Origin of the sequence: Paenibacillus sp. W2I17 (genome assembly GCF_030815985.1) — a bacterium.
In the GTDB taxonomy this organism is placed as follows: domain Bacteria; phylum Bacillota; class Bacilli; order Paenibacillales; family Paenibacillaceae; genus Paenibacillus.
The window spans coordinates 4,784,567-4,899,909 of record NZ_JAUSXM010000001.1; the positions used below are offsets into that span (position 1 = coordinate 4,784,567).

The window sequence follows — 115,343 nt, forward strand, 5'->3', positions numbered from 1 at the left end:
TGCGTGTGCTGCGAATCATGGAGAAGTATTCTTTAAGTGAGAAGAATGCAAGCACCATAAGGGAGATGAGGGACACGATGGGGTTAAAAAGGGTGGCTAGGCAGAAGATCACAAACATACCCCACCAGGTTTTGATTTTTTGGCCGATGCCTGAATAGTCTTTGCTTGGCTGAAGCTTTGCAATAATTTTGTACACGATATGTATCACAAGTAAAGCTGTGAAGATTAACGTTAGTGTAAAGAGTGAACTGCTCACGTACCGATCACCTGCTTATTCAAAGTAAGATTCCATTATAGGGTACCTATGTTATTATGAAGGAATAGTGCCAACTTGATAAGGGGAAATTTTGCTATGACAGATGAACGCTCCATATATATCCTGCTTACGAATACAGGAACGCTGTTTACCAAGGTTATTCAGAGTTATACCCGAGCGCCATATAATCACGCATCGATCTCGTTTGACCGGGAGTTAACCGAGTTGTACAGCTTCGGACGCAAGCATCCGAGCAATCCGCTGAATGGTGGGTTTGTGAAGGAAGATATTCAGACAGGTACATACAGCAAGTATCCCAATACCACATGTGTCATATACAAGCTTCAGGTGACGGATCGTGAAGTGGAAAAGATGAAACGTGTGCTGCACATCTTCATCCGCAGCCGCCAGAAATATATGTACAATCTGCTCGGCGTGATTGGCATTACGCTCAAGGAACCGGTGGAGTTCAGTAACTCCTACTTCTGCTCCCAATTTGTAGCCGAGATTCTACAGCGTTCGGGAATCAAATTGTGGAATAAGCTGCCGGCGCTGGTGACACCGGATGATTTTCGCCAGAGTGAACGATTGCAACTGGTCTATGAAGGAAAGCTAAGCGAGTATACGCTGGGGAATGCAGAGCAAGAGTAGGGTAGGTGTGTGTGCTGGTGCTTGCCAAGCAAATCCAAACATGAAATAGCCTGCTGCCACGGATAACGAGGCAACAGGCTATTTGTGTACTTCATGTAGATGATGGTGAGGATGAGGATCGGTCGAAATTAACCTCTTCAAGGAATTCGATCACTTCACCATTGGGGCTGTGGACGAGCGCATTTCTAACCCGAAGTGCAGGTTCGCCAAGCGATATCCAATCCGGTTCGACATAGGCCTTGGCTCCATGGGCGAGCGCTGGCAGCAGATGCGATTGCATACGTGCAAACCGCTGGCCTGATGGTAGGATATAATGATGGTACATTCAAACCGGACGGTAAGCTGACGCGTGCGGAAGCGGTGAAAGTGTTGAATGTATTGTTCAACCGCACACCCCTAACTGGCGCAGTTACGCCAACGTTCAGTGATGTACCAGCAACACACTGGGCATATGCAGATATCGAAGCTGCAGCGCAAAAGTAATATTTTTAAAAGAAAAAAAGGGGTCATTAACGCAGTAGCATATGGAAAAGAGAACCCCTAATGACGGATAGGATATGACAATACAATAGATAGAATAAAAAAAAAGAGCTGTTCCAAAAGCCATACATTGGCTAGGAACAGCTCCTTTTTGCGCTTTAGTGTGACTCAACAATGGTACGTCAGATCGTCTAGGTTCGTTAGCGCTTGGGTCACCCATTAGTTATTCTCTTTACGCAGTTGTACTACTCTTTATCGGGCGTGTGTGCAGCATTCTCGTAAAACTTACCGTCCCGCAACTGATCCACGAATCCTTGTAGCCAAATATAGTATTGCTCCGCATGTTGGAGTTTGTGCAGATCACGCAGTGCATCATCTCGATCTTTGGACGAGGTATGTTCCGAAAGGATCATTGTCGACAGGTCAGGAATGACCTCACGAATGCCTTCTAACATGACATCTACTTCCCGTTGGAGCTTGGCCCCGAAGAAATTCTGGAACGTACGATAGAAGTCGGTCTCAGCCAGATATTGATCCTGGCGCTCCTTCTTTTCCTCCAGTTTATAGATCATCTGTGACTCCGTAAGTGACCGAACCGCATAGCTCATGTTGCTCTTGCTCATATTCATTGAATTCTTCATCTCTTCAAGTGTCATCGGTCGATCCTCAAAATACATGATGCCGTACAATTTGCCAAACGTATGATTAACCCCATATAGATCCATCGTATTGGCGATGGCCTCAATGACTCTCTCCCTCAGCGCATGCCGATCAGGTAACGAAGAATGATTCGGGTTCCCGGCTGTTTCTTTTCCCACAATGTCACCTCTGGTTTATGATAGCGTTCCCACTAGCTGCCTCATATTTTACATGACTTGCTCCAATTTTAACATAAGCCTGAATTAGAATTTTCAATACGAGTGTACAATCAATTTTGTACAGAATAAATATAAAGCTGATTATACTCAAAAATTCCCAATGATTAAAGAAAAATTGGACAGTAAGGAGTGGGGGATTTGCGTTTAAAACTATGGAGGGAGTCTGAGGCGGTACTATTCACGCTGCCCGCTCTAATCCCATTGCTGATCTTCTGGCTGGGACCTCTGGGATATATCGTTTATCTCAGTTTCACCGATTGGGACTTTATGAGCCCGGACAAGCTGTTTGTTGGTTTGGACAATTACAGTTATCTGCTGACAAACTCTGAATTCTATCGATCACTGAAAGTGACCTTGTTATTCGGACTTGGAAGTGTAATCCCAACTATTGTGGGCGGATTAGCACTTGCGATGCTTATGAATAGCAAAATCAAATCATCCGGCATCTTCCGGACATTACTCTTTTCACCTTGGGTTACCCCGACAGTTGCGGTGTCCATTGCGTGGTCTTGGATCTTCGAGCCCGAAGTGGGACTCGCTAATCTGATGCTGGGCTGGGTGGGCGTATCTCCGATCGGATGGTTGCGTGACGCGGACTGGGCATTGGTTGCTGTTCTGATCGTCACGCTCTGGAAGTCGATTGGGTGGGCAATGGTATTTTATCTCGTTGCGCTACGAAATCTACCTTCCGATCTGCTCGAAGCAGCTTCAATCGATGGGGCAAACGGTTGGGATAAGTTCAGAAGTATCACATTGCCGCTGATCTCACCAACGACGTTTTTTCTCTCGATTATTCTTACAATCCAGTCCTTGCAAGCCTATGACCAGATCAATGTCATGACGCAGGGTGGACCGGCGGGATCAACGAGAACATTGCTGTACATGTATTACCAGTCTGCATTTGAATCCTTTAATGTAGGTGAAGCTTCGTCCATCGCCGTTGTGATCATTCTGATCTGCGTGTTGCTGTCGGGAGTATCCTTCCTGCTTGGCAGACGTCTGGTGCACTACTAATGACAATGACATTGCCCAACAAAAAGTCTAAACGGATGAAGCGCAAGGAGTTGCAGAACGTGTCACAACCGAATTTTAAAATAAGTAAATTGATCCGCTACCTTCTGTTAGCCATTATCGCGCTGGGTACAGCCTTTCCCTTCTATTGGATGGTCATCAGCGGATTCAAAACCAATGATGAGATCTGGCAGTTTCCGCCGACCTTCTGGCCGGAGACGTTCCTGTGGAGCAACTATGTGGATGCCTGGAACGCTGCACCATTTGCCCGTTACATCCTGAACAGTACCGGGGTGGCCCTAGCCATCTGTCTATTTCAGATCGTCAATTCCAGTATGATGGCGTACGCCCTGACACATATGAAATTCCGTCTCAAAGGTGTACTGACATCCCTGATTCTGGTGGGTTATATGATACCGAGTACGGCCGTGTATCTGCCTAGTTACTTGGTGCTTAGTGAGCTTAATCTGCTGGATTCCTACACAGGCTTGATTGTATCCAACTGTGTCAGCGTGTTCTCGATCTTCCTGATCCGGCAGGCGTTCATGCAGGTATCTCATGAATTGGTGGAAGCCGGACAGCTGGACGGTGCATCCCACTTCCGGATTCTCTGGACGATTATCACGCCGCTTGTTCGCTCAAGCTTCGCCGTGATGGTTCTGATTACGTTTATTGAACAATACAACAACTATTTCTGGCCTATGCTCATCACCAAAGACCCTGATTTACAGCTGGTATCGGCGGGTCTGCGCAGCTTCTTTGTAGAAGGCGGGGCATATGGACTTGCTTGGCCTCAGATTATGGCTGCGAGTGCCTTCACCATCGCACCCCTACTTATTCTCTTCCTGTTTACCCAGAAGACCATCATGCAGAGCGTGAACATTACGGCTGGTGTGAACAAGAACTGATATGAATCACCATGCACCTAAAACGGGAGGAAAAACAATGAATTGGAGTCAGGCAAGCATGACATGGAAAAAGAGATTGAGGTTGAACTGGAAGGGTGGCATGTCGCTGGTACTTGCGACCAGCTTTGCACTGCTGACCGCTTGTGGAACACAAGCACCCGCAGAATCAGGCACGACGGCTGCTGCCAGTGGAACCGAAGCTCAGGCGAAAGATCCGGTGGAGATTGAGTTCTGGTATGGTCTGGGTGGTAATCTGGGCGATAACATGAAAAAGACGATTGATGCGTTCAACGCCTCCCAGAACGAAGTCGTTGTAAAAGGAATTGTACAAGCAGATTACACGGAAACGGAACAGAAGCTGCAAGCAGCGATTGCTTCCAAGAAGGTTCCAGCCGCTGTACTCAGCTCCAATATAGACTGGGCACGTAAAGGATATTATGCACCCATGGATGAGATGATTGCCGCTGATCCGAATTTTAAGAAAGACGATTTCATTCAGACATTCCTGAACCAGGGACAGGTGGATGGAAAGCAATACTTTTTGCCAATGTACGGTACAACTCAAATCATGTATTACCGCATGGATACGTTCAAGGAGAACGGAATTGACCCAGCGAGTCTGACGACATGGGAGAAGCTGTCTGAGGCAGCAGCCAAGATGAGCAAGCAAGAGAATGGCAAGACCACCTTCTACGGTTGGGAACCGATGTGGGGTAGCGGTAACATGATCGACGCCGTGCTGGGTAAGGGCGGACAGATTCTTAGCGACGATGGCAAAACCGTCATGATCGACTCCCCGGAATGGATCGAGACATGGGACTTGTTCCGTAAATGGATCAACGAAGACAAGATTATGGGCATTCACTATGGAGGTCAGGGCTGGGAGTACTGGTACAAAACGATTGATGATGTGATGAAGAATAAAGCAGCGGGTTACACGGGATCTAGTGGTGACCAAGGTGACTTGGACTTTAGCGTAGTCGCTGCGATGCAACAACCAGGCTGGGAAGGCGTTGGTGAAGGAAAACCGGTAGCAAGTGCCATTTCGGCAGGTATTCCGTCAGCTGCAAGTCCTGAACAACAACAGGCAGCTTACCAATGGCTTACGTATTTCTCTGAGACTTCGAACACAGCTTCATGGTCCATGAACACCGGATATATTGCAGTTCGTCAATCGGCTCAACAAGATCCAGAGTTCATGAAATTCAGTGAGGAAAATCCACAGATCACCGTACCACTGCAACAAGCAGCTCACGCTTCGGCTCCATTCCAGGATCCAACGGGTGGCAAGATCAATGATGCATTGAAGGATGCAGCTGATCAGGTGCAGATCAATAATATGCCAGCTGAACAAGCGCTGAAGGAAGCGAAAGAGAAAGCGCAGAAAGAACTGGATCGTGTAACGAAATAAGAAACGTATACAGGCAATTGACTCACGCGAAAAGGGCGGTACATGCTGTACCGTCCTTTCCGTTCATACAAGATCGCAGACAAGGAGTTTAACCAATGCAAGATGAGACGTATGTGGACGGATTACGGAATCCGGTTGAAGCCGTTTTGTTCGACAAGGACGGGACATTGCTTGATTTTACAGGTATGTGGGGATTCTGGACCGATTGTGTGTTGAACGACTTCAGAGATCAGTTGGCAATCCGAGGACTGCGTATCAAAACAGATGAACTTCCGCAGATCTGGGGTACATTCCACGATGAACAAGGCCGAATGAATGGGTATGACGTGAGAGGGCCGCTTGCGATGGGAACCATGGATGAAGTGTATGCCCTGCTGACGTGGCATGGATATCGTGCGGGTCTCAGCTGGGCGGAAGCCAAGATTATGGTTCGGGGATGCTTGGCGCGAGCGGAGGAAGAGATGGAGCAGCATCGTCCAGCATGTCCGTTACCGGGCGTTCGTGAATTCCTTGAACAGTGCCGTACCAAAGGCGTGGTTATGGGTGTAGTGACGGCAGATGATACACCAAGTGCGGTAAAACATTTGCAGTGGATGGGACTGGATGCCTTTTTTGACGTGGTAATTGGTACGGATCTAGTGGAGCGGGGCAAACCTTTTCCCGATATGCTACTGCTTGCCTGTGAACGGTTGGGTGTATCTGTGCAGCATACGGTGGTCATTGGAGATACGGACGGAGACATGGAGATGGCACGAACCGCTGGTGCGGGGTACAGGATTGGCATTGGAGAACCGGGAAAAATCCGCTTGGCGGATAGAACGATTCAATCCTTCCATGAATTAATGAATGGTGGGCTGAATCGATGACGAACAGTCATGCTTACCTGGGCGGGGTCCTGTTGGCAATGGCCATCGGGCTGGAGCTTAGCGCTACCATTTTGCTGAAAGTATCGGATGGATTCTCGCGGTTATGGCCTTCGGTGTTGATGTTTGTCTGTTATGGCGCAAGCTTTACCTTTCTTAATTTTGCAGTGAAGTATATGCCGCTGGCTGTAGCCTATGCGATCTGGTCTGGCGTGGGCATTACGCTCATTGGTGTTGTAGGGCATTACTATTTCGGTGAACGTCTGCGGCTCACGTCGATGGTCTGGATCGGTTTTATTCTGACTGGCATTATTGGACTGAAATGGAGTGATTCTTGATGGGAAATGAACATACACCTGAGCAACCTATTGCCAGCTTCCAGGTTATTACGGACACACATGTGCGAGATGAGGCAGACCATATTCATAACCGGCATCTGGACCAAGCATTAGCCGACATAGCTACATTCAGTCAGGGGAGCAGCGGGATTATGCATGTGGGCGATGTGACGGATCGGGGGCTGCCGAGCGAATATCGTGAGTTGCAACGTATATGGAAGCAGCATGCCGAGAGTTTGCCAGACATCCGGTACACGGTAGGTAACCATGATATTGGAGCCGTGGTATGGCAAAATCCGCCGATCGTTTTACTTGAGATGAAAGAGGATGAAGTAGCCGAGTTGTTGGAGCAGGAAGCAGATATGGAACTGGTCACAAAACAAATCGCTGCTGAATCAGCTGCACTAATTGAGCAACTATCCGTCGGGAAATATACGTTGTCTGCTGTAACTTCTGAGCAGGAGGGCCAAGACGGGGGACCGATCTCTTCAGGAGTAGACCCCATTACAGTCGCAGGGTTATGGCAACGTCGATTAAGTGATTTTGAAGGGACAACCGGCATGAGAGGCTCTTACCACGATCATTGGATCGATGGGTATCATTATATTTTCCTGGGCACCGAGCAACCTCACCCGAAGGATTGTGATATGTCGGCTGAACAATTGGAGTGGCTGGATGCGAAATTGTCTGAGCGTGCAACACTAGATCATCCCATCTTCCTGTTCTTGCACCAGCCGCTTATGGATACGGTGGCAGGATCGATGAAGGAACAAGGCTGGTATGGTGTGAATCAGGATGCGGAACTCAAGGCCGTTCTAGCCAAATACCCGCAAGCGATCCTTTTCTCGGGTCACACCCATTGGCAGCTGGAGGCACAGCATACGATGTACGATGGTGCAGGCCACATGCCAACGATGTTCAATGCGTCGTCAGTAGGTTATCTCTGGACGGATCAGGATGAACATCTGGAGGGCAGCGAAGGGCTTCATGTGGAGATTTATAAAGATCGAGTGGTTGTAAAGGGGCGGAACTTTGTAACGAGCGAATGGATTGAGGGTGCCGAGTTTACGGTGCGTTATCCTGTAAAAGGGTAGTTATTTGGATAGTCAACGGGAAAGGGTCATGCTAAGGGTCAATGTCATTAAGACAAGTTAAACTTGATGACATTGCTCAAAGGGTGGCCTTTTTGGTGTCCATCTTAAAGGTATGTATTAAATCATCCACCCCATAAAGTTCCACGTGAAACGTAGCAGGGGAGGCTAGAGTTGGGTAAAGTTGTAAATGGGTATGACTACAAACTATACTCAAATAAGTACACATGATATGCACATACTCGTTAATTTAACCTATTTACGGAGAGGAAGTAGAAGTGGCATGAGAGAACTTCAGGTTCAAACGACATATGGTACCGTTCAAGGCGAACTTTTGCACGATGCAAGCGTATGGAAAGGCATTCCCTATGCGAAACCTCCGGTAGGTGAGCTGCGTTTCAAGGCTCCGGTACAGCCTGAGTCATGGGATGGAATCAGACAGGCCACGCAATTTGGACCTGAGAATATACAACCACGAAATCATCAACCAGAAGGCCAGACAGAAATTCCGAATGAGTCAGAAGATAGTCTATATCTGAACATCTGGGCACCTAAGGAAAAAGGAGCAACACCACTGCCGGTCATGGTATGGATTCACGGCGGTTCCTTCGTGTCAGGTTCGGGTAGCCAGCCGATGTATGATGGCACACAGTTAGCGGTACGGGGGGACGTCATCGTTGTGACGATCAACTACCGATTAGGACCTTTGGGTTTCCTGCATATGGCTCCATTGGGTGATTCATATGTATCCAATGCAGGTCTGCTGGATCAGGTTGCGGCATTACAGTGGGTGAAGGATAATATTTCTGCTTTTGGTGGTAACCCGGATCAAATTACGGTGTTCGGCGAATCAGCGGGCAGTATGAGTATTGCGGCACTGATGGCGATGCCAGCGGCCAAAGGACTTTTCCAACGTGCCATTATGGAGAGCGGTGCATCTCAGTTCATGCCGGCAGAGCAAGCTTCAGCGTTGCGGGAAGGAATGTTAAAGATTCTTGGGGTGGACCGGGACAACCTGCAGAAGTTAAATACACTTCCTGTAGAGCAGATTATTGCAGCGGGTGAAACGGTCAAACAGCAGAGCGGGGCAGGTATGGCATTATTGTTCCAACCTGTATTGGATGGGCAGACACTACCACAGATGCCACTTCAGGCAGTGAGCGAAGGCTCAGCGCAGGATATTCCGGTGCTGATTGGTACGACATTACACGAGGGTGCACTGTTCATCCAGCCACATGTACCTTTTTCAAAAGAAATCGATATGGTTCAGGGCGTAGACTTTATGACGCCAGATCTGGAGAACCGGGTAGCCATCGCGGATAGTTATCCAAAAACGGCAGATGGACAAGCCCAAGTCATGACCGATATGTTCTTCTGGCGGTCAGCGCTGCGATATGCTGCGGCACAGCAGAAGTATGCCCCGGTGTGGATGTATCGATTTGATTGGGTGATGCCGGAACATCCCTTGTTAAAAAGAGCGATTCACAGCATCGAAATGTTCTTTGTGTTTAATACACTGCATGTCCTCAAATTCATGAATGCAGAGCCGGATGAGGCCGCGGCGGCACTTGCCCTCAAGGTACAGGATGCCTGGATTTCCTTTGCCAAGAATGGCCAACCTGAAGTTGCAGGTGTGAACTGGCCTGAATATGAGCAGGATCGTGCGACACTAATCTTCAACCATGAGATCGAGGTCGTACATGATCCGGATGCATCCAAGCGAGAGCTGTTAGGGTTGTAATCCAGGTGGGTTATTGTGTATGAATACTCTGAATAACTGCTATGCGCCCGATCAAAAGAGGACATTCATTCTCAGAATGAACGTCCTCTTTTTTGTAATCTGGCAGAATAGTAAGCAGAACGTAAGCACTAATTAGAGGTACATTATACCTTGTTATCCTCCAATATTATTTACGAGAGGCACGTGTGCGGGACACCTCATCGAAGTAGAAGGAACGTTTCCCACGGGAGAAGAGTACGATCAAGACATGAACAAAGAGTACGGCGTAGACTAACATATAGATGCCAAATGTTCCCAAGGAGATCCACATTTGATAAGGCTGAAGCATAACATCCTGATGACCTGAAAAAGCATAATCGTTGACCAAGCGAATGATCGTAACGAGCAGCCATGGAACATAGAGTGCGGCAAATCTTTTGAATAACGATTCACTGGTAGGTGTGCCGGTCTGAAGATTCACATAGCGGAATCGCAAGATGGCCGAGCCTGGAGTTACCCCATTTCGCACCCAAGGTATGAAGAACAGTACAATGACCATAGCAATGGATGTACTTAGCGCATCACTGATCACATCAGACGCTGTAAAGATGGAGATTAGATTCGAAAGGAAGACAACAACGACTCCATCAATAATTAACGCGAGCAATTGAGGCATAGTATACACTTGGTTTTGCTCCACGATCTGTTCACTCTTCGCCTGAATGCTTGCACGTGATGGGAATAAAGCAAGCAGGATGGGCGCTGTGAAGAATCCAATGATCGCTCCCGAAGTATTCAACAACAGGTCATCCACATCGAAAAGGCGGTAAGGACAACTATAATACCCGTAGAATCCGGTGATTTGAGTGATCTCGAAGAATAAGGAAAGCCCGAATCCACCAAGCAGGGCGTACTTCCAGAATGGTCTCTTTTGAAAAAAATAACGGATATATACACCCAGCGGCATGAGAAGCAGGACGTTAAACAACACTTGCAGAAAGGCTCTGCCCTGAATCATGTTGAGATAGCTGGAAGGCTGGGCCCATACAATGGGTGTTTCCTTCATGATGTCTTTGACAAAAGTGAATGGAACCAGATTGAAGTAGATCGTGTCAGCGGCTTGCTGCGCACAGGTATCTCGCGTAGTCGGAAACGGGAGAATAACGAGGCAATAGGCGGCCAGAATATAAAAGATAAACGAAAAGCTGATGCTAAACCGTGACCAGCTGAAGAAACCGTCTTTACGATACCCATAGATCAACCACGGCACCAGCAGGAACATGGCCGCAACAACAAAGATCAAAAAAGCCGTTTGCACAGGGAAAACATATGAGGACATGAGCAGGAACTCCTTTGGTTTTAAATATAATAACATTCATAGAGACATTAAAATTCATGTATGTGTAGTGCGTATCTATTAGTTACATCATAAGTAGTTACCCTTAAAGTGAGGGAGGCATGAACCTTAAATTTGGTTTAAATCCATCCATGCAGTGACCAAGCGTATGGAATATACCGTCGAAATCCCGTATACTTGCGGGAATGCCAATCGTAGAATGGAGAGTTTAATACATATGTCTAATTTGCCTAACTGCCCCAAATGTAATTCAGAGTACACGTACGAGGATGGTAACCTGTTGGTTTGCCCGGAGTGCGCCCATGAATGGTCTTTGGAAGCAGACAATGAGAATGCAGAGGATGCAAAAGTAATCCGCGATGCCAACGGAAATGTGCTAAGTGATGGCGATACCGTTACGGTCATTAAAGATCTGAAGGTAAAAGGCAGCTCACTCGTGGTCAAACAGGGTACGAAAGTGAAGAATATCCGCCTGATTGATGGGGATCATGATATTGATTGCAAGATTGACAGTTTGGGTGCGATGAAGCTGAAATCCGAGTTTGTGAAAAAGATATAAGATTGAGAAACGTTCACTTCCGCAATCAATGGGAATTGAACGTTTTTTTGTTTGACAGGAAATATTTAGTGAATATATACTGGTTGGAATTTAAAATTTTGAACATGGTTAGGTGGTCTACATATAAGAAAAGGCAGGTGTCAGAGCGATGAAGAGAGATCACATTATTAAATATTATTCCGGGTTTGATGAGTGGGGCAGACTGGAGCGGGAACCGATTGAATTCATCATTAACATGCATTACATCAGGGAACATCTCCCCGATACTGGCTCTATTCTGGATAATGGGGCTGGCCCGGGGAAGTATGCCATGGAGCTTGCGAAACTGGGGTACCAGGTCACTTTATCGGATCTGACACCTTCCTCCGTGGATACTGCGAGGCAAAAGGCTCAGGAGTTTGGTTTGGCACAGCAATTCGATGGGTTCCATGTTCTCGATGCCACTTCTCTCTCCGGTGTTGCTGACGAGACGTACGATGCGTCCCTCATGCTGGGGCCGTTATATCATCTGCAGACAGAAGGGGAGCGGATGGCTGCTGTTCAGGAGTTGTATCGTGTGACCAAGCGAGGTGGCGTGGTGTTTGTAGCCATGCAAAGCCGAATGCGCATGAGTATCAATTCGTTACAGTCTCCGCAGCACTGGAAACCGAATGATAACATGGCAGCAATCCATTCTTTTGTGGAAAAGGGTATATTCGATCATCAGGATCAAGGACGATTTACGGGAGCATACTATTTTAATATTCAGGACGTTACGCCCTTCATGGAGCAACGTGGATTTGAAACCGTGGATTTGATTGGTTCATCCAGCCTTAGAGCGATGCTCACGGACGAGCAGCAGCAATACTGGAAAGAGCGTGGCGAGTATGATGAACTCATGCAATATATGATTGAAGCCGCCAAAGACCCTTCCATATTGGGAATCTCGTCTCATTTGCTGTACATTGGGAGGAAGAAATAATAGATTTACAGGCAATGCTCTAAAAAATGTATATAATTTAGAATTTCAGCCCATGGAAAGCTGTTTGCACATGATATAATATTTCTATCAAATGGTCTGGAGGTGTCAATATGCAATGGAAGGAAGTTCAGGAGCGATTCCCAAATGAATGGGTCGTTTTTGAGGCAACCAAGGCGCATTCAAGAGAAGGCCAGCGTTATATTGAAGAGATGGCTGTTATTGATTCATTTGATGATTCTACAAAGGCACTAAAACGTTATGGTGAATTGCATCAGGAAGATCCCAGACGGGAATACTGCTTTTTTCACACTTCACGTCCAGAAGTTGTGGCAAGAGAACGATATGTTGGCATGAGAGGTCCTCGATGAAAATTTCAGAGATTTATGGTTTACCATTTATAAGCATAAAACTTGAATTTAGAGGAAAAGTACTACTTTTAGAAAAAGTCCTTTTGGATACCGGATCAGCCAGTACATTGTTGAATGCAGATGTAGTTCGGGAAGTAGGAATGGTTCCTGAAGAGAATGATCTCGTTGAGATTATAAGAGGTGTAGGCGGTATAGAGTATGTTTATACCAAGTCACTCGATTCTATCACTGTAGAAGGAACAACGATTAATAATTTTCAGATTGAAATAGGAAATATGGATTATGGTTTAGAGATTGACGGAATTTTGGGATTTAATTTTATGAGACAGACTGGTGTTGTAATTAATACCAACCTGATGGAACTAAGTATAGATAAGCCATAATCGATAGAAAATAAACATAAAAGTGCCCTCTGGAAACAGAGGGTACTTGTGTTTTTCATCAAAATAGTTCAATATTAAGATACATAACAAAAGGTGATCTACTTACAATAGGTTAGATGAACAACGGATCGCTTCATACCAGGGAGGAACAGACAATGGAAATCGGAATTAGTACATTCGTGGAGACGAACCCGGATGTAAAAACAGGAGAACTTATCAGTCATGCGCAGCGTATTCGCGATGTTGTTGAAGAGATTGTTTTGGCAGATCAGGTAGGTCTGGATGTATATGGCGTGGGAGAACATCATCGTGCTGACTACGCTGCTTCATCACCAGCTGTCATTCTGGCGGCAGCAGCTTCACAGACCAAGAATATTCGCTTGACGAGTGCGGTAACCGTGCTGTCATCGCATGATCCGGTACGGGTTTATCAGGATTTTGCGACATTAGATGGCATTTCAAATGGGCGTGCAGAGATTATGGCAGGGCGGGGATCATTTATCGAATCGTTTCCACTGTTTGGCTATGATCTGAACGACTACGATGAGTTATTCGACGAGAAACTGGATTTGCTGCTCAAGCTGCGTGATTCGGAAAAAGTAACCTGGGAAGGCAAACACCGCCCTTCCTTTAACAATCTGGGCATCTACCCGCGCCCGGTACAGGAAAAACTTCCGGTATGGATTGGCAGTGGTGGTAATCAGGAATCCGTAGTTCGTGCAGGGCTGCTCGGTTTGCCACTGGTGCTTGCCATTATCGGTGGCCGTCCGGTACAATTCGCACCACTGGTGGAACTGTACAAGAAAGCAGCTGCACATGCGGGACATGATGCTTCCAAGCTGACCGTTGCTTCTCACTCTCACGGCTTCATTGCCGATACAACAGACGAAGCCGTGGAGAAATTCTTCCCGCCAGCGCAAGCGGTCATGAACATACTGGGCCGTGAACGTGGATGGGGACACTACAGCCGTGCAACATTTGATGCGGCGCGTAGCCTGGAAGGTGCATTGTATGTAGGTGATGTGGATACCGTAGCTCAGAAAATTATTTACCTGCGCAAAGAAGTCGGGATTACACGCTTCATGTTACACACCCCACTCGGCACAATGCCGCACAACGAGGTCATGAGAGCGATCGAACTGCTTGGTAAAGAAGTCGCTCCAATCGTGCGTAAAGAAATTGCACGTTGGGAAGCTGAGAACGAAGAGGCACGTTAATCGACTGAAACCGTTACGGAACTAGATAAAGTCAACCAAATAAAGGAGCATGCCCTAGGCGTATTACGCCAATGGGGCTGCTCCTTTTTCGTTTATCTTCTAAAAGTATCTAAAACAGCACAGGTTTAATGCTTATCCATTCGCAGATGTACTCACAAGGGAGTGTATAACCATTGACAACGTATGATCATAGAGGGTTTTGGCAGCTTCTTCGCTCTCAATATGGCCTCCCAAATACAGATGAATAACACCGTGTAAGGGAGCCCAGATCATCCGAACCGCAAGCATGGGATCTTGCACTTGAAGCATTCCCTGTTCAATGGCTATCTCCACCAAAGCAGACACTTGTTTCAGTGCAGTTGCTGTTCCCTGTAAGGTCTCTCCATCTGGTTTGAATTCGGAAAAAGATCCTCCAAACATCAGCTGATAGAAGCTGGATTGAGAAATGCCGAAGTCCCAGTAGACGTAGGCCAGATCACGGAAATATTGTTCGAACGATGCCTGCCGGGGTATAGTTTCAAAACGCTGGGCCATGAGGGAGCATCCCTCTAAATATAGATGTTTGGCTAACCCTTCTTTTTTGCCAAAAAGGTTATATATGATTTTGGTGGAGCACTCCATGCGTTCAGCTACACGGCGTACCGTGACGGCTTCTGGTCCATGCTCTTGCAGTAAAGCGGCAGCAGCATGCACAATATTTTGCCGCAGATTATCCGAGTGCTGGAGTCTGGCTTCCTGAAAGGTTGTTACCGTATGTGCAGATTCTGTGGAACCCGAATTAAGATCCTTCATTGATTTCATCCTCGTAACCGTATTGTTGTTGAACAGAAACTACGTTTCCTTTTCTTATGGTCATTCTACTGTTTTACGCCGAATGACGTCAATTTAATCCGAATTTAATAAGTAAGCACCACGTTCTAGATTCAAATTTAACAAATGTATTTGACAGCGTCATGGATTTTGGTTACGATGATTCTATAAAGAAACAGTGTTTCCTATAGAAAACAAGTGTTCAAATTATGCATAGAGGATGGATGAGAGATGATAAAGGAACAGCATCAATGGGTACTTATTACAGGTGCTTCTTCAGGTATTGGGGAAGTTTTTGCACTCGAAATGGCTTCCAAGGGTAAAAATATCGTGCTGGTGGCCAGAACAGAATCCAAACTGAATCAATTGGCCGAACGTATAGAACGTACATATCAAGTAAGGGCTGAGGTAATCGTATCGGATTTGTCTCAAGTCGATGCACCTCAGAGGGTATATGAGGAATGTCAGAATCGGGGAATACACATCGATATGCTGATTAACAATGCGGGATTTGCTACCCATGGATTATTTGAACAGGTGGATGGTTCCCGCCAGCAGGAGGAGATTATGTTGAACGTGCTCGCCTTGACGAACATGACACATCTTTTCTTGCCAGGCATGTTACAGAAGCGAAATGGTGCTGTCATTAATGTGTCGTCGACGGCTGCCTTTCAACCTGATCCGTATATGGCTGTGTATGGAGCAACGAAGGCATTTGTACTTTCTTTTACAGAGGCATTATACGAAGAAAACAGGAAGCGTGGCGTTCAATTTTTGGCACTATGCCCAGGCTCCACCGAGACTTCGTTCTTTGATGTGGTGGGTGCTGATGAAGCCTCGGTGGGTAAACGTGATACCCCTGAGCATGTCGTGGCGGTGGCCATGAGAGCACTGGAGTCAGGCAAACCTTATGCTGTGCCGGGGGCCGGTAATTACTGGACAGCGCAGTTCACCCGCCTCGTGCCACGCAAGTTGATGTTGCGAATTGTAGGAAGTATGCTCCGTCCACGTTCCAAGGATGGTAAAGCAGAAAAAGTACAAGCCTGATTAGTGGTATAGGGTAAAAGCTTTAGGCCAAAATGCCTTTGGCCCGAGCTTCCTTTATCCAACCTGGAAATTCAGTGAGGAGACGATCGTACAATTCTTCATCGCTGATCTTGGAGATGTCGTCGAGAGCAAAAAAGTCAGCATTATCGATGAAACGTCCAGTCATGTCATCGAGTTTCTCAAGGATACCGTAATTGGCTTGTCCTAGGCCAACGAATTGCCAGAACAGGTTTTTGGTTGAGCTTTCGGTAATAAGCCGCATGATTTTCCCTTTTTGACTGACCCCGCCATCGCTAAAAAAGATAATATACGTTGGAATCTTCACATCGGGTTCCTCGATCGTATATTTGCGAATGACATCCTGCATCACAGGAGGTTCGTTATTGGTACCGCCTTTGCTTCCCAGCGTATATGTGCGTTCAATATAATTCTCGAAATCCCTGGCGGTGACGCTAGGTGCACGCAAGAAGTCTTTGGCGAAGAACCAGACGTCCAACTCCCCGTTATCATCAAACGCTGCTGCAATTGCCAGGATACGCTCAAAGGCTTCTTGCACGATGCCTTTGCGATACAGATGGTACATGGAGCCTGATGCATCAAATACGACAGCAACACGTGCCTGTATAGGTTCGATCTTTTTCTTTTGCAGAGACAGGGTTACTTTACGCTTGAGGAGATCGATCTTGGTCAGGTTAAGCGGCGCATGATTCGTGTTTGGTGCAGCATCAGGTACCAAGACTTCTGGAGAGGCGGCTGCCACTTCAGCTTGTGCCGTGAGAAGAACCTGTTCGGCTTCCGAGGTGTCGTTACTCTCAATTTCAACACCAAATGACTCTGCCAGCGGCTGCAATCCACCAAAGAAACCTCGTCCAATCGCACGAACTTTGAACCCGTCACGATACTTATAGATTTCAATAAAAATAAGAGCTGTTTCCGCAGTGACCTGCGTGATCTCATAGGTGATCTGCTGGGAACCAGCTTGTACAATCGCCTGACATGCCTGAACATCGGCGAAAGTCCCTCCCGCATCCAGAGTAGCCGTAAACACACATTTTTCCACAGGGGCCTGCCGTAATTGATTTGTATCCAGTACAAAAGAGGATTTCAGTTCCTCTGCCTGTTGCAGAAGCACACTTTGATGGGGATCGGCCTTCTGATTATAAAATACAAAATAGTCGTCAGATGGGACCTTTCCCTCTTCGTTCACCATAAAGCAGCTAACATCCAAGGGAGAAGGAGATGATGTACATTGAATGGTTACCTGAAGTTGGGTGGATTCGTTGATACTGATATTCTGGCCTGTATTTAAATGGATGAACGAATCTGTCATAATCGGATGCGCCTCTCTTCTCCAATATAATGGTTGAAAATGTACAGTAACAAGATCGATTCTGAGACAAATGTTTCCATAAGTCAATCTTTTCACCGTTGTTCCTACGCCTCATCAGACTCGTACTTTTCCCGATGCTCCTTCTTCATCTTCACATAGTCTGGATCCGTCTTCGCAATCTCCCATTGTGCTTTGAATATTGCCGCGGCTTCTGCCTTCACCTTGTCATTCTGATAGGGCAATATTGAGCCATCCTCCTTCGAGTATTTGCGTCCTCCTTTGTGATTCGTATAACGTCTGGCCCGTGTATAACCCATCTGGAGAAATTTTCGAGCCATATCCATACCGACGAAATCTCCCTTTTTCTTATACTCCAAAAATAGCTCATAGATTTTCTCCGATGACTCTGTCGCAATCTCGGGTGTTTTGAAGCGCCAGTGTGGCAGAATCTCGCCTTTGTACGGCTCTACCATCAGCACACCCTGCTCTCCCCGGCCTACGGTGTACAGCTCAGGATGTTTGCGCAGATCCAACTCATCATAATTGAGACTGTAATCAAATTTTTTCATGTATACACCCTCCTTGATAGGGATTACCCCGATTCTGAACCAACAAGCACGGTTAATGGGGAACAATAGAAGGAATTACACAGGAGGGGTAGCGGTATGGGAATGTCCGGCAGATATCTTGTGGTAACTAAGGAGCTAGTTGAATCCATCAAGTCAGGTGAGGTTAGTGTGCATGATTGTGCAGTGGATCTAGATATCGATAAAACGTGGCAGATGCTGCAGTTCACGCTGAACGGTAACTTGTTAGAAGGGGGGCCGCCCCTGGGATATGTTGTGCCTCTCGCAGGTGAGCAATACGTGGGAAACTATTCGGACATGGATCTATTTTTGCTTAGTAACGAGCAGGTGCTGGAAGCCTACATGGCATTGGAGCAACTCACACCGGAGGAATTGAAGCAACGGTATAGTCTGGACCAAATGATCGCTGAAGGCGTCTATCCTGTCATGGAAGATTGGGACGCGGAAGAGACATTTCAGGAGATCGTTCAGACTGTGGATGATGTCCAGGCCTTATTTCAGGCCACGGCTGCAAGTGGGAACGGGATCATCTTTTATGTTTTCTAAATGAGCACTAAAATTATGATGGGGATTCTATGGCCGACACTGAAGTAGGTTTGAACTAAGCCTATTCGGGTTATTGATAGACACAAGGCTCAGGCCTTGATGACATGACAATCCGGTAGAAGAGAGGGAATGCGATATGACACAGGATCAGAACGAAGAGAACAAAGCGATTCAAGAGGACGAGCCGGATCAATTCGAGACTCCCGCAACTGCGGAAGATGAAGAAACGGATGAGAAACTCGCAGAAGATCAGGAGCAAGAATAACTCCCAGCATTGCACAATGAAGCAGGATGTTTTATCGAAACATACGATATGCTGAAATATAGATAGACCAGAGGTCGGACATGCTCCGGCCTTTTGGTTTATTTTTTTGCGTATCCGTTTACAAGAATTACCTATACCTTCATAATGGAAATGAACCATATTTTTCTAAGGAGGAGTTCATATTACGAATCGGAAGTTAGTCCAATGGATGGCAGTGCCACTAGTACTTTTAATGGTTGTTCTTACAGGATGTCAGGCTGTGGGTGGAGTAGACGTTGGCAAAGCAATGGCCAATGGCGCGAGTATCAAGTCCGGTGAATCCAGACAATCCATGAATATAAACATAGAACCGGCTAAGGAATTTGCTACAGAAAAAGACCTTGAAATGATCGAACTTATTAACTCCATATCCCTGGATATTGATCAAGCCAAAATGAAAGATGCGAAGACAGCATCGATCAAAGGTACACTGAGCATGGAGGGAACGAAGTTACCTTTCCACCTGTCCATGAATGAGTCCCAATTGGTCATTGATCTGGACGGAGCCCAGAAACCGCTGTACATATCTCTGGATACGTTCCAGGATGCACAGGCTCTTCCAATGGTAGATACGAAGGCTCTGGAGAAACAACTCGAGGAACTTTCCCCGAAACTGTTCTCTTTTGTTCTGAAACATCTGTCTAATCCGAAGAACATTTCCGTAACACCGGTACAGGAATCCGTGAATGGCGAAGCGCTTAGCCTCTCCAAGCTGCATCTGGAAGTTAGTGGTGAAGAGATGCTGGCTATGGTTAAACCGTTCCTGACGAGTATTTCGAAAGATGAGCAAGGACTGAAAGACCTGATTGGCGATCTGTATGATGTGTTCTACCCTGTACTTGAAGCTGTAAATGAGGTTGAAGGCGGGGGAGATGAAACGCTGAATTCGATCGTTCCTGAATCGAAAGATGAAGCCGTTGCGTCACTGTACGCCATCATCAAAGTAGGACTGGACAGTATGCTGGTCAATTATGATCAGGAGCTGAACAACCTGTTGAATGAGACCCCTGAATTCAAAACGGTCTTTGGCACAGATACCAAACTGAAATTGGACTTTTATCTCGACAGCAAGCTGGATGTTCGCAAGCAAAACTTTGAACTGAAAGTAGCACTGCCTGCTTCGGAAGATCTGCCGGTGAACTCCGTAACCGTAAGTGGAGACAGTGAACAGTGGAATATCGCTGGAACGGTTGCAGTTGATGAAGTGGATGTATCCGGCGGCGTTATGGATCTGATGAAGGATGATATTACGCCTGGACAGATGCTGCGCAATTTTGATTCCAATTCACTGGCATATCAATTGCTGAAAGATGAAGCTGGAATCACGAGTAAAAGTGTAGTGCTCTTCCCGGATGATGAATACGCTGGGGCGATCACTGTTAAGAATACAACATTTGTTCCGCTTCGCTACGTGTCTGAAGAATTGGATGCTGAAGTGAAATGGACCAAAGGCTCGAACCAAATCGTTGTCATTGACGACATCACTGGTGATGAGATTGTCCTGACCGTAGGTTCCAAGAAGGCAACCGTTGCTGGTAAAGAAGTAACCATGGTGGAATCCGCCTATGTAGGCAAGGACGGCAAGACGTATGTGCCGCTGCGCTTTGTGGCTGAATCCCTTGGAGCTACTGTAGATAAGGAACAAGAAACAGGCTGGATTTACATTGACCGTCCTTAAGTGAGACGTTATAAGTAAGCCTTAGTATGAGAGGGGATTTCAGAGTATGCCAGATTTCTCGTAATGATCGTGAAAAGAACACCGCAAAAATTCCGTTAGACCATGAACGGGATACGTGTGTCCTTTTGACCCATTACGAGGAACTTCGGCGTTTCTGAAATGATGAAACGGATCGAGGAGTGCCTCTATTAGAGGTGCTCCTCTTTGTTGTGTCATCCTAAATAAATCCCCAGAGGTGTTGTATATGAAAAGCCAATTATTCATCCATTCAAACTCAATTACGTTGCGTCCATTTACGCTTGAAGATCAGGCTGCCGTGTATGCATTAACCCAACAACCTGAAATCACAGATATCCTGCCAGATTGGAAGATGACCGAGGAGCAGTTGCGTGAATTTTTACAATTTGTTGTTGGCAGTTACGAACAGTTCAACCCGGAAGATGTACGTATCCTGCTTGCCGTTGTACACAATGAAGATCAGCGCATCATTGGTTGGTGTGGCGTATTTCCAAATGACCTGCTGGATCGTGCTGACCGTGAAGTGGCCTACGCCATCTCCCGGGATTACCGTAATAAAGGATACATCTCAGAGGCGGTGCATGCCCTAACAGCATATTTATTTGAGCATACCTTGCTGGTTCGCATCGTGGGCATTGTGAAGCCGTTCAACCAGCCGTCACGCAAAGTTCTGGAGCATGCGGGTTTTCGTTATATCTCTCGCAGAATGCTTATGGACCAGGAGTGCTACGATTATTTTGAACTACTCAAAGTAAAGTCCGAACCAGTGCAACCGAAGCAGATACATTCTGAAATTCGCTTACGACGAGCGCAACAGGAAGATGCTGTTGTACTTACAGAGATTTGCACTCGTGCTTTTGATCATGTCATAAAAGTCTGGGCGGATAATGAGAAGGATATCGATAGCAATCTATGCCCGCCTGATTATTCGTCAGTTCGCATGCATCGTTACGTGATCCGTGAATGGGATTATTATGTTGTAGAATCAGATGGATGCGCTATTGGCGGAGTGAGTGTTAACGTGCTTGGACGAAAACATGCCAGGATCGATAAGATCTATATTGACCCCGTATGCCAGGGCCGTGGCGTGGGAACTCAAGTCATGAGGCTTATTGAAGCTGAATTTCCGCAGATTGAAATCTGGAAGCTGGAGACCTCAGGTCGGCAGGAGGATAATCATCATTTTTACGAAAAAATGGGATATGTTCGTATCTATGCATCTGAGGATGAGTTTGGATATGAGAAAAACATGTCAATTGATCCTTTGGATCCAACATGTGATGCGACATTATCCATGGACTCGGGTGAGTCAGTGATTGAATATGTTCAAGCTAATCTGGACTCAGTCCGTTACAGCACCAGTAATCTGACCAATAGTCGGATTACCGACTGCAACCTGAGTGGAAGCAAATTTACCAATCTAAATATGACCAATATATTGCTAGCTGATTTACGCCTAACCGACAGCAAGATTGAATTATGTGCTTTGGATGGCGTTCAATTCCAGGACACACACCTTGGATCTGACCGTGTACCTATGCAGTGGGCGCATTGTGATCTTGGGGGAAGTCGTTTTATCGATTGCGATCTATCTGGAGTGCAGTTGGAACAGTGTCAAGTGAACGGGATGAAGATCAACGGAGTAGAAGTAGAGGAATTACTTGCAGCCTATGAGGCTATGAAGTCCTGAGGACGAATGACAGGGCAAAACGCCGAGCACAGGATCAGCATTAATGCCGTGGCACCTGGAGCCATTCTGACAGATATGGTCATCGGTTCGTTCAAACAGATCAATCCGAATGACTGGGAGTCAGCATCCAAAGAGTTCGTTAAGGACAATCCGGCGAAGCGCTTGGGTGAACCGAAGGAAGTAGGGCATCTCGTTGCCTTCCTGCTGTCCGGCGAAGCACCGTTTATCAATGGAGCCATTATTCCGATTGATGGTGCACAGTCAGCCAAATATTGATCCCATAATCATCAACAGCACATCAATGCGACATAGATATATACTGAAGAACGCCCTTTTTCGCCAATGTGCGGATTGGCGAAAAAGGGCGTTCTTTTTTTAGTTTGATATTCAAGGGGGCGTATCCCGTATCCGGCAGGTTAAGTGTGCTGTAGAATCTGCGGCTTTTTGCTAAACCCGGTACTCCCGGCTGTAAAGCCCATCTGGCGATAGAATTCATGTGCAGCTTCACGTTCCGGGCTATTGGCACTGTTCAGAGACAGGGAATCCACGTTATGCGTGGCTGCCCATTGTTCGGCTTCCAGAATGAGTTGACGGCCGATGCCTGAGCCTCTGAACTGGTCGTGTACAACCAATGCCAAGATACGGCAGTGTCTTCCGTTCTTTTCATACAGATAAGACGTCTGTAATCCGATCAGTCCAACTACACGTCCGCGTGTTTCAGCAACCAGTGTGGTGAAGTTAGCGTCTGCAGCAATGTGGGTATAGCGCTCCTCCATCTCGGCGTAAGTGGTTGGATAACCGAGTTGATCCATCAGAATGACCATATCTTGCAGATCCGTAGTAGAACTATGTCTAATGGTTACATCCAGACTCATAATCGTACCTCCTCCTTGGGTCTTTCTTTCAATGAAAGTTCAATAATGGTATCCAGCAGCTCTGCAAAAGAAATGCCTGCAGCGGCTGCACTTTTGGGCAGCAGACTGTTACGGGTAAGACCCGGCAGCGTGTTTACTTCAAGCACATAAGGCAAGCCTTCGCGAATCATCATATCCACGCGAGCGTAGACGCTGCATTTGAGCACCTGATAGCAGGCAAGTGCCGCGGCTTCCACACGATGGTGAAGATCCACAGGCAATTGCACAACCTGCTCATCGGCTCCGTGGTCATCATATTTGGAAGAATAATCGAAAAACTCGGCGTTCGAACGAATGGAGATCACCGGTAGCATTTTTCCATCCAGAATGGCACAGGTGATTTCCTCACCTTCAATATACTGTTCAATCATGACCGTATCATCCCAGGCGAGGGCAGCCTCTACAGCAGCAGGCAGGGCGGAAGCTTCCTTCACCACTTGGGTACCGATGCTGGAACCGCCTGAATTGGGTTTGACCACCACGGGGTACGTTAATTGTTGAACAGCAATAGAGGACAGTTCCTCCGTATGGTTCACCCGCAGCCATTCCCCGGTAAGTACACCTGCATGCTGCATGAGTTGTTTGGACATGTCTTTATCCATGCATACACTGCTTGCTAGCACACCACAGCCTGTGTAGGGAATACCCAGAGATTCCAATGTGCCCTGGACAGTACCGTCTTCGCCGTATTTGCCATGCAGGGCAAGCAGTGCCACATCGATCCCCGCTGACTTGTCGATTAGATCGCGCTTGGTATTCAGCTCAATGGGCACAACCTCGTATTTGTCTCTATTCAGATTTGCAATCATCTCCTGTCCGGTGAGCAGGGAAATATCCCGCTCTGAAGATGTACCGCCCATAATCACGCCAACTTTCATGTGAAATCCTCCTTATCTCATTTGAGCTGCTGTCTCGCCAATGATGCGAATGCCTTTACGTATATTCTCATCGCTGACTCTGGAGAAACCCAGACGCATCGTGTTTACGCCCTGACCGGGTTCCAGATAAAAGGTATCTCCAGGTGTGAACGTTACACCTTTCACTTTACAAGCCGCGAGCAGTTCACGAGTCCTGTATTCGGACGGGAACTGCACGAACAGGTGCAGGCCGCCCTCACCGGAGATCCGGCACATCGGCAGATGCTGCTTCAGGCAGCGCACAACCAGTTCATATTTGCGCTTATACTCCGTACGAGCCCGCTTCAGATATTTCTCGAAATTACCGTTGCTCAGATATTGATACAGTAGAGATTGATCCAGCGTTGATGTGTGGATGCTGCGTGCCCGTTTCATACTCTCCAGATAATCGATCAGCGCCGCATCCGCGATAACCCAACCAACTCGTAGTCCTGGGAACAGCACTTTGGAGAAGCTGCCCAGATACACCAGTCCGTTCCCTCTGCCCATGCTGGCGATCAGGGGAGATACGTGGGAACCGGAATAGCGCAATTCTTCATTGAACCCGTCCTCAATGATCGGTACCTGGTACTGGTTCATCAACCGGATAATCTCCCGCCCGTTTCGCAGGGGACGTCACAATCCCGGTTGGATTGTGATAGGAGGGCACAAGATAGGCCAGATCATAAGGACTTGCCTTAAGCTCATGTTCCAGTTGCTTCAAGTCTAGGCCATCCGACTCCATATTCACACCGGTCAGGTGGAACTGGTGCAGCTTTAGATTTTTGATCGCCGTGTGGTGCGTTGGATTCTCGCAGAGCGCTTTGCCGCTTTTTTTGCGCAACGCTCCAAGCACCAGATCGAATCCTTCCGTGAATCCGTTGGTGATTAGAATATCCTTGCCACGGAGGTCGACCCCTTTGTTTTCCATATAACGTAGTAAATAGTTCATCAGCGGTCTGTATCCCTGCGCATATCCGTAATTCAGCAGTACTTCGCCCTCAAGTGACATGCGATCCAGAAAAGCCCGTTTCACGTTGTGCAGATCAAACAGCTTTTCATCCGGCGCTATGCTGGTAAACGATATCTCACCGCGCTCTGCTCCGGAGCCATGCTTCATCAGATCGTACTGCTCTGCCTGAATTGCATACTCGCTTACCTCTGTCGTCCAGTCCAGTTCCCAGCTTGCTGCTGCCTCAGGTGTTTCGATGGAGGCACTGACGTAATTGCCCTTGCCTTTGACTGCATAGATCAGACCTTCATCTTCAAGCTCGGCATAAGCGAGCAGGACCGTACTGCGACTGACCTTCATGAGTGTACTGAGTTCACGGGTCGAGGGCAGCTTTTGTTTGGCTTGCAGGCCGCCTTTGAGCATCAATCGCTTCATATAATCTTTGACTTGTATATATACAGGGCGGTCCTCCGTCAGTTGCAGATCGGAATACATCCCATCACTCCCTCTACTGGTATCTTGCCATATTATAAACCCCGCAGAAAGAACCACGATACCTCTGTTTCCCTGAGCGTGTGGTTGGTTGTTCGCACAAACGCAAAAAAGCCCTGGCAGTATGCCGGGGCCTGGTGGTGAAACTTGATCCATTTTCTATAGTACTGCTGCTATAATTTCTACAGTTGTATTGCATGACTAGTCTCTCTAGGATCGATAGCTATCTGACCTTCTACGTGTGTCTATTTACTTCAGTACGACTATAATTGCAGGCTTTCTAGGTGATACTTAAAATCTACAGTGAATCATGAATCTAGGTCTTTCTAGGTTTGCTTGCTGCAAGGGTCGATTAGATGATGAATCTACAATCTATAAGCTAGGGTTCTTGCTAACTGTACTCTTGTCGTGATCACTTAACAGAATGCAGCATGAAAAAGATATTCAATCATAGGGTACAATAGACGGAGGTAGATATAAAGACGTATGTCTCAGTGCCCAATTTCTTCCTCATACCCCTATAGTACCACTTTGAATCAGGGAAGTTAACCTTTTTTTTGAAATATTTGTCGTAATAGCGAAAATTGCGTGAATTGTACTTCATATAGAATGAAATGGTGTCCGTTTATAATATGTGATAGGATGTAAACCTATAGATAATGAGGAAGTGAGCCTATTGATTAATATTACCGTGCCAACACCGGATGTAACCATCACAAAGCAGGCTGATCCACAGCTTAGCCACATTTATGGATTTACTGATTTTCACCTGATTACCCGGGAACTAGGCGGGATTTTCATGTTTTACAATGCCGCTGGAGAATTGTTATTTGTCGGGAAAGCACGAAAGTTAAGACCCCGCATCAAAAAGCATTTTGAAGACACGGTATCACCAATTAAGAATCACCGCGAAGAAGTAACGAAGATTGAAGTATGCCTGGTTGAAGATCCGGTAGATCGTGAAATTTACGAGACGTATATCATCAACACGATGCGTGCGAAATACAATGTAGATAAAGTCTTGTACAAATAAGACGCTTAAAAAGCACATGAACATGCAATGTCTGGGACATATGTCCTAAGTGTTGCGCCAGTGGGTAAGGATGTAATCGAAGGATTGCATCCGATTCCTTCTGGTGTCATCCCGATCTTTTCGAGGGAGTAGCTTGTAGAATTTGAAACGTAGTAAGCCCAAGCTTAGTATCACAGATATACCAAATACATATGAAGAGGTGATTGTGTTGATCGGTCGTAGCGGTAACCCTACACTTAAAGACAGCACGTTTGAAAACAGAGGATATGGAGAAGATCGGTATCAGAATTACATGACGATCAACGGCACGGTGAACAAAGCGTTTATTACGCTTGTGATTCTGCTGGGCAGTGCGTTTGCAACATGGATGATGTTCTTTAACGGACAACAAGTGATGCCGCTCGCTTATGGTGGATTAATCGTTGGTTTCATTCTGGCACTTGTGATTTCGTTCAAACCCGTAGCGGCACCTTATCTGGTACCGGTCTATGCCGTGGCAGAAGGCCTGTTCCTTGGAGCACTCTCTGCAACCTATGAGTCCCTGTATAACGGAATTACCTTGCAGGCGGCTCTGTTGACCATGGCTGTATTCATCGCTCTGCTGGTGGCATACAAAACCAGATTGATCAAAGCTACGGAGAACTTCAAGCTTGGGGTCGTGGCCGCAACCGGCGGTATCATGATCATGTATCTGCTGAGCTTTGTACTGAGTTTCTTCGGAGTTTCGATTCCTTATCTGCATGATAACAGCTTGCTCGGCATCGGTATTTCGGTCGTTATCGTCATTGTGGCTGCCCTCAATCTGGTCCTTGATTTCGACTTCATTGAGGGTGGTGCTGAACGTGGTGCGCCCAAGTACATGGAGTGGTACGGTGCATTTGGATTGATGGTTACACTGGTATGGCTGTACATTGAGATCATCCGTCTGCTTGGCAAATTGCGGAGCAGGGATTAGTCCTATCCAATACGTCAGATAGACGTAAACGGAGTGTGGATTTAAAGCTAAAAAGCTAACGCGTGATACTCACGTCGTTAGCTTTTTTGATTAACATTAGCAGGATTTTCTTAATGGCGGCCTCTTACAAAACTCAACTGATTCCAACTCGTTGAGGCCCAGCACCACTCTATACTAACTCTGTATACAGATCCTCCAAGGTGATGATCTCGGGCTGGCTCGGCAGCTTTCCCCCAGCCGAACATGCCGCAAGCATATGTCCATCATCCAGTCGCTGACTGAGAAAGAGATATGTCCCGGCCTGTTTGCAATGCCAATCTCCCCGATCATTGGGAAGGATGGCGAAGGAATCCAGTGGTATGGACAACCCCATACCCACTGCCTTAATATAACTTTCCTTCAGCGTCCATAGACGGTAGAAGGTCTCCAGCCGCCGATCGTCAGGCTCGGCGGCCAAGAACTGGCTCTCCTTAGGAGAGAAGAAACGCTCTGCAATCTGCATGTCAATTGGAGCTATTTTTTCTACATCCACGCCCAGTTCATCTGTACTTCCAGAGATTAGAGCAATCCAATCACCAGAATGGGAGACGTTGAATGGTACATCCGAATAGTGACAGAGCGAAGGTTTGCCGTAGGAATTACGGGTAAAAGAAAGCTCAGCAGGTCTCAGTCCAGTTAACTTGCTCAAAGTTACACGAGTCAATATCTCGCCCAGCACGGAGCGATACGCGTCAGCCTGACGCACAAAACGCGAAGCCTGGGCACGTCGCTCCGCAGAAACTTGCGACAGCAATTGGTTCCAGTTCGGCTCGGGCAATACTTCTGGAACTTGGAGTACACGAATAGTTATCATCATTAATCACCTGAGGACATATTCGGCGTGGATCAGTAACTTTCCTTTATATGGAACGTACCCCTCAACTTCCTCCCAAATCATCACTATACGGATGCCCCTAACAAGCAAGCCGATTGTCTCGTTTTTCATGTTAAGGCCTCAGGTTCTGTATCTTCCTCTTCATGCTTCCTGTACTCGTTTCCATTCTGTATGTGCAGACTGCACTCGCTCCCACATATCTTGGCATTCCAGTTCGCTGTAATTCACCAATGGTTCATGAAATATTTCAGTTAATACGTTACGCCACTCGGTATAATTCCGGATCTCCGTTTTCTGGATTCCTTCGATATCATGTGTTCGGAGCATACATCCACGTAGTTCATGACTGCGTTTCTCATCCCGCTGACGAAGCAAAAATACGTTATGCCAAGGTGATTCGGCAGCCCGACTGTAGAATTCATGTTTGGGAATGAACTCCTCCAGATCGTGGACTACCTCGGGAGCATAGTCGACTCCTTCACTTGGCCCATTTGGCTCGTACTCAAGCCTCCATCCCCCAGCCACAACAGATGATGGCATCAATTGGTACGTGAACGGAGCTGAACCATAGGTTCCATAACGAAGTGACAGAGGTTCAAAGGGCATTCCGCCCAGACCTACATCTACAATCCAGCGCTCAACTGTCGGGTCAGCATCCGGCAGAAGGACAGACAGACCGAGATGGAATGAGTTCACACGGGGTTGTTCCCCATGAGGCTGTACTCCACCGCGATGCCAATCAACCGTATAACCCAGCGAGCGGAGAAGAACACTAAATGCACCATTTAGATGAAAGCAGTAGCCGCTGCGTCCCTGTAATATAAGCTGAATTGAATCTTGAAGACTGATTCCCGCAGGACGACCCGCAAAAATATCGACCGTTTGCCAGGATAAATATTGGACATGTGCTCGCTGGAGTTCAAATAAGAATTCCAGTGTAGGTTCTTTTATATCATCTATGCCGATCCGTTTCAGATAGGCCTGTATTTCAGCTGTATTCAATAGTTCAATCATTATCCAGATCACCTCACGTCATATAGTGGGATGCAGCCCAAATTTTTATAAAACTTCTGCTGCCCTGAGTTCATTGTAAAAGTCAACGGGTGAAAACAACATCATCAATTGAGCCGATTGTAACGGTACAATTCATAGGATAGCTTTTTAAAATCATCTCAAGAGATGGACATGATTTTGATGTCATTGAAATACAATATATGGATGAGCTATTTCTTTTTCTGGGGTATGCTAACCTTTTGGAGTGGATATAGGTTAGAATATAGATAGATAGCAGGATTAGGAGATGGAAAAATGGCTAATGATGAAGTGATTTTGACACAGGAAGGCTTGGAAAAGCTGGAGGACGAACTGAAGGATTTGAAGACGGTGAAGCGTAAGGAATTGGCAGCTCGTCTGAAACTCGCGATCAGTTACGGTGACCTGAAGGAAAATAGTGAGTATCATTCAGCCAAAGATGATCAGGCCTTTATGGAGACCCGAATTTTGATCTTGGAGAAGATGCTGACAAAAGCAAGAGTCATTTCTTCAGACAATATAGACTCCAACAAAGTGAGCATTGGATCGACGGTGTTGCTTAATGACATTGAGTTCGCCGAGAAGATTGAATATAAAGTGGTTGGCCCTGCCGAGGCCGATGTTGCGAATAATAAAATTTCGTACGAGAGCCCGCTGGGCAAGGAGATAATGGGCAAAGAAGTGGGCAGCGTCATTCATGTCAATGCTCCGATGGGCGTTATCAAGTACGAGTTACTTCAAATTAAAGTGTAATTCAAAAAGAGAGGTGCTTCGCAGTCATCCAAATGGCTGAGGGGACACCTCTTTTTGATTCTACTGGGCTTTGAACGGTTGGGAATGCGGATTTGTTGAAACTCATACGGTTGGACTAACGGACTTTATCACATACTGTGTTTAAGGAACTTATGAGATGAAGATTTCCGTGTGTTTTATATGTAAAAAAATAACATTTCGACAAATTTCGAATTTCGAATGACCTGACAAGGTGAGTAGTATATAATTACGGGAAAACTTTAAAGTGATGGAGTAGATACGATGAATTTTAGTAAGCCTAATCTAGATCAAGACAACGCTGGCAAAGGAGAACGTTTCTCCCAAGCTGGATTTATCCTGGCGGCCATTGGTAGTTCGGTTGGTCTGGGCAACATGTGGAAATTCCCGTACATTACGGGTGAGAACGGAGGGGCTGCGTTTTTCCTGCTCTTCATCGTTTGTTTGCTGCTCATCGGTCTGCCAGTTCTTCTCGCTGAACTTGCGATTGGTCGCAGTGGCAGAGGTTAGTGCAGCTACGGCTTTTATCAAAGCAGGTGGACATAAAGGTTGGCTCGCAGCCGGTTTGCTGCAAGTATTGACGCCGTTTATCATCCTGTCCTTTTATGTCATTATTGCAGGCTGGACCCTGCAATATGCAATTACGTCATTCAGTGGAACATTGTTTAACAATCCGGATTATGCCGGACAATTCAATTCCTTCATAGGAGGTTATATGCCGATTGTGTGGCAACTGGTTTCAGTTCTGATCACAGGCTGGATTGTTGCCAAAGGGGTATCTAACGGAATCGAGAAGTTTAACAAGGTACTGATTCCAGCGATGTTGGTACTGCTCATTATCCTGATGATTCGTGCAGTTACATTGCCGGGTGCAGGTGCTGGGGTATCCTTCTTCCTGAATCCGGACTTCTCGCAGCTTACGACGGAATCCGCACTGGTAGCGCTTGGACATGCCTTCTTCTCCCTGTCACTGGGGATGGGTATTCTTGTAACCTACGGTTCGTATGTGGATAAAAATCAATCTCTCGGTGCGGCAACCGTCGCCGTTGGTGCAGGTGACCTGATCTATGCATTCATTGCTGGTCTGATCATCTTCCCAACAACATTCTCGTTTGGTATTGCACCGGACCAAGGACCGTCACTGATTTTTGTGGCACTTCCGGCGGCCTTCTCGGCAATGCCACTTGGTTTCTTGTTTGGTGGACTGTTCTTCATCCTGCTGGCTATTGCGGCATTAACGTCAGCAGTATCCTTGCTGGAAGTTCCGGTGAAATATTTCATGGAACGTTTGTCCTGGAGCCGCAGTCGTGCGGTATGGGTGATATCACTCGCGGTCTTCATCGTGGGACTTCCTTCGGTGTTGTCGCTCGGCTTGCTGCCTGAATGGACGATTGGATCGAAGAGTGTGTTCGACTGGATGGACTTTGTAGCATCCAACATCCTGCTGCCTGTAGGTGGACTGCTTGTAACGATTTTTGCCGGATACTTCTGGAAAACGGCTGCGGAAGCTTCCGGCCTGCGTTCCGGATGGTTCCGGGTGTGGTTGTTCATGCTGCGTTACGTAGCTCCGATCCTGGTTCTGCTGGTTCTACTGCACACATCCGGTATCATTCACTTCTAATGGTGAAGACCCGATAGGGTGAAATATGGTCTGTTGTGCAGATTTACCATGGATAAAACCTCTTGGAAGAAATGCAAAAGCCCTTGTTTTCCCTCGTCAATTTTGGGACAATACGGAGTAGAGGTTTTTTGGGTAGGACCGATAAGCCATATGCTTTTTTGCGAAAAGAGGATTATACAATGAACAAATCATCCATATATGGATTAACATTAGAGCAATTACGTTCCTGGCTGCCGGAGCATGGGCAGAAAAAATCCCGTGCATCCCGGATCTGGGAATGGTTATATCAAGAGCGTGTACACGATTTCCCCGCGATGTCCGATGTCCGTCAAGAATGTCTGGACGTTCTCTCTGAGCATTTCACAATGAACTCGCTGAGCGAACATGTGAAGCAGGAATCGGCAGATGGTACCGTGAAGTTTCTGCTTCGGATGCAGGACGGCAACCTGATTGAGACGGTATTGATGCGGCAAAAATACGGACTTACCGTCTGTGTGACCACACAAGTGGGCTGTAACATTGGCTGTAGCTTCTGTGCGAGCGGTCTGATCAAGAAGAGCCGAGACCTGACCGCTGGAGAGATTGTGGAACAGATTATGCATGTGCAGCGACATCTGGATGCAGCGGGTCAAGACGAGCGGGTAACCAACGTAGTTGTGATGGGAATTGGCGAACCGTTTGACAACTTCCAGCACATGAGTGATTTCATCGAAGTCATCAAGGATCGCAAAGGACTGGCACTTGCCGCCAAACGGATTACTGTTTCCACGAGTGGCCTTCCGGACAAAATCAAGGAATTTGCAGACAGCAGTCTGCAGGTTAACCTGGCGATCTCTCTGCATGCACCTAATAATGAACTGCGTACACACATCATGAAGATCAACCGGGCTTTCCCGATTGAGCAATTGATGGATGCGGTGGATTATTATCTGGCTAAAACCAACAAACGCATCATGTTTGAGTACATCCTGCTACGTGATGTTAACGATCAACGTGAGCATGCCGCGGAATTGGCTGAACTGTTGTCTAGTCGCAGAAGTATGGTCAGTGTAAACCTGATCCCATACAACCCGGTGGATGAGCACAGTCAGTATCAACGGAGTACAGAAGAATCGATTCTGGGCTTCTATGATACGCTCAAAAAGAACAACATCAACTCCACTGTACGTATGGAACATGGTACGGATATCGATGCTGCCTGCGGACAGTTGCGCAGTAAACAAATGAAGAACAACGCTGCCGAATCCGAGCCAGGCCGTCTGGCACTGGGATAAAACACAATGCGGATCTGGCAAGTAAGTTAGGGATACTTGGTTGTTATAATCAGTGCCTGTACTTTTTACGTGTCATTTACCGTTGTTGAGTCACTAATGAATGTGTTGCCTGAATGCAAAACGCCTCTGTATATCACTGAGAAGTGATAACGGAGGCGTTTTTTGGAATGTCATGATTTCAGTTTTTTGGTCATCAGCAGATGGGGAATGCCGTCTTCCATAAATACTTCCGACGCGGGTGCATATCCGAGACGTTCGTAGAACCCGGAAGCTTGTACCTGTGCGTGCAGCTTGGCTTTCTCAAGACCATCAGCAACAGCCATCTGCTCCAGCTTGTCGATCAGCACACGGCCCAGGCCGTGTTTGCGGTAATCAAGCATGACACAGATCCGTTCCAATTTGGCGACCTGTTCCACAATGCGCAGTCTGGAGGAAGCAGCAGGTACACCGTCTACGTAGAGTAGAATGTGGCGCGCCTCCGCGTCTAATGTATCATAAGTATCGAATTCATCCGCTGCGGGTACGCCTTGTTCTTCGACAAAAATAGCAGTACGAATGGCGAAGCAGGCATCGAGCAATTCCTGATTAGTAACTTCAACAATCGTTGTATTCATGAATGTTTCTCCTTTGGGTGATCGTAATGTTATCCTGACGTGATAAACTGGTACATAACAGGAATGTGGAACACATCTCGTTCTTTTACAAGCTTTAAGTTATCTAGCTAAAATTAAAACCAATTCAACAGTAGTTATACCATCAATTATGTTGCGAATGCAACAATTTTATAGGGGCGTGAATGTGTTGACTGAGAAAAAAGAAGTGCTGCGTGAAATTGGTATGATTGCCCGCTGTCTGGATTCAATCAGTAATGTGGAGTTTCAGCATCTGAACCTGTCCCGTGGACAATATCTATATCTGTATCGAATCTGTGAGAATCCCGGGATTATTCCGAATCAGCTTGCTGAACTGATCAAAGTGGATCGCACAACGGCGGCCAGAGCTATTAGCAAACTCGAATCCGATGGATTCATTATTAAACAGCCAGCAATGGGTAATAAGAAGAATAAGGTGTTGTATCCCACCGAAGCTGGGCTTGAAGCATGGGAATTCATTCGTAAAGAGGGCGTACATTCGGATCAGGTGACTCTGGATGGTCTGACTGAGGAAGAGATCGAGACCGCGGTCATGCTTCTCCGTCGAATGCGCCATAATATCGAGGTGGACTGGAAATTTGTCAAAAAGGGTGGACGGCGATCCTACATGGATAACCTTGAATAGATGCGAACTTTAGATGTACCTCAGTCACTGACCAAAAAATTCAGGGGTTCACAGTCGTATACATGTGGGAGGAATGGCGTGAAGTTCATATTTCGAAAAAAACGAACGTGGCTGATTCTACTGCTGATCAGTATTACAGCAGCCAGCGTGTTGTTGATGAGGGAGCGGTTCCAGATGAACGAAGTATCCCCAACGGTATCTTTTATCAAGGATGATATGACCAACCCGAACGGAACACTGGCCACCTACTTACAGGATGCAGCTTCGGAGGAGGCAGATACTGTTGCGGGTAGAGAGGCGTTGTCGGAGTCACTCGGCCTGTGGATGCAGTATGCTTTAGCAAATGATGATCAGGCTTTGTTTGAGCAGAGCTACGAGCAATTGAAGACCTATTTTCTCACGCCGCCAAGCCCTTATATAGCCTGGAAGCTGGATGCCAAGGGTGAATCCCATGTAACGACAAATGCACTTGGCGACGATCTTCGTATTATAGGTGCCCTATTGGAAGCAGCAGATCAGTGGGAGCAAGGGAGAGAGGCGAAGTTAGCGACCGCAGCCGCTATTTCCCGTGGCTTAACACAATCGGCTCAGCAACAAGGATATTTGGTAGATTTCCATGATTTTGCAGGTGGACATTCAACGGATACATTAAGCCTGGTCTATGTAGATCTGCCTGCACTGCAAGCGATGGAAAAACATCAAATGGTGGAACCCGGAACCTACGCGAAATACGAAGCTTTACTGAAGAAGATGCCTGAAGATGAATTGTTTTATCCGAAGACCTTCGATGTGGTCCGTAAAAAATATACGTATGATGATACAGTGAATCTGATCGACCAGTTGATCGTGGCGAATCATCTAACCGTGACCGACCGCAAACCGGACAAGCTCATTTCTTTTTTGAAAAAGGAGTTCAACACCCGGCATCAGCTGCCCGGACAGTATAAGCGAGAATCACGCACACCTGCCGTCTCTTATGAATCCTCCTCAGTATATGGCCTCGCCATCTTGCTTGCTGTTCGTTCAGGTGATCCAAAATGGGCCAAACAGTTGTATAACCATATGACTACGTTGCGTGGTCAGGACTCTCGTTATCCGGGTGGATATGTATTTGACGGTAACACACATCTGTTTGACAATCTTTTTCCTTTATTGGGAGAAGTTAATTTACAGAAAAACATTACAAAGTAAGGATTTTGTCATTTCATGAATTGTTCAATGTGGTAGCATAGTTTTGTCTAATGATGTCATAAATTGTTGAAATATAAAAGACGTGAGTTTGAACAAGAGTTCTAAAACTTTCAACGGAGAGAAGGAACTATGAGAAATAAAGCACCTACCCACCGTATTGCATGGGGATATGCCCTTTTAATTGGACTCGCCCTCATGCAGCAACTGATGATTTATCTTAAAGTGTACATGGATCAGAGCTACACTACAGGGGATATGATTTTTAGTATCGTGTCGCTGGGTGCATTGGTTTTTGGTCTTTTTCTGCCTGTTGGAGTATCCGTCGTGGCGGGGTTTGTATATCTGGTCTCTTATTTTGTGTGGCTTGTTACTTACGCTGATGCAAACGTGCTTGTGTTCTCCTGGTGGTTGCTCATCCCTGCCAACGTCGCTGTGGCTGCATTCATCAAGGCAAGTCTGCTGCGCAGTGCGCGTGTAGTGGAACGTCTCCAGGAGATGCAGGATCGTAACCCGGAAATCGATCTGGATACCTCGCTTGGTAATAAGGGAGCTCTGGCAGATACGTTAATCAAACACAGTAACCTTGCTCGTCGATACTCCGAAAAGTATGGATTCAGCATTGCCATGTTCAAGATCGAATTCTTGCCACTGATGATGGAATCCCTCGGTTCTGTCCGGTATGCACAATTCCTGCTTGAAATCTCGGGTACGATCCAGAAGCAGATTCGATATGAGGATTATAAATTTTTCGTGGATCGTGGGCGGTTTGTCATCATATGTCCGATGGTGAATGTGGAATATCTTCCACTTCTTACACAGCGGATCAAAAAAGCCATAATGGATCTTCATATTATTGATAAAAAGGGAAATGAGCTGCAAACGGTGATACGCTCTGGTGCTCTGGTATTCCAAAAGGAGCAATTCAGCAAGTACGAGGACATTGACGCGGTTATTGCTGCCCTTGAACGAAACACAGAGACCGATCTCATCGGTGAGTATATATAAGTTATATAGTTCAACTAATCATTTACACGTTAACGGAGGGGACAGAAATAATCTGAAGAAGCGAAGCGTTCGCCTAAAAGCTTTCTGAAAGAAAGCTGCATCGGAAGCATACGCTTATCCCTGGATTTTCCCTTATGAAGAAGGGAATCAAAAAAATCTGGGGATAACAGCGATCGGAAGGTTGTTCTGTCCTCGGAGTGTCAGTGTAAATAATCTTTAGTTGAACTTATATAACGGGAAGGAGAGAGGCGCTGTGGACTATATGTCCTGGTTCATCCCGATCTGTATCGCCGTCAGTTCTTTATTTGCGGTATTCACGATTTGGTTAACAATTGCAACCCTTCGCTTTCGGTCGAAAGTTATTCGCAAGTATGATCGGAGGAAAGTAAGTGGCTGATTTTATTTTAATATTATCCATATTTAGTATCTGGATTGCCGTATTCGAGTCGATTGTTATTATGGCAGGTGCGATTCGTTTTATTAATAAACAGGACAAAAAAGGGATTCAGATCCCTGAAGATATGGATCATTATCCAACAGTCACGGTCATGGTACCTGCGCATAACGAGGGTCTGGTCATTGTTGCGACGGTAGAGCATATTCTGCGCCTGAATTACCCGGAGGATAAAGTTCAGGTCATCGTGATCGCGGATAACTGTACAGATGATACCGCAGAGAAGCTGAAATCGTTCCTAAGTCAGACCAGTTATATGCATCGCAATGTGACAGTAATGGAGCGTAAAGGAACAGGTGGCAAGTCCGGGGCATTAAATGACGGACTGGACATAGCCACGGGCGATTGGATCTGTATCTTCGATGCAGATGCCGCACCTGAACGGAATTCATTAATGTTTTTGACCCAAAAATCGCTTGAGAATCCTGAACAATATGGCGTGGTTTTTGGCAGAAACAAAGCACGCAACAGAGGACAGAATTTCCTCTCCAAATGCATCAACCTGGAGATCATTACTTCGCAACGTGTGTATCACACAGGACTATGGGAATTGTTCCAGCTTGGTTCCATCCCGGGGACGAATTACATTATCAAAACCGAGTTGATCCGGGAGATTGGCGGCTGGGATGTGACAGCCATTACAGAAGATACGGCATTATCATTCGAGATTTTGAATCGCGGACAGTTTGTGGCGCTTGCGCCGCAAGCGGAAGCCTATCAGCAGGAGCCCGAACAGCTTAGTGTATACATGAAGCAGCGCGAACGCTGGGCCAAGGGGAACTACCAGGTGGTACTGGATAATATCCATAACCTGTTTAACCGTTCCAGTTGGCGTAATAAGTTGCTGGTCATCTATTATGCCGTCAGTTATTTCTGGTTTATGCTTGCGATCATTGTATCGGATATTATATTTCTCGTGAATCTGGTCTATCGGGTCATTGCCATATTTAAACCAGAGGTAAGTTCACCGTTCCAGTTTGCCGGCGATGCATATGTGTTCCTGGTCATTGGTTGGGCACTCATGTACTTTATTTATGTGTTACAGATCAATCTGGCACTTGCCGCAGATATTGGACAGAGCAATACTCGTAATTTCATCTATGCCTGCGTATCCTATTTCACATATGCACAGCTGTTCATCCTGATCTCGATCAAGGCATTCTACTCCTTGATTATGGACAAGATTCGGAAACGCGAAAGCGAATGGTACAAAACAGAACGTTTTGGCTAAGCGACGAAAATTGTAGAAGTGTAAGGCAGAAAGGCTTTTGCTGGACAACTCCAGACAACAGCCTTTTTTTGTTATAGCCAGGTACATCCATATTCTGTATACTCTTACAGGCTGTAAATAGGAAGCATGCTTATCCGAAATGGAGGGTCACGGAATGAAGGACAGAGGATCGGACTTTTACGATGATGAGGCGAACTTTGAGAAGTATATGGAACGTCGCAAGTGGCAGGAGAACGCCAATGATACATTGGAGAAGCCGGTGATGCTGGAGTTGATTGGAGATGTTGCCGGCAAGAACATACTGGACCTTGGTTGTGGAGATGCAAGGTTCGCCGCAGAATTGCTGAGTAGGGAGCGCGAAGGTGCGACGTATACGGGGATTGAGGGTTCTGTGAATATGATTCAGGCAGCTAACGAATCGGTAAAAGGATTAAATGCCCGGATTGAGCAAGCGTTCATGGAAGACTGGACCTATCCGGCCGGAGTGTACGATCTGGTTATATCAAGACTGGCTGTTCACTACATTGAAGATGTGGAGAGCCTGTTCCGCAACATATACAATACTTTGAAAGAGAACGGGACATTTGTATTCTCGGTAGAACATCCTGTGATCACGTCCACACTGCAACCCTCCGGGACTCGAACGGATTGGGTGGTTGATCAGTATTTTGTAGAAGGATATCGGGAGCAGCAGTGGCTGGGCGGTTCTGTGAAAAAGATGCATCGGTCCATTGAATCATACTATATGGCGTTGCAGCGGGCAGGATTCCATGTAGAACATTTACGCGAGTCAGCACCACAGCGTGCTTATTTTGTAAACGAGGAAACCTATCTACGAAGGCAGCGTATTCCATTGTTTCTGTTTTTAAGTGCCCGGAAGTAGATAGTGATAAAGCGTATAGATAAATAGAAGGACATAACCAAGTTATACTCATAAAATAGAAAGTTCTACACAGAAAACGGTGGATAACACTAGATATAGGAGTAAAAAGCCCGAAATCTATCCACATGTGGATAAGATCTTGGGCTTTTACTGTTATGTTTCTACACCTATGTTACGTTTGCTGTGTATAACCCCACAATTCATGAATCCGCCGCAGCTCTGACATAGACACGTTCTCCATGCCGATCAACTTCCACAGGTGCCTCGAAGAAGTTGCTAAGCACTTCTGTGTTCATCAGATTGTTAGTTAATCCGCTATGGACTATTTCACCCCGGCGAAGCAGGAGGCTGTGACTAAACACAGGCAATATTTCCTCAGTGTGATGGGTGACATAGATGAGCGAAGGGGTATCTGGACGCTGTGATAATTCACGGATGCTATCCAGCAGTCGCTCTCTTGAGAACAGATCCAGTCCATTGCAAGGCTCGTCCAGAATAAGTACGCGTGGATTGGCCATAAGTGCTCGGGCAATAAGAAGTTTCTGTTTCTCCCCTTGAGAACAGGTACGATATTCGCGATCCCACAGGTGCTGACAGCCCAGCGTTTGCATCAATTCCTGTGCCTGATCCAGATCATCATCTGATAACTTGTCATACAGGCCAATGGTGGCGTGTTTACCGCTGATCACGACATACTGCGTGCGGTCTGTGCCATGCAATTTCTCTTGCAGAGACGAACTGACCCAGCCGATGGACTTGCGAAGCTGTCTTAAATCCACATCCCCATATTCATGGCCTAACACGGATATCTTGCCTTCGGTCGGCCAGAGATACCCGGTGATCATGTTCAGGAGTGTTGTTTTGCCGGAGCCATTCAGGCCAAGCAACGCCCAGTGTTCACCGTCATTCACCTGCCAGTTCACATCGTTCAGCAGGGTAAGTGGTCCCCTTTTCCAAGTAACATGCTGTACATCAATAATCATGCGTTATTCCTTCCTTCTGATATCCTCGAGTGTCTTAGGTGTATTGTAGTCACAAAATCAGTGAGGTTTCAACGGTTATCACGCTGTTCTTGGTTGGTCCTTGCGCAGAAATACAGCACACACACCAAGCAGTGGCAAAAACGAACATAACTTGATAACAAACGAAATACTGGTCACGTCAATTAAGGAACCTAACACAACCGAGCCAAGTCCAGCCATGCCGAACGACAGGCCAAAAAACAATCCGGATACTGTTCCAATATGACGAGGAAGCAATTCCTGTGCGTAGACAATGATAACGCTGAAACCGGACATCAGGATTAGTCCAATCATTCCGCACAAGACCATGGATAAGACGGGTCCTGCATAAGGTAGCAGCAGGGAAAACGGTGCAGTGCCTGCAATGGAGAACCAGATCATCGGTTTGCGTCCGTAGCGGTCAGCGAGTGGTCCACCAAGCAAGGTTCCGACCATGCCTGCAAATTGCAAAATAAACAGACAGATCTGTGCCTGGGAGAGAGGCAAGCCATATGCATCGGCATAATAGAAGGCGTAGTACCCGGTCATGCCTGCAATATATACGAATTTGGAGAACAGCAGCAGGATGAGAATTCCCATTGTAAAAGCGATGAATCCCCTGCTCACAGGCCGAGCTGCTGGCTCTGCGCCGCTTGATTTTAGAGGGCGTTGCTGACGAATGCGAGTCTCGGCAAGCTTGTCTCTGTACCAATGACTGACAAAAGACTGAATAAAGATGCCGATCAGGGCAAAGCCCATCAGCCATAGAAAACTTCGCTGTCCATGTGGCAGCAGGATGAAGGCGACCAGTAATGGAGCAATAGCCTGTCCTGTGTTGCCTCCCACCTGGAAGATCGACTGCGCCATTCCGCGTCCTCGTCCGGCTGCCATATGAGCCACGCGTGAGGACTCGGGGTGGAGGATGGATGAGCCTATGCCAATCAATGCTGCCGATACAAGCAACATCCATAACTCGGAAGACAAGGCTAAGCCAAGAACACCGATCAGGGAGAACAACATGCCTCCAGGAAGCAGAATCGGCATGGGTTTGCGATCCGACATATAACCGACCAGTGGCTGAAGGACGGATGCGGTAATATTCAGGGTGAAGGCAATCCAGCCCATCTGGGCGAAACTGAGCTGCATGGTCTGCTGGAATAGTGGGAAAGCAGACGGAACCACCGTCTGCATCGCATCATTCAGCAGATGGGCGAAGCTGACTCCGGCAAGTGCCCAATTGGCGGAGGAGTTGATTTGCATTTTACTTAAAGTGGCCTGAGCCATGGGAGATCACCTCGAATTATTTTTTTCTATGATAAAAGATGGGGGAAGATCATGTCTTTGTGAAAAGTGCTTGGAAAGTGAGCACGATTTGCTATAATGTCAGCAGGTGAGCAAACGATGGAATTAAACATGACGCTAAATGGGTTGGAATTATGGAAAGCTACCGGAGGGTTTGCGAATGAGCCGCATGTACATGACGACTGGTATCAGCTAACGCTGCCGGTCAGAGGTCAATGTCATCTGGTACAGGAACGGCAGGCATACCCGCTAAAAGCAGGCATAGGGATTATTGCTCATCCCCAGACTGAGCATTATTTTGAGATAGGGTCGGATTCGGCTGTCATTGTGATCAAGTTCCGTAAACCACCATTAGGCAGTATCGAAGGTGCGGAGTTAAGTGGGGGACGAGCTGAGTTTCGACCTACCCAGACTTTTGATCCTGCTGAGATCAGCAGTCTGTTTCGAGGCTGGAATTCCATTTTGTTAGATGATGTGCCCGAAATGCTGCAAGTGCAGGAAACAGAACTGGCGATCGAGACTTATCTAAGACGCATGTTGACGGGGCAGGAAAATGGAAAAAGGACTGTAAATCCCAGTACATTCATTGATCCTCATCTCCAACGAGTGCTGGACTACATTCACAGTGCCTACACAGGTCCAATGGATATTGATTCGATGGCGATGGTCGCGCATCAGAGCCGGTATCATTTTATGCGTTCTTTCAAGGCTCTTACAGGAACAACACCGTATCAATATCTGCTGAATTTGCGCGTAGAAGAAGCGTCCAGGAGGCTCCGCCATACAACGGATTCAGTGACCACAATCAGTTATGAACTGGGATTTTCCAGCGTCAGTCAGTTTTACAGAGCCTTTCAGCGAGTGTATGTTATGACACCGATGGAATATCGGAATCACATTTAGATTTTAACGGGCAGTCTCGCATATGCGAGACTGTATTTAGTACGTTATAACATGACACTGATTTTTGTTGTTGCCAAATATTGAAGACTTTGCTAAGATGGGAAAAAGTTTATGTAAGCGTATACATTTAGATTAAAATTACAACGTTGTAATTATGGTTATGGCAAGTATTGAAAAGAAAGAAATACGGTGTGAGGAGGACTATTTCAAGTAATTATCTCGTTATTACGCAGAATAATATAGGTTGTTACAAAATGTGAATGAGATGAATAACAAATACGTCAGAGAAATGACAGTTCTTTTTATTCAAAAATTCAAACGTTGTAATTATGTAGCGAAGGGGAGTGTTTCACGTTGAATAAACGCATGTCCACGCTGTTCAGCCTGATCAGACGGGATAAATATTTGCTACTGATGTTTTCGCCTATCTTTCTGTATTACCTCATCTTTATGTACCTTCCGATGCCTGGCGTGCTGTTGGCATTTCGCAATTTCTTGCCGGGGCAGGGCATGCTCAGCGGGGAGTGGGTGGGACTGCGCTGGTTCGAACAGTTCGTGAATTCCATTTACTTCTGGCGACTGCTGCGTAACACATTTTTGCTCGCCTTCCTGCCACTCCTGTTTGGTTTCTCCATTCCGATTTTATTCGCTGTCTGCATCGTGGAGATCAAGAACCGGACATTCAAGCGATTTGCCCAGACGGTTACGTACCTTCCTCACTTCATCTCCACTGTTGTTGTAGCCGGCATGATTATTAACTTCCTGTCACCAACAGACGGTATTGTGAACACCCTCATCGCGAGTCTTGGCATGGAAAAAGTGAACTTCATGATGGATGCGAGCTGGTTCCGTACCATCTTCACGAGTTCCGACATCTGGCAAAGTTTTGGCTTCAGCTCCATCATCTACATTGCAGCCATTATGGGGATCGACCCCGAGATGTATGATTCCGGCAAAATCGACGGTGTCAACAAATTCCAGGAGCTATGGCACCTGACCCTTCCCAGTATCAAACCAACCATTGTCATTCTTCTGCTTCTGTCGCTTGGCGGCATTATGAGTGTAGGTTTCGAGAAGGTATATCTGCTCTACAACGGAGCCACCTACGAAACGGCTGATGTCTTGTCCACCTATGTATACCGGATGGGGATTGAGGGCCAGAATTACGGCTTCGCCACAGCGGTCGGCCTGTTCAACTCCATTATCACCTTTATCCTTGTTTTTGCTGCCAATTCCATGACACGCCGCCTGACCAAGATGTCACTCTGGTAAGACTATAACCCGGACCAAAGGAGACCTGTATGCAAAAATCGAGAAGTGACCGTTTGTTCTACGGATGTGTCTACCTGCTGACCATACTGGCGGTTGTTGTCACGTTGTATCCCTTTCTGTACGTCATTAGTATTTCATTCAGCTCGGTGGATGCCATCGACAAACAAAAAGTTGTATTGTGGCCCGTTGGATTTACCCTGTCAGGTTACCAAATGGTACTGCAATACAAGGAGTTGTGGGTTTCGTTCTACAACACCCTCTGGTACACCGTGGTAGGCACACTGTTGAACATCGTGGCAACATGTCTTGCCGCGTTTCCATTATCCAGACAGCAGTTTTTCTTACGTCGCAAGCTGAATTTCTTCATCGCCTTCACCATGTATTTCTCGGGTGGACTCATTCCGGTCTACATGCTGATTACCTCGCTTGGGCTGTACAACACCCGCTGGGTTATGGTGCTGCCTGTGCTGTTGATTACGTTTAATGTCATGATCTGCCGCTCGGCCTTCGAAGGCATTCCGAATGAAATTTTCGAAAGTGCCAGTATAGACGGGGCCAACGAGATGACGATGCTGTATCGTCTGGCGGTTCCGATCATCAAGCCAACACTGGCTGTGCTCACGCTGTACTATGCGGTATTCCACTGGAACAACTTTTTCACGGCCCTATTATATCTGGGCAAACAGGATATGCAGCCCTTACAGATGTTCCTGCGAAGAGTGCTGATCATGGCTTCGCCGGAAGTGATGCAGAAGATGGGCGGTACGATGACATCTGGTGCGCTGGCGGTCTCCTCCCTTCAGGTTCGTTATGTATCCATTGTGGTCAGCATTCTGCCTATTGTTACGATCTACCCGTTTATCCAACGGTACTTCGTTAAGGGGATTACCCTCGGAGCCGTGAAAGGATAGCTTTACTTACTTAAGTGTCATGTCATTCAAGGGAGTTCAAAATGGTTCATACCAAGGAGGAATGATGGATGAGATTTAAAGGGGCAGGAAGAAAAAGTGTAATCGCAGCGATACTGGCAATCAGCCTGGCGGGATGTAGCGGCGGAACAGGGGCGGGAACCGATGCGGGGAGCACCCCGTCCAGTTCGGAGCCAGCCTTCAATTATACCGGGGCAGGGCCAGTAACGGATCAACCGGATGCCAAGCTGTCCATTCTCGGCACCAACGCTTGGACGACCAATGTGGACTTGTCCACCGCAGCTATCGTTAAGAAAATTGAGAGCAACGCCGGTGTAACGGTGGATTGGGATCTGATTCCGCCGCAGAACTATGCGGATGCCGTAAATCCGAGGCTGGCTGCCGGTACCGGCTTGCCCGATATCGTGTACCTGCCGGATCAGGATCAACTGATGAAGTACATTAACAGCGGTCTGTTCATTCCGATTAATGAACTGGTAGAGAAGTACGGCGTGAATCTTAAAAAAATATATGAAAAGTCGCCTTCGGTCAAAGCCAGTTTAACAACGCCAGATGGTAAAATGTATTATATCCCGCAGCAGACGTTAACCCGCAACTACATGCCGGTATTTATGGTTAATGTGCGCTGGCTTGATAAGTTGGGATTAAGCGAGCCGACCACGCTGGATGAATTTACGGCGATGCTGCGCAAGTTCAAGACAGAGGACCCGAACGGCAACGGAAAAGCCGATGAGATTCCGCTGTCCATGGAAGCCAAATTTGTGTCCATGGCCTTTGGCCCGGCATTTGGTCTCGACCTGTCCAACCAGTTCTACGCAGATGATCAGGGCAAAGTACATTTCAGCTATTATGAGCCTACCTACAAGGAGTACTTGACCTATCTGAATGGACTGTACAAGGAAGGTCTGCTTGGGGTGGATTATGCGAGTACCACGAGTGATCAGGTCACGTCGCGCATCTCTCAGGATGTGACGGGAGCAACGTTTAATTTTAGCTGGTATATGTCAATGGTCTACAGTCCGTTGTTCAAGGATTACAATCCAGAAGAGCCAATCATCAAAGGCATTTTACCACTGAAAGGACCGCATGGGGATCAGTTCTATGTAGGACGTACACCAGTGAGTGGCATCTTTGGCATTACACGCGATAGTAAAAATCCTGAACTTGCTTTCCGTTTCCTGGACTATGCCGTAAGTGAGGAAGCACAGACGTATTATACGTGGGGCATCAAGGATGACACGTATACGGAAGAGAATGGCGTGAAGACATTTACGGACAAAGGCAAGGACAATGAATACATTCAGAAGCTCGGCATTGGTCCGGTGAATCTGCCGAACATCCAATCCACCGATTCTGCTGATTCCGTCGTAGCCCCTTGGCATGCGAAGATGGATAAAGAACTGGAGCCGTATGTGCGCGAACCGTTCCCGTTTGTCTATGCCCTGCCGGATGAAGCGAGTGTGGAGAGCATGGCGATGCCTGACATCACCACATATGTGGAAGAGATGAACTTTAAGTTTATTAGCGGTGACGCCGGTCTGGATCAGTTTGACAGTTATATTGAGACGTTGAAGAAGATGAATATAGAGCAGGTTATTGCGGGCAGACAGGCACAATATGATCGTTATAAGTCTGCACAGAAATAGAAAATTAGGGTTTCAGGCGTATGAGAGGTGTTGATTGATTTTGATAACCATTAAAGATATTGCCAAACTGGCGGGGGTGAGCTATAGCACGGTATCGAAGGCGCTGAATGATGATCCCGCGATCAAACCGGCAACAAAGCAGAAGGTGCTTGCGGTCGCGGAGAAACATCAATATCGGAAAAATATGTTGGCCCGGCAGCTCTCCACCGGCAGAAGCAACATCATTGGTTTTGTGCTGGATGAGCTGAGCAATCCGTTATTCTCGAACATCTCCGGCCGTCTGCACACCGAGCTGAAGAAGCGGGGATATCAGATGATCCTGGTTGTGGCGGATGATGGCGTGGATGTCTTCAGCCAGCTGCGCGTGGACGGATGTATTCTGTGGGACTATGCACTGGACAATCGGGAGATGTTCTGGAAAAAGTTTGCAACACTCAACATGCCATGTTTTGTGCTGGGTACAGATGAAGCGCCGAACTCTCCTTACATCAAGATTGATCGCAAAGAAGGGCTGTTCAAAGCAGTGGAGCATCTGAAATCGCTGGGCCACAGCCGAATCGGATTCATCGGCAACTCCCAGCACATCAAGCTGGAGGGTTACCGGGAAGCGTTGCAGCGTACGGGTCTGGATTTTAACGAAGACCATGTGCTGCCAGCGCATTCCTCCTGGGAAGACGGGTATTTTGCCATACGTAATCATGCGTTTGGGGCGGATTCGCCGACAGCTTTTATTGGACTGAACAACCTGGTCACCCGAGGTGCACTCCGGGCTTTACTTGAGGCAGGTTACAGTGTTCCACGCGATATCTCGTTAATCGGGTATGATGATCTGCCGGATATGCAATATGCGGAAGTGGCCTTGACTACAATTGGCCCGCCTCTGGATGAACTGGCCGTGCAGGCAGCAGAGCTGATTGTATCGTTAATCCGTGATGAACAGGTCGATGTTCCGGTAGTTATTCAGCCCAAGCTGAACCTTCGCAATTCAACAGCAGTTAGTCATACATGTATTAGGTGAGTACAAAATTCAAGGAGGAATTGCTTATGCAGGTACAGACACAGTTATCCTGGTCTGAGCGAATTGCAGCAACGATCATCCAGCAATGTGACGGGGACGGTTATCATGCGTTCCCTTCGGGGCGATGGGCATACGTGGAAGGCATGACCTTGATGGCGATGGCACGAACCGGGCAGTATTATGGCAAACAAGAGTATGTTGATTTTATGAAAAAACATATGGACCTGTATATCCAGCCGGACGGCTCTATTGGCACCTATACTTTGGAAGAATATAATCTGGATCAGATTAATCAAGGGAAAAACCTGTTTGCAATACTGGATGGTGCTGAAGATCAGCGTTACGCAGAAGCAGCTCATCTCCTGGCAGCACAGCTCGCAGGGCAACCCCGCACGTCGGAGGGCGGTTTCTGGCACAAAAAAATCTATCCATTCCAGATGTGGCTGGACGGCCTGTATATGTCCTCTCCCTTTTTGTCCGAGTATGCGAAGACATTTCATCGTCCCGAGTTATGGGATGAAGTTGCACATCAGATTCTGCTGATCGAACGCCAGACCCGTGATCCACGGACCGGGCTGCTCTATCATGGCTGGGATGAATCGAAGGAGCAGGTCTGGGCAGATTCATCGACAGGGTGCTCGCCACACTTCTGGAGCCGGGCGATGGGCTGGTATTCCATGGCGATTGTAGACAGCGTGGAGCATTTCCCCGTGAACCATCCAAAGCGCGGAACCATCATTGGTATCTTCGAACGGATATGTCATGCTTTGGTACGCGTGCAGGAGCAGGAGAGCGGGTTATGGTTCCAGGTGCTGGATCAGGGCTTCCGCAAAGGCAACTATCTGGAAGCATCCGGGTCAAGCATGTTTGTATATGCACTTGCGAAGGGTGTGCGGTTGCTTTATCTGGAGCCACATTTCAGAGCTGCGGCAGAGAAGGGATGGCAGGGACTGTCCTCCAGATTGGTGGAAGAGACGGCTGAAGGCGTTCGGTTACACGGGATCTGTCATGGCGCAGGACTAAGTCTGGACCGGGATGGCTCGTACAACTATTATGTAAGCGAAGCGGTTGTAAGCGATTCCTTTATGGGGGTGGCCCCGCTTCTGCTGGCAGCGCTGGAAATGGAGCGATTGCCATGACGCAGCAGAGATTGCCAAATACAGCATTGGAATCATCGGCTCCCTGTCTGACTGTTGCTTCAGACGGGACAGGGGATTATGTGACGATTCAGGCTGCAGTTGATGCGCTGCCGGAGAATGGCATCGGAACCGTTCCAATTCGAGTGAAGGCTGGTGTCTATCATGAGAAGCTGCATATGGAGAAGCCGGGCATCCACCTGATTGGTGAGGGGGCTGAGCAGACGATCATTACGTATGATGATCATGCACTCAAGAAATTCGCGGACGGGTCGCCATATCATACGTTTCACTCCTATACGGCTTTCATTGGTGCTGATGATTTCACGGCAGAGGAGATTTCCTTCGTAAATGCTGCCGGGCCGGGCAAGCAGGTTGGCCAGGCGCTGGCCGTTTATGTGGATGGAGACCGGGCGGCCTTTCGCCGCTGTCGTTTGATCGGTCACCAGGATACGATCTTCACCGGCCCGCTGCCGGAGCAGCCCATGGATCGCAGTTATTTTGGCGGGCCACGCGATGGTGCTGAGCGGCGTAAACTGCGGCAGTATTTCGAGGACTGTTACATCGAAGGTGATATCGATTTTATTTTTGGTTCGGCTACGGTGGTGTTTAAGGGCTGCGAGATCTTTACGAAGAATCGCCTGACTGAAGTGGAGGCTGCGGATGGACAAGTGAATGGTTGGATTACCGCAGCCTCTACGCCGGAGGATGTGCGTTACGGCTATGTGTTTCTGGACTGTGATCTGACCAGCAATGCTCCGCCGCAGTCGGTGTATCTGGGCAGACCGTGGCGCCATCATGCCAAAGTCTGTTTTCTGAACTGCTGGATCGGCGCTCATGTGAAGCGGGAGGGATGGCACAACTGGAACAAGACAGATGCAGAGCAGACCGTTCAGTATGTGGAATATAACAGCGCCGGGCCTGGTGCCGGATGTGCTGCTGAACGTGTGCCTTGGGCCAAAATACTGACCGAACAGGAAGCGGCCGAGTACGCTGTACCTCTGATTCTGTCCGGCGTGGATGGATGGCAGCCTTTTGAAAGGAGAGGGGAGTAGCGGCGGTAAGATACGCCCTCTTCTCTGCGCAATATCTAACAAAGGTTTTCTTTCAAGTCTCCTAAGGAGTTGAAAGAAAACCTTTTTTGTGCGCTATATTACATTTTTCGCCCCCAATAGAACTATTTTATCCCTTATCTCTTTTGCATTTTACTGATTAAATACAGGGTGAGGATCTGTAAATTCCCTGTAAAATTTGGATGGTGCCTGCAAAAAAAGAACACGAGAGGGAAGGTCCATTTTGGTAAGGGAAGGGAGTGAAGTGACACGCAACATCAGATGGCTGAATGAGGCTGGCACTAATCGATCACAGATCAGATGCAGGTGGACAATTGAAGTTTTGTTTGCAAGGTGAACGTATCCTTAGTACAGGAGGGATTTTGCTTGAATCAAGCTGTTCGATTCCGCCCGGTCATTACATTTGCTTTGGCATTTCTTCTACTTATTTCGTGGTTTGCACCGAGAGCCGATGCCGCCGCCCAGTGGCAGGCAGGCACCGCATACAAGAAAGGAGACCTCGTAACATATCAAAATAAAGATTATGAGTGTATTCAGGCACACACAGCGTTGACCGGATGGGAGCCCTCTATTGTGCCCGCGTTGTGGAAATACGTCGGGGAAGGTTCGGACGGGGAAACGCCAACGCCAGATACGGCACCACCTTCTGTTCCTGCGGGTCTGACTTCATCCTCCATCACGAACACCTCCGTGAGTCTTTCCTGGAATGCATCCACGGATAATGTGGGCGTAGCGGGGTATGAGGTGTACCGGAACGGCGTTCTTGTGACAAGTACTTCAACTACAACAGCTGTAGTCACTGGACTGACAGCTAGCACGACTTATGCTTTTACGGTAAAAGCCAAAGATGCCGCAGGCAATATATCCGCTGCGAGCACCTCCCTCAGTGTGACAACTTCCAATGGATCTTCCAATCCTGGGCCAACCGGCGGCAAATGGCTGATCGGCTACTGGCACAACTTCGATAATGGTTCAACAAATATCAGACTTCGTAACGTATCAACAGCCTATGACGTCATTAATGTTTCCTTTGCCGAACCGATTTCACATGGCAGCGGAACGCTTGCTTTTACTCCATATAATGCAACGGTAGCCGAATTCAAATCCGATATTGCCTACCTTCAAAGTCAAGGGAAAAAAGTACTGCTTTCCATGGGGGGAGCCAACGGTACCATTGAGATTACCGACGCGACCAAGAGACAGCAATTCGAAGATTCGTTAAAATCAATCATTTCCACGTATGGTTTCAATGGTCTGGATATCGATCTGGAAGGAAGTTCCCTGTCTCTGAATGCAGGGGATACCGATTTCCGTAGTCCAACTACACCGAAAATTGTTAACCTCATCCAAGGCGTGAAAGCGGTTAAGTCACACTTCGGCGCGAATTTCATCCTGACGGCTGCGCCGGAGACGGCCTATGTACAGGGTGGATATCTGAGCTACGGCGGCCCTTGGGGAGCTTACCTGCCAGTCATCCATGCCTTGCGTAATGACCTGACTCTGCTTCATGTACAGCACTATAACACGGGCTCCATGGTGGGGCTGGATGGACGCTCTTACGCCCAAGGAACAGCTGATTTCCATGTGGCCATGGCGGAGATGCTGCTTCAAGGCTTTCATGTAGGCGGTAGCACAGGCCCTTTCTTTAGCCCCTTGCGACCGGACCAGATTGCCATCGGCGTACCGGCTTCCCAGCAGGCTGCTGGAGGTGGTTATACAACGCCAGCCGATCTGCAGAAGGCACTGAATTATTTGATCAAAGGTGTGTCGTACGGCGGTTCCTATACTTTGCTCCAGCCTGCGGGCTATGCGGGGATAAAAGGGATTATGACCTGGTCAATCAACTGGGATGCATATACGAATAACCAGTTTTCGAGCGCACATCGTCCGTTCCTGAACGGGCTGAGTACGCAAACGACAAAGGAGGTTGTGTATTAGATGATACATTTAAATAAACACACTGCTGTCAAGAAAACCGCGAAGTTTCTCCTGGGTCTATCCCTGCTCTTATCCGTCATTATTCCTTCTTTTGTGCTCCAACCCGCTACGGCAGCAGCTGCAGATTCTTATAAAATTGTTGGTTACTACCCGTCCTGGGCTGCGTATGGGAGAAACTATAATGTAACGGACATCGACCCAACCAAAGTCACGCATATCAACTATGCGTTTGCCGATATTTGCTGGAACGGTATTCATGGAAATCCGGACCCTTCGGGCCCTAACCCGGTGACCTGGACGTGTCAGAATGAGAAGAGTCAGACAATCAATGTACCGAATGGAACGATTGTACTTGGCGATCCATGGATTGATACCGGCAAGACATTTGCAGGGGATACGTGGGATCAGCCCATTGCAGGCAATATCAATCAGCTTAACAAGCTGAAACAGATCAATCCTAGTCTGAAGACAATCATCTCCGTGGGAGGATGGACATGGTCCAATCGCTTCTCCGATGTAGCTGCGACTGCTGCAACGCGAGAGGTATTTGCAAACTCTGCCGTCGACTTCCTGCGGAAATACAATTTTGACGGGGTAGATCTGGACTGGGAGTATCCGGTATCAGGCGGACTTGATGGTAACAGCAAACGTCCTGAGGATAAGCAGAATTACACACTGCTTCTGAGCAAAATCCGTGAGAAACTGGATGCTGCCGGAGCTGTGGACGGCAAGAAGTATCTGCTTACGATTGCAAGCGGTGCATCGACGACCTATGCTGCGAATACTGAGCTTGCCAATATAGCTGCCATCGTCGACTGGATTAATATTATGACATACGATTTTAACGGGGCCTGGCAAAAAGTCAGCGCGCATAACGCGCCGTTGAACTATGACCCAGCGGCTTCGGCTGCTGGGGTGCCGGATGCCAATACATTTAATGTGGCTGCCGGAGCACAAGGGCATTTGAATGCTGGCGTACCGGCCGCCAAACTTGTGCTTGGTGTTCCATTCTATGGCCGCGGCTGGGATGGATGCGCACAGGCGAGTAATGGTCAGTATCAGACCTGCACGGGGGGTTCTTCCGTTGGAACATGGGAAGCAGGCTCCTTTGATTTTTATGATCTGGAGACCAATTACATTAACAAAAACGGGTACACGCGTTACTGGAATGACACGGCCAAGGTGCCATATCTCTATAATGCGACCAACAAGCGTTTTATTAGCTATGATGATGCGGAGTCTGTAGGATATAAAACCGCTTATATCAAGAGCAAAGGACTTGGCGGAGCGATGTTCTGGGAGCTTAGCGGTGACCGGAACAAAACACTTCAAAATAAACTGAAAGCCGATCTGCCTACCGGAGGTACAGTGCCTCCAGCAGATACGACGGCGCCAAGCGTACCCGGTAATGCCCGCTCGACAGGTGTGACGGCCAACTCGGTGACGCTGGCCTGGAATGCTTCAACGGATAATGTAGGGGTTACCGGTTATAACGTCTATAATGGCAATAATCTTGCAACATCCGTCACCGGAACAACAGCAACGATCAGTGGACTTACTGCTGGTACTTCTTATACTTTCACGATCAAAGCAAAAGATGCAGCAGGCAATCTGTCTGCAGCCAGTAATGCTGTAACCATAAGCACTACCACTCAGCCGGGAGGTGATACGCAAGCGCCAACTGCACCAACGAACCTGGCATCAACCGCGCAAACAACATCCAGCATAACGCTGAGCTGGGCGGCATCCACGGATAACGTGGGTGTAACGGGTTATGATGTGTATAATGGAGCGGCTCTGGCGACATCCGTGACCGGAACGACAGCAACCATCAGCGGGCTTGCAGCGGATACCTCGTATACATTTACTGTAAAAGCAAAGGATGCAGCGGGGAATGGTTCTGCTGCGAGCAATGCGGTGACCGTGAAAACAACAGCAGGAACGACGAATCCGGGCGTTTCCGCTTGGCAGGCGAATACAGCCTATACTGTAGGACAGCTGGTCACCTATAGCGGCAAGACGTATAAATGTTTGCAGTCCCACACTTCCTTGTCTGGGTGGGAACCATCCAATGTCCCTGCATTGTGGCAGGTTCAATAGTTAAAATATGGATTACAACATTTTGAATTGAAGCGTGCAGTTTTAGCGAGGCTTAGCTATAGGGAAGAGAATATAACGAAAAAACACCGGCTACTGGTCCGGTGTTTTTTCGTTATGCTATGTCAAACAAAGCAGGCTCCAAAAAGGCTATTCATTAGAAATCGAAGTTGTCCGGATCAGGTCCAACGCGTACATCTTCGTTCAGAGCACTGATCTGATCCATCTCTTCATTTGAAAGTTCAAAGTCGAAGATGGAGGAATTCTCAATAATCCGCTGTTCCTTGGTGGACTTCGGAATAGTAATGACTCCATTTTGCAGATCCCAACGCAGGATGACTTGTGCAACCGATTTGCCTTTGGTTGAAGCAATCGCCGTGAGCACTGGGTTGTCCAAAAGTTGACCTTGCATCAGAGGGGACCAAGCTTCAAGCTGGATACCATGCTTCTCACAGAAAGCTTTAAGCTCAACCTGAGTCAGGCGAGGGTGGTACTCTACCTGATTGATCATCGGTTTCACTTTGGCATCCTGCATCAGGTCTTCGAGATGATGAATCTGGAAGTTGCTTACGCCAATAGCTTTAATGCGACCAGCCGCGTACAGTTCCTCGATTGCTTTCCAGGCTGCTTTGTATTTGCCTGCCTTAGGCCAGTGAATCAGATACAGGTCAAGGTATTCCAGTCCCAGTTTGTTCAATGTGGTATCAAAAGCGGCAAGAGTCTCTTCATATCCAAGGTCTGCATTCCATACTTTAGATGTAACAAACAGTTCTTCGCGTTTCAGGTTGTTTTCTTGCAAAGCTTCTGCAATTGCTTGGCCCACACCAGCTTCATTGCCGTATATTGCAGCAGTATCAATGCTGCGGTATCCATGTTTAATCGCATTTTTCACGGCTTCAATCAGTTCAGATCCTTCTTCTACCTTAAATACACCAAGTCCGAAGCAAGGCATAGAAACACCGTTATGCAGAGTTACTGTGGATTGTAAATGTTGTGCGGTTTGAGCTGTTGTCATGAGATTTCCTCCTTAAAGTGTGTAAAAATCAGTCATATTAAGCTGAATTTTTGTTGTTTTATCATACAAAATTAAATCACAGTAGATCAAATTGGGTTCAACGTATTATAGTATAATAAAATACCATATGAAACCGGTTCCCCTCGAAGGCTGGAACTGATATATATAAGAGTGAGACCCATGGTCGGAATGGAAATTAGAACGAAGAAGCTTTCTCCATTTCGACTGATGCATGTTGATCCTTGCTTTCCAGCATTTTAGCCCATGCGGTCAGGATTACAGCTACGAGAACCATCAAGGCTCCGACCCATGTCGTGTGAATCAAACCGATGGAATCATTGATCACTCCACCCAAATAGGCACCTATAGCGATCCCTGCATTAAATGCGGCGATGTTAAAGGCTGAGGCTACATCCTTGGCCTGTGGTGCATATCGTTCAGCCAAGGTTACAACGTACATCTGAAGACCAGGCACATTCATGAAGGCGAGCAGGCCCATACCCAGAATGGTGAGCAGTGCTGCCAACTTAAACGGGACGGTGAAGTACATCACGCCGAGAATGATGGTCTGAATGATGAACATGTAGAAGAGCGCCTTGAGCGGGTTGCGATTGGCTGCTCTGCCACCGATGATGTTGCCAATAGCGATGGCTATTCCGTACAACAACAGAATGAACGCTACTGTTTTCTCGGAATAACCGCTAATATCATGCAACAACGGGGACAGATACGTAAAGACAACAAATGTTCCTCCGTACCCAACAGCAGTGATGGCAAAAGCAAGCAGCAAGCGTCCACCTGTAACGAGCTTCAGCTGATCCCGAAATGCCGTCCGTGTTCCTCGCTTCAACGTGGATGGCACGAGTATCAGGTTCCCGATCATCGCAATGATGCCAACCACAACAATCAGGATAAAGGCAGCGCGCCAGCCCCAATGTTGGCCGATGAGTGTACCGAGAGGTACACCGGTTACTGTGGCAATGGTTAGACCGGAGAACATGATGGCAATAGCACTCGCCCTACGGTTGGCAGGCACCAGATCGGCTGCAATCGTGGAGCCTATGGACATGAACACCCCGTGTGCCAGAGCGGACACTACTCGTGCAATGAGTAACATGGTGATGCCCGTCGATAGTGAAGCCATCGTGTTACCCGCAATGAAGACAATCATGATGGCAAGCAATAGCGTTTTGCGAGATATGGTAGACGTCAGTGAGGTCAGAACAGGAGCCCCAAAGGTAACGCCTAATGCATATAAAGTAACGGTCAGTCCCGCTGTAGTTACGGAAATGCCCAGGTCATCTGCAATGAGGGGCAGTAGCCCAACGCTGATAAACTCTGTGGTACCGATAGCGAACGCACTGATAGCCAGCGCCAGCAGCGCCCACGTGCTGCGTTTTGAATCTTGTAACATTTCTTGCTCAACTCCCCCGAATGTAGATTTACGTACCGGCAAATGCTATTATGAGTTATTCGGTATAGATTGAATAGTACGTACTTTTTAGTACCCTACGTACTTTTTGGTGCCTATACAGCATGCGACGGATGTAATCCAATTCATCAGGGAGGAAGCAAGTTATGGTTAGAAAAAAATATAACATCTCGGTTGAAGCTACCCTAGAAGTGATCGGTGGGAAGTGGAAATGCGTCATTCTCTGTCATCTGACACATGGGAAAAGACGAACCAGTGATCTCAAGCGTATTATGCCCGCAATTACACAAAAAATGTTAACACAGCAGCTGAGAGAGCTTGAAAACGACGGAATCGTGAATCGAATCGTATATAATCAGGTCCCTCCCAAAGTAGAATACGAATTGAGTGATTACGGGAGAAGTCTTGAACCGATTCTCAATGCGCTCTGTAACTGGGGAGATCAACATATTGTGAAGGAATACGGAGACAAATCAGCAGTTCTGGAAGATAATGGACTCAATGATTTTAACTCTGACAATAGGGAGCTGGTGCAACCGTGAACTATGAGATTTTATATGATGGTGCTTTTGCGATGCTCAAGGTACATTTGCAGCGGGGAGAGCGATTCAAGGCCGAGAGTGGCGCGATGGTATCTATGACTCCTACGGTTGAACTGAAGGGTTCGGCAGAAGGTGGAATGTTTGCCGGGTTCGGTCGGATGCTGAGCGGGGAGAAGTTTTTCTTTCAGGAACTGACGGCTGCGGGCGGGTCGGCAGAGATTCTGCTCTCACCTTCAAGCATGGGCGATGTAGAAGCTGTTGAATTGGACGGTTCCTATTCACTCTATGTGCAGAAAGATGGATTTCTGGCAGGAACCGAGGGCATTCAGGTGAATACCAAAATGCAAAACCTGAAGAAAGGTCTCTTTTCGGGAGAAGGTTTCTTCATTATTGAGATCAGCGGACGTGGAACGGTATTTCTATCTTCCTATGGTGCCATCCATGCGATTAATCTGGCAGCAGGTGAAGAAATGATCGTGGATAACGCCCATTTGGTGGCATGGCCTCATTATGTAGATTACCGTATTGAGAAAGCTTCACAAGGCTGGTTATCCAGTGTTACAAGTGGAGAAGGACTGGTATGTCGGTTCCGGGGAGAAGGAACCATTCTTATACAGAGCCGCAATCCGCAAGGATTCGGACAATGGGTGAAGCAGTTTATCCCTGCGCGCTAATTATTTTTTTGAGAAAGAACACACAGAGTTGCAACGGATATGTTTCCATCATCGTTATATGAATAATGGATTTACTTCATTGACTGACGGGTATATATTCTGTTGCATAAGGTCGCACATCATGGAGGTATGAGATGACAAGCTCACGGTATAAAAACGCACAAGAAAGTCCGGGATATCTGTTATGGCAGGTTACAGCCATGTGGCAAAAGGAAGTACGCAGGGTGCTGGAGCCCCTCGAACTGACACAACCTCAATTTGTATTATTGCACGCCTGTTTATGGCTCAATGAACACGATGAGGAAGGCAAGGGAGTTACTCAGGTTCAAATTGCTCAGTTTGCCAAGGTGGATGTTAACGTGACTTCTCAGGTTCTACGTGCGCTTGAAAAAAGGGGATTAATTACCCGCGCTCGTCATCAGACAGATACGCGTGCCAATATTATCACAACAACGGAAGAAGGAACCCGATTGGCTGTGGAGGGAATCCATCTTGTCGAGGAATCGGACAAGGCATTCTTCGAAACTTTGGATGATCGCAAGGAAGAATATATGGAGATTATGCAAGAGTTTCTTCGTCAAAAAACGGAGAGTTGATCCGTAATATATCTTTTTTTAATTTATTAAACTACAGAATGTAGTGGAACTGGAAAATTTTCTGATTATTAATAATTATAACACCTCTGTAAAATACAAATAGACCTCCTGACTTTATCTTGTCGGGAGGTCTATTTCGGTTGCTCAATCGATTCGATAGGATGCAAATGGCTCGCGGCGACGGAAAGAGTCACTGATCTGATCCAGATCGGCCAACAGCTCATCAGGCAGTGACATGTCCAGACTAGCCAGATTATGTTCCAGCTGTTCGGTGCGTGTAGCGCCCACAATCACTGTGGATACAGCTGGACGTGTCAGTAGCCATGCGAGCGATAGCACACTCGGGGAGCAACCATATGAGGCAGCTTTAGCACTCACCTGTTCACTCAGTTGGATATTATGCTCCAGCAGGAAACGGTTGAAGGACGGATCGGTGTCTGCTCTGGAACCAGAAGGCACACTGGTCTGTCCGTTATATTTACCGGTCAGAATACCACCTGCCAGCGGGAAATAAGGGATAATGCCTACACCCTGATCCAGACACATTGGTACCAGTTCAAGCTCAGGTGTACGGTCTGCCAGGGAATAGCTGGTTTGGGTGGAGATGTAGCGCACATAACCTTTCTGTTCACTGATGCCCAGAGCTTTCATCAGCTCCCAAGCTGCATAGTTGGAGGCCCCGATGTAACGGACTTTGCCGGAAGTGACCATATCATCCAGTGTGCGCAGTGTCTCATCCAGCGGTGTATGCGGATCAAAAGTATGGATCTGGTACAGATCCACATAATCCGTTTGCAGACGCCGCAGGCTATGTTCCAGCTCTTGTTGCAGATGGTAGCGGGAGGAACCCCGCCCATGAGGACCATCATGCCGGGGTAATCCAGCTTTGGTAGCAAGCACCGCGTTTTCCCGTCGACCTGTGAGAGCCTGTCCGATGATGCGTTCCGATTCCGTGCCTGCGTAGATATTGGCGGTATCGATAAAGTTGATTCCCTGATCCATCGCTGCATGAATAATGCGGGTAGAAGCCGCTTCATCCGCGCGTTTGCCAAACGCATTGGTGCCAAGCCCCAGTGCCGACACACGCAAACCACTATTGCCCAAACGTCGATACTCCATCCTTCATCGCTCCCTTTATGTATATTTATGTAATGCAGATTATAACGTAATCTATTGAAAACGTGTTATTAATATAGTTAAATGATTCTAAGAACCCGTTATTAAAGGAGATATGATGGAAAACAGTGCTGCACATTTAACAAGACGGAAGCCGAAGAAACCGAAGAAGAAATGGAAGAAACCATTGATCATCACCCTAAGTGTGCTGCTTGTGTTGGGAGGACTCGGATTTATTTATCAAAAGCAACTCGTCGTGTTTGCCTTTAATATGTTCGCTTCAGCTACGGTGAAGGATGCCTTGGATGACTCCTTTAAACCAGCTGGCGATAAGGATGCCCCTGTCGTGGAACATACGGACCCGTTCTCGCTCTTGCTGCTAGGGATTGACCAACGGGATAATGAACCAAGCCGTTCGGATACCATCATCTATTCCGTCGTGCGTCCAGAAGACAATAAAGTGCTGCTGCTGTCTATTCCACGCGATTCCTATACCGAGATTGTCGGCCGGGATGTGAAGTCGAAGATCAACTCAGCGTATGCCCATGGTGAAGCCAAGATGGCGATGGATACGGTGGAGAATTTGCTGGGGAACAAAGTGGATTTCTATGCCGCGATTAATTTTAACGGGCTCAAGGATATTGTTGATGCGGTGGGTGGCGTTGAACTGCCGATCAAAAAGAATATTGAGAACAAGCTCAAAATTCATGAGAAGCTGTTTGTTGAAGCGAATAAACCGATCTATAGCGGTGAAGAAGCGCTTGGTTATGTGCGTTATCGGGAAGATTCCGATTTCAATCGGACGATGCGTCACCGGATTTTCTTAAGTGCCTTCATGAATCGTGCGCTGGAAGTCAAAAATCTGACCAAGATCCCGGACGTAATCCAGATTGCCGGATCGAATTTTACAACCAACATGACTTCGGACTTTATCGTGAAATTTGCCGAGTCCTTATATATGAAAGATAGCATACCAACGATCAGCAATTACATGCTGAAGGGGGAGGGTGCAACGCGCAGTGGCACATGGTACTACGATCTGTCGGAGGACGATCTGCAGTATGTGCGTGGCATGATCGCCAGTTGGCTGGACCCGGATGCGACCGAGATAATTGAGCCCGAGTCAGCGGACCAATCGGAGACGAGTGATGCGGCATAAGCATCCATTCTTGTGCAAAAAGCTCATATGAATATAAGTCGGGAGAAGCGGTTGCTTCCCGGCTTTTTTGCGTTTGAGATCCTGCGGATGAAATATTGCACAGATATATCTAATGTTTAAACCTCTTTTTATGGCATACATATAGTAAAATATAGGGAAAAGATTAAACATCAACCAACGGAGGAAGCTCATGAAGGAGTTTAAGGATCGGCTTCAACAGGTTCAGGAGCAGCAGAAACAGCTGGCGAAGGAGTATCACGCCCTGCTCCAGGAATACCAGTCCGATGACCTGATCGTTCAGAATGAACAGTTACAGGAACAGTATGAAGCTCACAAACTCAAGCTGCAACAGCTCGAACTTCGCTCACGCAAGATGGAAGAAGAGAATGCGCGTCTTCGCATGGCGTTATCCGAGCAGATGCTGGATGAAAAGCTGAATCTGATCCGGGTATCCCGGGAGAAGATGGAGACCTATTTTCAAGGGAAAACAGCAGTACATAATGATCGAATTGCATTCCATGAACATCGAACCAAATCCAATCTAAACGCGCTGTACAACCAGGCCGCACAGGAGTTGCAAGAGGATTCCCACGAGGTGAAGGAGAGGATTGCTTACCTTGCGGCAGAGGTGAATGAGCGCATTGAATCGCACAGACGAGCCGTACGGGATAGAGAAGAGGCTCTGCGTGGGCACATGGAACGTGGATATGAGCATATGGCGGAGGAAGGGTTGAGCGAAGAGACTATTCAACGCCGGATCAAGCAGAATCGCATGGAGATGAAGATTGGACTCAGCTGGATCAACAAAGTAGCCATCCTGCTCCTCATTCTGGGGGTTGGAGCAGCGTTTCAATACTCGTACTCGACCTGGTTCAATGACGAGATGAAGAGCGGAGCCTTTTTCCTGCTCGGTGCACTGATGCTCGCTGGAGGAGAGTGGCTGTTCCGCCGCAAAAGGCAGACGTTTGCGATGGGGCTGCTCGGCGGTGGGATATCCGTGTTGTTCGGCTCCGTCTTCTATAGTTACTTTTTACTGCATATTATCGGGTTATATACGGGACTTGCCCTGTCTGTATTGGTATCGGCAATCTCCGTATTGTTGTCCCTAAGGTATCAGTCGAAGACCATCTGTTCATTGGGTCTGGTAGGCGGATATCTTCCGCTATTCTCCTACATGTTCTCGTTCGGGCTTGAGGGCCCTGCTGTCTATGTAGCCATGATCTACCTGCTGCTCTTAAACGGCATTATTGTGTTCATATCATTCGGCAAACGGTGGCCGGTGGTGCACTATATCAGTTTCCTGTTCAACACACCATCCATGCTTATCTTATTATGGCTGTCGCCAAGTGAGAAGATTGGCATGTTGTATTCCATTGTGACGTTTGCATTATATCTGGGCATTACACTGGCATATCCGTTCAAACACCGGATGAAGTTAACTTGGTGGGATTTCGCTCTGCTCGCTATGAATACAAGCATCAGCTGTCTGATGTTATACGTATTATTTGATGTGGCGGGTTGGAATGATGCTCAGGGCTTGCTGGCGTTAATCTTCTGCGTGGTGTATCTGGGCCTCGCACGATTCGTTCAGCGCAATATGGCTCAGGAGAAACAGACCATTCTGCTCTTCTATGTCACTTCCCTGACCTTTGCCATTCTGATTATTCCGTTCCAATTCGGGGCCAAGTGGTTATCGATGGGTTGGTTAATTGAAGGGGTTCTGCTGGTTACGCTTGGACATCTGAAGCGGCTCAAGTCGGTGGAACGTGCCGGGTGGGGCATTGTGCTTCTATGTCTAATCACTTTTGTGTACTACGATCTGCTGGCGCTATTCTTCATCGGGGAACGTTCTTACTTTATGTTAAAATACACCAGCATTACGCTGGGAACTGTGCTTATTACACTGTATTATGCCTGGGCAGTTCACAGCAACTCATCTTCCAGAGAGAGATTCAATTACAGCCCGCTGGAGCTGGGTTTCCTGAACGGATTCAAGTATGTGACACTTGCGAATCTGTGGTTATACGTGCTGTATGAGTCGAATGAATTGTATACCAGAGCTGTCGATGGGACGTTCCTGTTATACATGTTCTACAAGTTGCTCATGTTCGCAGCGCTCACCATTGCATTGGCCTATGGACTGAACAAGGTGAAGCTGCTGCGTGATCGATACGTGCAGGTGTATACCACCTTCTTGCATGCTATTGGCTGCTGTATTGCACTGGCCGTAACCTTAACCATGCCAGCGCTTCAGCCGGAAGTTCAACAGCATACAGCGGCAGAGATTGTTGGTTTGCTGGTGTTGATTATCTTTAACGTAGGGGTATTCTTTGCAGGAAGGGATCTGCTGATTGCAGGCATCCGCGGGCAGTTCAAGAGCATTGAATGGTACCCGGTTATCGCAGGGTTGTACCTGCTAGGTGTCATCACCGTCTTCCTGACGATCCAGTTCCAGTGGGGTGATGTGGGGCTGATGTTCAGCCTGATCTATCTGCTGCTCGCGATTCTCTATATTGCCTATGGATTCCGTAGAAAATATGTCATGATTCGGCGTCTCGGCCTTGGCCTAACGTTGTTCGCTACGGGTAAGATGGTGTTCTATGATGTGGGGATGCTTACCTCGGGCAGCAAAATCTTTGCCTATTTCAGCTTTGGCGTACTATTGCTTGGGATCTCTTACCTGTATCAGAAGGTGTCCAGCCGGATGGAGGAAATACAGTCCAGAGAGACAGTGAAGCTTGACGATGAGCCGACTGTGCCGGAGGAAGACCAAGATTGATTTGGGTTTTGAACGACTGTATTTACCTTTGCGATTATCGGAGGAGTGATTCTTGAAATGGGATTTGACCTAAAAATCATGCTTTGGCAACTATTATGGATTGCTGGCCCTGTAGCTCTTGTCGTGTATGGCTGGAGGAAATTCGGCGCGAGAAAGAAGCGGCATTGACGTGAGTGTGGGTGAGATGTTGGGAATGTCCGCTGTCCACTTCACTTCGCTTTGGGAAATAAGTCATGTAATATAGATTTTTTGTATTAAAATGAGGCTCCGGGCTGCTGTGACCAGCAATCTGGGGCCTTATTGATGTGAGTCTATGGCTTAGCCTAATATGACATTCGTGAAACGTTTTGTGCAGAGATCACGTTATAATAGAGTAGACTTAGGGTTGGATCTTCATTTGTAACCATGAGGTTTCGGCAGCCGAGGTGCCTTTCAGTGATTCTCCGCGATCATCATGCATACGGGAGAGCACGGTTAATGTCATGGACAGGGCAAAGGCGAGCAATACGTATATGAAAATGTTTTTTTTGTTCATTAGAAGGTACCTCTCTTGTTGAATGAGCTAAAAGTAGACATCCGGCCGTCATGAGAAAAAAAGCACAACGTCTGGTATAGTAGAGTGAGTAGAACCGAACATAAATCGTTCCTGTATATCACTATATGGATGTATAGCGGTGCAAACAATGGAACAAATCTGATGATCTTATCATTATTGTTACGAAATGTTTATAGAGATCGATTGATCATTGAAGGTGGGAGAATAACATGCGGGAGACGGCAAAAATCGTCATTCGTACGCCAGGACAGGAAAGTGACGGCTCATTCGCATATGTAAGCCAGGGTCGCTCCATTACGGTGGGACGTTACACAGGCAGTAGTGAATTGGACTTGTCTATCTATAATCAGATGATATCAAAGCGGCATTGCCGCATTCATTATGATGTACAGCAACAGCTATGGATTGAGGATCTGGATAGCAAAAATGGAACCGAACTGAACGGGCAGCGCCTCGTTCCCTATGAGAAATATCCGTTTGGTGAGGGAGACAGCCTGACGTTGGTCAACGGCTTGATCCAGCTTCGCGCTGAAGGGGATCTTGGAGAGACCAGGGAATATCGTGTGTCGGATCTACTGGGTGAGGGCGTACGTTTACTGGATCACCTGCAAACCGTACAGATCGGTGAAGTGGAGATTCCGCTGTCCAAGAAGGAATATCAGCTGTTTAAGCTGCTGTATAGTGAACTGGACCATTTTGTGACCCGAGAGCAGATTGTGGCTCAGGTGTGGCCGGAACGGAGCATGCTGGAGAGTGAAGCGGTAGGGATCGACGAGATTAACTCGCTAATCTATCGGACGAATCGCAAGCTGGGTGTACACTTTACCATCAAGTCCGTTTATAAAAAAGGTGTATATATGAAGTCTCATGTGCCGGAATGAATGAGTGATAACAAAGGGATGAGTTCATGTTCATCATTTACCTGATTCCATGGCTGATTGCCGTGGTGACATTGATATGTGTCATATCCATCGTACTTGTCAGTTGGAAAAACGGGATTTCCCCGATGCCCACATCCGGCCGTGTCAGGCAGGTGGTCATTCAGGAGGTGAACCGTATTCCAGGGTACGGGGATGTGCTTGAAGCTGGCTCCGGATGGGGCACACTGGGACTGGATGTTGTAAGACACTGCCCTGGTAAAAGGCTGACCGGTATTGAGAATTCTATCATTCCCTTATGGTGTTCCCAACTGATTGCCTATCTCAGTGCTCGCTTACGTCGAGCCAAGGGAAACAAGCACTCTCTCAAGGGCAGGCTGCGCTTCATGCGCGGGGATATCTACACCAGTTCCTATGAACATGCGGATTGTGTGATCTGTTATCTGTTCCCGGGTGCCATGACCCGGCTTCTGGACAAGTTCAGTCGGGAGCTTCCGCCGGGTGCCAAGGTGATTAGCGTCTGTTTTGCCCTGCCAGGAAAAGAACCGCTACGCACCATCACATGCCGGGATGCCCTGCGTACCAAGGTGTATGTGTATTCCTTTTAAAGAAAAGAACAGGAAAGTGATCACCAGGTTTTGCTCAGCTGGAGTGCTGTAAACCTTCTGCCATAACGTTAATGGATGAAAGAGTGTGCTCCATATCATAGTAATGCAGATACCACGTAAGAACGAGGATGCGAAAAAGGCCCCGAACTCACTATGAAGTGATTCGGAGCCTTTTTGTCTCGCCTTTGAGTTAGGGCAAGAGATTGCTTGATTATTGCTTACCGCACGTATTATTTTGGAGAATCGGTAGTGCCTGTGCTGTCGGATGTTGTACCGGATTGCGATCTGTTTCTGCCGCCTCCGAATCCGCCTTGTCCACCGTCACCAGGACCACCCATACCTGTATTGGCTGTGGTTACACCAGATTCATTCACCCAAGTTACGTTGCTAGTCGATTGGAATGCAACCACTTGAGTTCCGCCACTATAGGTACCGTCTGTGTAGAGTCCATCCACCGCTTTACCTGTAGACGTACCACCGGAGTAGATCACGTATGAACCATCTTTCGCAAGATCCGGTGAGCTGACAACCACGGTTTGATAATCTTTTGCCGGAGCGAATGTCAGAATGTTGTTGCCTTCGCTATCTTGTACATGTACAAGTGTTCCAGCTTTTTGCGTGGCAGGGAATGTCATCACAATGGTATTTTGCGTAGACGCATCGGATGTTCCTTGTGCCATACCTGAGCTGCCAGCAGCCACGAGGTATCCACCGCTGATTTCAAATGTACCGTCATAATCCAATGCTCCGTTACCGCTATCCGTCGGTCCGTTCACAATAACCGTCCCGCCAGTCAAGTTAATGGAACCATTGGAATCCAGTCCGTCACCACCTGCGTTCACAGTGAGTGTACCGCCGTTAATGTGGAACTCGTTATTACTCGCTGCTGCACCGCCCATACCGCCCGGTCCACGTCCTTGCTGAGTAGTAGCTGTACCCTGGGATGCCTGATCGGTAGTTGATGTTGTACCTGTCGTTTCAGTTACAGAGATGTTGGATGTAGCAGCGGCATCGGTTGCTGTAGTAGCGCTATCTGTACTTGCCGCTGTATTCACAACTGTTTCCGTCTCGCCACCTGCAGCATTTACGCCATCATCGGATGCCGTTACATCCACATCCCCATCATTCAGGGTGATGATTGCACCTTCAAGTCCTTCATAGCTCTTTGCAATCGTGATGGTTCCGCCGTTAATCGTCAGGGCCTGATCGGCATGAATGCCGTCATCACCGGATTCAATGTTGAATGTTCCGTCGTTGACGGTCACGTTATTGTTGCTGTGCAGGGAATCATCCATGGAATCAATGGTATACGTACCGCCATTAAACGTAAGGTCTGTGCCTGCTTTGAGCGCTTTGGCACTTGTGGACTCCGTTGCTGTTGTAGCTGTGTCAGCATCGGCATTAGAATCCGTAGCTGGTGCTGTACTAGCAGAGTTGGATGCTGCTGCGCCGTTTGTATTAGCACCGGCACTCGTACCGCTGTTACTTGGCATCTCTGGCATATCTGCAGGAGGTTCGCCATCTGGTGGTGTGCCCATATCCGCTGGAGGTGTGCCGCCACCCCATCCACCGCCACCGCCGCCAAATGGACCTTCTTCTACTTTGGCTGGTGCATTGGCGCTACCGCCACCCGTTACAATTTTGTATGTGCCGCCATCCGCCACGAGTGCGGTTTCGGCTTGGATACCGTCGTTGCCACTCTGAATATCGAAGGTACCTCCTGCGATAGCAACGTAACCTTTGGTGGTATCTGTGTCATTGGTCGATTTAATACCGTCGCCTTCGGCCTGAATAGTAATCGTACCTGCTTGAATGGCGACCATATCTTTACCTTTAATGCCGTCATCGGCAGCTTTGACACTGATGTTACCACTAATGATTTTCAGAGCATCCTTGCTTGTAATTCCTTCATTATAGTTACCTGTGACGGTCAATTGACCTGCACCGTTGAACGTAAGATCCGCTTTGCTGAAGATCGCAGCATCCGGCTCGTCTGTCGTAGCGTCGGCGTACACATACGTTTTACCATCGGAAACGGTATTCTTGGTTCCTTTTTCGAGTGTAATCACCGCTTTACCGGCCTTCTGAATGTAGATCGCTGCACTGTCATTATCATGAATGGTAGCTCCGTTTAAGACGAGATGTACGGTGCCTTTATCGGCAACATTGACCACGATCTGGCCATCAGTTAGCTCACCGCTAAGTACATAAGTGCCTGCTTCCGAGATGGTTACCGAACCATTCGCTGCTTTGGCACCCGAACCGGTTACCGTTGCCGTTGTTCCGTTCAGCTTAATCGCTGTGGAATCTGCCTCACTCCAGCTAATATTGGTATCTTCAGCATCCAGTGAGACCAGGTCTGCATATTTAACAGAAGTTTGCTCGCTGACCGATACTGTTTTGGTTGTTCCTGTCGTTGACGTTGCGGCATTGGCCGTTGTGCTTGTGGTTGCTGGTGAACTGCATGCTGCGAGTAGGCTGGTAATCATGGCGATGGACCAAAGTTTGCTACCTGTTATCATGTTTTTCTTCATATTAGATCGTTCCCTTCGAATTAAAAATTAATATTCCGTTGTTGGACTCATGGTTAACGAGATATCCAGGTTGCCGTTCCGGGTACGGATTGCATCGAGGAATTCCTTTTGGCTAACACTTTCGTGAATGGTTACACTGTAGACCAGCTCGTACAGACTGCCGAGTTCAGTGGTTCTGATTTTTTTCAGATCAAAAGGTACGTTGAATTTATGGAACACTTCATTAAGTGCTTCTTCATAGCTCAAGTTCTCAGGGATGGTGACTTTCAGCGTTTTAAGCTGACTTTTCTTGCCACCAAAGTTGAAGCGACTCAGAACAAACATCAGTACACACAGGATAATGGTGAACAGCACCGCGTATCCAAAAGCGCCTACACCGCAGGCAAGACCGGAAGCCATCGTGAACAATACGTAAGCAATGTCCTTTGGATCACCAGGGGCACTTCGGAATCGGATGATCGAGAAGGCACCTGCCAAGCTGAAAGCTCGTGCGATGTTGCTGCCGATGAGCAGGATGATGATGGCGACAATGACGGGCAGAACAACCATCGTTAAGGTGAAGCTCTGGGAGTATGTGCTTTGGTTAGTCTTCATGTAGGTAAGGCTGATGACCAATCCCAAAATGATAGCAAGACCAATGGTAATGACGGCGTTGTTAAACGTCAGGTTAGTATCGGTTAGGGCTGAACTGAATAGTGAATCAAGCATATAGGACACGCTCTCTTTCTATAATCGTTTTATCTTGTTCTATGGATGGGTTGAAATCGGTACCTGGTACAAGAATGCGCTCCGTCTGGTAATTCAGGTTCGTTGTTCTCGCGAGATGTCTGTACTCGTTGCCGTATTTGGAGAATCCGGTGCGGTACAGTCCATGTTCGGACAGCAGTTGTGACAGCCACATCGGAACGGTTTTCTCGGCTTTCACTTCCATCAGCCATCGACCGTCCTTCACCAGCGGCTCACCGTAATCTCCCTGTTCCAGCTTCAGATCGTATCTGCGACTGCGGATGTTGGTGTCAAAGGTAATGCGGAGATCGCGGCTGTTCTTGTCGAAGAGCGCTTTGCGTTCATATGCCAGATACACTTTCGGTTCCAGATCGTATACCCGAAGGAAATATTTGATCTCTTCGACAACTTGTTTGTTCATGTAATCCGCCAGCTCTGGCGCCTGTCCCGAACGGACGAATTCGTAAGCTTCATCCAGCTTCAAGGCTGTTCTGCGCTTGTTCACCAGGCCAAATACTTTCTTTTTGATCTCCAGATACACTCTGGCATTCTCTTCAGGGATTCCATAAGCTCGCAGTCTCAGCTTCTCCTTGTATTTTGGTTTGGAGAGACTGGCGCGGATCAGCGAATCTTGTGGAGTGTCGAAGTACAGGTTACTGATGGAGTAGTACTCATGTTTCTTGTTGTAGGCATCCAGCTCCATGTATTTCAGCAGGTCATTGTAGAAATGCGCGTACTGCTCATCCGTCAGAAGGTACTTGCTCTCATATCGGTTGAATACTTCAATAGCCATGTGGGACTCATTCCTTTCGTTGGTGGGTTGTATGTTTTGTTGCATCGTGTATTGCTTCCATGTCTGTATCTTAGAGCCCCAACCTTGAATGAATCTTAAATGGTTTTACATTGCGTTAACATTTTTTTACCTTCCTATAATAGTGCGCATACACAAAATGAATTAAGATTGATTCAAGGTTTGATTGATAAAATAAGAACATATAAAACAAGCCCATTGAGAGAAATAATTCAAGCAGAGGAATGAATAGATGATGAGAATATTAATTGCGGAAGATGAGGTTCATTTGGCAGAGGCTGTATCGCAGATTTTGAAAAAAAACAACTACTCCGTGGACATGGTCCACGACGGCAGGTCAGGACTCGATTATGCGCAGAGCGGCATCTACGACCTGTTACTACTCGACATCATGATGCCGGAGATGGACGGGATCACCGTCCTGAAGAAACTCCGCAGTGAAGGGAATCATACGCCTGTCATTCTGCTTACTGCGAAAGGTGAACTATCGGACAAAGTTACAGGACTTGATTATGGTGCCGATGATTATATCGCCAAGCCTTTTGCCACAGAGGAACTGCTGGCCCGGATTCGTGCAGCCTTAAGGCGGAAGGGCGAAGTGGTTCCCGAGGATGGACTGAAGTTTGGCGACATTGAGCTGAATACAACTCAGTTGAAGCTGAGCGTTCAGGGTAAGGAGATCAAGCTGAATCTGAAGGAGAATGAACTGCTGGAGCTGTTGATTGCCCGTAAACAGGCGATTACTTCCAAAGAGCAGATTATTGAAAAGTTATGGGGATTCGATTCGGAAGTGGAATATAACAATGTGGAGGTCTACATCTCGTTTTTACGCAAAAAGTTAACCTTCCTGAACTCTGCAGTCCGCATTAACACGATTCGGGGTGTGGGGTATGTACTTGAGGTGACGTCCTGATGTTCAAGAAACTCCGAAATCGATTCCTGATCGTGAATCTGGTGTCCATCTCCATTATGATGCTGGTGGCATTTGCGACGATCTATACGATTACGTACCAGAATGTGCAACGTGAGACAAATATGGAGTTGTACAAGGTGTCTGATTTCTATCACAGTCCTTATAATTCATCCAAGATGCCACGCGGGGAAGGGCAGGGTTCGGATACAGGTGGTAGTAAAGGCTCAGGTTCAAGTTCCGGTTCAGATTCGTTTCCCTCCGATGCCATGGGTGGTGATAATAGAGGTCCGGGAGGGGATCCCAACTCACCTCCGGCACGTTCCGTTTCGTTCATGATTAAGACGGATGATCAGTGGAAGATTACGGATACACATTCCCGATTTGATATGGAAGATACGTTCTACACCGAGGCGCTGCAAAAGGTTGACCAGAATAAAGTTGGTGATTCGGAACGGCAGACGGGGCAATTTGCGCTGGATGGAACGGACTGGGCCTATGTGGTTGATCCGAGTGGTGCCGGGCACATGATCGTATTTATTGATGTGACGGCACAACAAGGCATTCTGACGAATCTGATCTATACATTTGCTATTGTTGGACTGGTCATGTTGATTGTGATCTACTTCCTGAGCCGTTATTTTGCGAATCGTTCCATTGCACCGGTCAGGGAAGCGTTTGAGAAGCAAAAACAATTCATAGGAGATGCTTCACATGAGCTGAAGACACCTCTGGCGATCATCAATACCAACGCTGACGTACTGCTTGCGAATCAGGAGGATACAATAGCAAACCAGGCGAAGTGGTTGCACTATATCAAGTCGGAAACAGAGCGCATGACCGGACTTACAAATGATCTGCTCTATCTGACACAGATGGATGACTCACGCTCCACGATGATTCATGCGAAGTTTAATATGAGTGATGCGGTAGAAAGTATTATTTTGCCGATGGAGGCCGTTATTTTTGAGAAAAACATCTCCCTCGATTACAACATTGAGCCGAATCTTAGAGTTCATGGGAACAGTGAGCAGATCAAACAGGTCATTCTGATCCTGCTCGATAATGCTGTGAAGTACTCCGGTCCCAAAGGGTCCGTTAACGTTACGCTCCAGAAACAGAATAATGATGTCATGCTGGCCGTATCCAACACAGGTGAAGGTATTGCGCCGGAACATCTGGATCGGATCTTTGATCGATTCTATCGTACGGATTCGTCAAGAGCACGCAAACATGGTGGGCATGGTCTGGGGCTGGCGATTGCTCGTTCCATTGTGGATCAGCACAAAGGAGAGCTGTACGCTCGAAGTGTAGTCGGAGAGGGAGCTACATTTTATGTGCGGTTGTCGTAGGGGCGGAGTGATGAGCGAGCTCCACACTAATCCTTCGCTCCCGCTCTATAATTGTTCTTCAGGCATAAGTTCTGCCTGTAATGGGTTAACCTATGCTACAATGGCAACAGTATGTATGAATCAAGGAGATGACTGAACGTGGCAGAAGCAAACGCAATTAATGAACAAGAAATGATGCAATATATTGCAGATAAAACGAAGGCAAGTCAAGCGAACATCGCTCTTGTGCTGAAGCATGAGCAAGCGTACATCAACAAGGCGCATGAGAATGCCAAAGGCAACGATGTTGATATTGACGGCGATGATCTGGCTGACTATATTCTTAGCCGCAAAGATGTAAAGCTGGACGAGTTGACCGTGGAAAGCATTCTGGATGCTGAAATGGACTACTTGATGGACAAGGGTCACGCAGGATACGTCGATTAAGTTAAGTAGGCAAAATCTAACGAATCTCACACGCGCTATTCGGGTATTTCTCGCTCGTTTGAGAATGTAACGAATCTGAGACGTGTTATTCTCTGGATTCCAGGACTTTTCGGTGCAATGGCAGCATTTCTGCGGAATTAGCGTGTCTGAGATTCGTTAGTTCGGGAAATAAGCTCTATTAGCCGATATAAGGTGCCCTAGGTTCATTAGAGTGATCACAGAGTGTAACGAGGCGTTAATGGTTATTCCAAAAGTGGAATTTTATCTATGCATCCATCTGCATACGATGTGTTGTACTGAAAAAAGACCTCAACTCCACAATACTGTGGTGTTGAGGCCTTTTTTAGATTGTAGCGACCAGGCATCCCTTCGGGAACACCTGTCGGTGTAGCTCTACTAAAGATGGACTTGAAGTTCTATCGACCCAATCTATCGAGCAATCCTACCGTTTGCAGCTTCTTATTGACCCATCATGCCGCCATCTACAGTGTAGAGGGAAGCTGTTACATAAGATGCTTCTTCGGACAACAGGAAGTTCATCACCGCAGCGACTTCTTCTGGTTCACCGTAACGGCCCATTGGAATGCTGGACACGGTTGCTGATTGATAATCTTCCACGTTACCGGAATTAGCTTCGATCTGACGCATCATGCGTGTATTGATTGTACCTGGCAATACAGCGTTAACGCGGATATTATAAGGTGCCAATTCATTTGCAGCGGTACGCGTGAGACCAACTACGGCATGTTTGGACATAATATATGGAGATACAGCAGGTGCACCCATCAGACCCGCGAGGGAAGAGGTATTAAGAATCGCACCGGATTTTTGTTTTTTCATCACTGGAATGACATTTTGCAGACCCAGGAATACTCCACGAATGTTGACGTTATATACGGTGTCGAGTGCTTCAACACTCAGGTCTTCGATCAGCCCTGTTGGACCTTCAATTCCGGCATTGTTGGCAAAATAATCGATTCGACCAAAAGCATCCAGTGCTTTTTGCACATAGTTTTTCACGTCTGCTTCTTGGGATACGTTCGCTTTTACGGCGATGACGTGCTCTTTGTCGAGGTTTAGATCGGTAATTGTCTGCTGGATGGCTTCTTCATTCAGATCCACCAGAACCAAATTGATTTTGCGCTCAGCGAGGCGGCGTGCCAATTCTTTACCAATGCCTCCGGCTGCTCCTGTAATAACGGCTGTATGTGTATAAGATGTACTCATGATATATCCGCTCCTTATTCATTATTGGCAGGTATTTCTCAAAAAAAGTTTCAACCTGTCGTCTATCTTTCCTGTCTCAATGTTAAGATATACATAGCAATGTGACAATAATCATTGACAGCGCATATGTCAGCTATCGGACAGAGGTGTAAGCGGTGTTCATTTATATTACAATAATGAACAAAGGAGGCGAAAATGTTGATCATTGAACATCCTCAGGACCGGAGAGCACGAAGAACGCAGGATGCGATCATCGCTGCGGCGGTTTCTTTGATATTAGAAAAGGGAGCGGATGCCCTCACAATCCGGGATATTACGGAACGGGCGGATTACAACCGTGGAACCTTCTATTTACATTTTCCCGGCAAACCGGAGTTGTTGCAGTTCATTCTGGATGATTTCATGCAGGGAGTGGGGCGAGCTTATGCAGAACCATACGCACAGCTCAAAGAAGTGGACATGACTGTATTGCTGCCATCCACGATGCCTGTATTCGAATATATTGAAGCCCATCAGGATATCTTTCGTGCATTAATAACGATGCATTCAGATATGAGCTCCCGGCTGTGCAATATGTTTAGAACGTATCTAACCGAAGATTTTGTATTGGTGACCGAGGATAGTGAGTGGACGATTAATTACGACATCATGTTAAGTTATCTGGTATCTGCAACAGTAGGGGTAATCATGCATTGGGCGGAGATTGGATTCAAGTATTCTGCGCATTATATGGGAGAGCAACTTACGGCACTGATTAACATCAAACCGACCCGTCTGCTGATTGAACCAGGGCAGAAGGGTCGGACTATTCACGAGCGTATGCTGTTGGATTAAAGTACCGGATTATCCGGTCATGGAGGCATTAGCCGCCTGTTGCATCTGAAGCAGTTGTTCGCGAATCAGGACAGACTCTCCGATCATGATTAATGCCGGATTATTCACTTTATGCGACAGGGCGAGGGAGTGCAGTTCGGCAAGTGTGCCGGTAATGATCCGTTCCTCCGAAGTGGTTCCCCGTTCGATTAAAGCCGCAGGGGTGTGTCCACTTTTGCCATGGTGAAGCAATTCATGTTGAATCTGGGGCAGTTGGCTAATGCCCATGTAGATGACCAGTGTGTCCACACTATGGGCGAGCAGGTCCCAGCGAACCGAAGATACACTTCCATCACTGCCGGTTCCCGTGACACATGCGAAGGATGAAGCAACCCCGCGATGGGTTAACGGAATAAGGGATGAAGCGGATGTACCTACAGCTGAAGTGATGCCAGGAATGATCTCAAATGCAATCCCTGCTTCCGCCAGCGCAAGCGCTTCTTCACCACCACGGCCAAAGATGAACGGATCGCCACCCTTGAGTCTTACGACTTGTTTGCCTTCCGCTGCATGGGCAGCCAGCATCCGTCCAATCATCTCCTGACTCATGGAGTGAAGGCCTGGAGCCTTGCCGCAGTAGATGCGGAGTGCTCCTTCACGAGCTTCAGCGAGCAATTGATCATTCACAAGCCGATCATACATAATGACATCTGCGGACTGAATACGTTTCAGGGCTTTTACCGTAATCAGATCCGGATCTCCAGGACCAGCGCCAACAATACTAACCAGGCCCCGGCTCATGATCGTGTCCCCAATTTCGGTGCAGCATCAGAACTTGCCAATCCTGAACGACCACCCTGAATGGTCGCCAGTTTGTTCGATAGCTTTACTGGATTTCCCCAGTGGTGTGCAGCATATAGACCGAGGCCTGTAAATACAGCTCCGCCAATGAGGTTACCCACCAACACTGGGATCTGATTCCACAGCCACCAGTCAGCGACACTGACCTGTGCACCAAGCATCATGCCTGCCGGAATGACGAACATATTTACCACAGCGTGCTCAAATCCCTGAGCGAAAAATATGGTAATGGGCAGCCACATCGCTACGATTTTGCCCAGTGTAGAAGTGGACGTCATTGCCATCACTGCCCCGAGTGTGACCATCCAGTTACATAGAATGGCTTTGATGATGACCAGTACAATGCCAGCCCCACCCAAGTGCTGATACCCCAGGGTCTTGGTTTCACTGGTTTGGATGAGCGTTTGAATTAGAGGGTTGCTCATATCCGTACCCATCTTGGTAATGGTCAAGCCGTATAACAGAGCATAGAATGCACATCCGAGCAGATGTCCTGTGATCACCCAAAAATAATTTCGGAGCATCTCCATCCATGTAATTCTACGTTTCATCACTGCGAGTGGAAGCACCGCAAAGTTTCCTGTCACCAATTCAAGACCCAGCAGAATAATAATGACGAATCCAGCCGGGAATATCAGTGCACCTGCCAAACCAACGGAAGTTTGAGATACAGCGGTATATGCCAGTGTGGTTGCAAAGGCAAGGATAGCCCCCGCCAGAAAACCGCGGATCAGCATCTGTACCCGGTTCATTCTGGCTTTGCTCTCACCAGCTTCGACCATTGATTGCAGCACTTCTGCAGGTTTAACAAAATCCATAGCGCACGCCTCCTTGATGTCAGGGTATCTCTAGCCTTTAACCCGCAATTGTGATGAAGATTTCTCCGCTGTTGCCGTCCACTTCTGTTTTGTAGGTATTCAAGCAGCCTTCATCCGGCTCGTGTACCTTACCATTACGCAGATCAATCTTCCAATCATGCAAAGGACAATGAACCGCTGTCCCGCACACCATGCCTTCCGACAGCTTGCCGCCCTTGTGAGGGCAGCGATTCTCGACGGCGTGCAGACTTCCGTCGCTCAGTTTGAAGACTGCAATTTCGGTATCCTGTATCAGGAAGGTCCGTGCTCCCTTTTCATCAATATCTGCAAGGTGTCCAATTCGGAATTTGTTCATCGCTGTTCCTCCTCTTCTAGTGGGTTACCGGCTCGGCACCGGACAATGGGGTGAAGTTTTTACGCAATTTCTCGTCTTGAATGATTTCTTTCCAAGGATCAACCGTGTGACCCAGTGTAACTTCCAGACGTTCGACCAGAGCGAGACGTACATCCCGATCAGCTAATGCTTCCTTCACATGATCCAGACCTACCCGTTCAATCCATGCCGCTGTTCTCTCATTCCATTTTGCATTCTCTCTATAATATTGAAGGTAAGAGTAAGTCCACTCTTCCACTTCCGCATCGGTCTTCACCGTACAGAGCAACTCGGCTGCACGAACCTTAACTCCGGCGTTACCGCCAACATGAATCTCCCAAGCGCCATCAATGGCGACAACACCCAGATCCTTGATGGTGGCTTCAGCACAGTTCCGCGGACATCCAGAGACGGCAAGTTTCACTTTGGCCGGGGCCACCATTTTGTCGAGTTTTTTCTCCAGTCGAATACCCATCTCAATGGAATCCTGTGTACCGAATCGGCAGAACGTATTACCTACACAAGTTTTCACCGTACGCAGCGCCTTGCCATACCCGAAACCGGAAGGCATATCGAGTTCTTCCCAGATCTTCGGAAGGTTCTCCTTCTGTACACCGAGCAGATCGAGTCGTTGTCCACCCGTGAATTTCACCAACGGCACATCGTATTTCTCTGCGACAGTTGCAATCTTGATCAATTCCGCCGGAGAAGTCACACCACCATAGATCCGTGGAATAACGGAGTAGGTACCGTCCTTCTGGATGTTGGCGTGATAACGTTCATTGGTGAATTTGGATACACGCTCATCCGTGTATTCAGCCGGCCAGATCATACCGAGATAATAGTTGAGGGAAGGACGACACTTGGAGCAGCCTTCCGGTTCATTCCAACCGAGAACATTCATAACTTCCTTCACACTTTTGAGTCCCATCTCCTTGATCTGAGCAACAATCTCATCCCGATCATAGGATGTACAGCCACAGATGCCTTCTTTGGTCTGTTCGCCTACATTATCACCGGCATAATATGTGAGCAGGTTTTCGATAATAGGTTTGCACCCACCGCAAGAAGCGGAAGCTTTGGTACAGGATTTGATTGCACCGAGTGTATTACAGCCTTTATTCAGAACGGCGTCCCCGATGGAAGCTTTGGTAACACCGTTACAACCACAGACGATCTCGTCATCCGGCATGCTGGCCATACGTTCTGCGACAGATGGGCCAGATCCGGAGCCACCGGAAGGTATGCCGAGCAAAATTTCCTTCTCCCGACCGCTGATGTTCTCACCACTTTTAATGAGGGAAAATAGAGAAGCGCCATCTGTGGTATCTCCGAACAATACAGCTCCAATGAGCTGTCCGTCTTTGATCACCATCTTTTTGTACACACCATCAACGTCATCCTGAATACGAATGCTGCGAGTGTCCGCACCGTCTTTGAATTGTCCGGCAGAGAAAACGTCGACACCGGATACTTTCAGCTTGGTAGAAGTGACTGAACCCTCATAGCCTTCAGTTGCCGCGCCAGCCAGGCGTTTTGCGAGCACCATGCCTTGTTCATATAATGGAGCAACCAGTCCGTAAGCAATACCGCGGTGTTCTGCACATTCGCCAACGGCAGAGATGCCAGGGATGCTGGTATGCATATAATCATCTACAATGACTCCACGATTCACATCGAGGCCGGTATTGCGAGCCAGTTCAATCTGCGGACGAATCCCGACAGCCATGACAACCAGATCCGCTTCAAGTACCGTTTGATCAGTGAAACGAATGGCTTTTACCCGTTGTTTGCCTGTGATTTCTTCGGTATGTTTGTTCAAAAGGAACTTCATGCCCTGTTCTTCAAGCTCACGCTGGAGCATCAGTCCTGCCGGCAAATCCAGGTTCCGGTCCATCAGATGACCGTTAATATGGATGACTGTGACGTCCATGCCCAGATTGAGCAGCCCCCGCGCTGCTTCCAGTCCTAGCAATCCGCCTCCAATGACGGCAGCTTTGCGATACTTTTGTGATGCTGCCATCATGGTCTCGCAGTCTTTAATATCTCGGAATCCGATAACGCCTTCCTTGTTAGCGCCGGGAAGCGGCAGGATAAACGCCTGTGAACCGGTTGCCATAATCAGCTCATCATAGGCTGCGCGTACACCATTTTGAGATACAACTTCCTTGCGCTTGGGATCGATCTGAACGACCGGGTCACCCGGGTACACCCGAATGCCGTTATCTTCGTACCAGCTCCACTCATTGATTACGATATCTTCGATGGATGTTCCGCCAGCCAGTACAGAAGATAACATGATCCGGTTGTAGTTGGGATGCGGCTCTGCGCCGAAGACTGTAATTTCATAAGCGTGTGGAGCAAGCTTAAGGATATGTTCGATTGTGCGGATTCCCGCCATGCCATTGCCGACCAGCACCAGTTTTTTCGTTGTACTCATTATGATTAGCCCCCTTAGGTCCATTCTGCAAACTGCCTCGAAACCTTGTCTCTAAAATCGAAAAAGCCTGTTATGCCTCGGAGGACTGCGCATATACATACGCATCCCTTGCTCCGAGATTGCAAAACAGGCTTCATTGCCGTTTCAACCAGCTACGCCGTTGTAACTGTGATCGATTCAAATATGGAGTTGTTATGGCTTAACTATAAAAGATTGATCTACCCATGTCAAGATAGTTAACATAAAAAAGTATTTGAAATTTAAAGTTAATTATGTTTACATGAGTTTATTGGAATATCGAATGGACGACGAAGTTTTACGGGTATATCTTCTTAGTTTGAAGGATTTAGATAAAGTTAGCACGCTGGATACGATAAATACTGTAGAAAAGGTGCCATGTATAGTGTTTTACCCTTTTTTTATTGCAACATGATGAGACATGAAAAGATCATTCTAATGTTGAAAATAAGACGCATAATCGTCACTGCTTAATTTTGTTAGGTAATGTAACATGTTTATTGCTTTCATGTATTAACGTCTTAAATATTGTGGACTCTGATTATACGCAATAAGGGAGGGATTGATCCATCATGCGATCTTTATTGGTCATCCGTGTTCAACCAACGATAGCTGCCTCATCCGATGCAATCCCTCTGACACCGGAGAGGCTGCTGGGAGCAAACGGGTACCATGTACAGGTGGCGGGCAGTGAAGCGGAAGCGGTGAAGCTAGCTCGTGCGGCCGAAGCGTCCATTTTGCATCTGTCGCTGACTGATGTGGAGTACTGGGTGAACTGCCTGGGAAAGGGGAAGTCGGATTCGCCGCTGCTTTGGTGGTGCGCGCCAGATACAGCCTCTTCCTCCGCAGAATCCTGCGAGGTCGAAACCTCATTTGATGGAATACTTACACCATCCATGACCGGGCCCGAGATTCACTGGACTCTTCACTTTGCAGCCCGGCGCTACATGGAACGCAAACAGTGGGAGCAGGAACGGAAGCAGCTGCAATCCAGGCTGGAAGATCGGAAGTGGATTGATATGGCGAAGGCTATCCTTAGTGATCTGAAGCAGATCTCCGAGGCCGAAGCCTACGACCTGTTACGCAAGAAAGCGATGGATGAACGCAAACGGATGGTTGATGTAGCTACAGCGATTGTGAAGGCACATCAACTGCTCCAGTCTTAATCGGAAGGAGGGTTCTGCATGGATATGTCTCAAATACTCCGAGAGGTCGGACGTGGGAAACGAGGCTCGCGTGATCTGAATTATACAGAGGCACTGACCGTAGCAGAGAAAATCCTGAAACAGGAGGTCTCCCCTGCCCAGACGGCTGCGTTTCTTATGGCTGAACGTATGAAAATGGAAAACGTCGAGGAACTGGAAGCTTTTGTTCATGCTTGTCGTAACAGTGCGGAACGTTTCTCGGTATTTCAGGACGGTTTGGACTGTGCCGGTCCTTATGATGGACGGACAAAGTCGTTCATGGCCACGTTTCCGGTTGCATTTGTACTCGCGGCGGCCGGGTTGCCGGTGACTTTGCACGGGAGTGATCCTTTACCACCCAAGTGGGGCGTCACGTTGTCGGTACTTTTGAAGGAAGTGGGTATTGATACACACAAGATGGATCGGGAAGATGCCCGGAGCGCTGCATTGCGTTCGGGTGTCATGTACGTGTCCTCCGAGGATTGGTGCGCACCCCTTCGTAAGCTTCGTCCGTTACGGGAAGAGTTGGGTTTTCGAACGGTGTTTAACACAGCAGAGAAACTGATTGATTATAACCATTCACCGTATTTGGTGTTTGGTGTGTTTCATAATACCTTCCTGGATCGGATTGCGAAGTTGCTCACCCGGTTTAACTATCGTCGTGCTTATGTTGTACAGGGAATGGAAGGTTCTGAGGATCTGTATATTGATCGGCCAACCCGCGTATACGTCGTGGAAGACGGCGATATGAAGCTGGAATTGGTTGATCCTGCAGCCTATGAACTGGATATGCCCGTGCCGGAGCTGGTCTGGACGGCTGCGAAGCAGCTTGAAGTGGCGGAAAGCGTGTTAAGCGGTGATGGTCATATTGCTTTTGTGAATCAGGTCTTGTTAAATGGAGGTTTCCGCTTGTATGCGGCGGGGCGTGTCAATTCCATCGAAGAGGGCATATACACTTGTCAGGGGTTGCTGGAGAGTGGGGCAGCGTATCGCATCTATCAGCAGTGGTGTGTCTCCATGGGTGGTGAACTGCCGGATAGCAGAGCGGTGTCCATCTATCCGGCATCGACCAGATAATGTAATGCTGGTGTTCAATCTTGTTATGGTTTAGCGTGTTTTTATTCCCAAGGATAAGTAACGGTCAGGAAGTCAGCGAATTTCTTGCTCTCTTCCCGCCGTTGTTTCCGCATGGCCGCCCGATCCGGAGCGGTCTCGTATAGTTTCTTCTCTTCTTCCGTCTCCGGGATAATGCGGGGTACGATCAGTTTGCGATTATTTTCGTCCAAGGCCACAAAGGTCAGAAATGCAGTCGCTGCAATTTTCTTCTCTCCGGTCTTCAGATCCTCTCGAATCACTTTCACAAAAATCTCCATGGAACTGCGTCCTGTCCAGGACGCGAACGATTCAAGCGTAACAGAATCCGTTGGGTTAATCGGATACAGGAAATCGACAGAGTCGGTTGAAGCCGTTACGGTATTGACCCGGCATAGCTTGGAAGCTGCGATGGATGCAATATCATCGATGTAGGACATCAGCTTGCCGCCGAATAACGTATTATGATTGTTGACATCGGTTGGGAACACCCGTGCCGTCTTGAAACAACGTGTTTCGCGTACATATTTTTTCTCCACCTGATCCATCTCCGTTGGTTTCGGTATCTCTCTCATGTTTTTTCCTCCTTACAGTATGGCTGCTGTGACATTTCATTTCAGGTGTTGCAGGGTCTTTTTTTATCTGTTATCCCTAGTATAGGTGTCGGTCAGATACATATTCAAATGAAGTTAGACTGCAAAAAAACCGCCAGGCGCGGACCGGCGCGCTGGCGGTTTACTGCTGTATATTAAGCCTTGGGCTTGAAAATGCCGGACGGTTTGCCGATTGGCAAGAACGCATAACCGAAGTGAGCGTTCAGTACCGAAGCACCTGTACCATACAGGGACACAATTCCGATAGCCAGTTCAGCGTATGCTGCAATGGTGTGGAAAATGTGAGGAGCTACACCGAAAGCATCAAAGGTCAAGCCAAGGAACAGGAAGTCAATCAGAATGAAGATGATAAGCAATACTTTATTCGCTTCAATAGCACCGATCGTCATGAACAGGGTGAATACAAGGTATCCGGCAAAAGCAAATCCGAGCTGCTTGCCATCGGTCTGTTCAGCAAGAGTGGAGCCAAATACGCCCATTTTAATCATCCAGTTGGCAGCCATAGCGAACCAGAAGAATGCGTACGCGCCAAAAGCCGTTGTGCCAAAGGTGTTGTTACGTTTGGAATCTTGAATACATGCGAATAGCTGGGCAAAGGCACCCAGGAAGATCGCCCAAGGAATAGCGTAGCTAAGTCCTTCTGTAATGCCAAGCTTTTGGGAAGAAGCGACCAGGGTTACGATAGCCAACCCAAATAATCCCATTGCGCTGGGATCGGCGTTAACAATTTTGACTTTAGTCTGTGAATCGGTCTGCATGGTGATGATAAGCCTCCAATAATATCAAATCAGGATCAATGGCCGTCGTTGGCCGTCCTCTAAATTACATCATTTGTATCCGCCGGGTCCGGACACACACATCGCCCTATTGTACCTGAATGACCCCATTATGGAAAGGGATTTTATTACCTTTTGAACCAATAGACTTTTTGTTTTTTCAATATACACATTTACGACACAATCCGTTCTGGCGGTGAATGATGAGGCCAGACGCTAGAAGCCAACCCTCGTTATTACCACTAAAATTGCGTCATATCAGCCATTTTCGGATAAGCTCTTGTGTGATAAAATAATCTTTATCAAAATTTGGAGAAGAATACAAAACATCCTTGTCTCCTATGCCATATGTTAATCCAACTATAGATTGACAGGAAAAACTAAAATGGTTCACAGAATAAGGAGGTATCAGGGGTCATGGTTATGAGTTTGGATTTGAAAAATAAAATAGAGAAGGCCAGACATAACCTTCATATGCTGGTAGAGCATAACAAGGGTGGTCTTGGGCATCCCGATGTAATTCGGCAGTCTATGGCATTGGACGAATTGATTAATGAGTATAACCGAATTAGCCGAAACCATTCACGGGCCTAAACCCAAAGCGATTTAATTTTATACACGGAACAAATCACATAGATTGTAAAGCTTGATCGTACAGACGGGCATGAATATAGCCGGTATGGACAGCCTCAGTTGAAGAGGCGGTATCCTACCGGCGTAATATTCATGCCCGTTTGTTTTTGCATCGTATCCATCATGCATCTGTTTAATGCAGCAATCGTTTGGCTTCCAAATATAGGACCTGCACAAACTTTTTTGTATTAATGCGTGTCTGGGACAAGGAAGGCTCCACATTGTTTTGCAGTTCCAGCATTTTTTTGCGGATTTCGGTGAAATCGAAAAATTTGGATGCATAGTTCTCGAACTTTGGATGTGTATAATCTGTTAATCCCAGAGAAACCACATGGCTCAGAGTCTGGAAGATGGCCCTGCGAACACGTTGTTCCGATGCCTTGATCTCCTTGTTCACCTCTGCGAGAGAGGCGTCTTCTCCCAGTTTACGTATCGCTACATTCTGGAAGATGTCTTTGAGGGATGGGAACGTATAGGGGGACAGCTTATGTTCATCTGTCTCTACCTGCTCCAGATATTCCAGCATGTCCAGCAGATCCCTGCTGCCCGCTTCGCCGATCATGCCCATCTCGGACAGCAGGAAATGTCCTGCTGTAGTAATCGTTTTGTCCGGAACAGGAGCAGCAGTACGTTCGGTAGAATTCAAACCGGACAATCCCTGCAATGTCCGCTGAATATCTGCGATGGACTGCTGCATCCGAAGCCTTTCGCTCACCAGCCGCAGAACAGATAGAATTTCCAATCGGTTAATCGGCTTCGTAATATAATATTCAATGCCTAGTGAATAGGCTTCTCCGATCATATTTTTCGACTCGATCTGGGAGATCATGACGATCTTGCCCTCGAACCTTCCTTCAAGCGCCCGCACAGTCTGGATCCCGTCTCGTTGTGGCATCAGCAGATCAATCAGCAGGATATCCACCTTATGCAGTTCCAACACTTCCGCGTGAATATGTGCTCCGTCCTCAGCTTCCCCGGCAATATCGCCAAGGCCTTCATCCTCAATAATATCCATCAACATGGAACGAACGCCAGGATCATCATCCACGATAAAATAACGCATGTCAGTCATTCCCTTTCTCTGCGAATGGTGTGATTGATAAATCTATGGTAAAGGCGGTTAACTCCGCCATGAACTCTCGTTCCAGTGTAATCGTTCCTTTCCTTCTTGCATAGAACCTGACATGTCAGGTTCTATGACAATGATTGGGCGATCAAAGCCCATTTTTAAAATAAATGTATAGATTGCATGTAGGTATTTGTCGATTTCCGTAGATGCCCTTGTAGTATAAGTAACATCCCGAAGTCTGGGGCTAGTGTTGTGCAGAATGGTACAAACTTTTCGCGTAACCATCTCTGTGCTTGAAATACACCATAAAAAGGGGCATACCGATGGAGCAAACAATACAAGATATTGTCGTCATTTTCAATGATTTTCTATGGTCCAAAGTGTTAATTATATTATTGGTAGTATGTGGTATATACTTCACCACCAAGACCCGATTCATGCAATTCCGTATGATTGGAGATATGGTGAAGGTGCTTCTAGAGCCAAAAAGCAAGGAACCAGGCAAAATTTCACCTTTTCAGGCGTTCTGTATTAGTATGGCGGCCCGTGTAGGTACAGGGAATATTACCGGTATCGCACTGGCTATCGCACTGGGTGGACCTGGTGCTATATTCTGGATGTGGATCATTGCAATTATCGGGTCAGCCTCCAGTTTTGTGGAGAGTACGTTGGCTCAGATCTATAAAGTGAAGGATAAGGGCGGATTCCGCGGGGGTCCGGCGTATTATATGGAACGTGGGTTGGGCAAACGCTGGATGGGGATTCTATTTGCCATTCTCATTACGCTTTCATTCGGTTTGGTCTTTAATGCGGTGCAGTCTAACACGATTACCGTTGCATTTGAGAACTCATTTGGCACGGATCGGTTAACGGTGGGTATCATTATGGCTGTGATATTTGCAGGAATTATCATGGGCGGTGTCAAACGGATTGCAAAAGCATCGGAATACATCGTTGTTGTACTGGCCGTATTGTACATTGGGGTGGCAGCTTTTGTGGTGCTGGCGAACATAACCCAGCTTCCGGCCATGATTGCGTTGATTGTCAAAAATGCCTTTGGCATCGAACAGGTTGCTGGCGGAACGTTGGGTGCTGCACTAATGAACGGTGTGAAACGCGGATTGTTCTCCAATGAGGCGGGCATGGGTAGCGCCCCGAATGCTGCTGCAACGGCGGATACAACACATCCGGTGAAACAGGGACTTATTCAGGCGTTTGGCGTGCTGACAGATACGTTAGTGATATGTACAAGCACTGCCATGATTATTTTGCTATCCGGGGTATACAAAGGTTCCAATCTGGGTGGCATTGAATTAACTCAGGCTGCATTAAGTGTACATATTGGTTCATGGGCATCGGGATTCCTGGCGGTTATGGTGTTCCTATTTGCCTTCAGTACACTAATCGGAAATTATTACTATGGAGAAACCAACATTGAGTTTATCAAATCCAACAAAGTTTGGCTGTGGGTATACCGCATTTGCGTTATCGCGATGGTGGTGTTTGGTGCGGTAGCCAAAGTGCAGCTTGTATGGGATTTGGCTGACCTGTTCATGGGGCTCATGGTGGTGGTGAACCTGATTGCAATTCTGATGCTGTCCAAGGTGACTTTCGAAGCGTTGAAGGACTACAAAAAACAGAAGGCTGAAGGACGTGATCCCGTCTTTACCCGGGACCGGATTCATATTCCGGGTGAAGTGGAATGCTGGCAGTCGGAAGAAGAAGTGATAGGAGATAAATCAATACATGTAGCCAATTAAGATTTTATCTGAAGTAGTTGGTTATATAAAATGGGCACAACAAACAACAGGACTTGGATTATCCATCATGGGCAACCCGAGTCCTGTTTGTTGCATATAAAATGTATCTTTGCACTAGCCAAAGTTCATCAAAAGATATGTTTTGATTAGTTTTTAACGGAATAGCTGATCAGTTGTTCGGACAGAACTTTCATTCGCTCCCCTGTTTCATTAAGCTGCTCTATCACATCCGTAAAGGAGGATACAAGCGTTGCTTGTTCCTGTGAAGAGGCTGCAATCTGGGAGACTTCAACTTCCATCTGTTTGATGACCTGTTGTACATCTCTCAGACTGGTATCGATATCACTTGTAGCTTGTTTGGCATCCACAGAGAGTTTGCGTACTTCGGAAGCAACCACACCGAAGCCGGCACCGGCTTCACCAACACGAGCGGCTTCAATAGCGGCATTCAGGCCAAGCAAGTTGGTTTGCTCAGAGATTTCACGAATGAACCCGGCTACTTTGTTGATTTGGGAAGAGTTCTGAACAGCAAGTCTTGTGTTCTGCAAGATCTGCTCACTAGTTGCTTGCAATTCTTGGGCATGAGCGGCGACATGCTGCACCATATCAACGAGGTTACCATTGATGGTTTGATTTTCTTGTATAATATCCTCAAGTTGGTTCTGGTTAGATTGGTCGTAAGATACACAGAAAACAGCAACAACTTTCTGGTGATCATCAAAGATCGGAATGTTCAAAATATCCAGTTCGATACCATAAACGTCCTTGGAGAGAGTAGCGAGAGTAGCTTCTCTTCCATTTTTTAAGATGGAAAAGTTTTGATATGATTCCAAGAGTGGCATTCCTTTTTCAAAACCAAGGTCAAACTTGTCGGTGGTAATAACCTCCAATACCTTTTCGTGATCATATACAGTTAAACTAGCTGGTTCTCTCAGGATCAGGCTGATATAAGGCATTACTTTAAGCAGGGCATCTACAACGTTCATGGAAGAGGACCATCCTTTCAATATTTGAATGTATTATTTTTAACGATCTATGGAATGCTCTATCTTTCATCGGACGGAAATGGCTTTTCGTGAACGGCATTTTACATGAAAGAATGAACATTTTATGATTAAATTTTAAAATATTTCCCAGTTGAAATGATTTACTGGATATAAGTGTTAGTTGTAACTATTTTTATATCAAGATATTTGTACGAATGTATATCAAATATGGGACATATGTCCTTTTACATAATATACGACAACGGAGGGGAAGTCGGAATGAAAGAAATCATGGACTTTGGACTTGTGCGGCAGCTTGCCCGTGAGAATGGGTTGGATCAGGTGCTGGACGAGCCTGCACTCGCTGAGTTGCGACTACTTGAAGCTGCGAAGGGCGAGATGATATGTGCCAAAGGTGAGCGACCCGAGCGATTGTATTTTCTCGTGCAAGGAAAGCTCAAGATCTACACTACCCTGCCTAACGGGAAGTCTCTGTTGCTTCGTTTCAGTACACCACTTGCGCTTGTGGGAGATTTGGAACTGGTGAATGGCAAGGAGGCTATGAATACGGTAGAGTCTGTGAGCAGAAGCCTGCTGCTGGGTATCAGCTACCGCGCTCTCCAGAATACATATGCAGAGAACCCTAAGTTTCTCCACTTTATGCTGAGTCAAGTTACGCATAAATTGTACACCTTTTCCAACCTCTCGAGTCTGAATATGTTATATCCGGTCGAGAGCCGATTTGCCAGCTATCTGTTGTCCACAATGGGCCAGGACGAGTCTTCTTCGGAAGAGATCCAGACCTCCAAGCTCACCGAACTGGCCGATATGCTGGGCACTAGCTATAGACATCTTAATAGAGTCGTTCAAGATCTGTGTAATCGAGATATTATTCGCAAAGTGCAGCGAAAGCTAGTGATCTGTGATCTGGAACAGTTGCGTGTCATCGCAGGAGGCAATATATATGAGTGATGGCATTTTAAAATAAAGACCAAGCCTGCATATCTAAGCGACATGACGCAACACAATAAAATACAATATGGCACAACAAAGAGCACCCTCCCGAATATACCAAGGGGTGCTCTCTTTGCTCTGCACTTCAAGTGAATTAGATATCTCCGCGTTGCTCGAACAATTGAGCGATCTCTACAATGACACGGGTTGCCTTCACCATATTGTCTACCGATACATATTCGAATTTGCCGTGGTAGTTCTCACCACCAGTGAAGATATTTGGTGTTGGCATGCCCATATAGGATAGCTGGGAACCATCTGTTCCTCCCCGGATGGGGCGAATAACAGGTTCGATATCCAGTCGGGTCATGGCTTCATGGGCAATGTCGACGATCTGGCGTACGGGTTCAATTTTCTCACGCATGTTATAGTACTGGTCATTCAATTCAACCGTTATGCTTTTCTCTCCATACTTGGTCTTCAGTTCGTTCGCGATATGGAGCAGATTTGTTTTACGCTCTTCAAACTTCGCCCGGTCGAAATCACGGATAATGTAACTCATCTTTGTCAGCTCAACGTCACCCTCCAGAGACAATAGATGGTAGAACCCATCATAACCGTCCGTGAATTCAGGAGCTTCCTCCACAGGCAGGCGTCGATTCAATTCCATCGCAATTTTCAGGGAGTTCACCATCTTATCCTTCGCAGTTCCGGGGTGCACATTGGTGCCTCGTACGGTAATTTTAGCGGCAGCTGCGTTAAAGCTCTCGTATTCCAGCTCACCAAGCGGTCCGCCATCAACCGTGTACGCATATTTGGCTCCAAAAGCAGCTACATCGAACTTGTGCGGTCCACGGCCAATCTCTTCATCCGGGGTAAAAGCAACCCGAATCTTACCGTGTTTCACTTCCGGGTGTTCAATCAGATAGGCCATCGCCGTCATGATCTCGGCAATGCCTGCCTTATTATCTGCACCAAGCAACGTTGTACCATCGGTTGTGATCAGGGTGTGGCCTTTATACTCATGCAGTTCCGGGAAATCCTTGTTGGACAGTACGACATCCAGTTCCGAGTTCAGCACAATATCAGCACCGTCATAGTTATCGATAACCTGTGGTTTGACATTTTTGCCAGTAAAGTCGGTCGCTGTATCGAGGTGGGCCAGGAAACCAATTACGGGAACATCCTTGTCGGTATTGGATGGCAGTGTAGCCATGACATAACCGTTATCATCCATCGTTACATCTTGCAGACCAATGGATGTACATTCTTCAACGAGCAGTCTGCCCAAGGCCAGTTGGCCGGGTGTGGAAGGGCATGTCTCGCTATTTTCATCGGATTGGGTATCCATCTGAACATAAGTACTCAGTCTTTGAATTAATATATCTTTCATCTATTATCGCTCCCTAGCTTGAGTAGTATATAAGTTGAACTACTTGTTTTACACTGATCCACTACGAGGCCAGAATAACCTTCTGATCGCTGTTATCCCCAGATTTTTGGATCCACTTTTACAAAGGTGAAAATCTGAGGATAAAGGTGAAGTGTATGCTTTCGAAGTAGCTTTCTTGCAGAAAGCTTTTAGCTCCGCTTCTACAGGTTATTTCTGCCCTCTCCGTTATCGTGTAACCGTTAGTCACAACTTATGTAAATTGGGTATAGTAATTATTGTGGTTCTCTACGGTTATCATATCATGTTTTGCAGTCATTTCCAGAATGGGGCAGAACCGAAATATGAGGATTTCTAGGTATCAAAAAGGGTACTAGGTCACAAAAATGTACGTACTTGTATTTCTATAACTGAGGTTCATAATAAATGATGAAGAAAGGATGAGTCCTAGACATGCCATTTATCACTGTTAAGGTATTGGAAGGCAAGTCGGTTGAGCAGAAACGTCAGTTGATTGAACGTATGACTCAGGTGGCTTGTGAGACACTGGATGTTGATCCGAGCAAAGTCTTTATCTTCATTGAGGATTTGGAGAAGGACAATTACGGCAAGAACGGAAAACTGTTTTCGGACTTAGACAAATAAGTAAGGGTTCATATATATCATGATCATGGAACAGGAGATGTAACATCAATGACTGAACAATTATTTTCCCCTTATCAATTCAAGAGCCTGCAATTAAATAACCGTGTCGTCATGGCACCAATGTGCCAATATTCTGTCACTGCGAAGGACGGCATTCCGAACGATTGGCATCAGGTTCACTATGTGAGCCGTGCGGTTGGAGGAACAGGACTGATTGTAATTGAGATGACCGATGTAGATCCGGATGGACGTATTACCGATAATGACTTGGGTATATGGTCAGATGAGCATGTGCCTGCCTTCACCAAACTTGTAGATGGAATCCATGCCTACGGCTCCAAAGTAGGTATTCAGATCGCACATGCAGGACGAAAAGCAGAGGATGCACCGCAGCCGGTTGCCCCATCGGTAGTTACATTCCCGGGAGAAAAGTACAAGGAGCCTCGTGCGTTAAGTACGGAAGAGGTAGAAGCCATGGTGCAGAAGTTCGCAGACGGTGTTCGTCGCGCAGTACAGGCTGGAGTAGATACCATTGAGCTGCACGGTGCACATGGATACCTGATCCACCAGTTCCATTCCCCGCTGATGAACCATCGTGAGGATGTATACGGGCAGGATCTGTCCCGTTTTGGCGTAGAAGTCATTCGTGCAGTGAAAAAAGAAATGCCAGCAGATATGCCACTGATTTTGCGGATTTCGGCTGTAGAATACGCGGATGGTGGATACGATATCGACCACACCATCAATATCGCTCGTGCCTACCAAGACGCAGGCGTGGACATGTTCCATATCAGTTCAGGTGGCGAAGGTCCTTCTGGACAGCGGAAACCGGGGAACTATCCGGGGTATCAGGTACCATTTGCCCGTCGCTTCCGTGAAGAACTGAACGTTCCTGTAATCGCAGTGGGTATGCTGGAGGATGCAGCATTGGCTCAGGCGGTGATTGGAAACGGCGATGCGGATCTGGTTGCCGTTGGCAGAGGGATGCTGCGTGACCCGTACTGGGCGAACCATGCGGCTCTGGAACTGGGTGTCAGTAAGGATCAAGCCGCCATTGCAGAGCAATATTCTCGTGGATACTAATTTGCTCTAAATTATACGTACACTTGCCACTCCGATGACAGAATAACCTTCCGATCGCTGTTATCCCCAGATTTTTTGATTCACTTTTTCAAAGGTGAAAATCTGAGGATAAAGGCGAACGCTTCGCTTCTTTAGGCTATTTCTGTCCTCTGCGTTCTCGTGTAAATGTTATTGCAAATCTTATATAGTAAAAAAGGCCACAGCAGGGGTTAACCTTATGCTGTGGCCTGATTTTGGATATTGAGAAGCATATGCATCCAATTATAGATGACTACGCTCTTCGAGTTGCTTCGTATACGAATTTTTGATTCGACTGCGTGGGTGGTTGATCCGGGTTAAAGTCGGCGTACACTTTAATGTCAGAGAAACCAATGTGTTCGAGAATTAGGCGTAACTCTTCTATGCCGTACCAACGTAGGGTGAGTTGTTGCAGCTCCGTAGCAACAAGAGCACCCTGATGCCATTGTTCGTAACGGATCAGACTCACTTTGTACTGTTGAAGAAGGTTCACTTCAATGGTTTTCACTTCTACCGTGATCGTATCACCATCGGGTAATGAAACGGTTGATGTTTCCACAGAAGAGGATTGTGTCACATCGGGCAGAAACAGATCAAACACGAGCCTGCCGCCAGGTTCTAAATGCTGAAATAGACTTCGTAATGCGTTAATCGACGCCTGTCTATCTTGGATGAGGAGCAGAGAACCTCCGGGAATGATAATTGCCTCGTATCGATATGGAAGGTCAAGCTTCTCCAGATCGGCAACGAACAGCTCAGGCATGGGTAATGCCCGCTCCATACAACGAGAACGGCAGGAGTCGATCATATCCATTGAATAATCAATTCCATCCACCTTCAAGCCTGCTTCAAGCAAAGGAATGAGCAATCGGCCTGAACCAGACATGGGGCTTCAAGGATACGTCCTTTGCAGCGCTGAAGATAACCGCGATAGAATTCAATGTCTCCTCCCAAGGAGTGTCCCACAGGTTTCGTTAGATCATACACGGCGGTGCATAATGGACCGTAATAACTGAATGACATAGTATAGGTGTCCCCCACATGTAAATGTATTAAAATGAAAACGTGGAAGGGGGATGAGCAGGATTATCCCTTCCGGCAACGGTTGGAATTGGATTTTTCAGAGCAGACTATCATAGGATTCACGCACCTTTTATGGAATATGCTCCAATTATAGGGTGGGGGTAAAGCGGAGGTCAACTTCTATTCGGGTAGTTATACGAAATGAAATGTATAAGGAGGTGATTCGAATGGATTCATCATCAAGTTCATCAAGTGCACTGCCAGATATCCGGCAGGAACTGGTGCTTCATGCACCTGTAGAGAAGGTGTGGGAAATGGTCTCGACCGAGCAGGGACTGAAAACCTGGTTCATGCCAGGCAAGCTGGAACCCGTGGAAGGTCACGAGTTTATATTGGAAGCAGGCCCCTTCGGCCAATCACCATGTCAGGTGACGGAAGTTCATCCGCTGCACAAGCTGTCATTCCGCTGGGGTAAGGACTGGACGTTGACGTTCCAACTGAATGAACAGCCCGAAGGTACGGATTTCACACTGATTCACAGCGGTTGGGATGCGGATAAACTGACCGAGTTTGGACAGGCCCACGCTATCGTACGCGAACGTATGGAACAGGGATGGGCCGGAATCGTTCAGAAGCTTGCCCAAGTTGTTAAATAAATCTTCATTCAATCAACCCCAGGTCATTTCGCCCGTTCATTCCGGTGAAATTCGGCCTGGGGTTGATTGGTGTACCAAGAGCTGGCGAAAACAGATAGAGATCCTTAAAATTATAAGGAAGTTGACCGATTATGACGGAAACTATTTCCGTGAGCACCAGAAACGTGTAACATGAATTATAGGAATAAATCGACAAAATTAGACGTCTCTCGCCATTGTGGATGGAAGGAATACATAGATGAGAAAACACTGGATTATGCTGACCATAAGCTTCATTATGGGTAAGCAAGGAAATTCTGCTGGATAAGCTGTGGGGTGATGTTTCTCAGGAAAAGGGATTAACCCATCTACATACTTCCGTGTACCAGATTCGAAAGCTGCTTAAGGAATGGAACATGACAGGCAAGCTGGAGTACAATATGAACCGTTATCGTCTGTTATCAGGCAATCTGGTAAGTGATGTGGATCAATTTGAAAAATCCATGGTCTACAACGTCATCACATCAGACAATGTTGATGACTTGAGGCATATGATTCCGCTTTATCGTGGCGATTATCTGGAAGAGCATGATTATCATTGGGCACAGGCCAAAGCAAGGGAACTCAGACGCAAGTATACAGCGCTGGTTATGGATATCGCGAGATGGGACATGGAGCATGGTCGTGGCAAGGAAGCGATTGAGCAATTAACGATATTGCAGGAACGGGAGCCTTATTCGGAAGAAATCTGCCGACTCATGATGGAAGTGTATGCATCCATGGATGATCAGCAAGGCATACTTCGTTTGTATCATTCATTTACATTGACATTAAATGAGGATCTGGGGTATCAGCCGGAGCCCGAAACAAGCAGGTTATATCAGAACCTGACGGACAAATAAATGTATGTAACGTAAGTTCAGACAGGAGGGTGAGGCATGAAGCTATTCATACACCGCAAAGACTTGCGTACGGATGATCTGGCCGCATTCGATTATTTGCGGGAACACCAAGAAGAGAGTGTGCATGTTCTCATCTATGATTCATTCCTCCTGCGGCAAGGCCGAGAGAAGGAACACAGCGGTGTGAATTTCAGGCAGCACGCAGCGGATATAGGCAGACAGTATCTTGAAGCCAAACGAAAACTGCATGTTGCTTACGGCAAACCGGCTGAAGTGGTTGATTTCATCCTGAACGAATTCAAAGGTGAGATTAACGAGATTGTGGTTCATCGGGACATGACGCCCTATGCAATCGAGCGGGATAGGGCCATACGCAAAGTTAGTGAGGCGCACGAGGTTTCGTTCACACAACTGACGGATCATCTGTTGATGGATCTGAATGGATTTGCCAATTTTACAGGCAAGTCGGAGCCATATAAGGTATTTGCGGCTTTCCATCGGCGGTGGGTGGAATTCATGAATGAACATCCCAACCCTCCTTCGGCAACAACGGTTGCAGAGTTGAAGGTGAGTGATCGTCAGATTGAATGGCCGGATGCAATGCAGGTACCTCCGGAGTTGCTGGAGGGCAGTGGTTCGAATGACGAGGACCCGCATCTGCTGTTGGATCAATTTTTGTCGGATCGAATTGCTGAATACGGCGATCATCGGGATGAATATGAGGCGTACGAGCCGAGTCATCTCAGTTCTTACGTAGCTGTGGGGGCTGTATCCATTCGCAAAATGTATGATGCGGCGAGTCGCACGGCTGAGGCTGGGGAATGGATCAGGCAGTTGTGCTTCCGCGACTTCTATCTGTATCGAGCGGCCTATGAGAGTCACTATTTTACATATGAAAAGGTGTACGATCTCTCGGCTCTCCATGATGATCACTTTGAACGGTGGTGCAAGGCGGAGACAGGCATTCCGATTATTGATGCAGCGATGACGGAACTGAATGAAACCGGACATATGCCAAACCGGCTGCGGATTCTCACGGCGATGTTTCTCACCAAAAACCTGCAATGCCCATTCACCTTGGGCGAAGCTTATTTCAGGCGCAAGCTGAGTGACTATGATAACATTCAAAACCGTGGTAACTGGTTATGGTGTGCCTCGCTTGGGGAGAATGCGGCTCCGTATTTTCGCGTGAACAATCCGGTAACACAATCCGAGAAGTATGATCCGCAAGGTGATTATATTCGCAAGTGGTTGCCTGAATTGAAGGATCTGAATAGCAAGGACATCCATCAGCCGCGCAAGGATGCCATTGTTGATCTGAAGGCATCGAGACAGGTAGCTATTGACGTGTATAAACAGATTCTGGCGAGTCGTGCGAAGTAGACTCAGTCAGGGGCGGGATGCATGCCCAAACCCAAATTTACCATTCTCATCCGGTTGATCCAATATTCATTTGGTTGAGAGCAGGATGTTCCACAGACCGCGTACTCGCGGTCTTTTTTACATATATAGACATGAAAATAGTGTGAAATGTGTTTGAAAATTTAGGAATTGTCAAGAAAATGGACTACCCATCTTAAGCATTATGGCTTTTAATAGATAGAGAGCTTTATTGTATTAAGTCATATCTGACATATTGACGAACACATTAAGGAGAAACGTAAACATGAGTGAAACACTGAAAAGAGAGCGAATTCCAGAGCTGAATCTGGTGCGTGCCATGGCAATTATCGGCGTACTGTGCGTGCATTCCACGTCCTATGCGACGGTGGACATGACGGGTTCAGGCTACTACTGGCTGTACAACTTTATTAATATCTTTATGAAATATGGTACGCCAACCTTTATTTTTATGAGCAGTTTTGTACTGTTCTATAACTATTATTCCCGTCCGTTGGATAAGAAACTCGTGAGTAACTTCTACAAGAAAAGATTTGTGTATATTTTGCTTCCGTATTTCCTGTTCTCATTAATGTATTTTGTGTTGCTGCATTTCACGCATTATCAGGGCCGACCTTTCGGCGAATCGGCAGTAAGTTTTATCACGAAATTGTTTACAGGTAAGGCCTATACCCATCTGTACTTTGTGTTTATTAACATGCAATTTTATCTGTTATTCCCATTGGTGTTATGGTTGCTTAAGAAATATCCTTCTGTGGTGAAATGGTCTGTTCCGATTGGACTATTGATTCAATGGGCATTCATCGTAAGTAATAAATATGGATTCCAGGTACCCAACAAGGGAAGCTGGGCGTTCTCATACTTTTCCTATTTCATGCTGGGTGCTTTTATCGGGGTATATTTCCCTAAAATCAAGCAATGGTTTGTCATCAGTCGGGCCAATGCAACCAAAGGACGTGTAGCTTCATGGATTCTGCTCTGGGCGGTATGGATCATTGCCGGACTTGGCCATGTGTATATCTACTACCTGCTGCGTCTGAAGATCGCAACGTATAACACACTGTGGTATGAATTCTTCTGGAATGTGCATACCTTTGCCTGTGCGCTGGTGCTTATCCAGATTGCCTATCTGCTCTATCGCAAAGGGCCGTCACTCATCGTCAAGCCGCTGAATCGGCTTGGGGCATTGTCCTTTGGCATCTATCTGATTCATCCATTCTTCCTGCTGGTGTATCGGAATTATCCGCCTCAAACAGGAGTATCGTGGTTAGTGCATCTATGGTATGCCGGAGGATTCGGTGTAGCTCTAATCGCTTCGTGGATCGTCGTTGGATTGACGGCAAGGTTTGTTCCATATGCATGGGTCATCTTTGGCAATCTGCCAAAACCCAAACCACGTCTCGTCCCCCAACAGAACTCAGGCCAACTGGACGTTCGTTAAGATGTATTTCCAACACAGGAATAATAAACCGTTTCTTGGTCGACCTTAGGGGAGAGCAGGGAGCGGTTTTTTCGTCTATACAGATATGCTGGATGTGGGGAACGAGTGTTTCTTTTTCATGTATGTGGGGTAATCATAAGGCGGAACGATAATACATTATGGATAACAGGATTAAGGTGAATATAATGACAACATGCGAAAAATGCGGGAGACCGATGCAGGATATATTGGAATATGTGGAACACATTCTTCACGAATGCAGTGAACAGACACAGGAATACAACTCGAAAGATTATCAGGCCTATGGCCATGAGGGTGTTCACGAGCAGATGTGATACAATAGAAAGAAACCGGATTCATACGGAACCGAGGTGACAACATGGAGACGGGTCCAGCCCCTTTCCGGCAAGGAAAGACGGAACAAGAAGCGCGACTGAGCAAAACGTGTATGTATTGCGGACAACAGCGGCCGATGTCCGAATTCCGGCGCAGAACCGGAAAGCGGGCAGGTCCCGGAGCCAGGCGGGGAGCCTGCCGCAGCTGTCGCCAGCTTGGTGGACAGGCTGACCACGAGTCAGGTTCAAGCGTCGGACGAACGAATGAACGGATGGAGCGTCAACGGGATGGCTTGGATACACGTGCTGTTACTGCCAGCCCCTCTGCATCTGCGAGAAATGAGGCAGGTCGTACCTCCCATGGTATGGAGCAGGGATCTGCTACGGTGTCTGAGTCTGACAGAAGTCTGATGTCTCAACCATCAGTAGACTCGAGTTCTTCGAATGACGATGAACGCGCTGAGTTGGTGACTTCGCCACCCTCTTCTTCGGGTATACGGAAGAAGAGGAGAAGACGGAGGAAGAGCAAGCGATCAGAGAGCATAACGGGCAATGAGCTTAGAGAGACGAGTCTGGAGCAGGATGGCTCGGCAGGTGAGGTAGGAGATGAGCCACAGCCAGGTGAGCACTGGCGTGGGGAAGAAGGGCATTCGCAGGGGTATGCTGCTGCGAATGAAAAGGGCAGTGCACAGCGGGCTGGCGCGCGAGCTACCGCTGCAGTGCAGGCCGCCGAGCAAGCGGCGGCAGCCCACCAAGCTCTGCTGCCAGCTGAGCCGCAAGGCCCGGCAGCAGAGCCCATGGCTGCGGATCAACCGACCGCAGCCAAACGCAAGCGCAAGCGGCGCCGCAAGCGTGCTGCCGCGCCCGCGCCCGGCGCAGGGCAGGCCCGCAGCGTAGCTGCTGAGGCCCATGCGCCGGCACTGAGCGACCGTGGCGATGCCACCACGGTCGCTGCACCTACGGCGGCGGAGGCACAGCCTGCCGCCACCGGGCGCGAGCCCGGGCAAGCGCCGGGGGCTGCTGCCGAGGCAGGGTCTCCTGCGCCCGTGCGCCAGCCTGGCTCGCCAGGGTCCAAGCCGCGCCAGGCGCGCAAGGAGCGTGCGCCCAAGGCGAGCGGGGAAGATGCTGCCCGCGGTGCATCCGGGCAGCGTCCCGCGCATGCCAGCCGCAGCCACGGGGCTGGCACGGATGGCCGTCCCCGCCGCCAGACCCCGTCGGCCCCGGTCGCTATCGACCCGGAAGATCCGGCTTCGCTCCGGACCAACCGGCAAGGCATGGTACGGATGCGAGGCAAGACGGATAAGGGCAGACGCTGGCATCAGGAAGTGGACATGGAGCTTGCAGTCACGCTGGTGAAGGAAAAAGCCGCTGTGGTGGTCAATCGGTACACGATTCGCCGATTGTTCAGCAACAAGGATTTCAAGCGGTATATTCTGACCCGGGATCACTACACCTGTTACTTCTGTGGATCGTATGGAGATACGATTGACCATCTGCTGCCGCGTGCCAAAGGTGGACATACCACCCCGCTCAACTGTGTCTGCGCCTGTAATCTGTGCAACCAGTCCAAAGCAGCGATGGATGCCGAAGAGTTCATGCGTTCCGGTATTCCCGAATGGAATGCTGCCCATCAGGCAGAACTGATTGAACTGGCCATGCAGGAGGCGCAGCTGGAAGAAGGATAATATGCCCCCGAAGATGGAATCGGGGTTTTGATATAAAGAGCACACCAAGACCAAAGAGGTCGAGGTGTGCTTTTTTGATTTAATTTTGATTTGGGTGGGAAGTGAGTTTGCCGTGCAATAATTTCTTCAAATTGACAACGGTGTTCATCGAAGATGTACGTTATACTGGGAGGGAGTTACTAAAGAAGCTTCATCATCCATATGAATGATGAAATGTATAGAGAACATCAAACCTGAGAACTTAGACTGTATAGATTGGATGGATGCAGATGACCCCGGCAGCATTGGACATTATGTCATATATTACGGAAGAAAATATTCGTTTTTGGCTGGAGAAGTTTCGCTCCCTGGGCCCGTTACCGGGAATTTTGCTTACGTTTATGAAATCATTTGTACCGCCACTTCCAACGCTATTAATTGTAGGCGTGAACGGTGCGGTATACGGTCTGTGGGCAGGATTTATATATTCATGGATCGGCATGGTGCTCGGTTGTACCGTTACATTCCTGATCGTACGGGAGATTGGGAAATCCGCTTTTGTAGAGCGATGGGCACGCAAACCTCGTGTGCAACGCAGCATGGTATGGATTCGAAGGAATGCATTCAGTTATGTTTTTCTGCTGAGTATCTTCCCGGTAGGTCCGTTTGTCATTATTAACGTGGCGGCAGGTATCGCGCGAATGCGATTATTATCTTTCCTGCTTGCGGTGGGCTGTGGTAAAGCGATCATGATCTTCTCAGTTACGTATATCGGTTCCAATGTGGAACAGTTTCTGGAGCATCCTGTACGCTGGGTAGGCGTATTGCTGTTTATTGCGGTATCCCTGTGGGCAAGCCGTAAACTGGAGCGACACTTTACCCGGTCATCGTCAGATGGAGAAGATCTACATGATCTGAATCAACCCTCTGGAAAATCCATTTCCTCATAAAAAATGATCAGTACGCAGATATAGGATGTCAGTAATCCCGTTAGATCGAAGGAGGACCCAGCATGAATGATAATATCTATGCATTCAGCCGAACGATAAATCGTATGAGTGAAGATGAACTTCGTTCAGTACTGCGTGTGCTCTATATGAAATCAGCACACGTGGTCAAGCGGCAGGCAGAGCAAGGAGAAAGAGTAGATTTCGCGGAAACAATGCAATCCCTGTTTCGGGATCTGGATACACCTCTGGATCTGGGGCGTCTGGAACAACAAGCTCTCTCCGAGGTCGACAAGCCAAATGAAATTCATATTACGTTTGGAGAATCACCTCTGAGTAGTCTGAAAATGGGAATGAGTACATTACCTGATCAGGAAAAACGGAGTTTTTTCTCTATAGATGATAATTATGCGGTAGGGCCGTTAGGTGATCTGACCCGGCGTGCAGACTTGCAACGCAGGCATCTCTGGCTGACCGAACGAATGTGTCTCAATGACCGTGAGGCATATGGCATGCATGAACTGGAATCATTATTTGAGCTCAACGCCACAATACAGTCCTTTGATTCCAAGACGTCGATCATTATCTGGTATGCGAATAATGCACGGGAGAAGACGGGACTACTCTATGCCATGTATCTATTGCGGAACACCGAGAGTCCCATATATCTTATCGAAACGAGTGGCTTATATAAGCAATTATTTGATAGACCTGACGTTCAATACGATGTGCTCCACACAGGCGAGATTCTTCCGGAAAAGCTTCTGGCGATGTGGCACGTCTGCTCTGAGCAAGAGCCGCTGTCCAAGGGAGAACGCCGCCAACTGGAGCAGGATTGGCTGGAACTTTCGGTACAGCCTGGGCTATTACGTATGATGGAGAATGGCGTGATTCGGAGTTTAACTGAAGATGCGTTGGACGAGTACATTATGCAGAAGGTGAGGGAACTGACACCGAACTGGGAGCCAGGCAAGTATATCCGAGCAGCTCGTATTGTGGGTGAAGTGATTGGTACAAGTAGCCAGCATATAAGTGATGCGTTCGTGGAGTACCGTCTACGACAACTGGTGCTGCAAGGCCAACTTGAAATGGATGGAAAGCCACTTGCAATGAGGTATTACAGTATTCGGCTTGCTGAGCGCTGAAAGGGACTAAGGCTGAAACGCACGGATAGAAAAACAAGCGACGAGATCGCAAAGTTTGAAATAAGACGGAAGATTTGAGCAGTTCTTTGCCCATATAGGAAGATGATCACGAAGTGTTCCCGATACCAGCTGTTCAGACTTAACACTTAAATAGACTGTTCCACCGGTGAGTAACTCCTACATGTCCGGGGAACAGTCTATTTTTTTCTCATTAAGTACTGAACTAACTTCGCTTGTACATTGTCCATCAATGTTCTTCTTTATGATCTTCATTTGTATTATGACTTCTTCCCATTCCAAATTTCCATGAGTGGCCCGTTCTGTCCATAGACCGGATCAGTCCGCGGGATCGGAACTTCTTGGATTTCCTGAAGAGCCTTGTGTCGCTCGCCTTCCTCACCTGTGCGTGTGTTGTAACTCATGCCGCCCGGATAAGCACCGGCAATACGAAAATCAGTGCTGGACTCCAGACGTTTATGCCCTGTCCCAGCGGGAAGCACGACAACATCGCCTGTTTGAAGGTAAACTTTCTGACCATTTTCTCCGCCTAAAATCAGTTTCACGAATCCACTCACCACAGCAAGAGCCTCATGAGCATTACTATGATAATGATGATAATTGAACACACCATTCAACCAGCTATTTCCCCATCCGTTACGGTTCAGCAACGTTTCTGCATGAAGAGCCTCTTCAGCCCATACATTCTTATACAAAAGCACAGGCAGGGTCGGATGATTGGGAATTACACCGTCATCCTGAAAGAATAACGTCTCTATGTCCTTTTTCCGTTCGTTCATCTCACATCACCTCACTATAAATTACCCTATAACCTCAAGGACGAACAAAAAACAATTGCAAAATGATACAAAATGTATCATTTTAAGGTTATACTCAGTACATAAACTCTCTTCAATGCACTCGTTGTATAAATCGCAAGGGGGAATCGTGTGTGAACATTGTGATTACAGGGGCTTCTGGATTTGTGGGATTTAATCTTTCACAGTATTTGGCGCAAAAGGGGCATCGAATTACCCTTCTGGATCGGGATGATTACTGTCAGAGACTTGTTCATATCTCTCCTCTGCATGAGATGCCGTTCATCTGTTGTAACCTTGCCCATGACCGGATTCATCTACCTTCAGGAACAGATTACATTATCCATCTGGCGGCCATGCCACACGTGGATTATTCGTATCATCAGCCAGGGGAAGTTTTCCGCAATAATACACTTAGCACACAGGCTATCCTGCAATATGCTACGGAACATCACATTCCAGTCTTGCTGGCTTCATCCGTTGAAGTGTATGGCGGCGATTGGGGCAGAGTCTATCATGAATCAGATCCGTATGCACCCGTCTCTCCTTATTCTGCATCCAAAGTTGCCTGTGAAATGCTTGCTCACTCCTATGCTCAATGTTACCAACTTCCAGTCAAACTCTTTCGTTTGACCAACCTCTATGGACCATGGCAATTACCAGACCGTATTATTCCCCGAAATTTTGGTCGGATGTTGGACGGACTGCCTCTGGATATTCAGGGATCGGCAGTGCGTGATTTCTTGTATGTAGATGATGCCCTCCGGGCCATTGAACAGATTATGCTGAAAGGCAAAGACGGACAGGTCTACAACATATCGACAGGGCTTGGAACAACCATGCAGGAGATCGGGGAGATATTGAAGCCAATGGATCGATCCGTAGCTGCTGTAGAGATTCGGGAGCAGGAACCAACCCAATCCAGAGGATCCAGTCTGGTCGTGCACTCAGGCAGATTGCGAGCGGAATTGGGATGGTTACCGCAAACCACGTTGGAAAAGGGATTGGAAAAAACCTTCCGTTGGTATCAGGAACATCCCGAATGGATCAGACAGTTCAGCCGTGAATACCATACAACAAGGGAAACGCGCAGTTTCATTATCGATATGGCAAGATACGCAGTTCCAGCAGTATAAAATACACAAAAAAAGCCAGGGAAGGGTGTATTGAGTAACACCTTCCTTGACTTTTTTGCGCCTCCGTCTCATTTTCGAATTTCATCCAAACACGGACGGTCAGGCTATTTTAAAACGATCTATTGCACGAAATCTTCGTGCTTTCTGAGTTTTACATCAAAAGGATCTAGTGATCTCTTTTAACGTCGGCAATTTTATCCTGTACAGCACCTTTGGCTTTGTCTTTTTTACCCTCAGCCTGAAGGGATCTGTTATTGGTTGCATTACCGATCTGATCCTTCACTTCGCCTTTGGCCTTGTTTACGCCTGCTTTGATTTTATCGCTAGTTGAATTACTCATATCGAACATCTCCTTCGTTTCTGGTGTAGTCCTTATTAACCGGGATGTCCGTATTCTAAACGTTCACTATTTCATGGCGGTCAGAAATTACTTCTGGATATTCTGTCAGAAATGATCTGTACGAAGAGTCAGTATAAGTATAGGCATTGCTTAATCGCGTGCTTCATTAAAGGAATGAGAGGGTGTTATGATATGAGCAATTATATTGGAAATGGTGCGTATTGCTACGCCAATTCAGCTTCAATGCTGCTGTCGTCGATTGGAGAAAAGATAGATCCCGGTCTGCTTGAACCCATCGGTGGCTTTTCACTAGGGGCCTTTCGAACGCAGGAAGATATGCTTTTTTTTGATAACTGTACCTCCAGTCCTGATCTGGCCATCAGCAAGGCGATGAGCATTCTGGGATTTAGTGTGCGCGAAAGTGTGCAAGCACGGGGTACAGAGATGCCTGTAGATGAGCTAAGAGAGGCTTTGAAGCAGGGCCCTGTGATGATGGGGCCGCTGGATATGGGCAAACTCGTCTACAATCCCAACTCTCCCAATCTGGGTGGTTGCGATCATTATGTAGTGGCGCTCAATATGAGTGGCGATGAAATATGCCTGCATGACCCGGCTGGATTTCCGAATGTCTTCCTGACACTGGGTAAACTTGAGGAAGCATGGAAGTCTGAATTCCCATGGAGTAGCGGTGTGTATCGACGATGGTGGAGTCCTGAACGCATTGAACATCCTGATCTGGAGGAGATTAACCGCCGGGCTTTCACTTGGTTCAAATCAACCCTTACAGAACAGACCCATGATATTGCTGCACAGGAAGGACGAACTGGAGCTTCAGCCATTCTGCATAAGGCGGAACAGGTTCGTGCTGGAGCAATCGATGATAATGAGTGGGCTCATTATGTGTATTTTGCTCTGCCAGTAGGCGCGCGTCGTGCCCATGATTATGGTTTGTTTTTTAAAACAATCCATCCTGACCTTTCTGCTTTGAAATACGCACAATCCCGTCAATTCGGGGAATGCCAATCCCGTCTTGTCTCTCGGAACTGGGAGGCTGCTGCGACAATCATGGTGGCACTCGCGGAGACGGAAGCCATGATCGAAGCTTCTATTTTGAAGATGGAGTAATGAAAGTGAAGCAACGTTATAGAGGGAGATATAAATGGATGGATACTAACAATCGCCATATCAGGCCAGGGGAAGATGAGACATTAGAGGATCGGCAAAAGGAGCCGGATATCACGCTTATCCAACGAGCCCAAACGGGGGATACAGAGGCCTTTGGAGAGTTGATTCACCGTTACCGCGGGCAATTGTTTCGTTATGTACGAGCACTTACGTATGATTCTTATCTCGCAGAAGACATTTTACAGGATGGGTTGATTCGTGCGTTCATTCATATGGGACAGCTTCAGAATGTTGAGCATTTTATGGCCTGGATGCAGCGTATTGTACGTAATCAGGCGTACTCACACATGCAGCGCCAAAAGCAGCAGAGGGAACAACATTTTTCTTCGTTCTTTGCATTTGGATTCGGAGCCGATGATGCCTCATGGAGCGATCAAGACTCGCTCGACATGACGCTGAATCATCTTTTGAATGACACCGATCGGAGATCGCAGGAGACAGACTATGATCCGTATCAAGCTGTTGCTCAGCAGGAAATGAGGAACAATCTCCACAGGCTGTTGGGTTGTCTGAATGAAAGAGAACAACAGGTCTTCACATCATATTGGATGGAGCAGCTGTCACCGCAAGAAATGGCCTGCAAATTCAATCTGACAAGTGCCAATGTGTATCAAATTCTGTCCCGTTCACGTAAAAAAGTGTCTCAGCTTCATATTCATTTATCTGTAGAAGAAATGCTGGCAGAGTGGAATTCACTCGGGCAAAATCGAGTGACTCTGGAGGAACCCCTTTCGTTTCGGGCTCCCCAAACCTGGAACTCGGCAGCAGCATCCATTCACGAGATGTTAGGTTATATCGGTCCATCTCCGTCTCTCCCCATGGTTATGGGGATGAGTGGACTTTCTTTTCGTCTGACCATCCTGCCTCAGGACATACATATCGCTGGACCCACCGCCTATAACTTCAAAGAGGTGCTTACCAGAGGATTGCAACATATGGGTTATCGTTCCCATGCGGTCGAGGCTTTGGCGAGCGAAGCGGGACTCAATGCCAATCTGGTTGATCCTTCGATGCTAGAGGAGAAAGCGAAGGGTAAAAGGTTGCTTAATCCAAGACTTGTTCAGGCCCTCTCCCTGATACGTTACTCCATTCATCGGGGAATTCCGGCCGTCGTGTGGGACCTGAATATTCCCGAATTCGGGTTGATATATGGCTATGATGATGCAGCCAGGACCCTATACGGTACCGATTTCAATAAATCAGGAACAATTCCCTATGATCATGTAGGGCGGGGTGTGAATCAGGAAGTATTTGTACTGGCAGCGGAATCAGATGGCATGATACGAGAAATGAACTTGCACGCGGCACTGACGGCTGTTTTGGCTCATTATCGTGGGGAGGACCCGTATACCTTGCCGAACACAGTCAGTGGTGTGGCTGCCTATGCCGTCTGGAGAGAAGCCCTAGAATATAGACGGGTAGAACCGAACGGTCACGCCTATAACATTGCGGTATTGTGGGATGCAAGACGTTATGCAAGTGAGTTTTTCAAAGAACTTTCTCTACAGTGGGCTTCGACTGCCTGTTATTCCAGCTTGATTCCATTCTGTCTTCAGGCAGAAGAGTTATATCGAAACATGTCCCAAAAGTTAAATACACTCGCGGAATTATTTCCTTTTCCAGATGGAGGACTGCCTAATGAGAAGCTTCATGCCGATCAGGCCATCTCGATACTTCTGGAAGTGGAAGAATTGGAGCGAGCCGCCGTCGTTGCAATAAAAGCATTGCTTGAAGAAATGGATCAGCATTCCCCAGAAATAGTTATGGTGTAACCTAAATGATTCAATCGGGCGAATAGTAAAGCAAATATCAGGAGGCAGGACGATTCGTCAGGCCTTCTTTGTGTCTTTTTTGCTTTCATGCCAGAATAGGTTCATACTTGAACAAGAAATGATGTCATTTCAGGAATAAGGCTGCACCCCTAGCTGCATAATAACGACAGTGACCAATTTCGTTGCATGAAATTCATGGTTTTGGAAAACAATTCCTGAATCATTCAGTTGAAAAAATCCTTCCTTGTGTACATATCGCACATATGGTCATATGGGATCTTGTCTTCATACCACATGTGGTAGTATGACGGATCTGGGACAGGAGAATAATCGATTTTAATCCGACCGCAATGCTTGACAAAAAAATCGATTTTGCTACAATGTTCACAATATCTTCACAAGTGTAAAAAATTTCTTTTTCATGTTCATGTGTAAGAGGTGTAATATAAGGGTATAGAGTTCGGTTTCGGCCTGCTTGTCGTTTTGTGCGTCAACACATGTTGTCCGCAATAGATCCAAGATACAATGCATGATATGGGAGTGGCCCTGAGCTACGCTCATCCTATTGTGTGAAATTTGGTACATTTAAATGTATTCGATGTATTTTGTGGTTCGGCTCTGCTTGACAGGCATCATGAAAGTCGCGGACTTCTATCCCAAAGTAAAGGAGGACTTTCTCTTATGTCACAATCGCCTACTCAACAAGAGGTGCCAGTTACAGAAGGTGCCAACGTTTCCGAGCGCCAGTCCTTGGACGTTCTGGATCAACTGATGAAGCCTGAGGTACAGGAGTCTTTAACCGTTCTGGTGGAGAACCTGCCTAAATTGGCTGAAATGGTTACTGCTATGACAAAAGCTTATGACTTTGCACAAAGTGTAGCAACAGACAAAGTTCTGATCAGCGACACAATGAGCGCAATGGGCGAGTTCGCTAAGCCTGTTGTAGACAAAGCTAAAGGTGTAGCTTCTGCTGCCATCGAAGCCAATGACCGTGCGCAAACAGAGCAAACTTCAGTTGGCTTGTTCGCTATGCTGAAAATGCTTAAAGATCCAAACGTACAACAATCGCTTCGTTTTGCTCAATCTTTCTTGAGCATCTTGAACGAGCGTCAACAACCGAAACGTTAAGACTTAGAAGAACGGAGGATGGATATGTCGAAGCAAATTTTGATCTTGGGTGGAGGATACGGCGGTCTGTTGACTGCATTGACTGCGCGTCAATACTTGTCTCCGGAAGAAGCGACAATTACTGTCGTGAACCGTTACCCTACACACCAAATTATCACGGAACTGCACCGTCTTGCAGCGGGAAGCATTGCTGAACAAGCAGTTGCTCTTCCACTCGAAAAATTGCTGCGTGGCAAAAACGTGAACTTGAAAATCGATACGGTGGATACAATCAAGCCGGACGAGAAAAAAGTTCTGATGACCAGCGGCTCCACATACTCTTACGATGCACTTGTCGTTGCCTTGGGCAGCGAAACGGCATTCTTCGGAATTCCGGGATTGCAAGAGTACAGCTTCACGCTCAAATCGGTTAGCGATGCAAACCGTATTCGTGCACACGTTGAAGCACGTCTTGATGCTTACAAACAGTCCGGCAACAAAGCAGACGCTACGTTTGTTATTGGTGGCGGCGGCTTGACAGGTATTGAGCTTGTTGGCGAATTCGCTGACCTGCTTCCTGCAGTATGTCAAGAAAAAGGCATCGACTTCAAAGAAGTATCCCTGTACACAGTTGAAGCAGGTCCTTCCATCCTGGCAGGATTCCCGCCGGAACTGGTTGAGCGTGCTAAATCAAGTCTTGAGAAACGTGGCGTTAACTTCATCGTTGGCGTAGCGATTACCGAGATGAAAGAAAACGAAGTTCTGCTGAAAGACGGCAGCTCTATCCCTACGAACACACTCGTATGGACAGGTGGCGTACAAGGCAACGCTGTTGTTGCTAACAGCGGAATTGAAGTGGATCGTGGCCGTGCGAAAGTTACGGAAGTTCTGCAATCTACTTCTCACAAAGACGTGTTTGTTGCTGGTGACAGCGCAGTGGTCTTCCCTAGCGAAGGCGCTCGCCCTTACCCTCCAACAGCACAATTGGCTTGGCAAATGGGTGAGACTATTGGTCACAACTTGGGCGTTATGTTCAAAGGTGGCGCAATGGAATCCTTCACACCAGTATTCTCCGGTACGCTGGGAAGTCTGGGTCGTAAAGATGCTGTCGGCATGATCGGTGGCAACCAGACTCGTCTGAAAGGTCTGCCTGCAACCATGATGAAAGAAGCAAGTAACATCCGTTACCTGGCTCATATTCACGGTTTGTTTGCACTGGCTTACTAATCTTAATGCCATTCAAGGGCGCCCTTTTGGGCGTCCTTTTTGGTTGTCACCATTACAAAGAATAACAGATATTCAGATGGAAAAAAGGTGCGGCAGAAGTGGTCGATGTGAGGTCGCGTATAAAGTACCTAGGGGATATGGCATATTAATGGGACAACGGAAGACTTCACATTTCATAGATGTACTGAACGGACATGAACCTGGAAGCCGGCGCTTAGAAGCGCCGGCTTTCGTTTAAATTATAGGATGAGCATCTTTAAATAAAAGGAACGGATAGCAGCAACAAGCCATCCATTCAACTGAGAGGAGAAATGACGTATGAACGTTTTAGTTATAGGAGCAAATGGACAAATCGGCAAGTTTGTGGTGGAGCAGCTAGCACAGGAAGGCAAACATAAAGTAACGGCCATGATCCGCAAACCGGAGCAGGCGGATGCGCTGAAGGAACTCGGTGCAGATGTGGTGATCGGTGATCTGGAGGGCAGTGTGGAGGACTTGGCTGAGGCAATGAAGGATCATAATGCCATTGTGTTTACGGCGGGTTCTGGCGGATCTACCGGTCAGGACAAAACACTGCTGATTGATCTCGACGGTGCGGTGAAAACGATGGAAGCCGCAGAGCAGCAAGGAGTCTCCAGATATATTCTGGTCAGTGCGTATGGCGCAGATCAACGGGAGAAATGGTCAGAGTCCATTAAGCCTTATTACGTGGCGAAACATTATGCGGATCGTGCGTTGTTTGCAAGTGATCTGAATTACACGATTATACGTCCAGGTGGTCTCAAGAATGAACCGGGCACAGGCAAGATTGCAGTTGGAACCGATCTGGAGCCGGGGAGCATCCCACGTGAAGATGTAGCCCGTGTAATCGTGGCTTCTTTGCAGGAAGAGAAGACGTACCGGATGGCCTTTGATCTGATTGCCGGGGAGCATCCGGTTGAAGATGCTTTGGGCAAATTGTAGATGTTATTGTAAGATAACGGGAGAATGAAATGATGGGGATGAGGGGGAGCGCTGCATGAACGAAGCCGTGCTGGTTATAGAGGATGAGCCCAAAATAGCACGTCTGCTGGAACTGGAACTACAGTATGAGGGATATCAGGTGGGCAAGGCTGGTAGTGGAACAGAAGGACTGGAGAAGTATGCTGAAGGACAGTGGGATCTGATTCTGCTGGATGTGATGTTGCCTGGTCTGAGTGGAATTGAAGTGTTGCGGCGAGTTCGTGCCAAAGATGCTACGGTTCCGATCATTATGCTCACTGCCAAAGATTCTGTAGAAGACAAAGTATCCGGCCTGGATCTCGGAGCCAATGACTACATCACCAAGCCGTTCCAGATTGAAGAGCTGCTTGCCCGAGTTCGGGCTGCATTGCGGCTTAGTGCAGTGGTGTCTGTTGTTTCTGCTGCTTCTGCTGCTTCTTCTACATCTGCTGATACGGGGAATGACTTTCCTGGGCATAAGGATGAAGCTGAGGCGGGCTGGTTGACGGCTGCCGGGTTGAAACTGAATGAAGGAACGCGAGAGGTATCCCGAGATGGTGTGGCCATTGAGCTTACTCCACGTGAGTTCGACCTGCTTGTGTATCTGCTTCAGAATCAACGTCAGGTGCTCAGTCGTGACCAGATTGTACAGGCCGTGTGGGGATACGATTATTATGGAGATACCAATGTGGTGGATGTGTACATCCGTTATGTGCGCAAAAAGGTGGATAACGGATTCACACCGCCCTTAATACATACCGTACGGGGCGTTGGATACGTCCTGAAGGAACAGTTATGAGTCTGCGCAGTAAAATCTACGGATATTCGTCTGTATTATTTGCTGTGCTCTTAATCGCGGTGAACCTGTCCGTCTACATCGTGTTTGAACGGATGTCGATTGATAACGAGGTTAATCGGGTGGAAGCGGAAGCAGAGTCTATTGTCAAAGGAGTACGTCAGTCTGCCGGCTCCATTCCGCCCGACGACTTGTTGCGGGCCTACGCGCCTGTGAACGGCATGCTTCGGATTGTTAATGAAGACGGCACCAGTTCCCCGGTGACAACAACAGCAGCTTCCGAGCAGCTGAGCAAGCTGCCCTATAAGTACGAAAGTGAGAAGAAATCGGAGTATACCCAAGTTGAACAGATTGGTTATGTGTGGGTATCAGTCCCGGTCATCTGGCCTGATGGCGAGGTGGTGAATGTGCAGGTCACCGAGAGTGTAGCAGAGACAGAGAATCGCCTATCTGTACTGCGAACTGTGCTTGTGGCGGTCACGATTATTGCTCTCATTCCAGCCATTATCTCCAGCCGGATTCTGGCGAATCGAATGACCAGACCGATTCAGCAGATGACACGCACGATGACTGATATACAGTCCAGCGGCCAATTCAAGCGTCTTCCACTGGAGGAAGGGTCGAAGGATGAACTGAAAACGATGGGACAGACGTTCAACCGGATGATGGACCTGCTCGAATCCAACTTTGATCGACAGGAACGATTTGTATCCGATGCATCTCATGAGCTAAAAACACCGTTGACCATTATTGAAAGCTATGCCAGTCTGCTACAGCGGCGAGGGAAAGAGCGGCCCGAGGTATTTGATGAGGCGGTGGAAGCGATTCTGTCCGAATCGGTTCGCATGCGAGAGATGACCGAGCAACTGCTACTGCTTGCGAAGCAGCCAGAGCAGTGGAATGTGCAGCTGGAGCGTGTGGATATCACGAGACTGGCTACAGACTCCACACGTGCGTTTCGCGAAGCCTATCACCGTGAAGTCCGGTGTGAAGATCGAGGTCCAATCTGGGCGATCAGCGATGAGAGCAAGCTGAAGCAACTGTTGTTTATTTTGCTGGATAATGCCCGAAAGTATAGTGAAGATGCAATTGAAGTCAGACTGGAAGCCAAGGGGCAAGAGTGCCGTATTCGGATCGTGGATACCGGGATTGGTATGCGGGAGGACGAGCTGGAGAAGGTATTTGACCGATTCTACCGGGTTGATCCGGCCAGAACACGCAGCTTAGGCGCAAGTGGTTCAGGTCTGGGATTGTCACTTGCCAAAGAGCTTGCAGGAGCAGTTGGAGCACGGATCGAACTGACCAGCACCGAGGGTGAAGGCACCGAGGCTTCGATTATTTTGCCATTATCGGTTCAGAACGGGCCGCTCTCATGAAATTCTCATTCTTCTCTTATATACTGATAAGCATCAGATCAACTGGGGATGATAAGAGAGTGCATAGGGGGAAACGTGATGACAGAGCATGAGCAGCGACCACCGGAGATGAAACGGCATGAACAAGGGAACAGCGGATGGGCGAAATCGCGAAGGTCACTCTGGTGGGGTGCAGGGCTTCTCGTTGTGCTGATTGTGGCAGCCGTTGTGTGGTGGAAGCCGTGGCAATCGACGGGTGCGGTACTTACGGCAGATGCGGCAGCACAATCGGTGCTTGATCAATATCCAGGTGAGATTGTGAATTCCACCTTGAAGGACGGGACGTATATCATGCAGCTCCGTTCGGAGACCGGCCTGTATGATGTGCAAGTGGATGCCGTTACAGCTGCTGTGAATTCCATTAAACGGCTGGAGTCGAACCCGCAAGCGGAAGAGAAAACGTTATGGAGCCGCGAGCAGATTAAGACGGCGTTGTTAAAACAACAAACAGATAACCAATTGGTCTCGCTTGAACTTGTGGAGCAGCAAGGAAGTCCGGTATACACCGCGGTAGTAAAGGCAAAGGATAACAGCCGTGAAGAACTCACGATTGATCCATATACCGGAGAGACGATAGCTTCCAAAGCAATAGCAGCCCCGACAACTGAACCAACCAAGGATGATCCCAAACCTCAGTTTCTGAGTGAGAAACAAGCCAAGCAGAAGGCACTTGCGGAGGTCCCGGGGGAAGTGGACGACATTGAACTGCGTGGAACCAACAGCGGGAATCCATATTATCTGGTTGAAATTGATTTGGAGGATGGCAGGGAAGCCATTGTGCAGGTGAATGCCATCTCGGGAGCGATTCGTTCGGTGACTTGGGATGAGGACGATGATTAACATTTGTACAGGAATCCATTGAATATAGAGTTACACCTTGTTGGATAGATGATTCCTAATTTAGGGGTCATCTTTTTCATTTCTTTTAGATTACATACACAATAAACACTCATTAAATGAGCATTCTCTTCATTTTCTCATCAAATTCTAATCTAACTCTCGCTAATCTCTCATTCCTGCAGGTTATTCTATAAATGTAGACGAGAACGAAAACAACAACGAGGAGATGAATGATGATGATGAACAAACATAAACTTTGGATTGGTAGCTTATCAGCAGCAGTATTACTTGGTGGATCAGCCGTAGCGGCTAGCGGGAATGTGAACGGACAATCGGTGCAAACTACACCAACGTCAACAACACAATCTGTAACACAGAATCAGAACAGCACAGGTAAAATGCTGAATGCATCACAAGCGAAAGCGTTGGCGTTAAAAGCAGCCGATGGTAAAGTGGATGACGTGGATCTGGAGCGTAGAAACGGCCAAACGTTCTATGAAGTTGAGATCGACAGAAAAGGAACCAATGATGTTGTCGTTCGTCTGGATGCTTATACAGGCAAAATCCTTGCAGTCGTCGATGATGAAGACTACGATGATGACGACGATTATAAAGGTACTGTATCAGGCAACACGTCTAATACCTCTGCTTCCAAGCAGGTCAAATTGACGGCATCCCAAGCTTCAAACATTGCGTTGAAACAAGTTACGGGTGGTAAAGTAACCAAAGTCGAGCTAGATCATGATGATGGTCGCTATGTGTATGAGATCGAACTGAGAACTGCTCAAGGTGAAGCAGATGTAGATATCGATGCCAACACAGGTAAAGTGTTATCGTTTGACCAGGACTTTGACGACCAAGATTAAGCAATAAGGGCGAGTATACGCCGATAAAACATCATATAAAAACCTGCCTATGAACAGCCTCACACAGCCTAGAGATTGTTACATCATGGAGGGGCAGGGCAGGTATAGCAGAGGACGCTTCGGGGGAAGCGTCTTTTTACTGTTGATCGAGAGAGCGGAGTATAAAATTGTACATCTTCCGCCGGATTGTTCACTATTCGAGCAGGAACGTGGCGGATACAATCGGAATCAGGGAAGTGAACGCTCAGCCAGTATTGCCAGGAATTCTAATGCTGAAATGCATCATCGATCGGAGGCAGATGAGACATATCGATTTTATTTTATGTAAGCGCTTCAAAAAAACATGGAGGTGCATTACGATATGGCTATGAACGATGGATGGTTGAAAAAGAATACACATTCACGTCGCTTTACCCTTCGCTTGAGCTATCTGCTTGCTTTGGTTTTGGCGCTGCAATCCATAGGTATGCTGCTTGCACCCGGACCGGATGCTTCAGCTGCTCCGCTTAGTGTAACGAACGGGATACAGTTCAAGGATACCAATGGCAATGTGGTTCATGCTCATGGGGGCGGGATGATCAAGGCAAATGGATATTATTATTGGTTTGGGGAGAACCGCAATACGAATGGAACGTTCAAGGCAGTGTCCGTGTATCGTTCATCGGATCTGAAGAACTGGGAGTATCGCAATGATGTGCTGACCAGCAGCTCGGCAGCCGAGCTAAATATCTCCAACATTGAACGCCCAAAAGTTATCTATAACAGTTCGACTGGCAAATATGTGCTGTGGATGCACAAGGAGAATGGTCTGGATTATGGCGAGGCTCGAGTGGCTGTAGCTACTTCGAATACGGTTGATGGCAATTACACGTATGTGGGCAGTTATCGTCCACTTGGGTATGATTCCAGAGACATGACGGTATACAACGATAACGGAACCGCTTATCTGATCTCTGCGACCCGAGTGAATGCTGATCTGAATATATATAAGCTGACCCCGGATTTCCTGGGTGTGGAATCCCTAGTCACAACGCTGTGGCCCGGACAATATCGTGAAGCGCCTGCCCTATTCAAAAAAGACGGCGTCTACTTCCTGATTACTTCGGGTGCGACCGGCTGGAATCCAAATCAAGCCAAATATGCGACAGCCTCCAGCATTACAGGCACATGGAGCGGCCTAAGCAATTTTGGAGACAGCACAACGTATGGTTCCCAATCTACCTATGTTGTTCCTGTAGAAGGTTCACAGATCACATCCTATCTCTACATGGGTGACCGCTGGGCTGGTGCATGGAGCGGACCTGTACAGGATTCCAAGTATGTCTGGCTGCCACTTTCATTCCCAAGTGCAACCAGTCTGGCGATGAACTGGGCCAGCAGTATTACGATTGATACAGCAACAGGGACCGTGACCGGAGTGAGTACATCGGATGTATGGGACCCGAATGCTTCATATCAGCTGATTAGCCGTAAGAGTAACAAATTGCTGAATGTCATTGGGGGTTCTTCCGCCAACGGTGCGGATCTGGAGCAGCGAGCAGATGGGGGGATGACAAGTCAACAGTGGCAGATTACCGATGCGGGTGGCGGTTATGTCAAAATCATCAACCGTTCCAGTGGCAAGCTAATCGGTGTGGAAAATGGTTCCACAAACGACGGGGCTGTCATTGAACAGTGGAATGATGGTGGCTGGGCCAGCCAGCAATGGCAGCTCGTCCATGTAGGTGGGGGTTATTATAAACTGAAGAACCGTAGTACAGGCAAAGTATTGGATATCTCCAGTCAATCCCTGGCAGATGGGGCTGCGGCCATCCAGTGGATGGATAATGGCGGCACGAATCAGCATTTTCAGATTGTTAAGGTGCAATAAGACGTTTTAGATATTATAAAATAAGGTTCAACATAAAGTGGAAGCCCTTGTCTCTTACCATAAGGTGGGACAGGGGCTTTGTGATGTATTTACGCATGTTACGTGATGCTTTTACTCGAAGGGGATATCCTGTTGATGGCTCATATCGTGACCTATTTCCGATCATTACCATCCCAATCTGTGGTAAACTAGTAGAATTGTAGAAAAAGATAGAGACAGGAGCTGGATAACGAAGTGAGTGAACAACAAGTGCTATCAATTGAAAGCTTGCGTATGAGATACAACGGACGTTATGTGCTGAACGGCATCGATCTGGAAGTAAATCGCGGTGAGATGATTGGATATATTGGTCCAAACGGGGCTGGCAAAAGTACAACGGTTAAGATTTTACTCGGGCTGGTTGAAGGATATGTAGGTACGGTGCGAATCTTTGGTAAAGATATTGCGGATGGGGATGTGGAGTATAAACGCAGAATCGGCTATGTCCCGGAGGTCGCGGAATTGTACGAACAATTAACGCCCGCGGAGTATCTGACTTTTACGGGAGAGTTATACGGTATGTCCTATGAAGATGCGGATTACAAAGCCAAGCTATTAATGGATTGTTTTGGACTGGAAAAATCATATCATTCCCGCATTGCCTCATTTTCCAAAGGTATGCGTCAGAAAGTGCTGTTGATCTCTGCGCTGCTGCATGACCCGGATCTGTTGTTCCTGGATGAACCACTCAGCGGATTGGATGCCAATAGTGTGATGGTGGTCAAAGAGATTTTGTCACAATTGTCAGCCAAAGGCACAACGATCTTCTATTCGTCACACATCATGGATGTGGTGGAGAAGATCAGCAGTCGAATTGTACTGATCGCTGAAGGACGCGTAGTGGCAGACGGTACGTTCAAGCAGCTCCAACAGCAATCCATGGAAGGTACGCTGGAGGAAGTATTCAATCAATTGACAGGCTTCAATGAACATAAAGCCATTGCTGAGCGTTTTGTATCC

General features: G+C 47.4%; 107 protein-coding genes and 4 pseudogenes (2 of these 111 running past the window's edge). 76 read left to right on the top strand and 35 right to left on the bottom strand.

Features of this window, described 5'->3' with window-relative positions:
• On the bottom strand, positions 1-256 hold the start of the coding sequence (locus tag QF041_RS21430) for a phosphatidate cytidylyltransferase (protein WP_076213755.1). 662 nt of this gene lie to the left of the window's left edge; only the first 256 of its 918 coding nucleotides appear in the window; it begins with the start codon at positions 254-256; its stop codon lies beyond the left edge, outside the window.
• A 96-nt stretch (positions 257-352) separates the two neighbouring features.
• On the opposite strand from QF041_RS21430, the gene QF041_RS21435 reads away from it, so the two are divergent.
• A complete protein-coding gene (locus tag QF041_RS21435; protein WP_169482236.1) occupies positions 353-907 on the top strand; it encodes a hypothetical protein in 555 nt (184 codons plus the stop codon).
• Between the two features lie 91 nt (positions 908-998).
• On the opposite strand, the pseudogene QF041_RS21440 reads toward QF041_RS21435, so the two are convergent.
• Positions 999-1,166, bottom strand: a pseudogene (locus QF041_RS21440) (VOC family protein); the annotation flags it as partial.
• Between the two features lie 23 nt (positions 1,167-1,189).
• On the opposite strand from QF041_RS21440, the gene QF041_RS21445 reads away from it, so the two are divergent.
• The gene (locus tag QF041_RS21445) at positions 1,190-1,390 is read left to right on the top strand and encodes an S-layer homology domain-containing protein (RefSeq protein WP_307415586.1); all 201 of its coding nucleotides are present in this window, start codon (positions 1,190-1,192) and stop codon (positions 1,388-1,390) included.
• A gap of 242 nt (positions 1,391-1,632) precedes the next feature.
• Here QF041_RS21445 and QF041_RS21450 read toward each other — a convergent pair whose 3' ends face one another.
• Positions 1,633-2,205 carry a GbsR/MarR family transcriptional regulator gene (locus QF041_RS21450; RefSeq protein ID WP_307415588.1) on the bottom strand — a complete coding sequence of 191 codons (573 nt, stop codon included), beginning with the start codon at positions 2,203-2,205 and terminating at the stop codon, positions 1,633-1,635.
• Positions 2,206-2,403: 198 nt separating this feature from the next.
• On the opposite strand from QF041_RS21450, the gene QF041_RS21455 reads away from it, so the two are divergent.
• The 7 genes from QF041_RS21455 to QF041_RS21485 all read left to right on the top strand — a co-directional run bounded on the left by QF041_RS21455 (position 2,404) and on the right by QF041_RS21485 (position 9,628).
• Entirely contained in the window at positions 2,404-3,279 is an 876-nt protein-coding gene (locus tag QF041_RS21455) for a carbohydrate ABC transporter permease (protein WP_036671737.1), read from the top strand.
• 59 nt (positions 3,280-3,338) lie between these two features.
• Positions 3,339-4,184, top strand: a complete 846-nt coding sequence (locus tag QF041_RS21460) for a carbohydrate ABC transporter permease (protein WP_223199815.1) — start codon at positions 3,339-3,341, stop codon at positions 4,182-4,184.
• A 37-nt stretch (positions 4,185-4,221) separates the two neighbouring features.
• Positions 4,222-5,595, top strand: coding sequence for an ABC transporter substrate-binding protein (locus QF041_RS21465; RefSeq protein WP_307415589.1), 1,374 nt, complete (start codon positions 4,222-4,224; stop codon positions 5,593-5,595).
• Between the two features lie 95 nt (positions 5,596-5,690).
• On the top strand, positions 5,691-6,461 hold the full coding sequence (locus QF041_RS21470; RefSeq protein ID WP_307415590.1) for an HAD family hydrolase: 771 nt from the start codon (positions 5,691-5,693) through the stop codon (positions 6,459-6,461).
• Positions 6,458-6,796: a DMT family transporter gene (locus QF041_RS21475; RefSeq protein ID WP_307415591.1), complete on the top strand. Its 339-nt coding sequence runs from the start codon at positions 6,458-6,460 to the stop codon at positions 6,794-6,796. Before QF041_RS21470 ends, QF041_RS21475 begins: the two co-directional genes overlap by 4 nt.
• Positions 6,796-7,890 (top strand): metallophosphoesterase family protein, encoded by a 1,095-nt coding sequence (locus tag QF041_RS21480; protein WP_307415592.1) that lies wholly within the window; start codon positions 6,796-6,798, stop codon positions 7,888-7,890. The genes QF041_RS21475 and QF041_RS21480 overlap by 1 nt, the downstream gene beginning before the upstream one ends.
• 280 nt (positions 7,891-8,170) lie before the next feature.
• Positions 8,171-9,628: a carboxylesterase/lipase family protein gene (locus QF041_RS21485; protein ID WP_307415593.1), complete on the top strand. Its 1,458-nt coding sequence runs from the start codon at positions 8,171-8,173 to the stop codon at positions 9,626-9,628.
• Positions 9,629-9,794: 166 nt separating this feature from the next.
• Here the strand turns inward: QF041_RS21485 and QF041_RS21490 are convergent, their stop codons facing one another.
• On the bottom strand, positions 9,795-10,946 hold the full coding sequence (locus QF041_RS21490; protein WP_307415594.1) for a VanZ family protein: 1,152 nt from the start codon (positions 10,944-10,946) through the stop codon (positions 9,795-9,797).
• Positions 10,947-11,181: 235 nt separating this feature from the next.
• Between QF041_RS21490 and QF041_RS21495 the strand changes: the two genes are divergently transcribed.
• The 5 genes from QF041_RS21495 (at position 11,182) to QF041_RS21515 (ending at position 14,452) form a co-directional block, all read left to right on the top strand.
• Positions 11,182-11,523: a zinc ribbon domain-containing protein YjdM gene (locus QF041_RS21495; RefSeq protein WP_169482263.1), complete on the top strand. Its 342-nt coding sequence runs from the start codon at positions 11,182-11,184 to the stop codon at positions 11,521-11,523.
• Between the two features lie 148 nt (positions 11,524-11,671).
• The gene (locus tag QF041_RS21500; protein WP_307415595.1) at positions 11,672-12,484 is read left to right on the top strand and encodes a class I SAM-dependent methyltransferase; all 813 of its coding nucleotides are present in this window, start codon (positions 11,672-11,674) and stop codon (positions 12,482-12,484) included.
• A gap of 110 nt (positions 12,485-12,594) precedes the next feature.
• Complete coding sequence (locus QF041_RS21505; RefSeq protein ID WP_047840923.1) at positions 12,595-12,852, top strand: hypothetical protein; 258 nt, start codon at positions 12,595-12,597, stop codon at positions 12,850-12,852.
• Complete coding sequence (locus QF041_RS21510; protein WP_307415596.1) at positions 12,849-13,235, top strand: retropepsin-like aspartic protease; 387 nt, start codon at positions 12,849-12,851, stop codon at positions 13,233-13,235. The genes QF041_RS21505 and QF041_RS21510 overlap by 4 nt, the downstream gene beginning before the upstream one ends.
• Before the next feature lie 155 nt (positions 13,236-13,390).
• On the top strand, positions 13,391-14,452 hold the full coding sequence (locus QF041_RS21515) for an LLM class flavin-dependent oxidoreductase (protein ID WP_017691578.1): 1,062 nt from the start codon (positions 13,391-13,393) through the stop codon (positions 14,450-14,452).
• Positions 14,453-14,584: 132 nt separating this feature from the next.
• Here QF041_RS21515 and QF041_RS21520 read toward each other — a convergent pair whose 3' ends face one another.
• Complete coding sequence (locus tag QF041_RS21520; RefSeq protein WP_091035574.1) at positions 14,585-15,244, bottom strand: TetR/AcrR family transcriptional regulator; 660 nt, start codon at positions 15,242-15,244, stop codon at positions 14,585-14,587.
• Positions 15,245-15,493: 249 nt separating this feature from the next.
• Between QF041_RS21520 and QF041_RS21525 the strand changes: the two genes are divergently transcribed.
• Complete coding sequence (locus QF041_RS21525; protein WP_307415597.1) at positions 15,494-16,309, top strand: SDR family NAD(P)-dependent oxidoreductase; 816 nt, start codon at positions 15,494-15,496, stop codon at positions 16,307-16,309.
• A gap of 22 nt (positions 16,310-16,331) precedes the next feature.
• Here the strand turns inward: QF041_RS21525 and QF041_RS21530 are convergent, their stop codons facing one another.
• Positions 16,332-17,639 carry a VWA domain-containing protein gene (locus QF041_RS21530; RefSeq protein ID WP_307415598.1) on the bottom strand — a complete coding sequence of 436 codons (1,308 nt, stop codon included), beginning with the start codon at positions 17,637-17,639 and terminating at the stop codon, positions 16,332-16,334.
• Positions 17,640-17,743: 104 nt separating this feature from the next.
• Positions 17,744-18,208, bottom strand: a complete 465-nt coding sequence (locus QF041_RS21535; protein ID WP_047840920.1) for a DUF4385 domain-containing protein — start codon at positions 18,206-18,208, stop codon at positions 17,744-17,746.
• Between the two features lie 96 nt (positions 18,209-18,304).
• On the opposite strand from QF041_RS21535, the gene QF041_RS21540 reads away from it, so the two are divergent.
• The 5 genes from QF041_RS21540 (at position 18,305) to QF041_RS21560 (ending at position 22,738) form a co-directional block, all read left to right on the top strand.
• On the top strand, positions 18,305-18,772 hold the full coding sequence (locus QF041_RS21540) for a YfbM family protein (protein ID WP_307415599.1): 468 nt from the start codon (positions 18,305-18,307) through the stop codon (positions 18,770-18,772).
• A 136-nt stretch (positions 18,773-18,908) separates the two neighbouring features.
• Positions 18,909-19,037 carry a hypothetical protein gene (locus QF041_RS21545; RefSeq protein WP_017691584.1) on the top strand — a complete coding sequence of 43 codons (129 nt, stop codon included), beginning with the start codon at positions 18,909-18,911 and terminating at the stop codon, positions 19,035-19,037.
• Between the two features lie 208 nt (positions 19,038-19,245).
• Complete coding sequence (locus QF041_RS21550) at positions 19,246-20,754, top strand: copper amine oxidase N-terminal domain-containing protein (protein ID WP_307415600.1); 1,509 nt, start codon at positions 19,246-19,248, stop codon at positions 20,752-20,754.
• A 244-nt stretch (positions 20,755-20,998) separates the two neighbouring features.
• The gene (locus tag QF041_RS21555; RefSeq protein WP_307415601.1) at positions 20,999-22,462 is read left to right on the top strand and encodes a GNAT family N-acetyltransferase; all 1,464 of its coding nucleotides are present in this window, start codon (positions 20,999-21,001) and stop codon (positions 22,460-22,462) included.
• Positions 22,463-22,468: 6 nt separating this feature from the next.
• The gene (locus QF041_RS21560) at positions 22,469-22,738 is read left to right on the top strand and encodes an SDR family oxidoreductase (protein ID WP_307415603.1); all 270 of its coding nucleotides are present in this window, start codon (positions 22,469-22,471) and stop codon (positions 22,736-22,738) included.
• Positions 22,739-22,878: 140 nt separating this feature from the next.
• Here QF041_RS21560 and QF041_RS21565 read toward each other — a convergent pair whose 3' ends face one another.
• The 3 genes and pseudogenes from QF041_RS21565 to pdxR all read right to left on the bottom strand — a co-directional run bounded on the left by QF041_RS21565 (position 22,879) and on the right by pdxR (position 25,719).
• Complete coding sequence (locus QF041_RS21565; protein ID WP_307415605.1) at positions 22,879-23,337, bottom strand: GNAT family N-acetyltransferase; 459 nt, start codon at positions 23,335-23,337, stop codon at positions 22,879-22,881.
• A complete protein-coding gene (locus QF041_RS21570) occupies positions 23,334-24,254 on the bottom strand; it encodes a D-alanine--D-alanine ligase (RefSeq protein ID WP_307415606.1) in 921 nt (306 codons plus the stop codon). Before QF041_RS21570 ends, QF041_RS21565 begins: the two co-directional genes overlap by 4 nt.
• 12 nt (positions 24,255-24,266) lie before the next feature.
• Positions 24,267-25,719, bottom strand: a pseudogene (gene pdxR / locus QF041_RS21575) (MocR-like pyridoxine biosynthesis transcription factor PdxR).
• A gap of 673 nt (positions 25,720-26,392) precedes the next feature.
• On the opposite strand from pdxR, the gene QF041_RS21580 reads away from it, so the two are divergent.
• Together QF041_RS21580 and QF041_RS21585 are read left to right on the top strand one after the other, a co-directional pair.
• Positions 26,393-26,749 carry a nucleotide excision repair endonuclease gene (locus QF041_RS21580; protein ID WP_036612270.1) on the top strand — a complete coding sequence of 119 codons (357 nt, stop codon included), beginning with the start codon at positions 26,393-26,395 and terminating at the stop codon, positions 26,747-26,749.
• Between the two features lie 208 nt (positions 26,750-26,957).
• Positions 26,958-27,704: a Bax inhibitor-1/YccA family protein gene (locus tag QF041_RS21585; protein WP_307417025.1), complete on the top strand. Its 747-nt coding sequence runs from the start codon at positions 26,958-26,960 to the stop codon at positions 27,702-27,704.
• A gap of 169 nt (positions 27,705-27,873) precedes the next feature.
• On the opposite strand, the gene QF041_RS21590 is transcribed toward QF041_RS21585, so the two are convergent.
• Entirely contained in the window at positions 27,874-28,560 is a 687-nt protein-coding gene (locus tag QF041_RS21590; RefSeq protein WP_307415607.1) for a 4'-phosphopantetheinyl transferase family protein, read from the bottom strand.
• Positions 28,561-28,719: 159 nt separating this feature from the next.
• Positions 28,720-29,589 carry an arylamine N-acetyltransferase family protein gene (locus QF041_RS21595; RefSeq protein WP_373461401.1) on the bottom strand — a complete coding sequence of 290 codons (870 nt, stop codon included), beginning with the start codon at positions 29,587-29,589 and terminating at the stop codon, positions 28,720-28,722.
• 297 nt (positions 29,590-29,886) lie between these two features.
• Between QF041_RS21595 and greA the strand changes: the two genes are divergently transcribed.
• From greA to rlmN, 3 genes and pseudogenes are all read left to right on the top strand, one after another.
• Positions 29,887-30,363, top strand: coding sequence for a transcription elongation factor GreA (gene greA, locus QF041_RS21600; RefSeq protein ID WP_047840913.1), 477 nt, complete (start codon positions 29,887-29,889; stop codon positions 30,361-30,363).
• 282 nt (positions 30,364-30,645) lie between these two features.
• A pseudogene (locus QF041_RS21605) lies at positions 30,646-32,002 on the top strand (sodium-dependent transporter).
• A gap of 179 nt (positions 32,003-32,181) precedes the next feature.
• Entirely contained in the window at positions 32,182-33,276 is a 1,095-nt protein-coding gene (gene rlmN / locus QF041_RS21610) for a dual-specificity RNA methyltransferase RlmN (RefSeq protein WP_210109409.1), read from the top strand.
• 170 nt (positions 33,277-33,446) lie between these two features.
• Here rlmN and QF041_RS21615 read toward each other — a convergent pair whose 3' ends face one another.
• Complete coding sequence (locus tag QF041_RS21615; RefSeq protein ID WP_307415609.1) at positions 33,447-33,890, bottom strand: GNAT family N-acetyltransferase; 444 nt, start codon at positions 33,888-33,890, stop codon at positions 33,447-33,449.
• A gap of 223 nt (positions 33,891-34,113) precedes the next feature.
• Between QF041_RS21615 and QF041_RS21620 the strand changes: the two genes are divergently transcribed.
• From QF041_RS21620 to QF041_RS21640, 5 genes are all read left to right on the top strand, one after another.
• Complete coding sequence (locus tag QF041_RS21620; RefSeq protein WP_373461402.1) at positions 34,114-34,554, top strand: MarR family winged helix-turn-helix transcriptional regulator; 441 nt, start codon at positions 34,114-34,116, stop codon at positions 34,552-34,554.
• A 78-nt stretch (positions 34,555-34,632) separates the two neighbouring features.
• Complete coding sequence (locus tag QF041_RS21625) at positions 34,633-35,745, top strand: glycosyl hydrolase family 8 (protein WP_307415610.1); 1,113 nt, start codon at positions 34,633-34,635, stop codon at positions 35,743-35,745.
• Between the two features lie 129 nt (positions 35,746-35,874).
• The gene (locus QF041_RS21630) at positions 35,875-36,750 is read left to right on the top strand and encodes a diguanylate cyclase domain-containing protein (protein ID WP_307415612.1); all 876 of its coding nucleotides are present in this window, start codon (positions 35,875-35,877) and stop codon (positions 36,748-36,750) included.
• 389 nt (positions 36,751-37,139) lie between these two features.
• On the top strand, positions 37,140-38,435 hold the full coding sequence (locus QF041_RS21635) for a glycosyltransferase family 2 protein (RefSeq protein WP_307415613.1): 1,296 nt from the start codon (positions 37,140-37,142) through the stop codon (positions 38,433-38,435).
• 154 nt (positions 38,436-38,589) lie between these two features.
• Positions 38,590-39,318 (top strand): class I SAM-dependent methyltransferase, encoded by a 729-nt coding sequence (locus QF041_RS21640; RefSeq protein WP_307415614.1) that lies wholly within the window; start codon positions 38,590-38,592, stop codon positions 39,316-39,318.
• A gap of 200 nt (positions 39,319-39,518) precedes the next feature.
• Here QF041_RS21640 and QF041_RS21645 read toward each other — a convergent pair whose 3' ends face one another.
• Entirely contained in the window at positions 39,519-40,301 is a 783-nt protein-coding gene (locus QF041_RS21645) for an ABC transporter ATP-binding protein (RefSeq protein WP_307415615.1), read from the bottom strand.
• A gap of 78 nt (positions 40,302-40,379) precedes the next feature.
• Complete coding sequence (locus QF041_RS21650) at positions 40,380-41,603, bottom strand: MFS transporter (protein ID WP_307415616.1); 1,224 nt, start codon at positions 41,601-41,603, stop codon at positions 40,380-40,382.
• Positions 41,604-41,720: 117 nt separating this feature from the next.
• On the opposite strand from QF041_RS21650, the gene QF041_RS21655 reads away from it, so the two are divergent.
• The 9 genes from QF041_RS21655 (at position 41,721) to QF041_RS21695 (ending at position 53,636) form a co-directional block, all read left to right on the top strand.
• On the top strand, positions 41,721-42,524 hold the full coding sequence (locus QF041_RS21655) for an AraC family transcriptional regulator (protein WP_307415617.1): 804 nt from the start codon (positions 41,721-41,723) through the stop codon (positions 42,522-42,524).
• A 366-nt stretch (positions 42,525-42,890) separates the two neighbouring features.
• Positions 42,891-43,796, top strand: a complete 906-nt coding sequence (locus QF041_RS21660; protein WP_047841090.1) for an ABC transporter permease — start codon at positions 42,891-42,893, stop codon at positions 43,794-43,796.
• A gap of 29 nt (positions 43,797-43,825) precedes the next feature.
• Positions 43,826-44,707 (top strand): carbohydrate ABC transporter permease, encoded by an 882-nt coding sequence (locus tag QF041_RS21665; RefSeq protein ID WP_307415618.1) that lies wholly within the window; start codon positions 43,826-43,828, stop codon positions 44,705-44,707.
• 68 nt (positions 44,708-44,775) lie between these two features.
• Positions 44,776-46,371: an extracellular solute-binding protein gene (locus QF041_RS21670; protein ID WP_307415619.1), complete on the top strand. Its 1,596-nt coding sequence runs from the start codon at positions 44,776-44,778 to the stop codon at positions 46,369-46,371.
• A 40-nt stretch (positions 46,372-46,411) separates the two neighbouring features.
• The gene (locus tag QF041_RS21675) at positions 46,412-47,389 is read left to right on the top strand and encodes a LacI family DNA-binding transcriptional regulator (RefSeq protein ID WP_307415621.1); all 978 of its coding nucleotides are present in this window, start codon (positions 46,412-46,414) and stop codon (positions 47,387-47,389) included.
• 26 nt (positions 47,390-47,415) lie between these two features.
• Positions 47,416-48,528 carry a glycoside hydrolase family 88/105 protein gene (locus tag QF041_RS21680; protein WP_307415622.1) on the top strand — a complete coding sequence of 371 codons (1,113 nt, stop codon included), beginning with the start codon at positions 47,416-47,418 and terminating at the stop codon, positions 48,526-48,528.
• The gene (locus tag QF041_RS21685; RefSeq protein ID WP_307415624.1) at positions 48,525-49,580 is read left to right on the top strand and encodes a pectinesterase family protein; all 1,056 of its coding nucleotides are present in this window, start codon (positions 48,525-48,527) and stop codon (positions 49,578-49,580) included. Before QF041_RS21680 ends, QF041_RS21685 begins: the two co-directional genes overlap by 4 nt.
• A gap of 384 nt (positions 49,581-49,964) precedes the next feature.
• Positions 49,965-51,536, top strand: coding sequence for a chitinase (locus QF041_RS21690; RefSeq protein ID WP_373461355.1), 1,572 nt, complete (start codon positions 49,965-49,967; stop codon positions 51,534-51,536).
• The gene (locus tag QF041_RS21695; protein WP_307415626.1) at positions 51,537-53,636 is read left to right on the top strand and encodes a glycosyl hydrolase family 18 protein; all 2,100 of its coding nucleotides are present in this window, start codon (positions 51,537-51,539) and stop codon (positions 53,634-53,636) included. It begins immediately after the preceding gene.
• A 154-nt stretch (positions 53,637-53,790) separates the two neighbouring features.
• Here QF041_RS21695 and QF041_RS21700 read toward each other — a convergent pair whose 3' ends face one another.
• Together QF041_RS21700 and QF041_RS21705 are read right to left on the bottom strand one after the other, a co-directional pair.
• Positions 53,791-54,648: an aldo/keto reductase gene (locus QF041_RS21700; RefSeq protein ID WP_307415627.1), complete on the bottom strand. Its 858-nt coding sequence runs from the start codon at positions 54,646-54,648 to the stop codon at positions 53,791-53,793.
• A 196-nt stretch (positions 54,649-54,844) separates the two neighbouring features.
• Positions 54,845-56,062, bottom strand: a complete 1,218-nt coding sequence (locus tag QF041_RS21705; protein WP_307415628.1) for an MFS transporter — start codon at positions 56,060-56,062, stop codon at positions 54,845-54,847.
• 164 nt (positions 56,063-56,226) lie between these two features.
• Here QF041_RS21705 and QF041_RS21710 point away from each other — a divergent pair, with 164 nt between their 5' ends.
• The 3 genes from QF041_RS21710 to QF041_RS21720 all read left to right on the top strand — a co-directional run bounded on the left by QF041_RS21710 (position 56,227) and on the right by QF041_RS21720 (position 57,892).
• A complete protein-coding gene (locus QF041_RS21710; protein ID WP_017691613.1) occupies positions 56,227-56,622 on the top strand; it encodes a winged helix-turn-helix transcriptional regulator in 396 nt (131 codons plus the stop codon).
• Entirely contained in the window at positions 56,619-57,296 is a 678-nt protein-coding gene (locus QF041_RS21715) for a TIGR00266 family protein (protein ID WP_017691614.1), read from the top strand. The genes QF041_RS21710 and QF041_RS21715 overlap by 4 nt, the downstream gene beginning before the upstream one ends.
• A 134-nt stretch (positions 57,297-57,430) precedes the next feature.
• A complete protein-coding gene (locus QF041_RS21720) occupies positions 57,431-57,892 on the top strand; it encodes a MarR family winged helix-turn-helix transcriptional regulator (protein WP_091035655.1) in 462 nt (153 codons plus the stop codon).
• Between the two features lie 144 nt (positions 57,893-58,036).
• Here QF041_RS21720 and QF041_RS21725 read toward each other — a convergent pair whose 3' ends face one another.
• The gene (locus QF041_RS21725) at positions 58,037-59,011 is read right to left on the bottom strand and encodes an aldo/keto reductase (protein ID WP_062836693.1); all 975 of its coding nucleotides are present in this window, start codon (positions 59,009-59,011) and stop codon (positions 58,037-58,039) included.
• Positions 59,012-59,123: 112 nt separating this feature from the next.
• Here QF041_RS21725 and QF041_RS21730 point away from each other — a divergent pair, with 112 nt between their 5' ends.
• Both QF041_RS21730 and QF041_RS21735 read left to right on the top strand, forming a co-directional pair.
• Positions 59,124-60,167, top strand: coding sequence for an LCP family protein (locus tag QF041_RS21730; protein ID WP_307415629.1), 1,044 nt, complete (start codon positions 59,124-59,126; stop codon positions 60,165-60,167).
• Between the two features lie 190 nt (positions 60,168-60,357).
• On the top strand, positions 60,358-62,946 hold the full coding sequence (locus QF041_RS21735; RefSeq protein ID WP_307415630.1) for a DUF2339 domain-containing protein: 2,589 nt from the start codon (positions 60,358-60,360) through the stop codon (positions 62,944-62,946).
• Positions 62,947-63,325: 379 nt separating this feature from the next.
• On the opposite strand, the gene QF041_RS21740 is transcribed toward QF041_RS21735, so the two are convergent.
• Positions 63,326-63,481 carry a hypothetical protein gene (locus QF041_RS21740; RefSeq protein WP_307415631.1) on the bottom strand — a complete coding sequence of 52 codons (156 nt, stop codon included), beginning with the start codon at positions 63,479-63,481 and terminating at the stop codon, positions 63,326-63,328.
• A 230-nt stretch (positions 63,482-63,711) separates the two neighbouring features.
• Between QF041_RS21740 and QF041_RS21745 the strand changes: the two genes are divergently transcribed.
• The gene (locus tag QF041_RS21745) at positions 63,712-64,383 is read left to right on the top strand and encodes an FHA domain-containing protein (protein WP_307415632.1); all 672 of its coding nucleotides are present in this window, start codon (positions 63,712-63,714) and stop codon (positions 64,381-64,383) included.
• Positions 64,384-64,409: 26 nt separating this feature from the next.
• Positions 64,410-64,988 (top strand): class I SAM-dependent methyltransferase, encoded by a 579-nt coding sequence (locus tag QF041_RS21750; protein WP_307415633.1) that lies wholly within the window; start codon positions 64,410-64,412, stop codon positions 64,986-64,988.
• Between the two features lie 230 nt (positions 64,989-65,218).
• Here QF041_RS21750 and QF041_RS21755 read toward each other — a convergent pair whose 3' ends face one another.
• From QF041_RS21755 to QF041_RS21765, 3 genes are read right to left on the bottom strand one after another with little or no spacing between them, the layout of a single operon-like run.
• Positions 65,219-67,522 carry a carbohydrate-binding domain-containing protein gene (locus QF041_RS21755; protein ID WP_307415634.1) on the bottom strand — a complete coding sequence of 768 codons (2,304 nt, stop codon included), beginning with the start codon at positions 67,520-67,522 and terminating at the stop codon, positions 65,219-65,221.
• Between the two features lie 27 nt (positions 67,523-67,549).
• Positions 67,550-68,230 carry a DUF4956 domain-containing protein gene (locus QF041_RS21760; RefSeq protein ID WP_062836702.1) on the bottom strand — a complete coding sequence of 227 codons (681 nt, stop codon included), beginning with the start codon at positions 68,228-68,230 and terminating at the stop codon, positions 67,550-67,552.
• The gene (locus tag QF041_RS21765; RefSeq protein WP_307415635.1) at positions 68,223-69,041 is read right to left on the bottom strand and encodes a polyphosphate polymerase domain-containing protein; all 819 of its coding nucleotides are present in this window, start codon (positions 69,039-69,041) and stop codon (positions 68,223-68,225) included. The genes QF041_RS21760 and QF041_RS21765 overlap by 8 nt, the downstream gene beginning before the upstream one ends.
• A 253-nt stretch (positions 69,042-69,294) precedes the next feature.
• Here QF041_RS21765 and QF041_RS21770 point away from each other — a divergent pair, with 253 nt between their 5' ends.
• The 3 genes from QF041_RS21770 (at position 69,295) to QF041_RS21780 (ending at position 71,747) form a co-directional block, all read left to right on the top strand.
• A complete protein-coding gene (locus tag QF041_RS21770; RefSeq protein WP_036612327.1) occupies positions 69,295-69,972 on the top strand; it encodes a response regulator transcription factor in 678 nt (225 codons plus the stop codon).
• Positions 69,972-71,321: a sensor histidine kinase gene (locus QF041_RS21775; RefSeq protein WP_307415636.1), complete on the top strand. Its 1,350-nt coding sequence runs from the start codon at positions 69,972-69,974 to the stop codon at positions 71,319-71,321. Before QF041_RS21770 ends, QF041_RS21775 begins: the two co-directional genes overlap by 1 nt.
• A gap of 171 nt (positions 71,322-71,492) precedes the next feature.
• On the top strand, positions 71,493-71,747 hold the full coding sequence (locus QF041_RS21780) for a hypothetical protein (RefSeq protein ID WP_124116914.1): 255 nt from the start codon (positions 71,493-71,495) through the stop codon (positions 71,745-71,747).
• 459 nt (positions 71,748-72,206) lie between these two features.
• Here QF041_RS21780 and QF041_RS21785 read toward each other — a convergent pair whose 3' ends face one another.
• Positions 72,207-72,974, bottom strand: coding sequence for an SDR family NAD(P)-dependent oxidoreductase (locus tag QF041_RS21785; RefSeq protein ID WP_017691632.1), 768 nt, complete (start codon positions 72,972-72,974; stop codon positions 72,207-72,209).
• A 195-nt stretch (positions 72,975-73,169) separates the two neighbouring features.
• Here QF041_RS21785 and QF041_RS21790 point away from each other — a divergent pair, with 195 nt between their 5' ends.
• Positions 73,170-73,808 (top strand): TetR/AcrR family transcriptional regulator, encoded by a 639-nt coding sequence (locus tag QF041_RS21790; protein ID WP_036671653.1) that lies wholly within the window; start codon positions 73,170-73,172, stop codon positions 73,806-73,808.
• 9 nt (positions 73,809-73,817) lie between these two features.
• On the opposite strand, the gene cobA is transcribed toward QF041_RS21790, so the two are convergent.
• The 4 genes from cobA to nirB are packed head-to-tail and all read right to left on the bottom strand — an operon-like array spanning position 73,818 to position 78,279.
• Positions 73,818-74,588 carry a uroporphyrinogen-III C-methyltransferase gene (gene cobA, locus QF041_RS21795; protein WP_307415637.1) on the bottom strand — a complete coding sequence of 257 codons (771 nt, stop codon included), beginning with the start codon at positions 74,586-74,588 and terminating at the stop codon, positions 73,818-73,820.
• Entirely contained in the window at positions 74,585-75,466 is an 882-nt protein-coding gene (locus QF041_RS21800; protein ID WP_307415638.1) for a formate/nitrite transporter family protein, read from the bottom strand. The genes cobA and QF041_RS21800 overlap by 4 nt, the downstream gene beginning before the upstream one ends.
• A gap of 37 nt (positions 75,467-75,503) precedes the next feature.
• Positions 75,504-75,821, bottom strand: coding sequence for a nitrite reductase small subunit NirD (nirD, locus tag QF041_RS21805; protein WP_036612155.1), 318 nt, complete (start codon positions 75,819-75,821; stop codon positions 75,504-75,506).
• Positions 75,822-75,837: 16 nt separating this feature from the next.
• Positions 75,838-78,279: a nitrite reductase large subunit NirB gene (gene nirB, locus QF041_RS21810; protein WP_307415639.1), complete on the bottom strand. Its 2,442-nt coding sequence runs from the start codon at positions 78,277-78,279 to the stop codon at positions 75,838-75,840.
• 590 nt (positions 78,280-78,869) lie between these two features.
• Here nirB and QF041_RS21815 point away from each other — a divergent pair.
• On the top strand, positions 78,870-79,463 hold the full coding sequence (locus tag QF041_RS21815) for an ANTAR domain-containing response regulator (RefSeq protein WP_307415640.1): 594 nt from the start codon (positions 78,870-78,872) through the stop codon (positions 79,461-79,463).
• Between the two features lie 18 nt (positions 79,464-79,481).
• Positions 79,482-80,558, top strand: coding sequence for an anthranilate phosphoribosyltransferase (locus QF041_RS21820; RefSeq protein WP_307415641.1), 1,077 nt, complete (start codon positions 79,482-79,484; stop codon positions 80,556-80,558).
• Between the two features lie 41 nt (positions 80,559-80,599).
• Here the strand turns inward: QF041_RS21820 and QF041_RS21825 are convergent, their stop codons facing one another.
• On the bottom strand, positions 80,600-81,112 hold the full coding sequence (locus QF041_RS21825) for an acyl-CoA thioesterase (protein WP_026081401.1): 513 nt from the start codon (positions 81,110-81,112) through the stop codon (positions 80,600-80,602).
• Positions 81,113-81,321: 209 nt separating this feature from the next.
• Positions 81,322-81,945: an acetate uptake transporter gene (locus QF041_RS21830; protein ID WP_307415642.1), complete on the bottom strand. Its 624-nt coding sequence runs from the start codon at positions 81,943-81,945 to the stop codon at positions 81,322-81,324.
• 435 nt (positions 81,946-82,380) lie between these two features.
• Between QF041_RS21830 and QF041_RS21835 the strand changes: the two genes are divergently transcribed.
• The gene (locus QF041_RS21835) at positions 82,381-82,557 is read left to right on the top strand and encodes an aspartyl-phosphate phosphatase Spo0E family protein (protein ID WP_017691636.1); all 177 of its coding nucleotides are present in this window, start codon (positions 82,381-82,383) and stop codon (positions 82,555-82,557) included.
• Positions 82,558-82,729: 172 nt separating this feature from the next.
• Here QF041_RS21835 and QF041_RS21840 read toward each other — a convergent pair whose 3' ends face one another.
• Complete coding sequence (locus QF041_RS21840; RefSeq protein WP_307417028.1) at positions 82,730-83,659, bottom strand: response regulator; 930 nt, start codon at positions 83,657-83,659, stop codon at positions 82,730-82,732.
• A gap of 329 nt (positions 83,660-83,988) precedes the next feature.
• Here QF041_RS21840 and QF041_RS21845 point away from each other — a divergent pair, with 329 nt between their 5' ends.
• Positions 83,989-85,425, top strand: a complete 1,437-nt coding sequence (locus QF041_RS21845) for an alanine/glycine:cation symporter family protein (RefSeq protein ID WP_307415644.1) — start codon at positions 83,989-83,991, stop codon at positions 85,423-85,425.
• Between the two features lie 146 nt (positions 85,426-85,571).
• On the opposite strand, the gene QF041_RS21850 is transcribed toward QF041_RS21845, so the two are convergent.
• Complete coding sequence (locus QF041_RS21850; protein ID WP_307415646.1) at positions 85,572-86,411, bottom strand: methyl-accepting chemotaxis protein; 840 nt, start codon at positions 86,409-86,411, stop codon at positions 85,572-85,574.
• A gap of 279 nt (positions 86,412-86,690) precedes the next feature.
• On the opposite strand from QF041_RS21850, the gene QF041_RS21855 reads away from it, so the two are divergent.
• Positions 86,691-87,383, top strand: coding sequence for a Crp/Fnr family transcriptional regulator (locus tag QF041_RS21855; RefSeq protein WP_307415647.1), 693 nt, complete (start codon positions 86,691-86,693; stop codon positions 87,381-87,383).
• 136 nt (positions 87,384-87,519) lie between these two features.
• Here the strand turns inward: QF041_RS21855 and pepT are convergent, their stop codons facing one another.
• Positions 87,520-88,758, bottom strand: a complete 1,239-nt coding sequence (gene pepT, locus QF041_RS21860) for a peptidase T (protein WP_307415648.1) — start codon at positions 88,756-88,758, stop codon at positions 87,520-87,522.
• Positions 88,759-89,208: 450 nt separating this feature from the next.
• Between pepT and QF041_RS21865 the strand changes: the two genes are divergently transcribed.
• A complete protein-coding gene (locus tag QF041_RS21865) occupies positions 89,209-89,400 on the top strand; it encodes a tautomerase family protein (RefSeq protein ID WP_017691642.1) in 192 nt (63 codons plus the stop codon).
• Between the two features lie 48 nt (positions 89,401-89,448).
• Positions 89,449-90,483: an NADH:flavin oxidoreductase/NADH oxidase gene (locus QF041_RS21870; protein WP_307415650.1), complete on the top strand. Its 1,035-nt coding sequence runs from the start codon at positions 89,449-89,451 to the stop codon at positions 90,481-90,483.
• Positions 90,484-90,754: 271 nt separating this feature from the next.
• Here the strand turns inward: QF041_RS21870 and QF041_RS21875 are convergent.
• A pseudogene (locus QF041_RS21875) lies at positions 90,755-91,524 on the bottom strand (class I SAM-dependent methyltransferase).
• A gap of 227 nt (positions 91,525-91,751) precedes the next feature.
• Here QF041_RS21875 and QF041_RS21880 point away from each other — a divergent pair.
• The 7 genes from QF041_RS21880 to QF041_RS21910 all read left to right on the top strand — a co-directional run bounded on the left by QF041_RS21880 (position 91,752) and on the right by QF041_RS21910 (position 99,994).
• On the top strand, positions 91,752-92,180 hold the full coding sequence (locus QF041_RS21880) for an SRPBCC family protein (protein WP_307415651.1): 429 nt from the start codon (positions 91,752-91,754) through the stop codon (positions 92,178-92,180).
• A 395-nt stretch (positions 92,181-92,575) separates the two neighbouring features.
• Positions 92,576-93,061, top strand: a complete 486-nt coding sequence (locus QF041_RS21885) for a bacterial transcriptional activator domain-containing protein (protein WP_307415652.1) — start codon at positions 92,576-92,578, stop codon at positions 93,059-93,061.
• Between the two features lie 36 nt (positions 93,062-93,097).
• Complete coding sequence (locus QF041_RS21890; protein WP_307415653.1) at positions 93,098-94,444, top strand: cryptochrome/photolyase family protein; 1,347 nt, start codon at positions 93,098-93,100, stop codon at positions 94,442-94,444.
• Between the two features lie 283 nt (positions 94,445-94,727).
• The gene (locus QF041_RS21895; RefSeq protein WP_091035717.1) at positions 94,728-95,903 is read left to right on the top strand and encodes an acyltransferase; all 1,176 of its coding nucleotides are present in this window, start codon (positions 94,728-94,730) and stop codon (positions 95,901-95,903) included.
• A gap of 379 nt (positions 95,904-96,282) precedes the next feature.
• The gene (locus tag QF041_RS31290; protein ID WP_373461356.1) at positions 96,283-97,923 is read left to right on the top strand and encodes an HNH endonuclease; all 1,641 of its coding nucleotides are present in this window, start codon (positions 96,283-96,285) and stop codon (positions 97,921-97,923) included.
• Between the two features lie 269 nt (positions 97,924-98,192).
• Positions 98,193-98,852 carry a TVP38/TMEM64 family protein gene (locus QF041_RS21905; RefSeq protein ID WP_133386260.1) on the top strand — a complete coding sequence of 220 codons (660 nt, stop codon included), beginning with the start codon at positions 98,193-98,195 and terminating at the stop codon, positions 98,850-98,852.
• A 62-nt stretch (positions 98,853-98,914) separates the two neighbouring features.
• Positions 98,915-99,994, top strand: a complete 1,080-nt coding sequence (locus QF041_RS21910; RefSeq protein ID WP_307415654.1) for a DUF1835 domain-containing protein — start codon at positions 98,915-98,917, stop codon at positions 99,992-99,994.
• Between the two features lie 278 nt (positions 99,995-100,272).
• Here QF041_RS21910 and QF041_RS21915 read toward each other — a convergent pair whose 3' ends face one another.
• Entirely contained in the window at positions 100,273-100,791 is a 519-nt protein-coding gene (locus QF041_RS21915) for a cupin domain-containing protein (RefSeq protein ID WP_307415656.1), read from the bottom strand.
• A 152-nt stretch (positions 100,792-100,943) separates the two neighbouring features.
• On the opposite strand from QF041_RS21915, the gene QF041_RS21920 reads away from it, so the two are divergent.
• Positions 100,944-101,945 carry an NAD-dependent epimerase/dehydratase family protein gene (locus tag QF041_RS21920; RefSeq protein ID WP_307415657.1) on the top strand — a complete coding sequence of 334 codons (1,002 nt, stop codon included), beginning with the start codon at positions 100,944-100,946 and terminating at the stop codon, positions 101,943-101,945.
• 166 nt (positions 101,946-102,111) lie between these two features.
• On the opposite strand, the gene QF041_RS21925 is transcribed toward QF041_RS21920, so the two are convergent.
• Positions 102,112-102,285 carry a CsbD family protein gene (locus QF041_RS21925; RefSeq protein ID WP_017691655.1) on the bottom strand — a complete coding sequence of 58 codons (174 nt, stop codon included), beginning with the start codon at positions 102,283-102,285 and terminating at the stop codon, positions 102,112-102,114.
• Between the two features lie 192 nt (positions 102,286-102,477).
• Here QF041_RS21925 and QF041_RS21930 point away from each other — a divergent pair, with 192 nt between their 5' ends.
• The 11 genes from QF041_RS21930 to QF041_RS21980 form a co-directional block, all read left to right on the top strand.
• Complete coding sequence (locus tag QF041_RS21930; protein WP_307415658.1) at positions 102,478-103,410, top strand: hypothetical protein; 933 nt, start codon at positions 102,478-102,480, stop codon at positions 103,408-103,410.
• Between the two features lie 38 nt (positions 103,411-103,448).
• Positions 103,449-105,242 carry an RNA polymerase sigma factor gene (locus QF041_RS21935; protein WP_307415659.1) on the top strand — a complete coding sequence of 598 codons (1,794 nt, stop codon included), beginning with the start codon at positions 103,449-103,451 and terminating at the stop codon, positions 105,240-105,242.
• 681 nt (positions 105,243-105,923) lie between these two features.
• Positions 105,924-106,370, top strand: coding sequence for a DUF1641 domain-containing protein (locus tag QF041_RS21940; protein WP_017691658.1), 447 nt, complete (start codon positions 105,924-105,926; stop codon positions 106,368-106,370).
• A 24-nt stretch (positions 106,371-106,394) separates the two neighbouring features.
• A complete protein-coding gene (locus QF041_RS21945) occupies positions 106,395-107,576 on the top strand; it encodes an NAD(P)/FAD-dependent oxidoreductase (RefSeq protein WP_036606574.1) in 1,182 nt (393 codons plus the stop codon).
• A gap of 318 nt (positions 107,577-107,894) precedes the next feature.
• The gene (locus tag QF041_RS21950; RefSeq protein WP_307415660.1) at positions 107,895-108,539 is read left to right on the top strand and encodes an SDR family oxidoreductase; all 645 of its coding nucleotides are present in this window, start codon (positions 107,895-107,897) and stop codon (positions 108,537-108,539) included.
• 55 nt (positions 108,540-108,594) lie between these two features.
• Positions 108,595-109,356 (top strand): response regulator transcription factor, encoded by a 762-nt coding sequence (locus QF041_RS21955; RefSeq protein WP_307415661.1) that lies wholly within the window; start codon positions 108,595-108,597, stop codon positions 109,354-109,356.
• Positions 109,353-110,729, top strand: a complete 1,377-nt coding sequence (locus QF041_RS21960) for a sensor histidine kinase (RefSeq protein WP_307415662.1) — start codon at positions 109,353-109,355, stop codon at positions 110,727-110,729. Before QF041_RS21955 ends, QF041_RS21960 begins: the two co-directional genes overlap by 4 nt.
• 78 nt (positions 110,730-110,807) lie before the next feature.
• Positions 110,808-111,608, top strand: a complete 801-nt coding sequence (locus QF041_RS21965; RefSeq protein WP_307415663.1) for a PepSY domain-containing protein — start codon at positions 110,808-110,810, stop codon at positions 111,606-111,608.
• A 236-nt stretch (positions 111,609-111,844) separates the two neighbouring features.
• Positions 111,845-112,474, top strand: coding sequence for a PepSY domain-containing protein (locus QF041_RS21970; RefSeq protein WP_307415664.1), 630 nt, complete (start codon positions 111,845-111,847; stop codon positions 112,472-112,474).
• 361 nt (positions 112,475-112,835) lie between these two features.
• Positions 112,836-114,344, top strand: coding sequence for an RICIN domain-containing protein (locus QF041_RS21975; RefSeq protein WP_373461357.1), 1,509 nt, complete (start codon positions 112,836-112,838; stop codon positions 114,342-114,344).
• A gap of 234 nt (positions 114,345-114,578) precedes the next feature.
• Positions 114,579-115,343, top strand: partial view of an ABC transporter ATP-binding protein gene (locus QF041_RS21980; RefSeq protein WP_047840868.1) — the 5' portion only. 21 nt of this gene lie beyond the right edge of the window; the window shows 765 of its 786 coding nt (coding positions 1-765); its start codon is at positions 114,579-114,581; its stop codon lies beyond the right edge, outside the window.

Bases quoted from the DNA above. Each gene is read 5' to 3' on its own strand.
- QF041_RS21855 (WP_307415647.1), top strand. From the start codon at position 86,691: ATGAAAGAAATCATGGACTTTGGACTTGTGCGGCAGCTTGCCCGTGAG.
- QF041_RS21745 (WP_307415632.1), top strand. From the start codon at position 63,712: ATGCGGGAGACGGCAAAAATCGTCATTCGTACGCCAGGACAGGAAAGT.
- nirB (WP_307415639.1), bottom strand. From the start codon at position 78,279: ATGAGTACAACGAAAAAACTGGTGCTGGTCGGCAATGGCATGGCGGGA.
- QF041_RS21770 (WP_036612327.1), top strand. From the start codon at position 69,295: ATGAGAATATTAATTGCGGAAGATGAGGTTCATTTGGCAGAGGCTGTA.
- QF041_RS21570 (WP_307415606.1), bottom strand. From the start codon at position 24,254: ATGAAAGTTGGCGTGATTATGGGCGGTACATCTTCAGAGCGGGATATT.
- QF041_RS21465 (WP_307415589.1), top strand. From the start codon at position 4,222: ATGAATTGGAGTCAGGCAAGCATGACATGGAAAAAGAGATTGAGGTTG.
- QF041_RS21555 (WP_307415601.1), top strand. From the start codon at position 20,999: ATGAAAAGCCAATTATTCATCCATTCAAACTCAATTACGTTGCGTCCA.
- QF041_RS21510 (WP_307415596.1), top strand. From the start codon at position 12,849: ATGAAAATTTCAGAGATTTATGGTTTACCATTTATAAGCATAAAACTT.
- rlmN (WP_210109409.1), top strand. From the start codon at position 32,182: ATGAACAAATCATCCATATATGGATTAACATTAGAGCAATTACGTTCC.
- QF041_RS21485 (WP_307415593.1), top strand. From the start codon at position 8,171: ATGAGAGAACTTCAGGTTCAAACGACATATGGTACCGTTCAAGGCGAA.
- QF041_RS21820 (WP_307415641.1), top strand. From the start codon at position 79,482: ATGGATATGTCTCAAATACTCCGAGAGGTCGGACGTGGGAAACGAGGC.
- QF041_RS21830 (WP_307415642.1), bottom strand. From the start codon at position 81,945: ATGCAGACCGATTCACAGACTAAAGTCAAAATTGTTAACGCCGATCCC.
- QF041_RS21815 (WP_307415640.1), top strand. From the start codon at position 78,870: ATGCGATCTTTATTGGTCATCCGTGTTCAACCAACGATAGCTGCCTCA.
- greA (WP_047840913.1), top strand. From the start codon at position 29,887: ATGGCTAATGATGAAGTGATTTTGACACAGGAAGGCTTGGAAAAGCTG.
- QF041_RS21490 (WP_307415594.1), bottom strand. From the start codon at position 10,946: ATGTCCTCATATGTTTTCCCTGTGCAAACGGCTTTTTTGATCTTTGTT.
- QF041_RS21915 (WP_307415656.1), bottom strand. From the start codon at position 100,791: ATGAACGAACGGAAAAAGGACATAGAGACGTTATTCTTTCAGGATGAC.
- QF041_RS21775 (WP_307415636.1), top strand. From the start codon at position 69,972: ATGTTCAAGAAACTCCGAAATCGATTCCTGATCGTGAATCTGGTGTCC.
- QF041_RS21910 (WP_307415654.1), top strand. From the start codon at position 98,915: ATGAATGATAATATCTATGCATTCAGCCGAACGATAAATCGTATGAGT.
- QF041_RS21870 (WP_307415650.1), top strand. From the start codon at position 89,449: ATGACTGAACAATTATTTTCCCCTTATCAATTCAAGAGCCTGCAATTA.
- QF041_RS21530 (WP_307415598.1), bottom strand. From the start codon at position 17,639: ATGACAGATTCGTTCATCCATTTAAATACAGGCCAGAATATCAGTATC.
- QF041_RS21765 (WP_307415635.1), bottom strand. From the start codon at position 69,041: ATGGCTATTGAAGTATTCAACCGATATGAGAGCAAGTACCTTCTGACG.
- QF041_RS31290 (WP_373461356.1), top strand. From the start codon at position 96,283: ATGGAGACGGGTCCAGCCCCTTTCCGGCAAGGAAAGACGGAACAAGAA.
- nirD (WP_036612155.1), bottom strand. From the start codon at position 75,821: ATGAACAAATTCCGAATTGGACACCTTGCAGATATTGATGAAAAGGGA.
- QF041_RS21695 (WP_307415626.1), top strand. From the start codon at position 51,537: ATGATACATTTAAATAAACACACTGCTGTCAAGAAAACCGCGAAGTTT.
- QF041_RS21620 (WP_373461402.1), top strand. From the start codon at position 34,114: ATGATTGCCCGCTGTCTGGATTCAATCAGTAATGTGGAGTTTCAGCAT.
- QF041_RS21960 (WP_307415662.1), top strand. From the start codon at position 109,353: ATGAGTCTGCGCAGTAAAATCTACGGATATTCGTCTGTATTATTTGCT.
- QF041_RS21525 (WP_307415597.1), top strand. From the start codon at position 15,494: ATGATAAAGGAACAGCATCAATGGGTACTTATTACAGGTGCTTCTTCA.
- QF041_RS21965 (WP_307415663.1), top strand. From the start codon at position 110,808: ATGACAGAGCATGAGCAGCGACCACCGGAGATGAAACGGCATGAACAA.
- QF041_RS21505 (WP_047840923.1), top strand. From the start codon at position 12,595: ATGCAATGGAAGGAAGTTCAGGAGCGATTCCCAAATGAATGGGTCGTT.
- QF041_RS21680 (WP_307415622.1), top strand. From the start codon at position 47,416: ATGCAGGTACAGACACAGTTATCCTGGTCTGAGCGAATTGCAGCAACG.
- QF041_RS21720 (WP_091035655.1), top strand. From the start codon at position 57,431: ATGACAAGCTCACGGTATAAAAACGCACAAGAAAGTCCGGGATATCTG.
- QF041_RS21790 (WP_036671653.1), top strand. From the start codon at position 73,170: ATGTTGATCATTGAACATCCTCAGGACCGGAGAGCACGAAGAACGCAG.
- QF041_RS21705 (WP_307415628.1), bottom strand. From the start codon at position 56,062: ATGTTACAAGATTCAAAACGCAGCACGTGGGCGCTGCTGGCGCTGGCT.
- QF041_RS21835 (WP_017691636.1), top strand. From the start codon at position 82,381: ATGGTTATGAGTTTGGATTTGAAAAATAAAATAGAGAAGGCCAGACAT.
- QF041_RS21800 (WP_307415638.1), bottom strand. From the start codon at position 75,466: ATGGATTTTGTTAAACCTGCAGAAGTGCTGCAATCAATGGTCGAAGCT.
- QF041_RS21495 (WP_169482263.1), top strand. From the start codon at position 11,182: ATGTCTAATTTGCCTAACTGCCCCAAATGTAATTCAGAGTACACGTAC.
- QF041_RS21670 (WP_307415619.1), top strand. From the start codon at position 44,776: ATGAGATTTAAAGGGGCAGGAAGAAAAAGTGTAATCGCAGCGATACTG.
- QF041_RS21735 (WP_307415630.1), top strand. From the start codon at position 60,358: ATGAAGGAGTTTAAGGATCGGCTTCAACAGGTTCAGGAGCAGCAGAAA.
- QF041_RS21880 (WP_307415651.1), top strand. From the start codon at position 91,752: ATGGATTCATCATCAAGTTCATCAAGTGCACTGCCAGATATCCGGCAG.
- QF041_RS21850 (WP_307415646.1), bottom strand. From the start codon at position 86,411: ATGAACGTTGTAGATGCCCTGCTTAAAGTAATGCCTTATATCAGCCTG.
- QF041_RS21655 (WP_307415617.1), top strand. From the start codon at position 41,721: ATGGAATTAAACATGACGCTAAATGGGTTGGAATTATGGAAAGCTACC.
- QF041_RS21865 (WP_017691642.1), top strand. From the start codon at position 89,209: ATGCCATTTATCACTGTTAAGGTATTGGAAGGCAAGTCGGTTGAGCAG.
- QF041_RS21520 (WP_091035574.1), bottom strand. From the start codon at position 15,244: ATGAAGGATCTTAATTCGGGTTCCACAGAATCTGCACATACGGTAACA.
- QF041_RS21750 (WP_307415633.1), top strand. From the start codon at position 64,410: ATGTTCATCATTTACCTGATTCCATGGCTGATTGCCGTGGTGACATTG.
- QF041_RS21515 (WP_017691578.1), top strand. From the start codon at position 13,391: ATGGAAATCGGAATTAGTACATTCGTGGAGACGAACCCGGATGTAAAA.
- QF041_RS21730 (WP_307415629.1), top strand. From the start codon at position 59,124: ATGATGGAAAACAGTGCTGCACATTTAACAAGACGGAAGCCGAAGAAA.
- QF041_RS21660 (WP_047841090.1), top strand. From the start codon at position 42,891: ATGTCCACGCTGTTCAGCCTGATCAGACGGGATAAATATTTGCTACTG.
- QF041_RS21550 (WP_307415600.1), top strand. From the start codon at position 19,246: ATGGCAGTGCCACTAGTACTTTTAATGGTTGTTCTTACAGGATGTCAG.
- QF041_RS21500 (WP_307415595.1), top strand. From the start codon at position 11,672: ATGAAGAGAGATCACATTATTAAATATTATTCCGGGTTTGATGAGTGG.
- QF041_RS21890 (WP_307415653.1), top strand. From the start codon at position 93,098: ATGAAGCTATTCATACACCGCAAAGACTTGCGTACGGATGATCTGGCC.
- cobA (WP_307415637.1), bottom strand. From the start codon at position 74,588: ATGAGCCGGGGCCTGGTTAGTATTGTTGGCGCTGGTCCTGGAGATCCG.
- QF041_RS21895 (WP_091035717.1), top strand. From the start codon at position 94,728: ATGAGTGAAACACTGAAAAGAGAGCGAATTCCAGAGCTGAATCTGGTG.
- QF041_RS21590 (WP_307415607.1), bottom strand. From the start codon at position 28,560: ATGATGATAACTATTCGTGTACTCCAAGTTCCAGAAGTATTGCCCGAG.
- QF041_RS21650 (WP_307415616.1), bottom strand. From the start codon at position 41,603: ATGGCTCAGGCCACTTTAAGTAAAATGCAAATCAACTCCTCCGCCAAT.
- QF041_RS21940 (WP_017691658.1), top strand. From the start codon at position 105,924: ATGTCACAATCGCCTACTCAACAAGAGGTGCCAGTTACAGAAGGTGCC.
- QF041_RS21665 (WP_307415618.1), top strand. From the start codon at position 43,826: ATGCAAAAATCGAGAAGTGACCGTTTGTTCTACGGATGTGTCTACCTG.
- QF041_RS21540 (WP_307415599.1), top strand. From the start codon at position 18,305: ATGGGAATGTCCGGCAGATATCTTGTGGTAACTAAGGAGCTAGTTGAA.
- QF041_RS21935 (WP_307415659.1), top strand. From the start codon at position 103,449: ATGGATACTAACAATCGCCATATCAGGCCAGGGGAAGATGAGACATTA.
- QF041_RS21545 (WP_017691584.1), top strand. From the start codon at position 18,909: ATGACACAGGATCAGAACGAAGAGAACAAAGCGATTCAAGAGGACGAG.
- QF041_RS21975 (WP_373461357.1), top strand. From the start codon at position 112,836: ATGGCTATGAACGATGGATGGTTGAAAAAGAATACACATTCACGTCGC.
- QF041_RS21700 (WP_307415627.1), bottom strand. From the start codon at position 54,648: ATGACAACAGCTCAAACCGCACAACATTTACAATCCACAGTAACTCTG.
- QF041_RS21740 (WP_307415631.1), bottom strand. From the start codon at position 63,481: ATGAACAAAAAAAACATTTTCATATACGTATTGCTCGCCTTTGCCCTG.
- QF041_RS21760 (WP_062836702.1), bottom strand. From the start codon at position 68,230: ATGCTTGATTCACTATTCAGTTCAGCCCTAACCGATACTAACCTGACG.
- QF041_RS21535 (WP_047840920.1), bottom strand. From the start codon at position 18,208: ATGAAAAAATTTGATTACAGTCTCAATTATGATGAGTTGGATCTGCGC.
- QF041_RS21970 (WP_307415664.1), top strand. From the start codon at position 111,845: ATGATGAACAAACATAAACTTTGGATTGGTAGCTTATCAGCAGCAGTA.
- QF041_RS21615 (WP_307415609.1), bottom strand. From the start codon at position 33,890: ATGAATACAACGATTGTTGAAGTTACTAATCAGGAATTGCTCGATGCC.
- QF041_RS21840 (WP_307417028.1), bottom strand. From the start codon at position 83,659: ATGCGTTATTTTATCGTGGATGATGATCCTGGCGTTCGTTCCATGTTG.
- QF041_RS21845 (WP_307415644.1), top strand. From the start codon at position 83,989: ATGGAGCAAACAATACAAGATATTGTCGTCATTTTCAATGATTTTCTA.
- QF041_RS21685 (WP_307415624.1), top strand. From the start codon at position 48,525: ATGACGCAGCAGAGATTGCCAAATACAGCATTGGAATCATCGGCTCCC.
- QF041_RS21950 (WP_307415660.1), top strand. From the start codon at position 107,895: ATGAACGTTTTAGTTATAGGAGCAAATGGACAAATCGGCAAGTTTGTG.
- QF041_RS21785 (WP_017691632.1), bottom strand. From the start codon at position 72,974: ATGAGTACATCTTATACACATACAGCCGTTATTACAGGAGCAGCCGGA.
- QF041_RS21905 (WP_133386260.1), top strand. From the start codon at position 98,193: ATGACCCCGGCAGCATTGGACATTATGTCATATATTACGGAAGAAAAT.
- QF041_RS21925 (WP_017691655.1), bottom strand. From the start codon at position 102,285: ATGAGTAATTCAACTAGCGATAAAATCAAAGCAGGCGTAAACAAGGCC.
- QF041_RS21470 (WP_307415590.1), top strand. From the start codon at position 5,691: ATGCAAGATGAGACGTATGTGGACGGATTACGGAATCCGGTTGAAGCC.
- QF041_RS21780 (WP_124116914.1), top strand. From the start codon at position 71,493: ATGATGCAATATATTGCAGATAAAACGAAGGCAAGTCAAGCGAACATC.
- QF041_RS21630 (WP_307415612.1), top strand. From the start codon at position 35,875: ATGAGAAATAAAGCACCTACCCACCGTATTGCATGGGGATATGCCCTT.
- QF041_RS21435 (WP_169482236.1), top strand. From the start codon at position 353: ATGACAGATGAACGCTCCATATATATCCTGCTTACGAATACAGGAACG.
- pepT (WP_307415648.1), bottom strand. From the start codon at position 88,758: ATGAAAGATATATTAATTCAAAGACTGAGTACTTATGTTCAGATGGAT.
- QF041_RS21475 (WP_307415591.1), top strand. From the start codon at position 6,458: ATGACGAACAGTCATGCTTACCTGGGCGGGGTCCTGTTGGCAATGGCC.
- QF041_RS21885 (WP_307415652.1), top strand. From the start codon at position 92,576: ATGACAGGCAAGCTGGAGTACAATATGAACCGTTATCGTCTGTTATCA.
- QF041_RS21725 (WP_062836693.1), bottom strand. From the start codon at position 59,011: ATGGAGTATCGACGTTTGGGCAATAGTGGTTTGCGTGTGTCGGCACTG.
- QF041_RS21480 (WP_307415592.1), top strand. From the start codon at position 6,796: ATGGGAAATGAACATACACCTGAGCAACCTATTGCCAGCTTCCAGGTT.
- QF041_RS21955 (WP_307415661.1), top strand. From the start codon at position 108,595: ATGAACGAAGCCGTGCTGGTTATAGAGGATGAGCCCAAAATAGCACGT.
- QF041_RS21645 (WP_307415615.1), bottom strand. From the start codon at position 40,301: ATGATTATTGATGTACAGCATGTTACTTGGAAAAGGGGACCACTTACC.
- QF041_RS21565 (WP_307415605.1), bottom strand. From the start codon at position 23,337: ATGAGTCTGGATGTAACCATTAGACATAGTTCTACTACGGATCTGCAA.
- QF041_RS21755 (WP_307415634.1), bottom strand. From the start codon at position 67,522: ATGAAGAAAAACATGATAACAGGTAGCAAACTTTGGTCCATCGCCATG.
- QF041_RS21560 (WP_307415603.1), top strand. From the start codon at position 22,469: ATGACAGGGCAAAACGCCGAGCACAGGATCAGCATTAATGCCGTGGCA.
- QF041_RS21640 (WP_307415614.1), top strand. From the start codon at position 38,590: ATGAAGGACAGAGGATCGGACTTTTACGATGATGAGGCGAACTTTGAG.
- QF041_RS21930 (WP_307415658.1), top strand. From the start codon at position 102,478: ATGAGCAATTATATTGGAAATGGTGCGTATTGCTACGCCAATTCAGCT.
- QF041_RS21945 (WP_036606574.1), top strand. From the start codon at position 106,395: ATGTCGAAGCAAATTTTGATCTTGGGTGGAGGATACGGCGGTCTGTTG.
- QF041_RS21710 (WP_017691613.1), top strand. From the start codon at position 56,227: ATGGTTAGAAAAAAATATAACATCTCGGTTGAAGCTACCCTAGAAGTG.